Here is a 115,343-nt window from a genome sequence, read left to right on the forward strand (position 1 = left end):
GCATTTGTTGACATAGACAGCCGTCTGAGGAAACTGCACAGCAAGCATCTGATTCACTATAAGCAGAATCTCTTTTTCCACAATCATGATACCCCCTCCAATCGGTCTGCCACTTTGTCTGCAAATTTCTGAGCTTCCTGCGCTGCGGCACTCTCTGCATGAGCCTCATTTGGATCATTCTGAATGATCTCTTTCAAGGAATTACGAAGCTCGCTGCGTGCCGCCGGAAGGTTATCGAGCAAGGAATCAATTGCACCATCGAGCTTTTCAAAGCCTTTTACCTTTACGCTTTGCATCAGACATCTCTCCTTACTCTAATTTCGTATTGATTCTTATCGCTGAAGGATAAACGCGGAATCCATACTTCATAATCGGTATTGCCAATTGAGATCAATTCGCCTGCCTGCAGTTCGATTTCCTTTGGCACTGTCAGCAGATACCTTAGTTCAAGACGCGACATAGGTTTGGCGGTCTCTCTCTTTGACGGCAAGTCCACAATGCTGCCCGGAAAGGAAATCTCTTTCACACCACTTAAGACGGGTCTATTAAAGGCATCCAGATGAACCTCCGTCTTGATCACCTTGCAGAGCTTAGGCTCTATAACTACCGCGGTAATCTCCTGATACATTCGGTCGATCTCGGTGATATTGATGATAAAGCAGTGTTCATCCTCCCATAAAATTGCGTGACTCATTGTAATTCCATTTTTCCGGGTGATGAACTTAACCGGCTTGACCATCCTTCGGCTCTGAAAGGATTTTCTGTCAAAGCACGGTTCTGCTTTCGCCCATATGGAATCGATGCAGATCCATTGGTAGGCATTGTCCGTTCTGCTTAGTGCAAGAACCTTAATTTTTTGATTCAACGCTCCTGAATTCATCATGCCGCTCCTTTCCGTTTTATAAGTCTCGGGCTGCATTGTACAGTGTCAGAATAATTTCGACAATCTGATTCATATTGCGCTTTTCAGTATGCAGACTACGATTCTCATACATATCATGGCAGAGCATTAGGGTCACCACCGTGAGATCCTCATGTTCATCCAAACCTGCTGCATCAAACCCGGTAAATTTTTTTAGAAAAGCCACGGCCGCATTCAGATAGATCTGCAGTTCTGCTTGGGTATATTCGCCGTCTTTCAATTTCAGATAGCCGGCAACATCATTCAAGGTTATTTCGCTTACAATCATTGAGGTTCACATCCTTTTCCAATTTTCAATGGCCATGTCCAGCTTCTGAATCTCTCTTTCGTAATAGTGAAATTTTTTTGCTTCTTCACGGTCCATGGCTCTGCTTTCTGTTTTGACAGCATCAACAATAGACTGCATTCCGGCCACCCGTTCCCTTCTCTTATCAATGTACGATTTGATCATTCGATCCCCTCCTTCACAAGAAAACAATTGAAGCAATTCTTTGTTTCTTTCCCTGGCCGTTTCTGCTCATGAAACTGAAGTATGATATCAAGCCATCACCTCCTTTCTATTTAAATTCAGCAACAAAAAAGTGTGAATCACGAAATCACTGATTTCCATTCACACTTTTCAAACGATATCATTCAAAAATTCTGGCGAACAACGAACATCCTGTTTCTGTGATGCCAATGAACAATCCAAAAGTTCAGACAGTCGAGGAGGAGGAGTCCGCCCATGGAGGGCGAACAAAAAGACTGCTGGACGAATCCAACAGTCTCGATCTAAACTTCCTGACAATATCATATTACAACGGCAGCCTCCGCATTACAATAGCACTTTTTATGTTTTCATGGACGCAGTAGTTCAGTGCTCTTCCTGATCTCCTTCATTTTCGTTTTTCGTACGGCTCCAATAACCCATTGGTTTGCCTGTTCTTAACCAGTGCTCAGTTTCCTGCCGCTTCAACCTCCTCATTCAGCACATCTTTATAAATCCGCTGTACCTGGCTTAGGGACAATCCCACTTCTTCTGCAATGTCTTTAAAGTTCTTATTCTCACATTTATGGAGCCAAAATATTTTATAAGGTCGGCCCTCCAGCCTGTACAGGGATTTGTTGATTTCATCCAGCTGTTTTAAAAGCAGATTTTTCATTTGCTTGCAATCCCTGATGGAAGCCTCAATTTGCTGAACCCGCAGGAAGACTTCCTCCACGGATAAGAAACCCACGGAACTTTTAACGCCCGAGGGATCAAGTCTTGCACCGCGGAGTCCTGCCGGCGCCCCATGTTTGAGTAAAAGGGCAGCTCTTTCATAATTGAGCTGCCTGATTCGGGTATTGTAAAATTGTATCTCATCCAGTAAATCCTGATACGTTCTCGCGATCATCTATTTTCCTTTCTGGTTTCATCCCTTTGCCTTAGTTAGCTGTGCGGTCGATCCTTGGAAGAGTGTCATCGAATCATTTTCAGCCGGATCACACTAGTACCTCTGCTGAAAAAGATCCGACTGGCAGCTTTCAGCGACCGATTTTCTTGCAGCTGCAGTTCCAGTTTCCAGCTTTGACAGATACTTATCACAAACAGCAGGATCACATCGTCTTGCTCGTTTCGCATGCCCGATATAATTGCAATAGTCAATGTTCTCGCCAAGCAGCCCGCGATATTTGCAATCTTCGTGGATACACCGTATCATAATCAGCCCTCCAGTTCCGTAATTCTGGAGTGTGCCTTTGTCTTTATCATCCTGAGTTTTTTTAATTCTTCTTCACTTTCGAGCGTTTCTTCCTGCTGCTCTATATATGTAATTACTGCCCGCTCTGCATTCACTGCTTCTTCGGCCGTCATGTAGCACCATCTTGCCTTTGGCTTTCTCATCATGCTCCGGCACATATTATTGGGCCAACGGTTTGCACAAGTTGAACATTTCATTCCCAGCCCCCCTTAGGTCATACTTCAATTCAAATATAACATTCCGCTAATTCAGATGAAATATTCCGTCAATGATCATCGATTCTGCATAACGGAATAAGGGCTCTGCCATCCTAGCTTTAATCCGCCCGCACCAAACAAAAACACCCCCAGGTCGCGAACCATTTCATTTCTCCATTTCAAAACACTGGCTTCTTCACATTGAAGCTCTTCAGATATGATACGAACTCTCTCCGGCCAGGAAACTGCCTGCATCTTTTCATCCAAGTGCATCAATTCAATTACTCTGAACTTTTGATCAAAACCCCGCGCCCTGCACTTTTTCTTCAGGAGCGCCAGTGCAGTATTCACATGAGACAGGATAATCCTTGTTACATCAAGATTTGCTTTAATTGATTGAATGGTAATCTCATACCCTTCAAGGTTAACGGCATCTTCCAGATTGATAGGAAATTCCTTATATACCGCATGTATGCAGTATGCCTTCAAATCCAGATAATGCTCCAGCAGGAGATTGGTATTCTGAAATACCTGTTTTTTAGCCGATGCTTTGTCTTGCGCTGTAAGTTCAAGAATGGCTTCTCTGGCTGCGGCCAAAGCAAGCTCTTTGTATTCTGCTCTCTGATTTAATTCGTCTTCTCTTCCAATCATTCTAATCACTCCGTTTCACTCATCGGTTTCCTTTTCTAAACGATATGTTTCGTTGCGAATTTAGGACATCATCATCAAAAAAGATCTCTGATGGGTTTGCAATTTGTAATACATTGCAGATTGCAATAACCTCAGATACCCGAAACTCTCTTTTGCCCCTCATTTTTCTGCTCATTGAATTTTCGCAAATCCCTATTTTCGAAGCTAGCTGGCCTTGCGTTAAATGTTGTTCAGACAGTTTTTGTTTTAAAATCTCTCGTTTCATGATCCTGCCCCCTTCGTTGCACATTTAGGATAAACCCATAATATTCCACTACAGGAAAATTGTCAACCCATTTACGCAACGATTTTCAAAATTATTGTTGCGTATTTAAAACGTTTAGTGTATGATAAAAGCAAATAAATAGAAAGGAGTTGGGAAAATGCCCGAAGAGACCATGCGCAATATAGTTGAGCGGATAAAATCAAGGCGTATCGAATTAGAATACAGCTTCCAAGATTTAGCCGATTTGACGGGTATGAGTAAGTCCACCCTTCAACGATATGAAACTGGAGGGATTAAGAATATCCCCTTAGACAAACTAAAGACGATGGCAAGAGCGCTGAAAGTTTCTCCCGAATGGATTATGGGCTGGGAGCTAGCTGAAGAAAAGAAGCCTGAAGGTGTATCAGCGCACCAATTCGGATACAGCAGCGTTTTGGATGAGGAAACTGCCAGAAAAGCTCTGGAAATATATGACGATGTGAGCGCCCGTGTCCTTCTTGACGCAAAAAGAGACCTCAAAAAAGAAGATCTTGATTATATTATCGGACTGATTAAAAGGCTGAGAACCAGTTAATTCAGCTTATAGTTTAGATAGCGAAATTGGGCTGCTGCGTCAGTTTTAATTTTAGGGCGACAGCCCATTTCCCATATCTACACTTATTTGAAGTTTTTATGCGTTGCCTAACAGTCATTTGTCTGTTCTAAAAATCTTACGGATTATTGTTTCGGCTCTTTCTTTATAAGTGTGATTCTGTACACTAACAGGTGCATTTTTACGAACCTTTATATAGTCATCCACGTTTCTTCTGTAATGCTCTATTAAATCAAGGGTCTCGTTAGGTGATTTTGTAATTGCTAATCCGCCGCTGTTTCCAAACATATCTTTTGAGGCAGTGTTATAACAAGAAAGGCCAAAACCTCCGGAACCCAAGATTTCAAAGGTACGCCTGGTTATCGTCTGTTCATGATTCTGTGTGATTATATTTACAAAGGAATTATTATAGATATCACACGTCTTTTGATATGAAATTGTGCCTTTAAACCATTCAAGCGGCACATCAAGATTCAGAAAATTTTTGATCACCTGCTGATATTCTGTGCTGCCATAAAAATCTATTTTGTAACTATTTTCAATTAAAGGTTTTAATAGGATGGGAATTGCCTTGCGATACCTGAAATGCTCAGGATAATGCTGCGAATACCATAACCATGCATTGCCAACTAAGCTAATGGTTTTATTATTATTTACGGACAATGATTTGGGATAATGAATTGTGGGATTATATGCAAAATCAAGTCTCTCACAGGGAATGCTTTTGCTTCTGAGTATTTCAAGCATCTCTGGACAGATCGAGAATATCATATCGGGTTTTGATAATTCAAAACCTTTCATTTGCAGATCAAATTGGCCTACTCCTTCTGTATCCCAAGCAACACACTTATACCTTTGTAATTTTCTAAAGCCGATATGAGTAAGCATCGTATCCTTGAAATAGCCCATATAGGAGGAAAGAATCAGCAAATCAGGATTTATTTCTCCTATTAATCTATTGAAATCTTGTGTTGATGCCGGCGTGATGATTTGCGCTTCGCAGCCTGCAGCTGTAAATCCCCATAAAAGATCATCTGCATAAAGTTTATCACTGTAAATTGCCACCTTATATTTCATATGCAATAGCCCCTCTCGCGCTATGATTTTAACAGTATCTACTATACTATGAAAGAATAAGGCAGTTGTTGCCAGGTCTATGCTCCATCCATAATACTGACCAATTCCAGCTGGTTCCCATCCGCCTCGCTCTTAACCAATTCCGGCTGGTTCCCAAATAGAATATCATCCAACTGGTTTGCATCCAGGAGCCAATCCTTGATCCTATTTTTCGGAAGAATCACTGGCATCCTGTCATGTACCTGTTCCATCGAACGGTTCGCTCCTGTGGTGAGAATTACAAATCGGTTTTCTTCTTCAAACTTGCTGTAGATGCCTGCCATGTAAAGCATCTTTGAATCCGACATGCTAAAAAGAAACTTCCTTTTGTGCCGATCCCATTCGTAAAATCCTGTTGAGGGAATCACACATCTTCTGTTCACCAACGATGGTCCAAACAGCTTTTTTTCCCTTGCAGTCTCTGAACGGGCATTGATAATAACGCCCTTGTTCCGAAAGTTGGGAAAACCCCAGATCATAATCCTTGGTATGACCAGCTCCCCTTGGGGCAGCAGTACCGGAGCTGCATTGGTGGGAAAGATTTCTCCCGCCTTCATTTTTTCCAGCAGGATTTCATTGCTGATCTGATCGATGATTTCATCTACCTCCTGCAATTCTTTATCCGTAAAAAAAGTATATCTTCCGCACATCACACTCCACCTTTCCAGCAGCACTGTACCCTTTCATTTAAAAGATCCTCATAAAGCCTGCTCTATCTGATTAGATTTCCCTCAAATACAGTTTAAAATCTTTCTTTTTATATGGCAATCAATAATTTTATTTCGGTGTCCTCCTCTGACCTATCATAACAAAAAGAACCGCACTTGCCGTTCCTTCAGTAAGCAGCTAATACAAACAGAATAGCGGATTGCAATTCCATCAGTACGAATCATTAAGAAAAAGCCGCTACTTCGAAATTACGAAACAACGGCTCTTCACCTTTAAAATATTAGCTCAAATCCAGCTGAGGAACTGGGTTTCTCATCCCTCTTGTTACGCACACCAGATAGACAAAGCCCAAAACAAGCCAGCCAAATCCCACTACATGTGCATTGATTCCCAGATTGATAAAAATAGCGAGAGAAACCACAAATCCAATCAGCGGGCAAATGAGATAAAGGAATACGGTCTTTAACGGATCCTTTCTGCGGCCTTCCTCATCCTTCATGTAGAAGCTCCAGATAACAGATACATTGAGAAGCAGAAATCCAAACAATGCACCGAAGCTGACCATGGTGGAAATGAGGCCCAGCGAGCAAAATAGTGCAATTGGGGTGATCACAATTCCTACAAATATGATGGCAACCGCAGGAGTCTGATATTTTTCACTGATATTCCCCAGAGATTTTGGGAGCACGCCGTCTCTGCCCATTGCAAAGAGCACTCTGGAAACCGCTGCTTGTGAAGCCTGACAGGTTGCAATTCCAAAGGAGAGAACCAATGTAAATGTGGTCAGTACGGTTAGCCAGGAGCCTCCTACAAAGTCAACGATATCAATAAATGCAGAGTCTACGTTCAGTTCCTGATAATTGGGATAGGCAATTCCGCAGAAGAAGGTAATAACAATGAAGATCAGGCCGATGAGCAGGATCGCATAGATGATTGCTTTCCCCACATTTTTCTCAGGTTTCACGGTTTCCTCAGCAAGCGTACTGATAGCATCAAAGCCAAGATAACTCAGGATTACGATTCCCGTAGCCTGCAAAATGCCAGATAGATTGAAGCTTTCGGGATTGTAAAAAGAGATGGTATTGAAATGAATGGTTCCATTGATCCATAGACGGATGGTGCAGGCAATAAATGCTATGATGACAACAATTTGCAGGGCAAAAAGGATCCAGCTGCATTTTGACATGAGATCCACACCGAGAATATTGACGATGGTGCAGAAAGCGATGAAGAACAGAGTCCATGCCCATACCGGCACTGCGGGAAGCAGACTGCTGGCAAAGGAGCTGCCGATGATGACAACCGTTGCCGGCATCAGGAAATAGTCCAAAAGGATCGCCCAGCCAGTTAAAAATCCAAAAGCCGGGGATACACTTTTTTGAACATAAAGGTATACAGAGCCTGCAAGGGGATACTTTTTGGCCATTGCCTTATAGCTCATCCCCGTAAAAAACATGGCTGCCATTCCAATCAGGTAACACAGCGCCACCATCCCTCCGGAAGGCTCCAGAAAGACGCCGTATAAAGCGGCAGGAGCCAGCGGAATCATAAATACCAGTCCATAGATGACCAGATCTTTTGTTGTTAACGTCCGTTTTAACGTAGTCATATTTTTCATGTCCATAACGATCCTCCTTTATGTGTATCAGAATGACAAAAGGTGTCCGCCGCCATACATCAGCAGCTGAACACCTTTGTTCCAATACCGTTTTAATTCATTTTTTTATTGGCTTAATAATAAAAAAGATAAGTCCGTCTTAGGAAAGCACTGATTTCATGAAGTGAGTGAAATTCATCAGCATTTCCTTAGATTTTAGCTGTGAACCGGTCGTAGCGCAGCTGGGAGATGTCAATGGTCGTTTTCTCATCAACAGCCATCTCGGAAAGGGTGAGACCTACCGCCGGAGAAATGCCAAAGCCGTGTCCCGAAAACCCGCAGGCAAGAATGAGTCCCGGAACCTCATCCACATAGCTGATTACCGGCACATGATCCGCACACTGATCAATCCAGCCGCCCCAGGTTCTAACAATCTTAGCGTTTTCCAGGGCGGGAAAATATTTGATAATTCCTCGGCAGATGCAGGGTGCTGTAATACTGGAGGCTGAAGGTGCGCCATTGTCTTTATTGGTCTCTTCAAATCCTGAGGTGCCCCCGAATACGAAGGAGCCATGGGTACTTTGGTGCCCATAGAAGTCTGCCATGGCGGTACCCAGCATCTGATAAAACATGGGAGGCTGCGCCTCTGTTACAAGAACCTCCATGAGCCAGCGTGTCATAGGAACATCAATTCCCACAGTAGCGGCCAAATTTCTGCTTTCATAGCCTGCTGCAAGGATGATTCGATCTGCCTCGTAGACCTCCCCGCTTTCGGTGATGACCCGGCAGGCTCTTCCTCTGACCTTTCGTATTTCCGCCACACCGTCACCCGTTATAAATCTGGCGCCCAGCTGTCTTGCCTTCCTGTAATAGGCCAGGGTGGTGAGCATTGGGTTTGCGTGTCCATCAGTAGGACACCAGCTGGCTGAGGTCACCTCTTCTGAAAGAAACGGGCAGATGGTTCTTGCCTCTTCACCGGTAATCATCTTCACATCCAACCCACAGGCACTTGCGGTGTCTGTCAAATCTGAGAGAATCCGCTCATGAGTATCCGTTTTTCCCAGCCTCAAATTGCCTTCCTGGTAGTACTCCACATCCATTTCCAGCTCTTCAGAAAGGGTCGGCCACATATTTTTCACAGCATGCATGATAAAGGGCATCTCCCGTTTATCTCTTCCTGACTGCCGCACACCGCCGCCGTTTCTGACCGAGCCGCCGTTAGCAATATGATTGCTTTTCTCAAGAACGGTAACAGAATAATTCCTCTTCGCCAAATAGTACGCCGCAGAATTTCCGACGACTCCGCTGCCGATGATGATCACATCCGAGCTGTTTCTCAAATTACTCATATTCGAATTACCTTTTATTTTCCTCTCATTCGAATTGTTTTTCATTTCACTTACCCCCAAACTGTTTTTCATCTCACTCACCTCCTTTCCCTTCATTTGCAAAGGCTCTCATCTCGATTGGACGCATCGGTGCTCTTGCGGCGGCACGTTCAAGTTCTCCCGCGCTGATTCCCAGTTCTTTTGCTACGATATCTCGGACAAGCTTTGCACAGGTCTGCCCCTGGCATAACCCCATTCCGGTTCTCAGATAACGCCGTATTTCAGTCAGGGTGAACATTCCGTCATGGACGGCTCTTCGAATCTCTCCTTTTGAAATCTCCTCGCACCGGCAAATCAGGCGGTCGTCATCCGGCAATGGCTGAAAGCTGCCAAGCTCTCTGGAACGATCATTTTTCTTCATCCAACCCTCACCCCTTTTTTGTAAAATCTTGCTCGCATGCTCATTTCTTTTGATACCTTTATTGTGAGCAGGCTGGTTTTGTCAAAAGCCGTAAGGCTCTTCACCTCAACTACTTCAGCGTCACAGAGTTCCTTTCCGCTGCGGTCCAGTGCGACTCCTTTCTCGCCTGCCCTGGGCAGAGGGAGAAATTCATAAGGGATCACCACAGCAGCATAGTCCTCCTCAAATTCTTCATCTACAAGAAAGATGCATTGACCAGAGCAGGCAGCTACGCACATGCCGCAGCCGGAGCAGGAAGCCTCTTCATCAACCACAGGCAGAGAAGTAATTCGTTCCCCTACTTTAATACACTTTCTTGCGCAGGCATCCTGACATGGGTTGCAGGGAATATTCTGAGAACATTCAATGACCGGATGAATTCCTTTGATCCTCTTGACTCCGGGATAGGCGAAAATTTCATCCTCTGTCAGGAACCCTGTTCCCAGCAGATGTTCGGAAACCGGGCAGCCTTCCTCTGTCACAATTGATTTCTTTCCTTTGTTTTCCGGTGCAAACATTCCCTGACGGAGACTGGACAGAGCCCGTGCGAGCTCCGCTGCCCGTAAGGCAAACTCGCTTTCAGAGAAGTATCCCAGGCAGAGCGCCGCGGCGGCTCCTGCAATTCTGCCCTCGATCATAGCGGAGCTGGCTTCCTCAATTCCCGAGACATCTCCGGCTGCAAACAGCCCCGGAATCGAGGTTTCCCCGTATGTATCACAGATCGGAACAAGCCCTCCAAATTTCGGATGGTCCTCCATCTCGCATCCCGCCATCTGAAGGAGCTGAGACATGGGTGAAAGCCCTACCGCCAGACAGATGGCATCCACATCAAAATGCTTTTCTGTCCCCGCAATCAGATTCCAGCTTCCATCCACTTCTCCGATGGTGACGCCCGTCACCCTGTCGTCCCCTTCCGCTCGAAGAATGGTATGAGAGAGAAAGAAAGGAACGCCGCAGCGTGCCACTTTTGCCGCATGGACGCCATAGCCTCCAATTCGCGGGGCAGCATCCACGATGGCGGCAACCTCGCAGCCTGCTTGAAGCAGCTGAAAGCTTACCACAAGACCTACGTTTCCGCTTCCCAGCATCAGGATTCTTTTTCCCGGCTGTACAGAATGAAGATTCATCATGGTCTGGGCAGCGCCTGCGCCGATGACACCCGGAAGGGTCCACCCGTCAAAGGTCACCATGGTTTCCGAAGCTCCGGTAGCTACAATTACAGTATCACCTTTGTAATGAAGCAAACGGTCCTCAATTCTCACCGTGATTTCTTTATCCAGGTAAAGGCCGATGACTGAAGCGTTGAGTACCACCTCTACGCCTGCCTGAGCTGCCTCCTCCAGAAGCTCGCTGCCGATTTGAAAGCCCCTGATTTTTGCTTTGTGTTCTTTTGATCCGAAAAATTTATGGATTTGTTTGAAGAGCTGACCGCCGGGTTTTGCATTTTCATCAAAGACGATTACCTGCAATCCGCTTCTCGCAGCTTCAATGGCTGCCGATAAGCCCGCCGGACCGGCTCCGATCACAATGAGATCATATCGCACCATACCCGTCACCTTCCCTTCTCTTCACGCTTACGCCGTACTGTGTCCTGACATCCATGCCAGCAGTCAGCGGGGTGACGCAGGTGCGAACATTGGGCATGCCATCCACCACCATGACGCAGTCAGTGCATCTTCCAATGGCGCAAAAGATGCCACGTGGTGAATGATGCTTGGCGGTATAACGGTGTATGGTTACGCCTGCTGCTTTCAATGCCGCAGCAACGGGTTCGCCTTCAAGTCCTTTTATGACGCTTCCGTCATAAGTAAATTCCACTTCCTTCTTTTGTTCAGGGATTCCCAAAATTGGATGTTCACTGATTCTCATAACAACTACTCCCCCTCTTATACGCTTCTTTTAAATGCCTTGCTGATTTTCAAATCCTTTATGCCAGATAGGGAACGCTCCATAAATTCAGCTTTGTGCCGATTCCCTTTTCTAGTGCGTTGCGGTATACGATGGTGCCCCAGGCAATGTCTTCAATGGGCATTCCTCCCACAGAATAAATGATGATTTCATCCTTATTTCTGTGAGCCGGAACTTTTCCGGTCAGAATATCCCCCAGATCATCGAGCTGATTCTTCTGCATCCTGCCCTCTGCCATCAGATCCATGCAGCGTACTGCCGGTATGGGAATGGAGTTATAAGCAGGAAACCCCATTTCCTCTTCCCACGCTTCATAAAGCTGCACATTATCCGCAACGTTTCTCGCCCTGTTCAAAATAAAATCGTCATCAAACCGAGCAGCTGCAGGACAGCAGAGAATCGCACCAGGTTTGATCCATTCCTCCTTGATGTAGGGATACAGGGCGGCATCTCCTGTAGGAACAGAAGCTGCAATGTGAACAACGTCCGCATCCCTGACCGCTTCTTCATCGGTTTCCGCAATTTGAATGTCTTCAACCTTAGGGTACTTTTCCCGGATATATGTAATGAAGCTGTCGATGGATGCCCTGCTTCTTCCTTTTATTTTCACTGTTTCTATCTGGCTTCTTACTGCCATGGTTGCATCAAAGGCAGTTTTGCTCATGACGCCGGGTCCGATGATTCCCACAACTTTGGCATCCTCTTTTGCAAGATACTTTACGCCCACTCCAGGCACTGCTCCGGTTCGGAAAGCACTGAGGATATTTGCTGACATGTAAGCCAGTGGTGCTCCCGTTTCCTTGTCGTTTAAGGTGAGCATTAAAATGGATCTGGGTAGACCTTTCTGTTTATTATCCACGTTGGATCCGTACCACTTCATGCCGGCCATATCAAATTTCCCGCCAAGGTAGGCTGGCATTGCCATAAATCGTCTGTCTGGCCCGTCAGTGGGCATATTGGGAAACGGTGATTCCAGCGGAAACGTCATCATGACGCCGTGGGAATTTCCATTGGGCCCTCCCATGCGATAATCTCCGGCTTTCAGGAGCATAAACATCTCCTCTATTGCATCGACACAGCCTGCCATATCTCCGACACCAGCCTTCATCATATCCTCTTCATTCAGGTAAATAAAATCAATATTCGGTTGCTTCATTTTCAATTCCTCCTTCCAAGGTTCTAATTAAGTCTATTTTTTGCTCCGGGTTTTCATAAATCTCTTGACACGATCCAGATTTCTTCAAACCTCACATCCGGCGAAAGCCTCCAGTTCAAGTTCCACCATCTGACTCTCGCGATTTAGCTTTGGTGTTTCTACCATGGTAAACAGCGGCAGGACCGCTTTAAAGTGCTCCGAAAAAGCGTCTCCCACTTCTTTGGCAAATTTCATGTCAGTCAGATATCCTTTTATTTTGAATACATCTTCTTTTCCCGCACCGGATTCTTCCAGCAACGCGATCATTTTTGTGAAAATGTATTTGGCCTGCTCGTAAGGTGTTTCTCCATAAACGGTACCATCAGGCTGAACCGACGTCGTACCTCCGATATAAATATGGTCACCGAGCTTTACCATTCTCGAATATCCCACGGCGGCCTCCAGCGGAGCACCTGATGAATAGTTGATTCGTTTCATCGGTATCCGTCCTCCTTCTTTTTGTAATAAAAAAAGAGACCCGTGAATTGCTGATATCACATGACCTCTTTGTCTTGGTTGTTATTTTAACCGCCTGAGCTGGTGCAGAATTGTAAAAATCGGAACTAAAGGAATCTCTGATTTCATGAAGTGTGCAAGGAATCTCTGATTTCATGAAGTGCGCGCAGATTGCCGCACGATATGAATCAGAGGTCACCAAAAATTAACAGGTTTGCAGCTATTGACGCTGTATCATCATGGTGCTACAATGTAGCAAAAGCACAGAGACGTGTAAGCGTTTCGTGCTTTTTTGTATTTTCCGATTATATTTTTTCGATTGTAGTTTTGTTTCAGAGCTGATGCGATTCATCGATCGTCAGGAGATACATGGCAATGCCCTGACAGCCGATGCGAAAAAAGGAGATGACAGAGTTGAACGCAAATAGGATGTTCAATTTATCCGGGATCATTCCAAAGCAGCCGGAGTTTGTGCTTTCTACATCAAAATATACAAAAAAATTGTGTATGCAGTACGGCATTTCGCATTTTTATCAGTTTACTTCCGAAGCGACGAAAATGGGAGTGATTCCCGATGCATGCATCGACATCCTGTTCTGCAAAAAGGACGGCAGGCTGGAAGCAAGAATTGCAGGCTCACGCCTTTCGAAAGGTGAGGTTGACAATGATCTGAACTGTGAATATTTCGGCATTCGTTTTATGCCAGGAATCAATCCGGCGAAGGAAACCGTGGCGCTGCATGAAATCGTCAACAGTGAGATGAATTTTGAAGATCTGATTCCTTCCTGCAATGAGAAGAGTCTACTTTTGGAGCAGCTCTATCTTGCGGACACCTTTGAAGAACGAATCAGGTCATTTATGAATTATTACCTCCAGCATTACAACGATCCGCTGGAGGATACTCATAGTCTGAAATATTTCGTTCAGACAGAGATCATAAAGGCAAACGGTGATATGAAGATCTCGGAGCTAAGCACTCTATCCGGGTATTCAGAGCGATACCTGAATAAAAAAATACACGAAGACTTTGGACTGAATCCAAATCATCTAATCCGCTTTATCCGCTTCCAGAAAGCGGTAGGCAACTTAACGAGCACGCTGGATCATTTAAGCGGTGTCGATACGGCCCTCGAATCCGGTTACTATGACCAGTCACACTTTATTAAGGATTTCAGGAAATTTTCCGGAGAGACACCCATGCGCTATATTCATAATCTCCAGTGCCATTCCTATGACAAAAAACTGTACATCATCGACTGAGCGGGTTTCGATATCATCTACCAGCAGCCTATTTCTTGTTTTCTTGAATCCTTTGCTTTAATTCTTTAACTTTCAGCTCAATAGCATCGATTATCCCTTTAAATTCGTCATCACTTTTTCCAGTTGGGTCATCCAGTCCCCAGTCCTCTGTGTAGTCAGCGGGAAGGTAGGGGCAAACGACATTGCAGCCCATTTTGACCACGATATCCACCTCCGGAATATCAGTCAGCAACTTTGAATACTGCGTCTTTTCCATATCGATTCCGTATCGGCCCTTCATGAGTCTTACCGCGTCCTGATTGATCTGGGGCTTTGTTTCCGTTCCCGCAGAGAAGCTTTCAAACACATCACCCGCAAAATATTTCCCAAGCGCCTCAGCAATTTGGCTCCTGCAGGAATTGTGGACGCAGATAAATGCCACCTTTGGTTTTTCGTTGTTCATCTAGTCTATCCTCCTATTTATCAATGGTTTTTTGTTATAATCCTCCTATTGGCTTGCTTCCGAACGATGCTATCGTTATTCTTTTTCTGACAGACCTGCCGGGAACCAGGAAACCGTATTATTGGCGATCTTGACGAGGATCAGCATAACAGGAACCTCAACCAACACTCCGACAATCGTGGCCAATGCAACAGGAGAGGTTGTTCCAAACAAGGCAATGGCTACGGCAACAGCAAGCTCAAAGAAGTTGGAAGCACCGATCATCCCTGCAGGGGCGGCGATATTATGAGGCAGTTTTAAAGCCTTGGCTGCAAGGTATGCAATAAAGAAGATAAGGAATGTTTGAATAATAAGTGGTATCGCAATCAGCAGGATGTGCAGCGGATTCTCTATAATAACATCTCCCTGGAATGAAAAAATAATAACAAGTGTCAAAAGGAGCCCTGCAATAGTGATATTGTTGAATTTGGGCAGGAAGGTTTGATTGAAATATTCCTCCCCTTTCTTGTTAATCAGGGATACCCGGGTAGCAATTCCTGCCGCAAGAGGAATTACCACAAAGAGGACCACGGACAGGATCAGCGTATTCCACGGAACAGCCACGCCCCCAATCCCTAGAAGCAAAGCTACGATAGGCGTAAAAGCGATTAAGATGATCAGATCATTGGTGGCAACCTGTACAACGGTATAAGCCGGGTCTCCCTTTGTAAGATGGCTCCAGACAAAAACCATGGCCGTGCAGGGGGCGGCTCCAAGCAAGACCGCACCTGCCAGATAATCTCTGGCCAAATCGGCAGGTATGATGGCCTGATAAATTGAATAGAAAAACAAAGCAGCTATGCCATACATGGTAAAGGGTTTGATGAGCCAGTTTGTAACCCAGGTTACAAATAGGCCCTTCGGATTTCTTCCGACATTTTTTATGCTTTTGAAATCCACCTTCATCATCATCGGATAGATCATGATCCAAATCAGTATCGCAACAGGCACCGATACATTGTAATACTCAAATTGACCTAAAAATTCCGGGATTCCGGGTAACAGCTTTCCGATAAGAATTCCCGCTGCCATACACAGCACAACCCATACAGTTAAGTATTTTTCAAAAAAACTCATGTCGATTTTATTCGCTTTTTTCATCATCATAACCTCTCAATTTAAAATATTATTATCTTCAATTTGGCTCGGTGGCTCGCGATTCTCGTTATTTCTATTTTGTTTTTCTGACGTCGTTCAGCAATCGATCTGCTTACGGCTCAGCCATGCTTCCAGGTGGATCAGATCTGTATCATAGGGTTCGGTCCCTCTCAGCGTTTTCTGAATCAAATCATTGACAAATTCAATATTTTGATTTTTTAAGAGAGAATAATAAACCCATTGTGCATTTTTACGACTTGTGAGTAAACCTGCTTTTTTCAGATAGCTGAGATGTCTGGATGCTTTCGTCTGTAAAACATCCAGAGACTCCACAATGTCGCAGACACAGAGTTCCTTCTCATCAAGAAGATTCAGGATTCGCAGTCGGGTCTCATCAGACAACGCTTTCAGAACATTTACAATATCCAAAATAACAACCCCCTTTCTATAGATATTCAAACATATCTATATTCGTTTATACAAATATACTCTACATATAGACATCTGTCAATATGCCTCTTCTTAATTTATTCTGTGTTCGTCTTATCATCAAATGAAATATGACTAGCTGTTGTCTAGTTGCCAAAAGGCACCGAATCCGAATGGCGATACCTCTCGGTATCTCTAAAGACTAAAAAATGGGCTTTCTCTCAGAGAAAGCCCATTTCAACCTATTAATTACATATACCTCACGAACAATCGTCAAGAAGAAAACACTGCTTAAGAAGCCGGAAAACTCATTCCCCTTATCCTGTATCATATCCTCCGAAAGGATTAATTAAGAGGACGCCGGTATCAGAAGTGCCACTACCAGCCCCTTTTCATCGGTATAAATCATAACTGGAGAGGTATACAAACCTACAACTTCTTCTATGGAAGTCATCTTATACTTATTGCCGTCGTTATCCGGCCCGCTTCCATCATAGGTAAATACCATTACATCATCGGATATCTCGAAGGGACTTTCGCCAAAACTCAATGAAGATGAACTCTCAATTTTCAATCCAGTATCTGCCTGTATCCCTTCAAGCCGATCGATCGCACCGATCTCACCGGACTCATCAAGTCCATAGGCGATCACCCATCCCTTCAGCAAATCGATATCAATATCCCGGGAGATCAGATAGACTCCTGTGCCACCATCATGATTCCCCATCAGCTTGACCCTGGGATCAAAGCTATGATCGAATTCCACAACCAATCCATAATGATCCGCTCCAATGTAGGGGGGAACTGTCACGGTCACTTTTCCGCCTGCCGGTTTTCCGTCCCTCGCTGCATACCTTACATGATAGTCACCTGCGGCCAAACCGGAAATTTCTGTACCGATTGCCTCAATATAATTTGTTTCTGTTGAGAGCTTATATTCCATATCACTGTTGGTTCCAGTGATTCTGCCATCATCGTCGGCGTCAGATGTCGGTGCAATTCCCTTTAAGCCCGTTGGCTCAGGCACGCTGTTTGCTGATTTCGGTACTAACATGGCTACCACTTCGCCTTGTACCACATAGATGCTCACCGGCGAGTTTATGGGACTTCCATAGATCAGATGACCGATAGTGCCGATATCATATCTGCTGCTGTCAGCCTCCGGTGTAACTCCTCCATAAAAGAAGACCGACACATCTGCTTGAATGCTGTAGACGGTTCCATTCAAATCGATTTCCGACGAACTGAGAATTATTGTTCCCGAATCAGTTGATACAGCGTTATCGGAATCCAACACAACGATCTCACCTTCTTCGTTGAGTTCATAATAGACCAGCTGACCTCTTGACACATAATCCAGCTCATCCGATACTGGGTATATTTTCGCCTCTCCATTTATAGCAAACAGCTTCACATCTCTTGGATCAAAAGTGGAAAATCCCGCTACAACTCCAAATCCCTGAGTAATGAGATCTGGCTCCTCTTCTTCAGGAGGACTTACAGTCACTGAGCAGGTGTCTGTAAATCCACCGGCTTCTGTCGTTGCGGTTATTGTTGCCGAACCCGAAGACACTGGTGTTACAATTCCATCGTTCACCATTGCGACATCTGTGTCGCTAGAAATCCATATCACCTTTTTATTGGATGCAGTTTCTGGTTTTACCGTTGCGTTTATTGCTTCTTCCGAGCCTCCTGCGATTAAGATGAGATGTTCTTTATCCAGTGAAATACCTGACACCTGAATAACAGCCGGCTTCACCGTCACTGTACAGGTTGCCTTAAAGCCTCCGGCTTGTGCAGCAGCAGTTATCGTTGTCGTTCCCGTCGATACCGGCGTCACAATCCCGTTGACCACAGTTGCGACATTATTGTCGCTAGATGTCCATGTCACCGCTTTGTTTGTTGCGTTTACCGGGCTGACCGTTGCGGTCAGCGTTCCTGTTGCTCCACCCTCCATAAGAAGCATGGTGTTCGGATTTAAAAGAATACCTGTAACAGGAACAGGAATTGAAACACTTACCGGGCTGGACTGAGCACTTGATCCCAGTGCATTTACAGCACTGACTTTGTACCAATATGTCGCTCCCACAGTGAGTCCGCTGTTTGCATAGCTGTTAGCAGTTACTGTGGTCAGCTTTGTATAGGTACCGGCAGCGCTTGTAGCACGGTATACATCATAGGAAACCGCACCTGCCACAGCACTCCATTTAAGGGTGCACTGAGTGCTGCCTGTCACACTTGCCGTTACGCCTGCCGGTATTCCCGGAATGGCCAGTTTAACACTGACCGCTCCTGACTGAGCGCTTGTTCCCATGGCGTTTGTCGCACTGATCTTATACCAGTATGAAGAACCGGATGTGAGTCCGGTATTTATATAACTGTTGGTTGTTACCGTTGCCAGCTTTGTATAAGTACCGGAAGCGCTTGTGGCACGGTACACATCATAGGAAACCGCTCCGCTTACCCCAGTCCATTTGACGGTACACTGGGTTGTTCCGGTTACACTTACAGCAAGACCTGAAGGCACGGAGGGAACTGCAATGGTCATGCCCACTGCACCGGACTGAGCACTCGCTCCCAGTGCATTGACTGCACTTACCTTATACCAATAGGAGGAGCCTGCGGTCAATCCGCTGTTTACATAGCTGGTGCCTGTAACAGTGGTCAGCTTTGTATAGGTACCGGCAGAACTTGTGGAACGGTATACGTCATAGGAAACCGCTCCGCTGACTCCACTCCATTTGACGGTGCACTGGCTGCTGCTTGTAACGCTGGTAATCAGACCCGACGGTGCTCCTGGAATGGCAATGGTAACATTGACTGCTCCTGACTGGGCACTGGCCCCCATGGCATTGGCCGCACTCACTTTATACCAATAAGCAGAACCGGCTGCCACACCGTTGTCGCCATAGCTTGTTGCAGTCACTGTGGCAAGCTTTGTATAGGTTCCCGCAGAACTTGTGGCCCGATAAATATCATAGGAGACAGCTCCGCTTGCAGCACTCCATTTGATCGTGCACTGACTGCTTCCGGTGACACTGGCAGTAAGCCCCGACGGAACAGTCGGGATTCCCATGGTCACACTGACCGCTGATGATTGAGCACTTGATCCCAGAGCATTTGTTGACCTTACCTTATACCAATAGGAGGTACCTGATTTCAGCCCGCTGTCTGTATAGCTGGAAGCAGCTGCCGTTCCGATCTTTGTAAAGGTTCCAGTTGCACTTGTGGCACGATAGATATCGTAGGAAACAGCACCGCTTGCAGCACTCCATTTGAGAATGCATTGACTGCTGCTTGTTACCCCCGTTGTGAGTCCCGCAGGAACGCCGGGAATCGCCATGCTAACGCTAACAGCTCCAGACTGAGCGCTTGCACCCAGCGCATTGACTGCGCTGATTCGATACCAGTAGGCAGACCCTGTGGTCAGCCCATTGTCAGTGTAGCTGGCGCTTGTAACATTTGCTAGTTTGGTGTAGGTTCCTGTGGCACTTGCTGCCCGATAGATATCATAAGAAACAGCTCCGCTGACCGCATTCCATTTGACCACACACTGAGTGCTGCTCGTTACGCTGGTTATGATTCCCGCCGGAACGCCTGGGGCAGCGATCTTCACACTGACCGCACTGGTCTGCGCACTGGCTCCCATAGCATTGACGGCACTGGCTTTATACCAGTAGGAGGACCCTGTAGTTACACCATTGTCTAAATAGCTTGTGCCCGTCACCGTTGTCAGTTTGGTATAGGTTCCCGCAGCGCTTGTGGCACGATATATGTCATAGGAAACAGCTCCGCTTACGGAACTCCATCTGACAGTACACTGACTGCCCCCGGTAATACTTGCAGTAAGCCCCGCTGGTACTGCCGGAACCGCTATGGTTACATTGGCTGCCGCCGATTGAGCGCTGGATCCTAAGGCGTTTGTTGCTCTTACTTTATACCAATAGGAAGAACCCGCTTTTAATCCGCTGTCGCCATAACTTGCACCGGTTATCGTTGCAAGCTTTGAAAAAGTTCCGGTTGCGCTTGTGGCCCGGTATATATCATACGATACCGCTCCGCTCACAGGACTCCACTTAACAGTACATTGGGTGCTGCTCGTTACGGCAGTCGCAAGACCAGATGGAACTCCTGGAATGGCCATTGTTACGCTGACAGCTGCTGACTGGGCACTGGTTCCCAATGCATTGGAGGCACTGACCTTATACCAGTAGGAGGAAGCGGTTTTTAGCCCGGTATCCGTATAAGCAGGGCTGGTTACGGTTGCAAGTTTTGTATAAGTCCCCGATGAGCTTGAGGCCCGATATACATCATAGGATACGGCTCCGCTTGCCGCGTTCCATTTTAGAGTACTTTGACTGCTGCTTGTTACACTTATTGTCAGTCCGGAGGGCACAGCAGGAACAGCAATTTTCACGCTGATCGCGCTGGACTGGGCGCTTACTCCCAGTGGGTTTGCCGCGCTGATTTTGTACCAGTAGGAAGCTCCGGCGGCCACTGCATTGTCCGCATAACTGGATGTCGTGACGGTTGCCAGCTTTGTATAGGCTCCGCTAGCACTTGGAGCCCGGTATACGTCGTAGGAAGCGGCTCCGCTGACCCCATTCCACTTGACAGTGCATTGGCTGCTGCCGGTTACTCCTGCCGTAAGGCCTGCGGGTACACCTGGAGTGGCAAGGCTCACGCTTGACGCAGCAGACTGAGCGCTTGTTCCAATTGCGTTTGTTGCTGCTACCTTGTACCAGTAGGAAGCTCCCGCTTTCAGCCCGCTGTCTCCGTAGCTGGTGCCGGTTACCGTTGTGAGTTTTGTATAGGTACCCGTTGCGCTTGCACCCCGGTATACGTCATAAGAAACCGCTCCGCTGACAGCGCTCCATTTAATGGTGCACTGGCTTGTGCTCGTAACGCTCGCGATCAAGCCCGTTGGTACGCCAGGAACTGCAATGGTTACACTTGCCGCACCCGACTGAGCGCTTGCTCCTATTGCATTGGCTGCACTTATTTTATACCAATAAGAAGAACCTTTTTTTACTCCATTGTCCATGTAGCTGGTTCCAGTTGAGGCTCCCAGCTTGGTGTAGCTTCCAGACGCGCTTGTGGCTCGGTAAATATCATAGGAAGCCGCACCGCTTGCAGCACTCCATTTCACCGTAACTTGCGTACTTCCAGTTACATTTGCTGCAAGTCCTGACGGTACAGCTGGAATTGCTATTTTTACACTGGCTGCTGCAGACTGAGCGCTTGCTCCCATTGCATTTACAGCACTGACCTTATACCAGTAGGAAGCTCCTGAGGTCAATCCGCTGTTCACATAACTTGTTCCAGTCACTGTAGTCAGTTTTGTGTATGTCCCTGAGGAACTTGTGGCTCGATATAAATCATAAGAGACAGCACCGCTGGCGGCGCTCCATTTTATGGTACACTGACCGCTGCCGGTGATACTTGTCGTCAAACTCCCAGGCACACCGGGAATTCCCATGGTAACACTGGCTGCGCCTGATTGCGCACTTGTCCCTAATCCATTGGTGGCGCTTACCTTATACCAATAAGCGGAACCCTTGGTCAATCCGCTGTTCACGTAGCTGGCGCTAGTTACTGTCGCTAGTTTTGTATAGGTTCCGGTTGCACTTGTTGCCCGGTATACATCATAAGAAACTGCCCCGGCCACTGCACTCCATTTCACGGTACACTGGCTGGCGCTGGTTACGCTTGTGGTAAGTCCGGTAGGTACACCTGGAATGGCAATGATTACGCTGACAGCTCCTGATTGGGCGCTTGTTCCGACTCCATTGGTGGCGCTTATCTTATACCAATAGGACGAACCGGATTTCACTCCGCTGTCAATATAACTGGTTCCCGTTGCGGTTGCCAGCTTGGTGTAGCTTCCTTCTGCGCTTGTTGCGCGATATATGGTATAGGATGCGGCTCCACTGACAGCGCTCCATTTAAGGGTGCACTGCTTGCTGCCTGTTACACTTACCGTCAGCCCCGCAGGTACCGTCGGAGGGTTGGAAATCACCTTCATGATTTCGCCGGCATTGATCAGACCATATCCAAAATAATTATCATACCCTTTTGTTCCAAGATCCTTACTGGTGGTTTGAATCAGGCTTCTCATTTTCGCCGGAGTCAGCGTAGAATCACGGGCTGCAGCCAGTGCGGCAATTCCGGAAACATGGGGGGCGGAAAACGAAGTCCCGTCCACATATTCATAATCCGAGTATGAATATTTGGGATCTGCAGTGGTCAATATATTAGATCCCGGTCCGACTACATCAACAGCATTATTATACTGAGAAAAGGAGGAACGAGATAAATCACTGTTAACAGAACCAACACTGATGACGCCGTCGTAGGATGCAGGATAGGAATATGAGGAATTTCCATCATTTCCGGCAGAAGCTACAACTATGCATCCCTTTGAGAGCGCATTTTGAATCGCACGATTCATGGCATCGGAATAGTCTGGTCCACCTATGCTGAGATTGATTACGTCACACCCCATGGCTGCTGCGTCATTAATCGCTTGAATTACAACAGATTCATAAATTTTACCCGAGAAATCAACAACCGCTAACGGAATGACGGCTACATTCCAGTTGACACCTGCAATCCCAGTTGAATTATTGGTAGCAGCTCCAATGATTCCCGTAACATTTGTACCGTGCCCTTCAAAAAAATCCCAGTCACACGATCCGCCATATATGTAATCATACCCAGCCCGCACATCTGCTTTCGCTATTTCAAGATGGCTCCGCTCGACACCGGAGTCGATTACCGCAACAAATACTTTATTTGAACCTTTTGAAACATCCCATGCCTTTGGCATATTAACAGCGGTCAGACCCCATTGCTCGGAATAGTAAGCGTCATTGGGAACCGCATGAAGTTTCATGAGATGATCTTGCTCGATGAATTCAATCATCTCCGCCGCTTGAAGCTTAAACTTTGCCAAATCATCCAGCTTTACCGCAAGCATGCGCTGTTCGCTTTTACCAATCAGTTCATAGTCATATGTTTTTACAACATCATAAACTTTTTGCAGAGAAGCACTGTCGTTAAATTTAACGATATATCGCTTTTCCTCTAATTCTTTAGAAGCTTGCTTCTGCTTTTGATCGTTCTGCCTTTCCTCGTCTAAAGATAACTTGCTAAGCTTGGAAGTTTTAATATCACCCTCCCCCTTCATAAGCTGCAGAAGCTCATTGTGGGCTTTATCAGAGGCGGAAAAGGGATTGCTTTCCGTCAACGCATAGGAGTATGAAGGAACGTTCAGAAGATTAAATCCCAAAAGAACAATCATAAGCGCAATTACGGCCAAGATTTTTTTACACATTTTTTATCTCCAATCAGTTTCTATAATGTTTGCCGTTTATTCGGTTCTTGGATCAGGGGATTTGTATTAGATGAGACAATTGTAAAATAAATATTTCGATTAAAATATTACCATAAACAACAAAATATTTCCATCTGGAAATATCAAAGAGATTAAAATTTTTTCGTTTTATTTCGACAGGTGTATTTCCTTTTCATTTAATCTTGTTCAGTATAAATATGACTAGCCGTTGTCTTATTTTGAGATTATACTGATCATATCATCATTTTCATCTTATCAAAATTGAATCGTAGAACTCACGAAATGGAGTGAAAAGAATGGTTGAAACACAATATATTCGGGATCTTGAAGAAATTCTTTCCCATCGATACGATAACGGCGCAGACTATTGGACGACACCGGACAAGCGCCTGATCAAAGGAGCTCCCTTTTCTACCCTTGAGTCGGTCAACTATCTATTGGAACTTGGCTTGGAATCGGATGATCCCTTACTGAAAGCTTGCGCAGACCTGATCTTTGATGCATGGAGAGAAAACGGAAGCTTCAAGTTATACCCCCAGGGAGCTGTTTATCCATGCCATACCGTACATGCAGCAAACGCGCTCTGCCACATGGGGTATGCCTCTGATACCAGACTCGGAAAAATCTTCCTCCATCTTCTAGACACCCAATACGCCGACGGAGGCTGGCGATGCAATAAGTTCAGCTTTGGCCGCGGGCCGGAAACCGAATATTCCAACCCCTTACCGACACTGCTTGCTCTGGATGCATTTCGCTTCAGCAGCTATTTCAATCAAGAGCAGGCCCTTGACCGCGCAGTCGATTTTCTGCTGAACCACTGGACGATCAAAGCACCCATCGGCCCCTGCCACTACGGAATCGGCACACTGTTCATGCAGGTGGAATACCCATTCCGAAGCTACAACCTCTTCTATTACGTTTATGTACTGTCCTTTTATGCCCGGTCGAAATCAGACAGTCGGTTTATAGAAGCCCTTGAAGCATTAGAATCAAAAACAAAAGACGGTCAGATCATCGTTGAACGAATCGTTCCAAAGCTGGCCGGGCTGACCTTTTGTAAAAAGGGCCTGCCCAGCACCTTGGGAACACTTCGCTATCAAGAAATACTAAGAAACATTGGACAGATCTGAATCCGAATGGCTATATTCTAAGAATGTATTTTTATCACTATATTTTATTGTCTGCCACATTCTAGTTTGTTTCCAAGCCCGTTTCCAAAATCGCGATGATATTTTTATACTTCGGCTCCTGCTTTAAGGACTCAAATGCCGGATTCAGCGCAATGCTTTGAATCATGCTCTTCTTGATCAGCTCCTCGCTTCGAACCGCTTCTTTTCCCAGATCAAATTCTTCAAACCAGCCATCAAGCTCATAAAAGAAGGCATCACCGTGCAGGTTGCAAGGAAAGAAGGCCGTGGTGCAAAGCACCGCATACCGCTGGAGCATGTCTAGTGCCTTTTCCTGATCACCCTTCATGCAGAAGCCCTGTGCCCCGTTCAGATAGATCAATGCCATGGTATTGGGGTGAAGGCGTTCCAGATCAAATATCTCCGCAAGGGAAAGCAGCCGCCGGAGTGTTTCCTCGAACTGTTCATTTTGAAGCTGGAGCAGGCTGCAGCCTGAGGCTGCGAGAACCAGCAAATGCTGATACATGCTGATTTGCAAGACCCGATTTGCTCCAGACAAATTTCCCATCATAAGATAGGCTTGTGCAATTCCTGCCTCATCATTGGCTATTGGCCTGATGGTTTCTCCCAGCAGGTTCACTACCTCCTGCGGCTTGTTCATCATGAGGAAGCAAACTCCCTCAAGAGAGGCGGCTTCCCTAGTCAACCAAAGATCCTCACACTCGGTTTTGATCCTCTCGCAAAGCTCTGCCGCTTCTTCCAGAATTCTTTTCTTTTCCTCTATTTCTTCTGCCAGCATATGATGGTTGCAGAGCAAAACCGCCATCTGCATGAGCAGCGGGAAACATGAATAATACTTTCTGATGATTTTCCGGCATTCTTCTAAGACTCCTGCAAACGGTTTGTTTGCAAAATCTGCTGATAATCTGTGGTACAGTTCTTTGATATCTTCTTTCGTCATTTGCGGCTCATAGCCCATCAGATCGTCGATGGTAATATTGAAATATGCAGCAAGCTGAGGGAGAAAAGTAATGTCAGGATAGCTCTGTCCCGTTTCCCACTTTGAAACAGAAGCCTTCGAAACACCCATATAGGCTGCCAGCTGCTCCTGTGTAATTCCTTTTGCCCTCCTATTATCAGTAATAATTCTTGAAATATTGATTTCCTTCATCATAATCACCTTCTGCAGTCTATTTTGAATAAAACGCTGCAGTTTTTCCTTTCGAGTTTCATTATACTTTCTGTCATACGAAAAACAAATGGACCCAAAGTTAACTAATCATTATAAAAATCAACCCTCAGGCAACTCCCAGGGTACAAAAATGGGGTTTTCTTTTATAGAAACCCCCTTAGTTTTTCTTGCTTCGTTTTATTTCATTTTAATTATATCACATTTCTGCGGAAATAATAAGTCTTGTTTCCAAAGACCAATCGTGTTACTTTGATAGGTACCGTTGGTTATGTCAGCAAAGGAGGTATCCTATGGAACACTATGAAATGGAATTTGACTTCGAAGCAAAACATTTAAACCATATTATCTCAATCGCAGAAAAACAGTTAGCAGACGTTCGTCACAGCAGCAGCAAACAGCAATCGGATCTCATAGACGCAAAGCAGGATTTATGGGAAAATTCTAGACTCTCCATGTCAAATCTTTGGTCCAGTGACCGATTTTATGAGTTGGTTGCCTTGAGTCAATACGAAAATGTCGTATCCGGTAAATTGTCAGCACTGGAATTAGCCGCAGGTAAAATAGCTGCTTTGGAACGGATGATAGAGTCACCTTATTTTGCCCGAATCGATTTTCAATTTGAAGATGAGGATGAAGCAGAGCAAATTTATATCGGACGTTCTTCTCTCATTGATGAAAAAGAGGTTGAAATCCAGGTCTATGACTGGCGCTCTCCCCTTGCCAGCGTTTTCTACCGCTTTGGGGTTGGAAATGCATTCTACGATGCGCCGAATGGTAGAATTTCAGGAAAGGTCAGCCTGAAACGTCAATTTGAGATTCATCATGGGCAACTCGAATATTTTTTTGATGCCGATGTACAGATCATGGACGAATTTCTAAGAAAGCTTCTATCCCAGAATGCCTCTTCCAAGATGAAAGCCATTGTTGAAACTATACAGAAAGATCAGGATATCGTCATTCGAGATCTTGAAAACGACTTGATGATGGTGCAGGGCGTTGCAGGAAGCGGAAAAACCTCCGTAGCGCTTCACCGAGTGGCCTATTTGATGTATCAAGGGCTCTCCTCCAGGCTTTCTGCCCATAATATTATGATTCTCTCACCCAATACACTGTTTGAACGGTATATTTCCAATGTGCTTCCGGAGTTGGGAGAGGATAACGTAATCTCGATCCACTTTGACGACCTACTCAAGCTGATCTTGCCCACTGCACGGATTCAAACAAAGAATCAGCTTTTAGAGACCCTCCTGACCTCAAGAGAGAGCATCAGCATCGAAGAGACCGACCCGACCGCTAAAGCGGGCAGCAACATTGAAGACATCCCCTTGACCGCTAAAGTGGGCAGCAATATTGATTTGAGGAAAAGAAGTCTGACATTTAAGACATCGCTGGAATTCAAAGAAATTCTTGATCGCTTTATCGATGATATTCCGAGGAAATGGATTGGGTTCAGCGATATTGATTATGATGGAAAGTGCATTGCCAGCCGCCACTTGCTTAAGGCAGAAATTCTTGACAGAAAACGGGATATTCCACTTGGACTGCGGCTCAAGCATCTGGAGGAAGCAATCTATCAAAAAGTTCACAAAATACGAAAAGCGCGCATGAAGAAATTAAGAAGCTTTGCTGCGAAATATCCGGAACATGTTTTTGAAACAGAAGAATTTGCAAGGCTGCTTTCCATATCAGAAAGCACCACATTGAGCCGAAACATCGAACAGTTTACCAGGCTGGATGTCCTTTCTCTTTACAAAACCCTCTTTCGTGATCCAAATTATTTTCACTGCCTGGCAAAGGGAATCGCCCTCCCCGATGGCATTGACTCTATTTTAGAGTATACCCGGGAAAATCTGCAAAAAGAGCAGCTGGCTTTCGAAGACGGCCTGCCATTGGCTCTGCTGCAGCTGAAATTAAACGGATTTCGGTATGGAAAATCAATCAAACAGGTAGTCATCGACGAGGCACAGGATTATTACCCGCTTCACTTTATGCTGTTAAAGCTTTTATTTCCCAATGCAAGGTACACGATTTTGGGTGATATCTACCAGACGATCGAAAAGCCCGAGGAATTGGCCTTCTTTGACAGCATCAGCAAAATTTTAGATAAGAAAAAATCCGCTTTGGTGACCATGAATAAAAGTTTCCGCTGTACCAGTGAAATTCTGAGTTTCAGCAAAAGATTTCTCCGGCAAAGCTCCGAAATGGAAAGCTTTAGCCGAAGCGGCGAAGCGCCGGGGATTTATGGAGCACAAAATCAGGAAGCCCTTGACGAACTGATCCGGGAAGAAATCAGATTGTGCCAGGATCGGCAATATCAGTCAATCGGGCTGCTCTGCAAGACAGAAGCAGATGCACGTTTGCTTTATCAACGTTTAAAGCATTTACCCGAGCGTCAGGAGCAATCACCTGAGCGACCCCAGCAAGGATTGCAGTCAGAGGTTCGCTTTATTGGCACCGATACCATTACGGACATCAGAGGAGTTTTTGTTCTTCCCCTGTATATGGCAAAGGGCCTGGAGTTTGATGCGGTCCTGCTCTGTGATGTCGATAAGGATCACTATGCCTCAGAAGACGACCGGAAGCTTTTGTACATCGGCTGTACCAGAGCGCTTCACAGACTTAGTCTGTTTTATGCGAAAGAAAAGAGCCTCCTCCTGGATTAATGCTGCCAGATGAAGGAGTTTCTAATCCAGCATTTCTATAGCCATTTTTTGTTATTGCATCTACAAGTCGGATAGGAGGAGATTTTTTTGACTTTTAAAAAAACAGCCGAAATACTGGCTGATATTTTAGGACTGGACGAGGAAGAAATTACCTCGGACATGGAATTGACCCCGGAGTTTGAAATTGAAAAGCTCCACGTCGCAAAGTTCATCATTGAATGCGAGAAAAAGTTCAAAATTACCATCCATGACGAAAACGTTCATACCTTCCGCACCGTGGGAGATATTGCAAAGTATATCGAAAGCAGGCTTTCAGAAGAAGAAGGCAACAGCAGCGAAAGCTCCGAAGAAGAGCGCATGTGGTGGTATTACGTGTAGCCGTGCTCCGATGGGAGACGCTTGCCCTGTCGCATGGTTTTCAGTAAGCGCCACTTTGTCCCGGAATCCGCTTCCCTCCTCACATCTTATACAGCTCCCATCTGCAATCGCTGACCAGATATTTCAGCTCATAGGCCTTCATCACGCCGTCAATCTCACTCTGGCAACGGTAAACAAAGGCACGGATTCCGGCTGTTTTGATTTCATCTACACTGATCACTTTATCTACATTTACCCTGCGAAGCATTCCTTCCCTGTCACTGTAACGAAATTTTACAGGCCAGGGCTTTTCCTTTGCCTTAAACCACACCGCAGCTTCAATGGGTTCCGCTAAAATTTTCATTGCCTGTAACCTCCCATCATAATAAAATCGCTGTCATTGGTTCCGCCCTGCACTGCGTTGATATTTCCGTTTGCAAAGCTTCCCCTTATAATCGAACGAGTCCCATACTTTTGCCGAATTTGATCCACCGCCCGGTCCAGTGCCTGCAGCTTCTCCGTATCGCCCTTGTCGAACAGTGAAAACTGACGGGCATCATCGGAATAAAAATCCGAAACGTGAACACCCAGCTTTCGGATTGCTTCTCCCTTCCAGCTTTCATCGAAAAGCATGCGGGCATACTCAAAGATTTCTGTTGTCGTATTGATACAGTTTGGGATTTTGAGCTGATGGCTGTACCCCACAAAGCCGTCGGTTTTTACGGAGACAGACACCAGAGACACAAGATATCCAAGCCTGCGAAGGCGCATAGCAACCCGCTCCGTCAAGGCCAGCAGAATCATATGTGCCTCATTGCGGTCTGTCACATCATAACTGATAGTGGTGCTGTTTCCTACCCCCTTTTGAATGATCTCACTATTAAGTGTTACTTCCGTATCATCAATACCGTTGGCAAGAGACCAGACCAGGAGGCCGTGGGATTTCAGCAGTGCCTTCATGTGGTTGGGATCAGCCTTCGCCAAATCTCCGATTGTATTCAAATTAATCTTCTGTAATTTCTGAGCGGTAGCCCTGCCCACCATAAAAAGCTTTCCCACGGGCAGCGGCCACAGTTTCTGCCCCATCTCCTGCGGCCAGAGGGTATGCACCTGATCCGGCTTTTGAAGCTCCGATCCCATCTTTGCAAGAATTTTATTGATAGAAACGCCGATATTGACCGAAAATCCTAGTTCCTGTTTCATTCTTTCTCGGATCGCATGGGCTGCTTTCAGCGGATCGCCGAACCGGTTTTGGGAAGCCGTATAGTCCAGAAAACATTCATCAATGCTGTACCGTTCCACTACAGGCGAATATTCCAGCAAAATCCGATACATCTCGTTGCTGCACAGCATATAAAGATCATAGTTGGGCGGAAAAACTGCAAGGTCTGGATATTTCTGCTTTGCTTCAAAAAGACTTTGCCCTGTGGCAATTCCATATTTTTTTGCAGGGATGGATTTCGCAAGGATGATTCCATGCCGATTCAGCGGATCGCCGGAAATCACCGACGGAATTTCTCTGATGTCAATTGGATAACCTTTTTCCAGCATTGCTGCCGCAGTCCAGCTCAGGTAAGCGCTGTTGGCATCGATATGAAATATGACTCTCACTATTAACCACCTTCTTTTTCGTAAGATCATATTACCAGAACGTATGTTCTTTTTCAACTGAAAAAATGTTCCAAAAATAAAATAAAAAATAGAAGTGTCAATTGAAATGTAACACTTCACATTCGGCAGTCGCGTTTGCTGATCGCATTCTTTTTTTGTATGTGCTTCAGGCAATATCCTGTTTCCTATCGCCTCCAACACAATATATACTTAGAGAAATCTGAAGGATACTAAAAATTAGAAATTCCAAAGTTGCTAGGTACCATTCTCCTAAAATGATTACTTGAAATAATATGCTAATAAAGAATATACCTCCCATGAAAGCAGAGAAAAGCCATGGGCGATTGCTATTTTTCTTAAAACTGAAAAATGCCGCCATAAGATTACCCACGCCAAATACAACGATTGCGATGATACCAGGAACAAACCAACTTTCAAAAGGAACTTTTAGTATCCACTCCCGCGGAAATACAGAAAACACCATTTTGGAACTCACCATCATTATCCCTGCACAAATAGCACCTAGTGCTAAAATCAAATCAAAAATCCCCAACAAATTCATCCTTTTATTCACTTTGGCAATCCCCCTCAATTGTGTTATTTTTTTCAATTATATTCCGCAATTTATCGTTTGTCAATAAATATTTATCGTTATACGATAATCCCAAGAAGAGGTTCATCCACCAAAGGTGGGGTCAATTGGAGGGCATGAAGCCGACCGGAAAGCCTGCATTTACTTCTTTTGCAGCTTTTTTCGGTATGTCTATTGTTTAACTGCCGCCGCCATTCTAACAAATATTATAGAAGTTCAAAATAAAGGGTATATCGCTGAAGACATACAACAGTCTAAAGGTCAACTGGAAGAAGATGAGGCCATAACTACCTTATTTCAGTATCTTCCGGTGAATGGGTCATACTCCTACAGTAGCTTTTCGTACAGTCTGAACGAATCTAGCCCGTAGTTTCCGAGTCCTAGATCAACAGTCGCAATATAATGATACCCACAGCTCTCATATAACCTAATTGCAGGTGTATTTTTTTCATAAACGTCTAATCGAATCGATTTCATGTTATTTTGCACTCCAAAGCTCTCAGTAAAATTCATCAACTTCCTACCAATTCCCATCTTAAAAAAAGCTGGATGTACCACCAAAGTGTGTACGACATAGATATCGTCATATCCCCCATCGAATTGCCACTCGACTCTGTCATAGCCGGTTTCAGGTTTGTGATTTAATATGATTGAACCTGCAATTCGATTGTTGTATCTTAATACAAATAAATTATTAAGTTCAATTCCGTTCTTTGCATCTTCTCTGGTAGGATAGACTCCTTTTATCCATCCCGGATAATTAATACCTGTTGATAGTGCATCATTTAAATCATTATAGAGTTGCTCTATTGCGTCTATATCGTCGTACGTTCCATATTCTATTAAATTCATAACGTATCCTCTCGTCCAACACTTAAAGAATCGATTAAGCCAACTCCACTTCCATCAATTATAATAGATCGTCATATGCAGCGTCACAGGTTGGTCACCGTCATTTCGGTAGCTGTGGGTCGTATCGGACCGGAAATGAATAGAATCTTTATCGCTCAGTTTGAAATCACGCCCGGCTACGTTTATGACAACCTCCCCATCAAAGGCGGTAACAAACTCCTCTGTCCCCATAAGATGCGGCTCGGATTTGATAGAACCACCCGGCTTTATTTCAATAATGTATTGTTCAAACTTTCTTGACTCATCAAAGTGAAACACCGGGTAGTTGATGAATTTCCCCTCATCCTCAACCAAGGGAGATATCTCTTCTTTTTTTACCAGTTCAACATCATTTTTCACATGATCCAGCAGAGAGGTAAAAGAAATTTTTAGTCCGTTTGCAATCTTCCAAACGACTGCAATGGTGGGGTTGACCTCACCCCGCTCGATCTGCCCCAGCATGCTTTTGCTGACGCCTGTGAGCTTTGCCACCTGATCCAAGCTAAGCTTTTTATTTTCCCGAATGGCTTTGAAATTTTCCGCCACAATTAAATTTACGTCCATTTTCCTCCTCACATCCCTAGGTCTCTACAGCCCTGGTTACAGAGTATATTATACCTTATTATTTTACGCATTGACATTATACCGCACAAATCATATAATATAAAGCACAATCGTACATACCACATACTGCACGAATTGTCCGTTATATTATATCATCGTTTTACCAGGGAGGAATACATAATGTTTCATCTTTATCCATTTTTGTCATTTATCTTTGTCACAGCCTATACACCGGGGCCAAACAATCTTTTATCCATGAGCCATGCAGGAAGGCTGGGCTTTCGAAAAAGCTTCCGCTTCAATCTTGGGATTCTTTGCGGCTTTGTCAGCGTCATGATTCTGTGCGCTGTATTCAGTGCAGTGCTGTATGCCCTGATTCCTAAAATCAAACCCATTATGGTGGTGATAGGCTCGGCCTACATGCTGTTTCTTGCCTGGAAGGTCTGGAAAAGCAGTGCAGATACCGAAGCCCAGTCGGCAAGCGGCTGTACGTTTCTGACAGGCTGTCTCCTTCAGTTTATCAATCCCAAAATTTTCATTTACGGAATCACTGCTATGTCAGCCTATATTCTGCCAGTATACCAATCTCCCATCATTCTGCTTGCCTTTGTCTTACTGCTCTCTGCAGTGGGCTTTTCCGCATCGATGTGCTGGGCACTCTTCGGTGCGGCCTTTTCAAAACTATTCAAAGAGCACAGCAAGCCGGTCAATGCGGTTATGGTCATTCTTCTGATCTACTGCGCTGTTTCTCTGCTGCTTCCGCAATAGCCTGAGGAATAGAGCGCACAGGGGCAGTCCGGAGCCCCTCGGGGACGGTTCCAAGATAGCGCCAAGATCAAAGATAGTTCAAAGATAACGCCTGGTTCTTTTGCAGTAGTCCAGATACTCCTGCCCAAAAATTCCGGGCAGCAGCTTCTCCTCCTGGAGAATCTGCAGATGGAGCAGTAAGATAACGAAAGCTGCTCCAAGGATGGCTGCAAGATTAGAAAAGGCAAGAGCTGTTCCCAGGTACATCAGATCAAAGCCTACAAAAGCAGGATTTCTGCTGATGCGGTAGACACCGGCGGTAACAATCCGTGTGTTCTGGTCTTCTTCCACGCCTGCCCGCCAGCTGTCTCTCATTATAATTACGGCAGTTACAAAAAAGCAAACGCCGAGGAATACCGCCGCCGCACCAACAATTCGAATCCAGTCCTGAGGGAAAAGAAGCCCAAGCCTTTCGTCCAGCAGAATCGAGGCATACTGAACAGCGGCCATTCCATAGGTTCCGGCCAGCAAAAGCGCCTCAATGAGAAAGGTGCCACGGGGCTTGTTTCCCCTTGCCAGCCGGGTGCCGTCAATTCCCCGCCTTTTTAGAAGAATCTGTTTTGCAATATAGGTCAGATAAAAAATGCTGATCAGCAGCAGCAGCGATATTTGATACAAATTCATAATAACTTCCAATTCCTTTTCATGCTCTACGACTTTATCTTTTGTTCCTATTTTTCTTATCTATTTCATTTCAGGGTATGCTGCTTTTCCAGCCGTTTCAGATCAGGATGCAGATATCGTCCCTTCTGCTCAGTCCCTTTGCCCATCTGAATGGCCCGAACAGGACATCGGTGGATGCAGGCAAGACACTGGGTGCATGCCTTTCCCCATACAGGTTTTGTCTCAACCTTTATGGTATGAACAGGGCATACTTTTTCGCACAGACCGCAGCTGATGCATTTGTCATCGGCATAAAACTTCTTTGTATCCATCGCAAAGCGATTGAACAAAGGATTGACCACCCTGGTTTTCAATCGAGGGAACCTTCCGGGGATATTTCGGTGAGCGCTTTCTCTCCGGCTGATGATTCCGTTGATTTCCCGCAGAGTTTCTTCCGCTTCTTTCAGCTTTCTTTCTTCCAGATCCTTGGAATCCACGTCGAACCCAACAACATAATTGTTGGGCATCCTCAGTGCAAAGGAACTCTTCAAAACGATCCCCGAAGCCGCGAGATTCTTCGCAAGCATCCTGGTGCTCTGCCCCTCTTCATCTCCGCAGGTACAGAGAGAAAACACATAGGGCTTTCCTGTGACTCGTAGTTTTGAGACAAAGTCCAGAACTATTGCGGGAGGCCCCCAGGCGTAGACCGGAAATACAAAACCCAGAAGTTCTCCGTCCTTTTGCTCATACGAATAGACCTCTTGCTTTCGATCCATCTCTGCAGGGATGGATATCAGCTGCTCCCCCTGAGCCTCTGCAATAGCATTCGCCGCATAGAGGGAATTCCCCGTACCGGTAAAATAAAAAATCATAGTTCCCATCTCCCTTTTTAATTTATTTTAATAGGAAATTATTCATATCCACTGCTACGACCGATTCTCCGCCTCAAAACCATTCAGCAAAGTCCTCATTCATCCAGAAAAGAAGTTTGCCCGATTTTCAGTGAGCCCCCGGTTCTATCTGTTACGATTTCTGAGCCCTTTGGAGCTCCCGTCAGCAGCGGAAGCTCCGATCGATGACCTTCTCTTCTCTTGTGGACCGTTTTCTCACTTGTGGTTGCATAGCAATAAAGACAGCCGTTATCACAGGTATCATAGGCACCGATATCAACGCTTTCAATGCAGCCGCAGGCCGGGCGCTGTCCGATGTCCTTTTTGGCCTCGATGCGGCATCCAATGATCTCTTCAATCTTGCCCTTGTCAATACAGCTTGCGGGCTGGACTCCCAGCGCCTTCAGGTTGATTTCCTCTGAGCAGGCATAAATAGGCAGTTTCAATTCTTTGGCGATATGAGAAAGCATTCCCGCCGTTTCCAGCATCTCGCTCCTGTTTAAAACATCTCCTTTATTCTTCGTATGAGAGTAAGCGTCTACAAAACTGATGATGCATCGCTCTGTATATTCTCGAAGTTCTCCGCACAGCCACCCGAATCGCTCTGCAACCCATTCTGCAGAGAATCTGTCGTTGGTAATGATCGGATCAAACCTCCAGTCAACGCGCTTTGGCCCGATCCTGTCACTGAGTCTCTTAAAGGTGTCGATTACAGCGGTCTTTTCAGGAAGATTCCGCTCCATATCCCTCCCATAGGCAGTAATCGTAAACTGAAAGTAATAGGAATAGCCCAGTTTCTCTACCCCAGGAAGCAGCTCCAGCATAGGTGCGGGGTTCTTCGTCCAGAAGACGATGCAGTCCACCTGTTCCGGGGACAGGGCGACCCTGCCCAGCCGTCCTGGGTTCCTCGGGTTTGGAATCAGGGCATAGCCTTCTCGAAGACGATTGACAAACCACTGGGAATAACAGCATGGAATATCGGTTCTTCTGCTTGCGCTGATGATCATTGCCTGCTCTCTTTTCTTTTTATTCCACTCTGCTGATAATTTCTGCTCACCAAAACAGTTTGGAATTTTATCTCGATCCATACAATTGTAATATGCGTTTTATAATATACGTTGATTCTCCTCTATTGTATCAGCCCCATTGACTATGGGGTTTTTCAGATGCAGGCAAAGCCCTATTCTACCGGCGGCGTGGAGATGCCGATTCTACAACTGTACAGTGTTTGGATTTTCCAGATTATCTTTTACTTTAATGATAATGTCAGTAAAAAACAATTCTGAGGAGGGCTTTATTCCATACGCAAGAAAGTCGAACATCAACTTTACAGGAAGTGCACCCTGCTTCTTCGGATCCTGACAGATCGTCGCTGAAACCACACCGTCAAGAATCATCTTTTTGGTATCGGGGATATCGTCATGGCAAATTACTTTCAGCTTGCCTGTAAGTCCCAGATCGACAATCGCCCTGCAAGCGCCATATACGCCGCCTGCGGTCAGATACAGCGCTGTAATAGTGGGATATTTTGTCAGCAAATTGTGAGTGGCTGTGTAACTTATAAACTCGTCATCATGGTTTTCCACAATATCGACGATATGAACATCCGGGAAAGCATTACCTGTTCGGTCCTGAAATCCTGCAATTCGTTCTGTGTGGCACTGAATGGAATTGAAACCGGTAATGATTCCGACAGAGGAGACCCCGCCGGTGATCATCCCCATTAATGCCCCCGCTGTTTGCCCGCTGACATAGTAATTGCTGCCAACATAGCAGAGTCTTTTGGAATGTATAACATCGCTGTTGGTCGTAATAACCGGAACATTGTTTTCGTACAGCGAATTGATTTTATTGATAATTTCCTTACTGTTGATGGGTGAGATAATCAGCCCCTGCGCTCCTTGCTCTACCATATTGTCGATTGCCTCAAGCTGGCCTTCCACATCTGATCCCAGGCAGGAACTGACACTAACGCTGCATCCGGCGTCTCGCAAGTCTCTTGCTTTGGAATTGATCCCTTCGATAACGTCGTCAAAGAACTTGTTTGAACCGCTGAATAGAATCACGCCGATTTTGAAATTATTCTTCTTGACAGAGAGTGCCTGTGCGTATCGGTTGGGTGCATAATGAAGAGCCTCGACAATACTCCGTACCTTTTGCGCTGTTTCAGCATTGACGTAGCCACGATTATTCAATACACGGTCAACGGTCCCACGGGATACACCGGCTAAATCGGCAATTTGCTTAATTGTTGGTATGATAAACACCCCCTATTTGCTGTAATTGAGCGAATCCATGAAAGGAAAAATCGTAGCGACAAAAAGTTCAAAAAAGTTTACTTCTTCGTACGAACTATAACTGTAATCATATCAGCCAAACGTAGAAAAGTCAATATAGCCGCGAGCGGAAGCAGGGCTCGAGCACTCATTAATTCTGATTAATACTAAAACAAAAAATATTATGCAAAATTTATTTGGAATTTATACAAAAATTCACAGCATAATGTGTATAACAGCCAAACATACATTTTCAGTTTGATAGTTTCAATCCTTTATTGACTTTGCACTAACAGTGAGATATTATATGGGTAACGTGCTCGAGCACATAAATAATTGAAAAAGCATAATCAGGAAGAATTTGTACGAGTTTTAGCACCTGTCAACCCTGATAATTTGCACGGGCTAGTAGCAAGTGACAAATTATTAATTTAGGAAGGAAGGAAGTAATATGATTCAGAATATTCCTACCGTCAAGCTGGGAATTATAGCGGTCAGCCGTGACTGCTTCATTATTTCACTCTCGGAAAAGCGCAGAAAAGCGATCGTAGAAAGCTGTGCCAAGAAAAATATTTCCATTTATGAAGCCGCCTCCACGGTGGAAAATGAAACCGATATGCAAAAGGCAGTTGCCGAAGTAAAAGCAGCGGGCTGCAACGCCCTGGTCGTATTTCTCGGCAATTTCGGCCCGGAGACATCGGAGACTCTGATTGTGAAAAACTTCAGCGGCCCCGTTATGTTTGCGGCAGCGGCTGAAGAACACGGTAATGATCTGATCAACGGCAGAGGCGATGCTTACTGCGGTATGTTGAACTGTTCCTATAACCTGGGACTTCGCAAGCTGAAGGCAGTTATTCCGGACTATCCGGTAGGAACGGCCGATGACATCGCGCAGATGATTTCAGATTTTGTTCCGGTGGCCTGTACTCTCATCGGCCTGCAGTCCCTAAAAATCATTTCGTTTGGTCCTCGCCCGCAGGACTTCTTTGCCTGCAACGCGCCGATTCAACCGCTGTATGACCTTGGAGTGGAAGTGCAGGAGAACTCGGAACTTGACCTGCTGGTTTCCTATCGGGCCCACGTGGGCGACCCCCGTATCTCGAACGTCGTTTCGGACATGGCACAGGAGCTTGGCGTTCAGGGCAACCAATACCCCGACCTGCTGCCCAGAATGGCACAGTTTGAACTGACCCTTCTGGATTGGGCGGAACAGAACAAGGGATCCAGAGAATACGTTGCCTTTGCGAATAAATGCTGGCCGGCTTTTCCGAAAGAATTTGGTTTTGAACCGTGCTATGTCAACAGCCGTCTGGTTTCCAGGGGAATTCCGGTTGCGTGCGAAGTCGATATTTTTGGGGCGCTGAGCGAATACATCGGAATCTGCGCAAGCGGAGATACCGTTACCCTACTGGATATTAACAACAGCGTGCCGCAGGATCTGTTCAACGAGGAAATCAAGGGCAAATACAGCTATACGCTGAAAGATACTTTTATGGGCTTCCACTGTGGCAATACGCCGATCTGTAAACTTGCGAAGGGTGCCGTGAAATATCAGCTCATCCAGAACCGGCTTTTGGAAAACGGAGGGACGCCTGACTTTACCCGCGGCACGCTGGAAGGCGACATCACGGCGGGGCAAATTACCTTCTTCCGCCTACAAGGTACGGCAGACGGAAAACTGCGCTCCTATATTGCACACGGGGAAGTCCTTCCAGTCGCCACACGCTCCTTCGGCGGCATCGGAATCTTTGCCATTCCGGAAATGGGACGTTTTTATCGCCATGTGCTGATCGAGAAGAAGTATCCGCACCATGGCGCAGTTGCTTTCTCGCACATCGGGAAAACGCTGTATACTGTTTTCGACTATCTCGGAATCGAGGATATCGCATTTAATCAGCCAAAAGGAATGCCGTATAAATCCGAAAACCCCTTCGTCTGACAGCGGTAGACTCGGCCGACAGTCCGAATCTGCCATTCCTCTGTCTCCTAATGTTTTCTGCATAAAAAATGTTTAAAAAGTGACAGGTTTTCAAATGCAAAAACGATGGGTAGAATATTTCTACCCATCGAACACTTACTCTTTATTCAACTTGAGCTCTGCAACAACACTTGACAGAGTTTCTTTTATTTCTGATCTGCCTTCAGAAGTGCGTTCAGCATTACGCTTGCGCCCTCTGTACAGGATTCCACAGAAGTGAATTCTGGTTCGCAGTGGCTGTGGCCATCCTTGGAAGGAACGAAGATCATGGTTGTAGGAATCATGTAAGAAGCAAACTGCGCATCATGACCTGCTCCGCTGTTGATGAACTGATTGGAAGCGCCCAGTTCGTCTGCACTTTCCTTTACAAAGCCTACCAGCTCTTTGTCAAAGTAAACGGTGTCACGCTGCCATGCCATTTCCACTTCGCAGCGGCATCTTGCCCATTCTTTTGTTTCCAGGCTCTTTACGATTTCCAGAACCTTTGCTCTTAATTCTGGATCTTCGTGTCTTACGTCGATGGAGAAGTCAACCATATCCGGAATGACAGTGTGCACGTTTGGATGACATAGGATCTCGCCTGTGGTGTAAACCAGTTCCGGTCGTTCCAGCTTGTCGATCTCTTCATGCAGATAGCAAAGGGCCTGAGCTGCTGCAAACAGAGCATCCTGTCTCTTGTGCATTGGAGTAGTTCCCGCATGGTCTGACTGTCCGAAGAATCTGATCCTGTAGTTGAACATTCCCAGTACGCAGGTTACAACACCTACATCCTTGCCCGCATCTTCCAGAATCGGTCCCTGCTCGATGTGAAGTTCAAACATCGCCTCATAGTCATTGGGGTTCAGTCTATTCTTTTCTTCTCCTTTGTAAGGACTTGCACTCAGCGCATCGCCAAAGGTTGTTGTTTTATCTAAAACGCTTTTGGAAGCCAGCATATCGGCTTTTTTAAATTTCTTTCCGATTTCCGGCGGAAGATATTCATTACAGATTACGCCGGAGGACATCATTGCCGGAGGATAAAGGGAGCCTTCCTCGTTTGTCCAAATCATGGCTGTGACGGGATGTCTGTGAGGGATCTTTTCTGCAGCGATGGCTTCCAGAACCTCCATTGCACCGATAACGCCGAGAATACCGTCATAATTTCCGCCGTTTCTTACAGAGTCAGCATGGGAACCCATTACGATTCTCTTCAGCCCCGGTTCAGAACCAGGAAGAGTTGCATACATATTGGCCATATCGTCGGTTTCTATGGTTGCCCCGATGGCTTCCATTCTCTTTACGAAATAGTCTCTTGCCATGTGGGCTTCAGGGGATAGGGAGTATCTGGTGATTCCACCATGACCAGCATCACCAAATTTGCTGAACGTAGTGATCTTGTCATTCATTCTGTCTTTGTCACAGGTAAACATAATTCTCTCACTCCTTAATTATAATTTTGATTTATAGCTATATGATAAATTTAATAAATCAACATCTTATATATGGCCGTTTGCTCCTTTATGTATTCAGTTATGGTACTAGTTTCTTTTTGAGATAAAAAAAGAGATGCGACTCTTTTTCAGTCCTATTCTAAAGTTTATTCCTCTTTAAGCATATATGTCAAGTCTTCCTGCAAAATAAAATTGTTTAAATTTACTCACAAATTGCAGTTAATTGTTTAAGATTTACTGATAGATTGCATTTCAATTATTATTGGAGCGGCTCATTAATTTGACTTTTACAGCTAATACAGATATAATTCCATAGTTAAAGATAATATTTCATCAAATCAAATTATTTGATAAAAATATACAGGAGATCGAGAACGAGTGATTTGACATCTGTGATCGACCAATTAGGAAGGAGCGTACTATTATAACACATTTACAAGAGATCAATCGAAGAAGAACCTTTGCAATCATATCCCACCCCGATGCCGGCAAAACCACACTAACGGAAAAGCTGCTGCTTTACGGAGGCGCAATCCGGCTCGCAGGAACCGTTAAGGGAAGAAAATCCAAAGCTTATGCCGTTTCGGACTGGATGGAAATAGAAAAGCAAAGAGGAATATCCGTTACTTCCAGTGTTATGAATTTTGATTATAACGGTTATCGTATTAATATCCTGGACACCCCGGGTCATCAGGATTTCAGTGAAGACACCTATCGAACGTTAACCGCTGCCGACAGCGCAGTCATGCTGATCGACGGTGCAAAGGGTGTGGAGGAACAAACCAAGAAGCTTTTCCAGGTTTGCAGAATGCGCGGCATTCCGATCTTCACGTTTATCAATAAACTGGATCGTCACTGCAAAAGTCCCTTTGAGCTGATGGAAGAAATAGAAGAAGCCCTCGGCATCCGTTCCTGCCCCATTAACTGGCCCATCGGTTCCGACGGCAATTATAAGGGAGTTTATAACCGCAAGCTGGCTCAAATAGAACTTTTCCATGCGGGCGAAGACGGCCAGAGAATCTTTCCTTCGGAAAACGGAACAGCATCAGACGAACGTTTTAAAGAAATTATCGGTGAGGACCTGTATCTCAAGCTGAACGAAGAAATTGAGCTGCTGGACATTGCCGGAGATGAATTTGATATGGAAAAGGTAATCTCAGGAGAACTTACGCCGATGTTTCTGGGCAGCGCCATGAGCAATTTCGGGGTACAGCCGTTTTTGGATGAGTTTATTCGTCTGGCACCTCATCCCGGAGAAAAATCCACGGATCAAGGCATGATCAAGCCCGATGCCGAAGAATTCTCCGGCTTTGTTTTCAAAATTCAAGCCAATATGAATATGGCCCACAGAGACAGAATCGCATTTATTAAGATCTGTTCGGGAAAATTTGAAAAAGGACTTACAGTAAATCATGTAAGAACCGGAAAAAAGATCAGTTTGTCGCAGCCTCAGCAATTTTTTGCCCAGGAGCGCTCCATGGTAGAGGAAGCATACCCCGGGGATATCATCGGTGTCTTTGATCCGGGAATCTTCAATATTGGCGATACCTTGTGCGAAGGGAAAAAGAGTTTTCGCTTTGAAGGCATTCCGATTTTTCCGGCAGAGCATTTCGCAACAGTCTCTACCAAAAATGCGCTGAAGCGAAAACAGTTTCTCAAAGGGATCAATCAAATCTCTGAGGAAGGGGCAATCCAGGTTTTCAAGCAGCCGAATATAGGCGTTGAAGCATTGACAATCGGCGTTGTAGGCATCATGCAGTTCGAAGTACTGGAATATCGGCTGAAGCACGAATACGGTGTGGACGTCACCATCCAAACGCTTCCTTACCAGCTTGCAAGATGGGTGTCTGTGGAGAAGTTTACACGAGAGATGCTTGGATATACCGATCAAGCAGAGATTGTGGAAGACCGATACGACAGACCGGTAATCCTGTTCCACAACCAATGGGCACTGAATAGAATACGGGAAAAGCATTCAGGGATCACTTTTTATGATATCCCTCCATATGTTTAAAAAACTATATTCCCTTATCGGCCTGAGATCCCTTCTGGACTCAGATTTTTAAGGGTTTCATGTACTGGATAAACGCTGGGCTGCGGCACTAAAACGAAAATTTAGTGCCGCAGCCCCTTTTTACTTGCCATACTAGAGTTCTTGAATCTTAGCGACCTTACTTATCTCAACAGTATTTCCCAAACCTAAGACCAAAAGATTATCTTCAAATGCTCTTATTGTAACGTCCAGATAATTATCGTTTGTAAAATCGAAAAAACCTTTTACAATTCCATCTTTGCAGACTTGCTCAATCATTACATGCTTATCAAGCAAATAGGTTCTATTTGTCTGCAGGAAAGCATGATCCAGCTGCTGATGCTTTTTATCCTTTAGCTCTTCAATATTCGTAATATGATTTTTCCCAAGGGCCCCTACTTTTTGCATGTTTTTATTTTCAATTAAGTAAAAAACAAAATTTGAATCCTGACCGATAATATATGCATCATATACGCCATCGTTCCAACCAGAAAGGTCAATATCGCATTTCCTTCCAATTAAATCAGTTATTGTTTCCCCCATGTAATCACGCTGAGCCTGCGATGTAGTATTTCTTCCAAAAGACTCCATCTGGACCGTTTTTTCATGAAAATCTTCTGTTCCATTGAGACACGGTAGCTTATCATCACTTAATAAATTATCAATGCTTATATCCAACACACGTGCTATTATTTTCAGATTGTTGATGTCAGGCATCCCTATATCGGACTCCCATTTTGCAACGGCTGAGCGAGATACATTTATTTTTTCAGCAAACTGCTCCTGTGATAGATTTGATTTTTTTCGCATCATCTTCAAGTTTTCTCCAAACGTCAAAACAACTGCCTCCTTGTCCTAAATATATTTTTATTGTATCTTAACCTTTATATGATGGGAAAACAAGAAACCAAATGTAACACAGCTGTTACGTTCCGTAACACTAATATATCCCGTACCAAATACCTTAATGTTTGGGTATTTCGTGCTGGCTATACTAGGCTTATTTTTCAATTGTATTAAAAAAATCAAAAAATATCACACTACATAAAGGATGGGAACATTTCCAAGCTTTGCTTCAATTTGCTCTCTTAAAAATGCTTCGCCCTGCTCCCGTAACGGGTTACGATAGCAATACCGCCCTCTTCCCCGTCCGGTCATGAGCTCTTTGTCATAAAGTTCCACTGCATTGGGAAACGCCTCATTGTTGATGGCACGGTGAACAAAACTATAGGTCATAAAAATAATTTCTATAAAAATCTCTTTTTTTGCTTTTTCACTAAGCAGCTCTGCCAGCTGTTCGATCAGAATTTTATATTGATCCATCCAGTCATCCACAAGGATTACCGGTGCAATGAGAAGGCCCGTTCGATATCCCGCATGGCAAAGTTCATTTAGGGCTTTGATCCGATTCTCCAGCGGAGACGTACCAAACTCGATCTTCTGGATGATGCTCTGAGGGTTGACGCTCATGCGGATCAAGGTCCGCCCTTTATGCTCAAGAGAAAGCAGCGGCTCTACCATATCAAATTTAGTGGGCAGGGTCAAATAGCCTTTTCTGCTTCTTGCAAATTCCGTAATGGTCCATTCCAAATTTTCGGTCATGGTGTTTTCCAGAACAAGGTCGCTGTTGCTTCCGATCTCAAAGGTCAGATCCTCCTGCGCAGCTGCGGCTGTTTTCAGCAGCTTCTTCATCATCTGTTCCCTATTCACAAAAAGTCTCATATAGGAGCACTTATTGTAATTGCACACCAGATAACAATACAGGCATTTTGCGCTGCATCCAGAGGAAGTATAGGGCACCAAAAAATCTGACACCTTGTGATTGGGAACGTATTTATGAGTCTTTCTGATCCCGATGATCAGATAACCCTTCATTCGGTTGAATTCCTTATTGGAATTGGACCGAAGCTCTTCAATATTATTGTGATTTTCTATCTCGATCCAGGATGCATCCTGATATTTGCTCTTCAAATATCTGCCCAGATCATAATCCAGCGCAGCAGGTTCATAATAAACTCTTTCAGGGAACAATTCATCATCTCCAATACATTGGTGAAAAGCCGCGTGAAACACCACATCGCCTGTGAGTATCAAGAAGCCTTTCCCGTTTTCTTTGCTTACAGGAGTAATTTTCCCCGATATTTTTTAGATTATGAAATCTATATTTTTTCCTTGGATTCTACCAGCATTCTTATATTCCCACGCTCGTATTAAGCCAAGGGGGCCTTATTCTGCCCTCAGCTCTGCCTCCACCATAGCGACAAAATCATCCCACCTGCCTTCGCTGAGAAGAATGTCAGGACAGTGCTTTCCCGAGAAATCTTCATGCTTTTTTAAACTTTCAAGGGGAAGATCATACGCTTTTAGCAGCATTGCCGCGAGCTTTGCTGTGTTTCTCAAGGTTTGTTCATAATCACTTTCGGGATTGATACACATTTCAATTCCGATCCCATTTTGGTTTCCACCGTCCTGTGCCAATCCGTCCCCCGCATGAAAGGCAATCTCGTTGTCGGGAATATGATAGTAAATCTCTCGATCATCCACTGTATAATGCCAGGACTTTTTCTGGCTGCCGGCCTTCGTATGAAGATAGTTGTTGTGGGAAGCTGCATCAGCATTTCGCCCCGCATTTCCCGTCTCATGGATCACAATATATTTGATCTTTCTCTGCTCGCCGGGCCGCTCCATGGTTTTCTCCGGAACGAAGTCCGTGATCACCGGAATGTCTGCAATGGCATTCACCTCAGCCCGCAGCTTGGTAGGCTTATTCTCTATGTAGTAGACCGTTCCTCCGATTGCGGCCGCCACCCCAATGATAATTCCTATGACAGCTACGAGGAACATTACTGCTCTTCTTTTATTAATTCGAAATCTTCTTCTGCGATTTCTCCTGATTCTAATCCCATATCCCATGCTATTTTCCGATCCCCTTTCTCATTATATTATAGCATAGAAAGGGCCAAAAACTACCTGCAAGAAAAATCTCAACACCAGTCAAAAAAAACAACTCCCCGCAAGACCCCAACATACGCAGAAAAGCCACCCGAAGATAAACTCCGAACGGCTTTGCATTGTCTGTTACTTCATATTTTAAGTAGGAAGGAGCCACTGGGATTGCTTAGCTGCTTTCGGCAAACTTAATTTCTGTAGATGAAATTGTCGATGAGTCTGGTGTTTCCGATGTAAACCGCTGCTGCCACCAGCGCAGGTGCCCGGATCACCTCCACAGGCTTCAAGGTTTGAAGATCTACAATTTCTGCGTAATCCAGCCGAGCAAGTTTCTCCCCTTGAATCGTATCTCGTATGGCTCGTTCTATTTCATCCGAGGCCCGTACCCCAGCGTCCAGACTTTTTTCCGCCAGCAGCAATGCCTCATGCAGTATGTTCGATGCTTTTCTTTCCTCGGGATTTAAGCGGACATTCCGCGAGCTTTTCGCCAAACCATCGGCTTCCCTTACCGTTTCGCAGGGAACAATCTGAAGGTCAAGATTCAGATCCCGGACCATTCTTTGGATTACTGCAATTTGCTGGGCGTCCTTTTGTCCAAAGTAGGCCCTGTCCGGTTTCACAATATTAAACAGCTTCATTACTACAGTGCATACTCCCCGGAAGTGCCCGGGCCGGCTTTTCCCACAGAGGGTTTCAGTCAGCCCATCCATATCTACAAAGGAACAAAAATCTCTTCCGTACATCTCCTGGCTGTCAGGATGAAAAATCAAATCTGCACCAGCAGAGGCGCAGATTTCCCTATCTCTTTCCAGATCCACAGGATAGCTTTCTATATCTTCTTTTTCTCCGAATTGTAAAGGATTGATAAAGATGCTGACAACAACGCGGTCATTTTCACCGTCTGCCCGAAGAATCAGGCTTTGATGTCCTTCATGCAAGTAGCCCATTGTTGGTACAAATCCGACCGTCAGGCCTTCTGTCCTCCAGGTTCTTACTTGCTCACGAACCTCTTGAATAGTTTTTACAATTTTCATTTTTCCTCCTTGTGGTGCAGTTTCATGGGAATACCGCCCGTAGAACCAATTTTAACACGTCAAAAGCTCATTTTCAACAAACTTGAAAGAATCGTTTGATCTCAATTTCTGCATTCTCGGGAGAGTCTGCTCCGTGGATCACATTCCGCGTAGTAGATCCAGCAAAGTCTCCCCGGATGGTGCCGGAAAGCGCATCCTCAAATTTTGTAGCACCGATGAGGGTTCTCATCCCTTTCACCGCATTCTCTCCTTCTACGATCATTGCCCACACCGGCCCCGACATCATATAGGACTCCATTTCAGGATAGAACGGCTTATCGGCCACATGGGCGTAATGCTCTCTTAAAACCTCTTTCGTCAGTGTCATGATCTTTATTTCCGCAATCCGGTACCCTTTGGCCTCTATCCTCTGAATAATAAGGCCTGCCAGTTTTCTCTCAACAGCATCTGGCTTCAGCATGACATAAGTTCTTTCCATCTTATCTCCTCCGTGTGCTTCTTTTTTCTTATGATTCTATTTTAGACTGCCTTTTCAAAAATTATTATAGCCGCTAGAAGGGAGTCTGTCAAAACGGAGCATGGTCAAAGGAGGAGAACACAGCAAAAGAGTCCAAAAGAGCCCGGAGTTCTTTCGAATCTCCGGGCTTTACCGCTTCGCTCCTGTGGTTTACGATTGCTTTCCTATGGCTTACGATTCACTCTTTTCCGTCTGCTCCTTCAGCAATCGTTTCAAAATCTTTCCGGATGCATTCTTCGGAAGGCTTTCTACAAATTCAATATGACGGGGCAGCTTATATGCCGCCAGTTTCTCTCTCATAAACCGGAAAAGTTCCTTGGAATGGCACTCTTCGCCCTCCTTCAAAACGACGAAGGCTTTGACAAATTCTCCTCTGAGTCTATCATCCACACCGATGACAGCAGCTTCCTTCACCTTTGGAAACTCGTAGATCACTTCCTCAACTTCCCTCGGATAGACATTAAGGCCCGCTACGATAATCATGTCCTTCTTTCTGTCTACAATATAAAGATATCCGTCCTCATCCTTCTTGGCAAGATCACCTGTGTGAAGCCATCCGCCCAGCAGGGCTGCTTCCGAAGCCTCAGGCTGATTATAATATCCCTTCATGACGTTTTCGCCTCGAACCGCCAGTTCGCCTACCTCGCCTGCTGGAAGCTCCTCATCCTTCTCATCTACAATTTTGCATTCCTGATAAGGAAGCGGCAGACCGATGGAGCCTTCCTTCTGGATTCCGTCGGGAGGATTAAAGGATACCGCCGGTGACGCTTCCGTCAATCCATACCCTTCAATAATCGGTAGCTTCATAATATCCCTTGCCTGTCTGTAAATTTCCACGGGAAGCGCTGCGCCTCCGGAAACAGCCATACGGAGCTTGGGGAAGGTAATGTTCTTTTTCCCCGCTTCCAGCAGTACAACATACATTGCAGGGACGCCCATAAATATGGTAATGTCTCCGTTCAGCAAAACATCGATGACTTCCTTCGGTTGGAAGGATTCCAAAATCGTAACGGTAGCACCGGAATAAAGAGGCATCAGCACGCAGGCTGTAAAGGCAAAAACATGAAACATGGGAAGCACGCACATGTAAATATCGTCCGGTCTGGCGTGCAAACCGATATAGCACTGGTCTGAATTGAAAACCAGGTTCTTGTGCGTCAGCATTGCGGCCTTCTGCTTTCCTGTGGTGCCGGACGTATAGAGGAAGGTTGAAATCGCACTTTCATCAGAAAGCTCAGAAAGTCCATCTGTCGAAACCGTTTCCAGTGCGAGATTGAGCTCGTCCCCGAGTACAAGAACCGTCACGCAAAGGGCCTTTTCCAGAACCTCGGGATTAAGCTTTGCCTTCTGCAGGATCACCGGATGAATGATCATAAATTTCGCTTCCGAATCCTTAACAATATAGACGATTTCCTCCATAGTCAGCATAAGATTGATGGGAACGATGACCGCACCGTTTCTTACCGTACCAAAATAAGAATAAATGAATTCGGGCGAATTGAGGCAGCTCATCACAACCTTATCTCCAGCTTTTAAACCCACGCTCTTCAGATATGCTGCGTAAGCAAGAACCTTCCGATCGAGTTCGCCATAGCTCACGCTGCTGCCTTTATAATTTAAAGCTATTTTATTTTCATTGAAGTTCTTTTTGTAGATATTTCCGACCATAACCATGTTCAATTCCTCCAAAAATTTTTCTACTCTTTTTTTCAAACTGTAGATTATCTTTTAGACATTGTACTACATTTTTGTCTCTGGGGGTACTAATTTTTTGATTCTTCCGAATACTTGTCCTCATTTTTATAAGAATACGCTTCCATAATTTTCGAAACAAAAAGTTGCCGACCTATGATTCACTGCAAACATTATCTGACTCTGCTGAATATTATAAAATCAGCATGAATATAAAAGCCTGCTGTGAGGTGAAATATGGAGAAATACCAATGGAAGCAAGAGATCGGTGAGAGCGACTATTTCTGGCAGATAGCCAGCCAGATAGACAGAGGAACTTATGCTCACCTGGGAGAGGGTTCGTCAAGAGCCGTATATGACCTTGGCAACGGCAAGGTCGTAAAAGCGGCAAAAAATAGCAGAGGCATCGCCCAGAACAATGTAGAGTTCCAAATTGCTCTTGATGATAAATCAGGCTTATTTGCAAAGGTCAGAGGGATATCGGAGGATTTCCGATATCTGATTATGGATAAGGCGTCGGTCATTGAGGACATCAGTTATGTTTGGGACTATTACAATGTGCGAGGCAATCGGGAACTGTTTCAGAAGCTTGGCGGAGTCTCATCCAAATACAATCTCTTGGTCAGAGATTTTGGGCGTGCAGTGAACTGGGGTCAGATCGACGGCAAACCCATCATTATCGACTACGGCTTTACCCGTCAGGTACAAAAACGGTACTACAGAGGACGGGGAATGTCAAAACGTCCGACGCGCCGAATCCAGCACTGACGGGTCAGAACAGACACCTCGGGGCCGCAGTGCGTTCTGCACTCTGTATCCCCGGCTCAGTCTCAGGGCTTCCGCAAAACAGCGGCTGCTGATCCTCATCGATTGAGTTCAGTCAGCCGCTATAATTGGGAAACTCTGTCTTAATGGAGTGTACGCAGATGGTCGTGGAGATTTCTCGATTGGCACATTTTTAGATGACTTCAAAAACAATGCTGTAAAAATTATCCCCTAGAGAGAAGTCTTCAATGGTTTGAAAGCCATTTTCATTACAGGTTTCCTCCGCTTCTTCCTGAGAAATCCGGTGATCAGAGGGAGGTCCCATGGGGGTTTGCCCATTATGAAACTCGATCACCAGCAGTTTCCCCTTTTCCTTCAGGACGCGCTTGATTTCCTGAAGCATACCTGGCTTATCCTCAAGTTCGTGCAGTACCGTTACCATGACCGCCATATCACAAGCACCAGAATCAACAGGAAGAATTTCCGATTCTACTTTCTTAATCTTGAGGTTTGGAAGCTTATGTTCCTCGGCTCTGCTTTCCAGAAGCTGAATCATCTCATCGGATATCTCCAGTGCATAGACATCACCACTTGTAAGTTTCGCTGCGGGAAAGGAGAAAATACCGCTCCCTGCGCCGATGTCGCACAGGTTCATGGTCTCCTGGAGACCTGCTTTGATTAATGTTTTTGCAGGGTCAAGCTCTGCAAGTCTGATCGGATTTTCCAACCGTTTTATCTTATCTGGGTTCATGTTCTTCCCTTTCCGTTCAAGTCTTTAGAAGCAATAAACCAAATCTTGCTGCCAAATATCAGACAGATACTGCGTAATCGATCTATGCTGCAGAAGTTATAATGGTTTCAGATGTTGTAATGATATTCTAGCATAAGAATCCCAGCATTTCTGTGATTTTATCACCAAGTGGTGCCTTGCGCATATAACGCAGAGGGTCAATCCAGAACTTGTCTGAATCGACCCCCTTTCATGAACAGTAGAAGCTTAAAATATTTCCTGATCCATCTCTATTTTCTGTTACAGCTCTATCAGGCGCTTTAACACCACTGCCACCTCGGCTCTGGTTGCACCAGCCTGAGGCATCAGTCGGCTTCCGTCGCCCTTGCCTTGCATGATTCCGGCTTTGCATACCCAGTCAAAACCATCCCGAAGCTCTTGTTTTACCGCATAAGCATCATTGTAGTGATAGACGCCGGGATAGGATGCTGTTTTTGTCTCCACCCCTTTATACTTGGCATATCTCCAGAGAATGTCTGCCAGCTGTTCCCTTGTTACAGCTGCAGCCGGAGCAAAATCTTCCTTCCCGTTATCGGTAATGATTTTATTTTCGAAAGCCCATTCAGCAGCATTTGCATACCAGGGCGCTGTGGTTTGGCCAAGCTGGGATGCGGACTCAGTATCCGGTTTTGTTGATTCTGTCAAATCCTGCTTTGTATCTGCGGAATCCACTTTTGGAGATCCGGCCATGTTGTAAAGAATCTGCACAAGCATGGACTGCGTAATGGCTGCATTGGGTTCAAAGGTACCTTCGCCGGTTCCTTTCATCAATCCCTTTTCAGACGCAAACATCACGTAATCAAAATACCAGGAGGATGCCGGCACATCTGAAAACAGCGAATATGCCTTTGCTGCATCCATGCTCAGAGCTTCTGTGAAGAAACCAGACAGACCCGTTGCAAAGCTGATGGCCCCCGTCTCTTTATTATAGGTACTGGGAATCTTATGAACCTTGCCGTCTTTGTCCAGATAGTACAGCGTAACGGAATAGGTAAGCTGACCTTCCTGAGGCTGATACGGGATACTGATCGACATTGGCTTTTGCAGACCGCTTAGGGTTGCATTATTCAATTTGACACCAATATCAAACCTGATTTCAAAGGTACGGAAAAAAGGTGCGGAGTAATTAGACAGATTGATTGTTCCAATAATGCCGCTTCCGCCTTCCAGACTCTTAAAATAACGACTGCCGTTCATATTGTTGATGATATCCTGTACGGTGACATTATACTCAGCCGTCTTCAGCAGCTTTTCCAGCTCTAAATTGACCTCTGCCACCTGATCTTCGCTCTGATAAAAATTACTTGCGGACCATCCCTTTGAAGCCAGATATTTATTGAATATGTCCTTGCCTCCGCCCCTCTGGTAGCTAATGTCCTTAGCATAGGAGAAGGCGAGACCCTTCAGGAATGCAATATCCGCATTGTCGCTGCTGCCCGCCCGGCTGTGCAGATAAAGGTATCTTGAGATTCCGTTGCCCAGAGCAAGGCCGATAGAATTTCCGACGGTGTTCCAACTGCTATAGGAAAGGAGCATGCTCATCTCACATTCCCGGATCATACGATATTCCAGATTTCCACCGTAAGCAGAGGGGTTGGAATTGATTACAATTGTTGGAATCCCTTTTTCTATATTGCCATTAATATAGTCAATGGTTCGATTCATATATTTTGAACTTAAGGATGCCTGTGCAGGAGCAGTCAATACCACGATTTCGAGATCTGAATCCTTCGGCTCTGTAATCCGAACGCCGATGCTTTTCAAATGGTTCTCCAGATTTTCCGCTACAGTTTCCATATCATACGCCGAGCCAGATGAGGATTTTTCCGTATCTCCGAAGTATACAGGTGCTGCTTTTACATCATACCCGTAGTAATCGATCATAAGGCTGAGAACCGCCATCATTCCAAGCTCGTCGGTTCCGGAATAGATCAGCCCACGTTCACCAAGCTTTTTCTTAATATAGCTGATTTCATTGTCCTGTATGGTGCTTTGGGAGTTGGAATCATCGATTCCAATAAAATATTTCATGTTCCCTGCGCTGTCTTTTGTCAATATGTTGTCGATTAGGTTTAACTTCCTCGCTCTCGTTCTAAGCGCACCGTTTATCAGAGCTCTGTTCTCCTTTTCAACCGTTATAAAACGCCCGAGGGAATTATAATCATAGTCTGCAATGATATTTGCAACGGTAAGCCTGCCGCCTTTTAATTCTGGCCGCTGAGTCAGGCTGTACTGGCGCAGAATGTTATAACTAGCCAGATCCTCACCCTGATATCCAACAGTACTGGTTGCAAGCCGCGCAACGGTATCCAGTATATAGACCTGGTTGTTTTTGGACAATTCTACGACAGCGTCAATGAGTTTAAATTCTTCCGTATATGTTCGATTGGTCATGGAACGCGAATTTACAAGACCACCCGAAAGCAGCTGATCCAGAGAGATGACAAAATAGTCGGTCTGCTTGTCCATCTCTGTGATCCATTTCATCAGTTTTTCACGGTCACCGTAAGGCGTTCCGTTAGAATTCAGCGGCTGACCGTCCAATCTGGTAGCGTAAAGATCCTGATCCGGCATCACAACTTTAAAACCGGCAGATTCCGCCTCATAAATCACGCGGTCCACGTTTACAGGGCGGTTGTCCAGCGGAACATAGGCCAAAATCGGTTCTCCCCCGCCCGTTTCTGCCCATGCATTTATGGTAGCGCCGGGCACCGCAGAAAGTACCAGCAAGGTGCATAGCAGGATGCTCAAAGCTTTTGTTTTCATTTCTTCTCCTTTTTCCCCTTCTTTTGATTACAGCCTCGACCTCTCTCCACGAAAATTACTTCCGTTTCCCTAGGAGGAGTCTGATGCTGCGATAATTGTTCTCAAGAAACGCTGATTGACGCCGTCAGCAAAAAATGCACGGATCAGATATGTAAACGGATCATTCGCGTTTTCCCTATTAAACTTTACTATATTATGCGCCTAAAATCAATTGAGGATTGGACTAAGCTGTGCTATTATGAGTTTATTGGGATAATTTGGAGTAATAACTATGCTTCTTGAAATCATTAGTGTATATTTAATTATTAGTATCATTGCAACAACCTTTTTTTCCGCCTTCATTCAATCCCGCGGCAAAGGCGATTACGTAAAGGTTCTTTTTCTTTTGAGTATCGCAATCGATCTATACCTTTTTGGTTACCTCCAGGAGCTCTCTTCTATAACGATGGAGAAAAAGCTCTTTTGGAATACCTTTCAGTATTTCGGAATTCCATTTGTCTCTGCCTTGTGGCTGACTGCATGTCTGATGTATACCGATCATCTTAAACCTTATCTTAAAACGAAACTCCTGTTCATTTATTCCGTACCTCTGCTCACCTTCGTGCTGCGCTTTACAAATGAACTGCATCATCTTTATTTTAAGACCTTCAGTCTGCAAGGAATGAATGGATACCCCATTCTTGTAAAGACCGGCGGGGTTGGCTTTGAGATACAGGGAATTCACTCCGGCGTGATGGTTCTTGCCACATTGATCCTTTATTCCGCAACCTTTGTAAAAAAACGGGATCTGAGTGGAGAAAAGATCCTCTATATGATTGGGGCCTCTCTGTTAGCCTGCCTTGGTCTTGTGCTTACGGACGGCCTAGGCATTGATTACATGGCGCTTTTTCTCCCTGCTACAATCATATTTGTTCTGATGGCAATCTTCAGAAATGATTTTCTGGAAATCAAGATGCTGGCAAGAGAATTGGTTTTCGAAAACAGCAAGGAGGGAATTATCCTTCTGAATCATGAGCTGAGAATTCTTGATTTTAATGAAACTGCAAAATCCATTTTAAAAGATCAAAAGTTCATACTGGACAAGCAGCCTCTCGATGCGGTGATTGAGAGCGCCCATCCTTTGAATGTGCTTTTGAAATCATCTGTTCCTTCCGTTTGGATGGCCGAAACACCAAAGGGAACCCTCTATTATGAAATTACAACCACGAACCTCTTTCGAAGAAACGGTATTATCACAGGCAAAATCAAGACATTTCGTGACATTACGGAAATGCAGCTCCATACAAATTATCTGAAGATGCAAGCTTCCTTTGATGAGCTTAGTGGTTTAATGAACCGAAGAGCCTTTACAAATTCTTGTCAGACTAGCCTAAATGCAGGGATACTATCCCATAACCGTTATTTTCTCTATATGATGGATCTGGATTTTTTTAAAAACATCAATGATACTTACGGTCATATTGGAGGCGACTGCATCATTGAAGGCTTTGGTGATTTACTAAAGCAAAATTTTCAAGGCAATGATTTATCCGGCAGGCTTGGAGGAGAAGAATTCGCAGTCTTTCTAAAAGCTGCAGATCAGTCTGCCGCTTATGACAGAGCAGAGCAGTTTCGAAAGTCTGTAGAGTCCTGGCGCGTGATGTTTCAGCATCATTCTCTTAATATAACTGTTAGCATTGGCATCGCTGAGGCATGCCAACAGGATAATATTCATGACCTGCTTAATAAAGCGGACAAGGCTCTTTATCAATCGAAGGAAACCGGCAGAAACAGATCCAGCATATATGACAAGGAGTCTTCCTTTACAGCGGACGAAGCTTGATATTTCGCACCCTTATTGCATTTGAATACCTGTTCCTCCACATCCATTTTCTTCTTGCCGCTCCTTCTCTCCCAAAGAAAGTCTGCAAAAGCTTCCATGGGCAGAGTTCTTTCAAAAGTAAGCGGGATTTTATATCTTTTGCAAAGCTCTAAAATCAGGGAGTCCAAAATTGCCCACTGCACCGTTTGAAATTCCTTTTTTTGCTTCTGCAGCTCCTCAATCACTTCATAGGTAGGGAACGTTTTAAGATATCCCACTATGATAAGAAAGTCGAACTCTGCTTCCCCAGCCAGTTCCAATATCTGATCCTTCTCTAACGCAATTCCCACTACTTCAAATCCATCCAGATTGATCAGGTATTCTGCCAGATGCTGCGCTTGTTTTAGCAGCCGGTCTGACAGAATCAAAACGCGGATTGGTTCTTCTTTGCATCCCTTTGCATTTATTTCTGAAGCTGCAGCAATTCCCTTCGTATTCCTTATCGATATTCCCATACTTCCCTTCCTCTCTATCATACGCTGGATAATTTTACTGATATACTTTCAGTATCTATTATAGTACTCTTTTAGTTAGTTTTCAAGACCGATCGTAATCTGTAAGATTACTATAAAGGAGACTGAAAGAATATGGCAATGGATAGAAAAGCACTTGGAAGGGCGATTAAAGCGTCACGAACAGAAAACAAAATCACGCAGGAGCAGCTGGCAGAAATCATTGGCGTGGCTCCTTCCCATATCAAACAGCTGGAGGCAGGGAATAGAAGTCCTTCCATCGAAGTCCTATATCAATTGGCCCATGTTTTGAATCTTTCAATTGATCAGATCTTTTTCCCTGAGCGAAAGGATGACAAGGAATTGGTTTATAAGATCGAAAGAAGCCTGCAGGACTGCAGCGTTCACGAGCTAAAGGTCATCTACTCCACAATTTCAGCAATGAAAGACAAACCCGAATAAAGCTGCCTCGGACCTTACGGTCTTGAGGCAGCTTTATTATTTTTACGGATTCCTTCCGTTGAATTTAAATCAGGCTAACTTTCATACCAAAGGAAAACCTTCATCAAATAAATTCTGCTTGTGTCTGTTTTAGATCAATACTTGTCCTGCTCATCCTCGTTCAGTAAAATTCTCGGCCCTTTTGACTCTGCAAATCGATCCTGCTTTTGCTTGAACCGATCCTGTTTTGCAGCAAACACTTCATCTTCAAAGAGTCCTGCCGGAAGCGCTTTCACCCCTGTATTTACTTTGAATCTTCCAACCATTTCTTTCAGTATTTCTGACTGGCTGGAAAGCTGCTCACTGGCGGCGGCACTTTCCTCCGCAGTTGCAGAGTTGTTTTGTGCCACCTGAGCAACCTGTTCGATTCCCTTGTTGACCATATCAATACCTGTCGCCTGCTCCTTGGAAGCATCTGCAATGCTGCCTACAAGATCCGCTGCGGTTTCGATCCTCCCAACGGTTTCCTTCAGCGAGGAAGCAGTTTCATTTGCGATTTTCATACCATGCTGAACCTTTGTAATGGAGCCTTCAATCAGTTCTGTGGTTTCTCTTGCCGCAGCTGCGCTCCTTGCAGCCAGATTCCTGACTTCTTCTGCCACCACTGCAAAGCCCTTGCCGTGCTGACCTGCTCTTGCCGCTTCCACCGCTGCATTGAGAGCTAGAATATTGGTCTGGAACGCAATATCGTCAATCACCTTTATAATCTTCGAAATATTGGCTGAGGAATCGTTGATTTCCTCCATAGACCCCAGCATTCCCTGCATCTGGCCATTTCCTCTTACGACATCATTCCTTGCTTCAGCAGCCAGTTCGCTGGCTCTTCCCGCATTGGCAGCATTCCGTTTGGTCTGAGATGCAATCTCTGAGATTGAGGCTGTAAGTTCCTCTATGGCACTGGTCTGCTGGATAGATCCCTGTGACAAGGACTGACTTCCCGTAGAAACCTGTCTGGATCCGGTATTGACCTGATCTGCAGCATTTCTGATATCTCCCATAACCTCACTTAAGGATGCGATGATATTATTGAGTGAATTTTTGATCTCTACAAAATCACCCATGTAGTCAGCGGTGATTGCCAATTCCAAATTGCCTCCGGCCATCTGAGCAAGAACGGCTGAAATATCGCCTATGTAAGTTTGCAAATTGGAAATGGTGCTGTTAAGCGCATGCTTAATCTCTGCATGATCCCCTCTGTAGCTTCCATTCATGGAAACCTGAAGATTGCCCTTAGCCAGCTCTTTCAGCACAGCCGCTGCTTCTTCAATAGGTGAGATCACTGCATCCAGCGTCGCATTCACCCCATCGATGACGTTGCTGAACTGCCCCTTGAACTTTGAGGAGTTCCCTCTGATTTGCAGATTCCCCTCTACTGCTGCTCCCGACAGTTTGCTGGTTTCATCCACCAGGTTTTGAATGTTTTCTATCATTGCAATCAATGCCGGAACCAAAGTGTCATCCTTGCTACGCTTCCCTCCATCGATGATATTCTGAAGATCAGAAAGATCTCCCGCAGCGACATGGGTGAGAATTTCAACAACCCGATTCATTCTGTAGTTGATCAGGTTAACCGATTCTGCGATATTCTGATAGATGCCGAGATAACTCCCTTCCACCTTTACAGAATAGTCGTTAAGGCTCATTCTGTACATAACGTCATTTCCTTCGATCAAACCGCCCAGACCGTCGATACAAGAGTTGATGTCGTCTTTAATCCGTTCGAAGTCACCGCTGTAGCTTGCAGTAAGCTTTTCCGGAATCTCACCCCTTCCAATCTCCTGCAGATACTCTGCCGCCACTTTAAGTGGTCCGATCACTGCATCCAGAGTAGCGTTTACCCCTTCAATTACTCTGCCAAAATCACCGCTGTGCCGGTCTTGATCCACCCTGGTATCCAGCTGCCCTTCAATCGCAGCCATGGAAAGAGTGTTCATGTCTTCTACCAGAAGGTTAATGGCTCTAATGCAGGTATTGATATTATTCTTGATTCCGTCAAAGTCTCCTTTGTATTCCTCGACAATTACAGGCGGAATTTCTCCTCTGCTGATCTGACCCATATATTCTGCCGCAATCCTCAGTGGGCGAATCAAAGCATCAAGGGTTGAATTGATTCCAGTTACGATTTCTCGATAACCTCCACAGAAAGACTCTTCGCTGCCTCTTTGATCAAGATTGCCGTCGATGGCAGCTCCCGTGAGCAGAGTGGTTTCTGCGGTCAGCTTATTTAATTCGCGAATCACATTATTTAAGCTGATGGAAAGGATGTCCTGATCCGATTTCGGTTCTACTTCAGCCGAAAGGTCTCCTGCTGCGATTCTCTGTGCTGAGTTGGCCTGCTCTCGGATATTTTCAATCATCTTGCGGAAGCTCCCCGCCAGCCTTCCGATTTCATCATCAGAATGAACGGTGAGCTCTACATTTACATTGCCAGCGGCCAAAGAATCCGAAGCCAGAACGATCTGCTCCAGCGGCTTTGTTATATTCTTTCTTATAAGTATTCTGGCACCAATCACAACTCCCAAAATACCGATTAAAGCAGTTGCCGCCAGCAGTACAACTAGCCGATAAACCTCCGCCAGAATATCATCAGCATCAAGATCCACACCTACCATTCCGACGGTTTGTCCTTTGGAATCCAACACCGGTGTAAATACCGTCAGCATATATCCGAAATTCGGATCCTGATACAGCCCATTGTTAAAAACCTCACCATTCTCAACCGCCGCTTCAAATGCCAGCCCTTCTTCGTCGGTATCAAAGAAGTCTGCATAATCAACAATGGTATCGTATTCAAAAATATCCTCCGGGTTATCTCCCGAAGCCTGTCCTTCCACGATGTAGCGAATCTGCTGATCCCCTATGGGAACCACAACATACAGATACTTAACACCAGAAACCTCTTTCGCTTCAGAGATCACTGCCTTTGCCTCAGAGTAATAGGCTGTTTCTGAGTCGGACTTTGCCAATATTCTGAAGGCTTCGCTGTCAATCTGAGAGGCAGTCAGTCTTCCGATGCTTTCGGCCTGGTGGGCCTTCAGCAGGAGTACTTCACTCCGATATTGATGGATACTGAAGGAAGCAATCAGAACAGTGATAAGAAAGACCATTGCAATAAAGATCCACAATATTTTCCTGCTGATGGAACGGCCACGAATTTTTGTGTCAGTAACTTTCATAACTTGTCCTCCGTTTCAAGTAAATTGCCTATACTCCATTCTCTTATTTTCATACAAGTTTCGCCCTCCAGCAAAAAGCTTGGAAAGACACAGTCTTGCCCCAGATTTTTCTGATTCAAGGAGACTTTTTACAGGTTGACGCTATTTTTATTATATTATTTTATCGGCGCTACGGTCAAGAAGCTTACCCCCATGTCAAAATCGACTTGCTCATGAATTGCGAATAAACAAAGCCTAAAAATTCAATTTTCTTGAAATTTTAGGCTTTGTTTTGTCATATTAACTTAGAAAATTCTGTCATACCAATATAAATAAATGATGAAAATTCGTTAGAATACGCCGGATCATGCAGACTGCCCTGTTTCAACCGCCAATCCCTTACGAAAAATCGCAACGTAATTATAAAACCAGCGTAAAGAAAGCAATTTTTTTCGTTCAGGAGCACCAACACTCTTCTGGATTCGTCAAACAGTTGCTTGTGCTTCTTCAGCGGCTTCAAGCTCGGATTCTTCCTTCTGAGCCTTTAAGACCGCATGATCTTCTTTTCCTTGGCGGAGCAGCAAATTCATGATAATAGCAGTTAATGCTCCCACGCAAATTGCAGAGCCAAACAAATAGCTGAGCAGCGGAGGCATGCTCTGAACGATGGATGCAGGAAGAACACTTGCTCCGATTGTCGTCAGGATTGAGGTACCGAGAACCAGATTGTTCCGCTCGGTAAAAGGATAGCTCTTAATACTGGAAAGCCCGCTGAGCATAATGGCAATACAGATATATCCGTAGATTCCCCAGATGACTGATCCGGGAACGATGGCAATGAGATACATCAGCTTGGGGCACAGCGCCATGGCGATGGCGATAATTCCTCCTCCGATGGCAGCATAACGGCTGAATACCTTAGTTACTGCAAGCACGCCTGTATTGGATGCATAGCTGGTAACAGGAAGTCCGCCGATGAATGCTCCGATAAAGCAGCCGATTCCTTCTCCCATAACGCCCCGGTCAATCCGTTTTTTATCGAGCTTTTCTCCCGACATTTCCGAAATAGTAAACCAGGTTCCTACGGACTCCACCATGACGATGATCAGGATAAAGGTCATGACGATAATAGCATTAGGATCAAATTTGGGAGCACCGAAGGGCAGAATCTGTGGAATGGCAAACCAAGGAGCCGTTCCCACAGGCGAAAGATCAACATGACCGAAGAAAGACGCCACGATGGTTCCCAGAGCAATGGCATAAATAACCGAACCGACGGAAATGATTCTGCCCGCTTTGCCGCGGATATTTCCCAGGCGCATGAAGACAATCATTGCGATAAAGGTAATTCCCGCTTCCAGAAAATTAATGGCTGGGTTTCCCGGTATCCCGATGATCGAATTCCATGAGATTGGCATCAGCGCCACACCGATGATGGTGATCACAGTCCCTGCAACAAACCCAGGAATGAGTTTGTCAACGACAATGCTGAAGATTCCCGTCACTCCAAGTACGATGAGAATGATTGCTGCAACCATAATGCCTCCAAATACGGTTGCAAAATCCGCATTGATTACAATGGCAATGACTGCGCCGAAGATTGCGAAAGACATTCCCTGAATGACTTGATATTTCAGGAAAAATCCCGATTGAATGATGGTTGCGATACCACATGCAAGAAAGGTCATCGCGATAAGAGCTGCCGCTGCAGACACATCCATCTGCATAATTCCAATGATAACGATGGGACCCAGGAACAGATTACAAGCTAAAACCGATTGAAAGCCGAAGAACAAAGACTGGCCAATACTAAGTTTTTCCGTTGACCCTACGAGCCGTTTGTTTTGGAATTCCATTGATTTTCCTCCTATAAAAAATTGGCTACGCCACTCCGCTAGGGAACCCAATGGTTCCCTTCGGCGGCCGCGATCAGCCTGAGCACCCTCCTTTATTGGCGAGGGGTGCCCCCTCTGCACTCCCCTTTTTTATATAGTAGCAAACGATACTTCCTACTATATAAAAAAATAATGTGATTTCCTGAATTTAATAAAGCTGGCTTTCTTAAAAGTTCTGTTCAATGGCAGGATATGCTCCGCCGCCTCGCATGGAGGAGGCGGAACGTCAGCTAATTCTTTTGTTACATGGTAGAAATGAGCATGATCATGGCGTAATATTCATCAACAGACCTCTCGAATTCTTCTTTTGCTTCGATGGGGCTGTTTTTCAGTTCAGGGTTTGCCTCGATATGTTTTTCCCAGGTATCAAATAGCTCAGATTCCAGGGGTGGTAATTTAATAATCATTGTAATCCCTCCTATTTATATACACCGTATTCTTTGACGAACTTGAATACGGCTTTGAGATTTTCAGGGTTAGCATCATTGGGTGCAAGGAGTGATTTATCACAGCCGAAGATATAGCCACCTCCAGGGGCAAGATCATCGATAAGCTTTTTCGCATAATCAATGGCCTCTTCCTTAGTGGAATTATTGATTACATCGATGGGCATTCCTCCCCAGATTGTAATGGTCTTTCCGATATTATCCTTGGTCTTCTTAAAATCTCCATGTTCAATAAGACCTACAACCTTTTTCTTCGGAAGCTCGTTGATATAATCGTAGTAAGGCTCCCAATTGCCTTCCATAAACAGGGCGGGCGTCAGATCAAAGGAAATCAGATCCTCAATCATCCGTTTGAAGGTCGGATAATAGAAGGTTTCAAAATCTTTTGGTTTCAAATAGGTCGGAATATGCAGCGGGATAAAGATGAACGGGAAAGGTCCGCTGGGAAGATTCTGCACCGCACGGCGCAGCATGACCGGATATAATGCTTCGCAGGCTTCTATCACCTGTTCTTTATTTCTTCTGATATCCACAGAAACACCTCGGAAGCCTCTGAAATAATCCATCAGCGCATCCAGGGGCATTTCGGTGCTGGACTTAAACAGAGCAGGAATTCCATACTTTGTTTCCAGTGTGCCGCAGAGCTTCCCCACCGCGTTGGCCACATATTTATCATAGATGAAGCATGCCTTTCCAAGGGCTTCCGCCTTTTTGTCCGGTGACTGATCCAATGCCTTATACCGCCTTGGAAGCTGCTTTTCAATGATAAATTTGTAGGGATCCTTAATCAGCTCTGGATATTCCTCAATGGACATGATGTCCTTTCCTTCCATGTGCTGAATAGAGGCATGCGGTACACCGTCTTTATTGAAGAAGGAAAATTCCTTGGTTCCCAAAGTGGTATAGATGGGACCACAGCGCACTCCAAGAGGCGGTGGAAGGGTATCTACTTCGAATTCCTCTGCCACCTTATAGAAAGACTCTGCCAGCTTATCGTAATTAAATGCCACATCGGTTACAGAATAGCCGCTGTAATGTCCGGCCCAGGTTTCAAACATTGAAGTAATTGGTACTCTATCCGGCTCTTCAATCTTGATTGTTGTCGTGATACGTTCCACTCGCTCCTGTAATAATTTCTGTACATCACTCATGGTTATGCCACCACCCATTCTTTACACTGCTTCACACCTGTAGCAGCATTGGTACTGTGAGCATCTGCTCCAACTCTCTTTTGAACTGCTTCGCTGACCGGATTTCCGCCGATCATCACTTTAACACCATCCCGCAGACCTGCCTGTTTCAAAGCGTTGATTACATCTCCCATTGTGTCGAGAGACAACGTAAGCAGGCCGCTGATTCCAACGATATCCGGCTGAACTTCTTTTACCTTTTCTACAAACTTCTCAGGGGCTACATCGATACCCAAATCGTGTACCTCAAAACCCGCAGCCTCCATCATTGCAATAAAGATATTCTTTCCGATATCATGAAGATCTCCGGGGGCAGAACCTATGACAAGTTTTCCGAGCTTGGAGACGCCGCCTGCTCCGATGCAAGGTGCCAGAATTTCCATCCCATCTTTCAGGATGTCGGCAGCATAGATCAGGTCCCCTACAAAATACTCACCTTCCTCAAACAGATCTCCTACCTTTTCCATTCCCATGGTACAGGCATTGACGATATCCTGCGCTTCTTCGGCGCTTGGACCGGCTTCAACAGCGTCCTTAAGTGCCTGGACGAGAGCCTCCTCTTCCAGTTGAGCCAGTGCATCTGTGATGTGCTGATACTTTGCAGACATAGTTTTAATCCTCCCTGTTATTATTGCGTACAAACTTGTATATACTGGTTAATATCAGTATATATAGTCTCTTTCTAGCTGTCAATATTAGTTTGTGTCCGCAGGACGTAGCACTGCTGGATGCGGCGCTAGGATGAGTATGCTGCTATCGTTTAAATTTCACGGTTTTGACGCGTTGTCCCTTGTCAATCAATGGTAACGTATGATAAAATAAATTGATCAATAATTCGCAGATGAGGTTTTCTATGAACGCAATCAAATATATGCAGATATTGGAGGATTTGAAGGAACAGATCGAATTAGGAGGCCTGGCACCCGGCGATATGCTTCCTTCCGAAAACAGTCTCTCCGCCAACTATGGAGTCAGCAGAATGAGTGCCAGAAAAGCACTTTTGCTGCTGTCGGAAAAGGGTTATATCTACTCGGTTCCGGGCAAAGGCTATTTTGTCAATGAACCACGATATAACAAGCATATCCTCTACTTTGACGAAACGGATTTTATTAAGCGATATGTAGAGAATATTAAACTTCATCAGGTTGACATCATAACCGCTCCAGAGGATGTTGCGGCAGAACTGGGGCTGGCGAGAAGCAAAAAAGTAATCCTGATCAAAAACATTCTATTTAATGAGGATGAAGTTCCGATTGCTATTGATACAAAATATCTTCCTTACGACAGGGGCCAGCCTAATATCGAGGATGAAATTGGCTACGCTACCTTCCCCGAAATCATTACGAATCAGGTTTCCCTTTTTTCCGTGAAGAAAGAGCTGAAAATCTGGCCGGAGATTTCGGATAAAGAACTGAATAAGATCCTTGGCCTTAAAGAAAGTTGCCCCTTGCTGGTAATTGAGCAGAAGTGCATCAGCAAGGACGACAAACCCATCGCTTGGGGACTGATGCATATTAAAAAAGATTACGGAAGGCTTTTTGCGGTTTCTGCCCTGTAATAGAATGGCATCGACCCCTACACTACAAATTAAACGGTCATCAATCAACATAACGGGAGGAAAAGATATGGAAGACCAATTAATTGATGCTGTACTTGAGCTTAATGAAGACCTGGCCATCGACATTGTAACGCAAAGAATACGGGAGGGCGAAAGCCCCGTTTCCATTATCAGCTTGGTTCAGGAGGGAGTTAACCGAGTAGGGATCTACTACAATCAGGGGCGATACTTTATTGCTGATCTGATTATGTCCGGACTGATCTTTAAGGAGGTTATTAAACTGATTACGTTTCCTCCAGAGGATTCTTCCCTGCCTCAGCCAGTCAAAGCCATATTCGCTACCGTCGAAAGAGATATTCATGACATCGGCAAGAACATTGCCGTCACCTATTTTAACTCCAAGGGCATACATCCTGTGGATTTGGGCGTCAACGTGCCGCCGGAGATAATTTTGGAGCAGATCATGGAAGATGAGCCTGTGGTACTGTTCTTATCCGGCCTCATTACCTCGTCCTATTATTCTATGAAAAAAACCGTCAGTTTGCTGAAGGAACGAGGGCTTCGTGAGAACGTGGTCGTGGTGATCTGCGGACTTGTTGACGAAGAAGTGAAAAACTATGTTGAAGCAGATTATTACGTAAAGGACATTGTTGAAAGCTATGAACTTTATGTCAAGCTGTCTTCTGACAGTCAGAAAACGACTTCAAATCTTGGTCTGAGGCGCTGGACTCAGAAACATGTTGGCAGCCCCCCTGCTTCTATATGGCAGGAGGTGAGAGAAGATGCGTAATCTTATTTTAGCTTGCGAAATCCTGGAAGATGAAATTAAGAAGGCGCTGTCCGCTGCTGAAAATCAAGACCCAATCATCTGGATCGACTCTTCCTTACATATGTTTCCCCAAAAACTCCACGACAAGCTTCAGGAGGAAATTGACCGCCTCGATTCGGAAGGAGAAGATTCCCTTGGGTCCCCTCAAAATATCCTCTTATCGTTCGGATACTGCGGAAATGCGGTTGTAGGACTGAAATCCGCGAAATCAAATTTGGTCTTCCCTCAGGCCAATGACTGTATCGACTTGTTTTTATATAAAAATGAAGATAAAATAACAATAAGAAGCAGCGGCTGCTATTTTCTGACTCGAGGCTGGCTCAAAAGTCAGTACAGCATTGTAAATGAGTATGATCGGTATCTTGAAAAATATGGGCAGAAAAAAACGGATCGGATTATGGATGTGATGCTGTCTCATTACCAATGCTTTACGCTGCTTGATACCGGTGCCTATCCGGTAGAAGACTTTACTCCAATTGCATCTGAAGCAGCACGGAAATTAAATATGCAGCTCTGCACGAAAAAAGGAAATATTCAACAATTGATAAAACTGTTCTCCGAAGACTGGGACGAAGATTTCTGTATTATCCCTCATAATTCCCAGGTGACTTTGGATCATTTCAGCCATCTGAATCTATCACCAGCACAAGGTCAAATCCTATAACCGAGGGGGTAAGCTGTCTTATGAATCAGAACGTTTTTTCTCCGGAAGAAAGGCTGTATGCTGCCATTTCCCATCAGAAATCAGACAGGATTTCCTGTGCTCCCTTGATCGAAAGCTATGCGGCAAGATTTGCCGCCATATCAAATCACGACTTTCTCTACGACGAAGAAAAAGCTTTTGCCGCATTAGCAGCAATTAAGGCTGCATATCCCCTATGGGATATTCGTCGTTCAATTTATTTCATCCATCACGGCAGCCTCCAAAATAAAATCGGTCTTCTGAAAAGCAAAATGCCTGGCGTTGATCTTCCCGAAGACTATGAGTACCAGGTTGTAGAATATGAGGCCATGTCCAGAGAAGACTATAGAATCATAATTGACAAGGGATACAAAGAGTACATCCAAACCTTCTTTTTCAGGGCCTTCAGGACCTCAAAAGAGCAAATCGCCTTGGCAGAAGAGGATCTTCTGAATCTTCACCGAAAGGAAAAGGAAAGCGCTGAGGCCCTTGGTCAAGTTTACCTCTACGGTGCCCATATCAACTTTCCCGTGGCTTATTTCACCACGCTCCGATCTTTTCCCGAATTTATACGAGATACCTACAAAGCACCTGAACTTCTGTGCGAAGCAATTTCCATCGCAACCGATGACGCCATCGCAGAATGCATTGATCTTGTCGGCAAAACAGGAATTCCACGCGCCTTTGTGGGAATCAACCGGATCAGCAGCCAATTTTTTTCATATGGGGCCTTTGAAAAATTTGTCTGGCCCTATCTGGAGCGCTTTGTCCTAAAGCTCATTGAGCACGGTATCACACCAATCCTTCATCTCGATAATGACTGGACCAGAAACCTTGCCTATTTTCAAACCTTTCCACCTAATAAAATTATTTTGGAGCTGGACGGAAGCACTGATATTTTTCTTGCAAAGAAACTCCTGGGCGGCAGGATCTGTCTTCTTGGCGATGTTCCTGCTTCTCGCTTCGTTCTTGGAACACCGGAGGAAATCACCCGCATCTGTCAGAAGTTGCTCGGTGAGATCGGTTCTGACGGGGGATTTATCTTGAGCAGCGGGTGCACCCTTCCATACAATGCAAGACATGAGAATGTAGCTGCATTTTTTCATGCTCTTGAGAGCTTCTAAACAAAAAAGGACACGGCCGTACTTGAAGTTTCGGCCTTGTCCTTACTTAACTTATTTTATTTCATGCTCTGACCAGTCTTCCATCGCAAATCTTAAATCTGCTCATTTGATCAGTTTCTCATCTCCAGAAGCTTTTGCTTCAGCTCCCCTTCAATGCGTTTTAGTTCGGTTTCTGCCAGAGCCCTTTTCTGGCGCCCCTCTTCCTGAATCTTGGAGACTTCTTCCAGGGTGGAAATCAGGCTTTGATTCGTATTAACAAGGGTTTCAATATCCACGATTCCCCGCTCCGACTCCTTTGCCGTTTCAATGGTAGCCATTTTCAACGTAGCCGCATTTTTTCGAAGGAGCTCATTGGTCATGTCCGTCACCTGACGTTGTGACTCAGCTGCACTCTGGGAATTGGCAATTCCAAGAGCAAGGACCATTTGGCTCTTCCACAGTGGAATGGTATTGACCAGAGTGGACTGAATCTTGTCCGACATCAACGTGTCATTATTTTGAACGAGGCGAATTTGCGGTGCCATCTGAATCGAAATCATTCTCGTAAGCTCCAGATCATGAAGCTTCTTTTCAAAACGGTTGCAAAGGGCCGCCAAATCGTTTGCTGCCTGTGCATCTTCAGGAAGGCCGCTGGTCTGCGCCTTCGACTTCAGTTTTGGAAGTTCTGCGTTCAATACCTCATTTAGCTTTTTCTTTCCTGCCAGGATGTACATGGAAAGCTCTTTGAAATAGACCTTGTTCATGTCATACATCTTGTCAAGAAGTGCAATGTCTTTCAGCAGCTGTATCTGATGATTTTCTAAAATCGAACATATCTTTGTTACATTAACCTCTGCTTTGTCGTACTTGGTTTTTAGATTTGACAGCTTCCTGGAAGTCCTTTTAAAGATTCCGAGAAAGCCCTTTTCCTCTTCTTCTCCATCAAAATTCTTTAGCTCTGTTACGACGTTGGTCAGCAGTTCTCCCACTTCACCAAGATCCTTGGTTCTCACATTATTCAGCGCAGATTCTGAGAATTCTGCAATTTTCTTTTGCGCACCGGAACCATACTGTATGATGATGTTGGAATTGGAAAGCTCGATTTTCGAGGCAAAGTCATCTACTATTTTCTGTTCTTCGGGTGTCAGTGCAGGTTCTTCCACTGTCTGGACCTGCTTATCCTCGAAGGCTGCCGGAACAGCTGACGGCGGCTGAATTCCGTTCTCACCGAAAGGATCTAAAGTCAGAGTGGGCATCGTATCTTTCATCTCATCGCTCATAGTTCTATTTCCTCCTTTACAGAGCCAACCCCAGTCTATCAACCTTCGGTTAGTCTCAATGTGAATCAATATTTTTCTTACGTTCGTTCAATCTAAGGAAGCGGAATGAATCAGCGTTTCCCTAAGTAAAATGATTTTCATCAGTTCATTTTCGTATGAAAAGGATCTCCTGTCAGCCCTTCCTGCGCCAGGATCGTTTCCAGTGCGGAAATATCAGAGCTGACATCAAGAATATCAGCCTTCATTAGTTTGCGCAGTAGATTCTCATAAGCTTTGTTGATGGTATCAATAGTTCCTTTGATTTCCAGCTTGGTAGCTTCAATCTCAGATGCATTTGCACCATGGCGGTCAAACTTTTGATACGCATTGACCAGCTTTAGCGTTATGGGCATGTAATAGCACATAAACTTCCGAATTTCCGGCAGTTTTTCCGGATGCTGCTCTACATAGTCGAATATCTTTGTCGTAACCAGCTCCAGCTGATCCAGTTTGTCGGAGATTTCTACTTCTGGCAGCGCATCGTTGGCGGCTTTGATGGTTCTAATATAGTCTTTTCCCTCTTCGATGGTCTGTCTCAGTTCACTGCCGCCCTGGTGGTTTGCCCACCTCTCGTTCTCTCTTTTTTCCTCTTCACGCTGTTGTTCTGCGTATTTCATCGTTTTCAGATATTGCTCATATGTCTTGTAATCTGTCATGAGACACGTTTCCTGCTGATCCATATAGCCCTCGGAAAACAATCCGCCGCGTATCATCTTACGAATATCCTTAACCAGAAATTCAGGTTTCAGCCCGCTGGCTGCAGACAATTCTCTTATGGTGCAGTAGGTACGGCCATTCAAAACATTCTGGTAGAGGCGAAGCCTCTTAAAGCGTTTCTTTCGGCTTATGCCCCCGAAGATTAGGCCAAGGAAGCCAATCAATGGCACACACAGAGCAGCACTGGAGATTTCTGCCAATTGTGCACCGCCCATATAAGCTCCAGCGGCTGCAACGACAGGGATCAGCAGTCCTGTAAACGCTGTTCCAATAGAACCGAAAACAATCATCAATGTGCTGGGAACAGAGCTTGCCCCCCGATGCTTCCTATGGACTTTATATTGATAATGGTTGGGCTGATTATTTGGATGGCGGTTTGCCTGATCATTTGGTTGATGAGAAGACTGTCTCCATTCCTGCCTGGCATGTCTTTTTTGAGATCGCTGCTGCTGATATGGATGGTCCCTTCTCGCACTCCCCGCGTCCCTGGAAGCTCCATATGACCTGCTCGCACTTCCGGAAGCATTGGGCGCTTCATAAGACTGGCGCTCCTCTGCGGGAACATCCTTTGAAAGGGGCGGAAAATCTCCGCCAAAGGGCCCATTATAGAACGGCCCTCCTCCCATGCCGGGAATATTTCGCATGGTTTTGTTGATTGTATACTTTAAATCATAGAAATCCTGCTGGTTCAAAACCTTTTTTACGGTTTTGCTGATTTCCTCTCCTAAATCTATATAGTCATAATTGTCATTTTTCATGTTATCCTCCACCCCTGTATCAATCCTACCCCTGAAGTTAATTTGAATTTATTATACCATAAGTGCTGTATTATTTTGTATGAAATTTATTTAACGATTCACAGACGCTGTTTCGATACAACGATTTCAAAAATACCGCTCAGAACCAAGCGAGTGCATACCAAATTCTGTCTGGGTTTTTTAAGTTCTTTTCATGGTATAATAATACAGTATATCGAAGCAATAAACGGTTATTTTAATCAATTGAAGGACAAATTTAAAGAGGGCTTAATATGCCTCAGTCGATACAACGGAGAAAAGTGAGAATATGAATTCAACCAACGGCTTTAATTTAATAACGCTTTTGATGATCAGCATTTTCTTCATGCCGATAATCACAGGAATTTTGAATCCAATTTCAAAAAATCGCGTGATCAATTCCATCATGGCAATATTCAACAGCATGAAGTTTGTGCTTGGCACACTTCTTGCGTTCTATTTCATTGGGATCATCTTTTCGAGTACGAAAAATGGATTCCTTACATTTTTGGATCAGTCCATGCCTCCAGCGGCAGAATTTGTTGCCCGATATCAGCACGACATTGTTGCATACGTGATCACATTCTTTATTTTGATGTCAGTGCTGTTTTTCTTACTGGAACTCCTCGCGATACCCATTACGCGCCATGTACTGATTCCGCTGTCTCTCAGGCTTTCTACCCTGCTGGAAGCAAAGCGTCCAATCACCAGGCGCATTTTTGGAGGTTTGTGGCAGCTGCCCAGATCTGCTTTCATGATCTTCGTTCTTGCAATTTTGCTTAATTTTTATACCAATTTTATCAACAATCCCGATGCCGGAGAATATATCAATGCCTCAAAAGCATATCAAACGGTTCAAAAGACCATGCTGCAGCCGATTCTAAATGCCGAGCTGGTCAAAAGTGTTCCCACACTGGTAAGTGAAGCCTTTAAGAAAGCTGCTGAGGATTACACGCCCGCAAATTCTGACAGCACAGGAGACCCTAACTACTGGAAGCTTCCGGCAATCAAATATTTTAACGGGATGACCATAGACGAAGCAGTTCTTTCCAATACTGCCATCGACGAAACAGCCCAAAGAATCGTAGGGAATGAAACAGATGACAGAAAGAAAGCAGAGCTCCTTTACCACTGGGTACGGAAAAATATCAAATATGATCAAGCGAAGGCAGTCATCGTTCTAAAAAATCCTTCCAAGGTAAATTCCGGCTCCATTATCACATACCAGGAGCGAACCGGAGTCTGTTTTGACTACTCGTGCCTCTATGTTTCCATGTGCAGAGCCGTTGATATAAAAGTCCGGCTCGTTTCAGGACTTGGCTACAGTGGCACTGAGTGGGGTGAGCACGTCTGGAATCAGATTTACGATACTGCAGCTGAAAAGTGGATTAATGTAGATCCAACCTTTGGAAATTCAGGTTACAACTACTTCGACAATGATGATTTTTCCGACACCCATCGATATGATGTGGTTCAGGCAGAGTGGTAAACTTGATCATTTCTAGATAGAGTAAGTTACAGATTTTTATGTTGAACGGATTTTGGTCTAAAGAAAAAAGGCAGACTCCCTTGTTTGATCTTAAGCGAGAGAGTCCGCCTCTTTATATTGCTGCTTTTACGAAATTACCTCGTAAGGCCTCATCATCTCATTGTCCTCGTGGTCAATTATATGACAATGCCAAACGTATCCGGGACCCACAGAGGGATCAAAAGGATAAAGATTCTCTCCCGGGGACACAGCCCCTACCGGAACATCCTGCGGTGCAAACCTCACGAGGATGCGCGTCACCTGATTGGGATTCATCCGTACGGTATCCTTCCATCCCCTTTCATTCGGGTCTGGAGGAAGCGGAGGTCCCGTCAGATAAGGCTGGACCGGAAGCACTATCGTAGGATGGTCAAGAGGGGGAATCCCATTGAGTTCTTCCCACCTAATCTGATATTCCTCCATATTGAAATCCTGCCGGTTCAGAATCTGGAACTGAACCAGATGCAGATGGATGGGATGGGTATCCATGGTTAGGTTTGCAATGACCCATTCCTCTGTAGAACCAACTGCAGACCGTTCCGATAACGGAGCTGACCATTTTTGCCCGTTCAAAAGAATGATTACCGGCCCATTTGGTCCTAGCACCTCGTTCAAGGTCAACGTTCTATGAGGAGAGTCCTGTCTAAGCCGCTGAATGTGATTCAGCCGGTCAGGAAGCCTAGGCGGCCTCACCGGAGGAGGTGAATCATCCGGCACAGTAAACTGCATGATCTGCCCTACTGTATCCGGATCCGGTTCATCACCATCAGGAAAAGGTGCATTGGCATCATTCATCATGACAATACGCGTTCCCGGACGAACATCTGAAAAATCGATTAAGAGATCAGCTCGTTCAGCCGGTGCAAGCAACAGAGAATTCAATTCCACCGGAACATTCAGGTAGCCGCCGTCTGTTCCTATTTGAACAAAATTCATACCGTTGGACAGTCTCAAGTGGTAGAACCGAGCATTGGAACCATTTAGTACCCGGAAGCGATACTGCCTTCTCTCAACATTAAGATTCGGCCACACCTTACCGTTGACCATAATGGTATCTCCAAAAAACTCCGGCACCCAATAAGGATGAATTTCCGGGTTATCTCCCTCTGTGGGGAAGAACAGCGAGCCATCTTCATTGAAGGACCGATCCTGAATTGCGATTGGGATATCATACGGCCCCTCTGGAAGGTTGAATTTTGCCCGGAAGCAAGTATCTCCTTCCCGAATCAGGTAAAAACCCGAAAGGCCTGCGTACACGTTGAGTCTGGTAATTCCGAGAGCATGGTCATGATACCATAGAGTCGTTGGCTCCTGCCGATTGGGATAATAATAGAGTGTTGAAACATAAGCCGGACCCTTTTTTCCTCCGGCAGTAAACCATGCATCAGGATGGCCATCATAAAGAGAGGACACCTCACCTCCGTGCAGATGTGTTACCACAGGAATCGGAGCCTGTGCCTCTCCGAATCCAGGCGGAAACGGAGGCCATGGCTTGGGCGGATCCATCGGCATATCATTGGGATTCGCCCAGTGCAGGGTAGGATCTACTGCGAAGGGATGCGCTCCCACCAGCTGGCTTTGCCATTTGATCAAAACAGCAATCCCCCTGATTGTTTGGAAAGTCGGACCGGGAGAGCTTTGTACATAGACCTGTTTTCCGCTTTCCTGATCAATGACAACGCCCCCATACCCCCAGACCTTTGTCATGGGCATTCCTTCCGGCAGTATTTGCTCCTCAAACTCGCAGAGATCTACGAAATAAAGGTGTTGTTCTTCCATACAGAACTGACCGTTGTTTTTTACCTTATTGTAAACGATAAACGGCTTATATACCGGAGGCTTCACAAGCTGATTGACAAATTTGGGTATCGAAGCCGGATCAAGCGTTTTATATTTTACGGGGTGTTCCTTATGATGATTCATATCAAGTGCTGAAACCACATTCCGTCTCTCTGAGGATACGGAATCCACTGCCTTAGGCCTTCGGCTCAGCATAAACCTCCTGAACTTAAATAACAGCTTCAGTCCATGGAAGCGGATCACCCCGAAAAGATAGCTTAACATTTTAATTGCCTCCTTCAAGCATTTGCATATTATAGTATGACAATTGACCAAGGAGGTTGACTTTTGTCTGACTTAACTACGCTGGGTTGTTGTGAATAAAACATTAAAAAAGCCTGCTTTTGAATCAGCAGGCCTTTATAATGTCTCCGGGACACCTTTATTCAGCAGTTTTTCAGAACTGAGGTTTTCCAGTTTGCAGGTTTCCGGGTAATAAAGTTCTTCTTTCCTGGTTGTCGCATTAAACACCTTGATGGGTTTATTCTGGCAGATTGTCTTGATCAGCGAGTCGGTCATATCTTCCAGGTAAAATTGATACGGCTTTACAAATTTAATTTCAACCGATCTTTTTTTGAAAATAGATTTCATTCTTAAGCTCCTCTTTCTCAATCGAATAAGTACACTATTTCATGACCCATACTCATTATAAATCCATTTAGAATACAAAACAATTCATATTTATTGGTTTCATCGTTCAAAACGATAGGTTCACAGCTGTCCAGTGTAAGGATTGCTGTGATATGGTTCGATTTATCTATGATCGGGATACAGATGCCAAAATCAACTAAACTGAGCACTTGTTTTTGATATTCGTCGAAATTATAATCATTTAGTTGAGTTTTGAGCCTGTCACCGTATACCATTTCCTTTCTTGCAAAGCATAATCCCACCAAACCCTGTTCCGCCGGGTAAACGGAAAGCTCCAATCCATTTCGGATACTTCCATTATATCCATGAATATTCTTTAAGGTAAATTTTATTCCAATCTCTACGTTTATTTTTGACAAAAGGATTGCAAGCCAGTACAAATATTTATTTTTCGGAACGAAAATTCTGATATTGAGCTCAGATTTATCTACATGTATTTTGGCTTCCACTGCATTGATCAATATATCTCTAATATATGAAATTAGAACCTGTTTGCTCTCAACATGCCTGTCATTTTTTATATTGTTCAAAATATATAGTATGCCCAGCGGAAGCATTGTCAGTGCAATTCCAACCAAAGTCAGATAATCCTTTACGATCGATATTGGTATGTGTTCGAACATCGGCAGTTCGTTGATATGCCAGCTGACCCATATCTCATCTGTTACATAAGCTTGACCTAGAAAAGAAAATAAAACCGGTGCGGATATCAACAAAAAGAATTTTATGAAATGCTTGACCGTCATAATAACCCCTCTTTTCGATATTCCCGTTATAGCGACGTCATTGGCCCCGATATTGAAGGTCTGAACGCCGTTTCTGTTTCTAACAGTGCGGACACTATCATTTGGAACTATTATAACATATTACTAAATAAAGGTAATATAACAATTTTCTTAAATTTTTTCTTTCAGCACTCCACCAGATAAGGTAATAACATTACCTTATCGCACTTTCATTGATCGGGCAGACGGTTCTGCACCGATTGCAATCCACGGTATCAAACCCTCGTTCCGTCTTTCCGTATGTATTCACCCTGCAAAGCTTTTGATCAATGCTGCCACTATGAATCGCATCCACAGGACATGCCTCAATGCAAAGGCGGCACTCCGGTGCGCAGCAGCTCTTTGGGATGGGGTCGGACAACAAGTCCAGATTCGTCAGAATTGCACCCAAAGTGAGCAGATTGCCCAGCTTCTCATTCATCAGCAAAGTATTTTTCCCTAAAGAACCTAATCCTGCTTTTATCCCGATATGCTTCATGGAAAGAAGCCCTCTCCCCTCCATGTTATCACGGTCCCAATATTCATAGGGTGTATTGCAGGGAATAGGAACCGCAATGCAGGAAAATTCCTGCTCAATCTTCTTTGCTGATAAAAATGCAATTAGATCCGTCTCAGGACAGCTCATTTCATTATAGTATCCGTACACCAGCCGTGGTTCCACCTTCCCAAGTCCCTTCGGCAATCCAACAGCAAATGATATCACAGAAAGGCATTCTGAGAAAATGTCTCGTGGGTGAAAGCCCTTAGGTGCCTTATCAAATCGATCAATATTTGCAAAACAACATAGATCTGCTCCATGGGACAATACCAATTCCCTGATTTTCTCTTTCAATACGATCCCCCCTTATTCCTTACTAATATTTATAGGTTCATTTATTTATAAGCTATTTTATTCTCTTGTCATCACTGTTGCAATATTTTTTCGTAAGTCGAAAGAATTCTTACTCCTGTTTGAAATCCAGAAAACTGGTAAAATTACTATATAGTAAGATTATAAAGCATTTTTCTATATGTAAGATAGCAGGAGGCATATTATGAGTAAAAAACTAACCGAAAAGGTAAGCTGGGTCGGAAAGACAGATTGGGAGCTTACGCGATTTCACGGTGACGAATATTCCACCCACAGGGGTTCTTCGTATAATTCGTACCTTGTAAGGGACAAGAAAACCGCATTGATTGATACCGTTTGGAAGTCCTTCGATGCAGAATTTGTGCAAGGTCTGAAGCAGGAGATCGATTTAAAACAGATTGATTACATTATCTGCAATCATAGTGAAATTGATCACAGTGGTGCGCTGGCTGAATTGATGAGAGAGATACCGGAAACGCCCATCTACTGCACGGCCAACGGGGAAAAGATTCTCAGAGGTCATTATCATAAGGATTGGAACTATGTAACTGTGAAAACCGGAGACAGTCTTGATCTGGGTGACAGCAAGCTGATCTTCGTAGAAGCCAAAATGCTCCATTGGCCAGATTCCATGTTTACTTATCTGACTGGTGATGAGATTCTGTTCAGCAACGATGCTTTCGGGCAGCACTTCGCATCGGAATCACTTTATAACAATACTGTGGATCAGGCAGAACTACTGTCAGAGGCACTAAAATATTATGCTAATATTCTCACACCCTTTAGTACCCTTGTTACGAAAAAAATTAATGAAGTGCTGGCGCTGAATCTACCGGTGAACATGATTTGCCCGAGCCATGGTGTCATCTGGCGGGATGATCCGCTACAGATTGTTCATAACTACGTCAAATGGGCCAACAATTATCAGGAAAATCAGATCGTTTTGGTCTATGATACCATGTGGAACTCGACCCGGAAAATGGCAGAAGCCATCGCTGCAGGTATTTTACAGGCAGATCCCTCGGTGACGGTAAAGCTGATGAATGCTGCGAAAGAGGACAAGAACGACATCATCACTGAGATCTTCCGGTCAAAAGCGGTTCTCATCGGCTCCTCAACAATCAACAACGGCTATCTCTTTTCCATTGGAGGCCTGCTGGAAATGATAAAGGGGTTGAAGTTTAAGAATAAAAAAGCTGCTGCGTTTGGCAGCTATGGCTGGAGTGGTGAAGCAGTGGCTCAGCTGACAACAGCACTGTCAGAGTCAGGCTTTGCCATCGTAAATGAAGGCCATCGTGCTCTATGGATTCCCGATGAAGCTGCATTGTCGGCCTGCAGCGAATATGGCCAACAATTCATTCAGGCACTTTAATCTGCAGAGATAACAGTTCCAAACCATATTACGAAAAAACAGGGAGATGCCTCAGCAAAGAGACGCCTCCCTATTTTAATTCTGTATCAGAATATTTCCCTTACAAATTTTCGTAGCCGCACTGAACCCTTCAAGCAGGTCCTTAACAGCAACGAGATCGTCCTAGCTTAAAGGATGTCCATCGCAGCACAGAAACCCTCATAGGTCGCCTGCTTGACCGTGCGCGCTTTTTTTGCATCTCCCGTAACGATAAACCAGGAAGTACTTCCTTTCAGAGAATTCACAATGTCATCATTGGCGCGGCTGCCGCAGGCGTAAATAACAGTATCTGCCTCAGCAAGCTGCTCTCTGCCTTCTTGATCCGTAAACACGACGCCCTGATCCGTGATTTCTTTGACAGTGATACTGCAATCCCAGGTCATTCCCGCCTTTTTCATGCGAGGGATCAGCGCTCTTCGCTGAGAGTCATTGGAATCCTTACAGATATCATCTCTCATTTCCAGAATGTGAACCTGGGTACCACACTGCTCCGCAAAGAAATACCCCGATTCACAGCCAATGGCTCCGCCTCCAATGAGCACAGTCTTCGCCCCCAGCAAAGACAGGTTCCGATAGATATCCACCGCGTAAGCCGCTTTTTCGATTCTCTTGATGGATGGGACGAACGGTTTTGCTCCCACTGCACAGATGACTGCATCCGGTTCCATCTTCCTGATGAATTCCGTGGTAACCGTTGTACCCAGAAGAAGGTTGACACCTGTGAATCGGCAGCGGGCTTCCAGCGAGTCACGGTACCGCTTCAAAGATTCTTTGTGATAATCCACATCGGTAAACCAAAGCTGCCCGCCAAGTTGATCCTCTTTTTCACACAAGGTCACCTCATGTCCTCGCTCGGCAGCAGTCAGCGCTGCGTACATACCGGAAACGCCTCCTCCGATGACAAGTACCCTTCTTCTTCCTTTCGGCAACGGTGCCTGCCTCCATCGCAGTTCTCTGGATGCCCATGGATTGACGGCACAGTGCCAGAGTTCAGGAATAGGCCGTTCCCCCGGATTCGCAGCCAGTGGATTAAAACAGGAACACCTGAGGCAGGGTGCGATCTGATCTGCGCGTCCTGTCATCGCTTTATTGCAGAACTCAGGATCAGCAAACTGCTGACGCCCTAAGGCTACAAAGTCACACTTTCCGGAAGCAAGAGCCTCTTCAATTTGCCCAGGGTCATTAAAGCCTCCTACTGCCACAACAGGAATGCGCACTGCAGCCTTAACAGCAGCAGCAAGATCGAGGTTGCAGCCATGCTCGTCAAACATGGAGGAAAACGCTTTGGTCTCTACATGTGAATGATAGACACCGCTTGTCACGTGGATCATGTCTACATAGTCCTGAATGATCCTGCAAAACTCGATGCAATCCTCCAGTGTCATTCCGCCTTCCATACGTTCAGATCCGGATACGCGATACTCAATGAGAAAGTCATCTCCGCAAAGCTCACGAATTTTTTTACAGACCATAATGGGAAAACGCGCACGGTTTTCCATGGTTCCGCCATATTCATCATTTCTACGATTCATGAGCGGAGAGAGGAACTGAGAAAGCAGCCAGCCGTGGCCACCATGCAGCATGACCATGTTAAATCCAAGTGCCTTACAGTTCCAGCTGGCTTCTGCATAGTTTGAAGCCACGCGTTCCATCATATCCACCGACATTTCATCGACCTGTACGCCGTCTTCCCGCAGGAAAGCAGAAGGACCGATGGGATTTTTATGATCCATCACACTGTCAGGATGATTGACTGCACCCACGTGATTCAATTGTATCGAGGCAACGGCTCCATGGGCTTTGATCGCCTCAGTAAGGGTCATGATGCTTTCCATATGGTACGTTGTCATATTCTTTTCATGAACGTTCAGGCCGTGTTCATGGCGGGCAGAATATTCTGCGTCAATAAAAGACTCGGTAAGGGTTACCTGAGCAAAACCACCTCTAGCCTTGGTTTCATAGACGTCGATTCCTTCCGGTGTGGGATAGCCGTGATCTACAATTCGGTTGGTGGTAATCGGTGATGCGAGAACCCGATTTTTAAAGGTGATTCCTTTGATGGAATACGGGGAAAACACATGGGGATACGTATTGTTATTCATAATGAAAATGCTCCTTTGTGTAAATGAAATGTTCAAAATGGATTGAGCGGCAGGGCACTGCAACACAGCCCATTTCAAGTTCTGTTGATCCTCAGAGCAGACTTGCGTCCACCGTGAGGGTTATTGTTAACCCAAGGCAGGGAAAAAGGTCAGCATGACCGTAACCACGATGGCTGCAATGCAGCCCCAAACCACTTCTGCCCGAAACACGGAGCTATAGCCCTCTTTGTGGGACAATCCCGCCATTCCAAGCATGATGATAATTGCTCCCTGAAAGGGTAACAAATCCAGCGTTTGGGTTGCCATTGAAGCAACTCGATGCATAGCTTCCGGCGATACATTTGTCATCGTCCCTGCCAAAATTGGCAGAATAATTTGAAGTCCTGCCGGCGGTGACCCTGTGATGGCAACAATTAATCCCGTTGAAATCAACACGATGAAAAGTGCTGGTACTGGAAGGTTCGTCACGCCATCAATAATGGTCTGGAAAACCGGTGCTGATTGTACAACGGCTGCAAAGCCAACCATGATTGCCAGCATAGCCATTGCTTCTGCGGCAGCTCTGCCACCTTCATTTAATGTATTGATCAGTGCTCTAGTAATATGAGTATATCCCTGGCCTGATCCGGTGTAAATTACGTACCGTTTCCTCGTAAGCTGTAAATCTTGCTGGCAGCTTACCAAAAGGATAGTTTCCGGCAGTACGGTTAGGAGAGGCATTAAATAGGTCAATAAAAAAAGAGAGCCAAGTGCATTGCTGCACTCAGCTCCCTATTTTTACTGCCTTTTATTCATCGTATCTCATATTAATTCTTTGATTCTATTTTTTAAATGGATTTCGCATCAGTGCTTCATCTTTCTCTCTGTATCCGTGCCACATCTCACCCAGCGGGTCAATTTCCAAATCAAGCTCTTTCATCCGCTTCCATCCCCATTGGTACATCAGATCAAGGAGCGGCATGAGGCTTTCACCTGCTTCCGTCAGAGTATATTCCACCCGCACCGGTACTTCCGGATAGACGTTGCGCTGAATCAATCCGTCTGAAACCAATTCTCTCAGAGTGGTGGTAAGCACTTTTTCCGAGATGGGCAGCTGTTTTGTAAATCGATTGAATCTGGTTGCTCCGTCAAAGGCAATTCCGCGGATAATGCAGAATTTCCACCGATTGCAGAAAGTGTTGATGACGTAGTTATAGGGGTCATTTTCAAAGTTATAATAGATATTCTCTTTTATCCCGCCTTTTTCCACAAGGAAACTCTCCTTTTCAACCGAGCTTTCATAGCACACGCTGCCAAACAGACACCATAATGAAATAATTATATCCAAGGACAGGCTGGTCCGCAAGGGTAACCCCAACTTTCTCCTTATGCAATTTATGCATTGCACTTGTTAAAGTGAAAAAGGCATCGATATCAACTACCGATGCCTTTAAGCCTAATGCTTGAAAGGAGGAGTGCTAAGTTCACAATCCCCCATTAATTTCTGCTGCTGACGAACCGCTCCAGAATAGTGGCAACTTCTGCACGGGTTGCATTTCCTGCAGGGTTCAGCTTGCCGCTCGTATCACCAGAAAGCAAGCCACTGCCTACCGCCCACTTCATCGCATCTGCTGCCCAAGTTGAGACCGCTCCACTGTCAGGATACTTGGTCAAATCTCCTGTTGACTGCTGAGGTGCAGCGTACCGATATAAAATCGCTGCCAGCTGTTCCCGGCTGATATTATTTTCCGGCAGGAAACCTCCGCCGGTGCCTGTCACAACACCTTTTTCTGCTGCCCATGCAACAGCGTTAGCGTAGTATTTATCTGCTTTGACATCTGCGAAGGACTTTGTTGCACCCTGTGGTGATCCTTCAAGCCGATACAGCACTGTAACCAGCATCCCTCTGGTCATTGCAGCATTTGGTGAGAAGGTATCCTGAGTTGTTCCAGAGAAAAGTCCCTTCTCTACAACAAAACCAACCGATTTGGCTGCCCAGTGATTCGCTGTATCAGCAAAAGCAGCGGTTGCTTTTTCCACCTTGACACGACCCTGTCCGTAAGGATCAGAATACTCTTTCCCTACCGTACCCTTTAGTTCATCCTGAATGTAGCTGATCAATATCTGATTGTCCAGCAAAACAGGCTGTACCACAATTTTATTATCCCGGAACATATTGATTCCGTCTCCACCGTCAAGCAGCATATAGTTGTGGGAAGCCAGCGTATAGGTTTTCTTTGCATCAATTGTCTCGTTCCCTACCTTTACGTCCTTGACACGACGAGCGCCGGAAATTTCAACAAAATTCTTTTTATCATCTACCACAACCGATGATTTTACATTGGTATCAATGGTGTAAGTTAAGCCCGAAACCTGTAAAAAACCTCCGTTTTCATCAGGCGTGACGCGAGCGGCCATTTCCAGCGCATCCAGAATCTCCTGTCCCGTTGCTTCAACGACACAGCCTACATTATTGAATGGATGTACTGAAATGACTTCACCAAAAGTGATATCGCCGGCATCAATGCTGGCCCGTACACCGCCGCCGTTTACAAAGGCAATATCCGCAGGTCCACTGTCCGCGCCTGACTTGCCGTTTCCAAGTACAAACCGGTATGCATCCGCAGCGAGATCCCCTAGATTGGTCTCAGCGCTTCGAACAATTCGTTTTCCTGTATTGGGATCATTGATGGTCAATTCCACCTCGGTTTTTCCAACCTTTGCCGCAAGATCATCCGAGAAATCTTTTTCGATGTTTGCAATAAAGTCTGCCGTTTCCTTGTCCTGACCTTTATAACCGTTAATCAGCTCAGTTGTAATTTCGCCGTCTGCTTTAATGACCATACGGCCGATGGAAGCCAGCTTGGTTCCTGTTTGTGTCAGAAGGACGTTTTCTCCGGACTTATTCTTTACCGCATCACCTGGGACAGTGCTATGAGAATGTCCGTCTATGAAGACATTGATTCCTGTTGTATTCGCAATCACGTCGGTAGAGCACCATGGGCTTGACTGTGAATCAATTCCCAGATGGCCGATGGCAACAATGTAGTCCGCTCCAGCCGTTTTTGCTGCGTCCACTGCAGTCTGAACGGCACGATACAATTCCTGTCCTTTATCTCCTTCTTTGAATCCATAGATGAATTTGCCGCTTGCATCCTGGAAGTATGCAGGGGTGGATTTCGTGAAGGATTCCGGTGTCGTGATACCCACATACGCGACCTTTACAGCTTTATCGCCTTCTCCGTAGCTGATCATCGTATAGGGATCATAGACCAGCTTGCCCGCTTTCAGGTCCGTAAAGTTGCTGGAAACAACCTTTGCTTTCAGGTTTTTCATCAATTCCAGCATGCGATCCATCCCGTAATCAAATTCATGATTTCCCGGTACAAACACATCGTAGCCAACCTTGTTGATAATGTCTACGAGATACTGGCCCTGAGACAGAGTCCCGATAGCATCCCCTTGAACCGCATCCCCCGCATCCGCAAGTGTTACAAAGTTGTCTCCAACCAACTCTTCCATGGCCTTCTTATAGGCTGCTACACCTGCGTAGCCAATGTTTGTAACAACTTCGTCGGTAATTTTCTGATCCACTCCACAATGAACGTCATTGGTGTAGAGAATGACAATATCACCAGGGACTGGTTCGTTTCCTGCTGCAAAGGCAGTAATTCCTCCAGGCAGCAGACCGAACGCCAAAATCAGTGTCAGTGACCAGGCAATAATGAATCGACCAACTTTTTTCATGAATACACCTCCGATTTAAGTTAGAATCTGCGGGCAAATCGCTCCGCTTTTAATTATTATAACACTTGTCCCCAAGTCATTCTACCAAGTTTTGTAAAAATTGCTTTAAACAATACATTATATCCTCGTGCTTCCATCCAAATGAATGACTTACTTTTAAACAAGCCCTTGACGAACTGGGAGAATTGAAATATAAAGGAATAAGTAACGTTTCTGGAAAGGTAAGTCATATGAATAATTTGTTAATTTCCTTTAATGCAGTTGCCCCTATGTTTCTTTGGATGCTTCTTGGATACACCACTCGTCTCAAAGGGATTCTGGACCAACACTCTCAACGCCAGCTAAATCGTTTGGTGTTCCAGGTGTTTATGCCTGCTTTACTTTTTTACAATATTTACAAGACAGATCTTCACATATCCGTTCAACCGAGGCTTATGCTCTTTGTTCTGGTGGAAATCATTCTGATGTGGCTTCTTGCCCTGGCAGTGGGTATAAAGGCTGACCCACGCCCTCAAAAACGTGGTGCTTTGATCCAAGGCATGTTTCGCAGCAATTTTATACTTTTCGGCCTGCCCGTGATCGTCAGTCTCTTCGGCACCTCCGGTACCGGGGTTACAAGCATGCTGATCGCTGTTGTAATCCCCCTATACAATATCCTTTCGGTAATCACTCTGGAAGTTTTCCGAAACTGCAGAATTTCTGTGAGAGTCATCCTTACCGGTATCTTAAAGAATCCTCTGATTATCGCTTCGCTCGTCGGGGCTTCCTTCCTCTTTTTTCAAATTCAGCTGCCCCAGTTTCTGGAAAGCTCTGTATCAGGACTGGCCAATATTGCAACCTCTCTGGCCCTTGTGGTCATGGGCGCGGGGTTTCAAATCACACTGATAAAAGAAAATTATAGAAACCTGATGCTCGCCGTTCTGATGAAGCTGTTTCTGATTCCCCTCATTTTTGTCTCCTCTGCAATTGCTGCAGGATATCGGGGAGTTGCGCTTGCTGCGATCATGATCCTGTTCTCTGCGCCTACTGCAGTATCCTCATTTCCCATGGCCGCACAGATGGAAAGTGACAGCGACCTGGCATCAGAAATCATTGCGTTTACAACCCTGATTTCCTGTGCTACCATCTTTACCTGGATCTTTTTCTTAAAGCAATGGGGTCTCATATAACTCAGGCAGAGCATGGTTCGATGTACATATCGACTGTTTTTTCTCATATATATTAAGGAGGAGGGATAATTGATATGTGTACAGCAATTACATTGACGACACAACAAGGTGAGACTTTTTTCGGAAGAAATATGGATTTTTCCTATGATATTCAGCCGCAGCTCTTCATCGTTCCCGGCGGATATGTCTGGAATAATGTTCTTGACATGAGTTCGCTACGGAATATCTATAGTTTCATCGGAATCGGTCAGGCACTGGATGGCCTTCTTGGCTTTTTTGACGGGGTCAATGAGATGGGGTTTACTGCTGCCGCATTATACTTTGCAGGATATGCGCAATACGAGAATCAACCTGATCAACATTCCTCAGCGGAGCAAATTGCCTCTTTTGATTTTCTCCACTATATGCTGGGTAGGTGTGCCTCCGTAGATGATCTTTATGCGCTGAGAGGAAGGGTTTCAATTCTGGGTATTCCCGACCCTGTGACCGGAAGTGCAGCTCCACTACACTGGATTGCGGCAGACAGAAACGGTAGGTGTGCCGTCATTGAACTGACAGAAAAAGGTTTTGAGATATATGATAATTCCATCGGAGTCATGGCAAACAGCCCTGATTTTCCTTGGCACATGACCAATCTCAGAAATTACATGGAAGCATCCCCTTATCAAACGGATGAGACTTACTGGGGCGACATAAAGCTGACACCTTTTGGGCAGGCAGCAGGAACATCGATTCTGCCGGGAGGATATACCTCGCCTGAACGCTTTGTGCGTACAGCGTATTTAAAAACACACCTCCCACCCACAGAAAATGATTTGGATGCAGTTATCTCATGCTTTCATGTCATGGAAAGTGTAACAATTCCAAGAGGCGCTGTTGTTACGAACCGAGAAACTTTTGATTATACGAAATACACCGCATTTATTAACACCATTACATGTGAATATTATTTCAAAACCTATGATAATCTTCAGATCAGAACAGCCAGCTTATATGAAGTCCCCTCCCAGCCTGGCCAATTGATTAATCTGGGAAATCTGGCAATGCCGATGTCATTTGAAAAGGTGGGAATCCAGAGTCGTTGAGTCGCCCTATCCCTGGGCAAAGAAAACGAACCATATTTTTACAAAACCGAGAAGCGCTAAGCATTCTCGGTTTTGTTTTATCTCCGTTTATCGTATCATACGCCAACCTGTTTATTATGAGCTTGTGTTTCCTGCTCCTCATCAATTTCGATTAACTAGAAATCTCCATTATGGTAATTGAGGCTTTGCGGTAAGTTGCAAAATAAGCTTTTGTCGCAGCTCCGTCAATATTCCCGCCATAGACGGTTTGAACAGCGCCTAAAGAAACGGGAAAGTCCGTGGAATCGGTATCCCCTACCACATACACGGCCCCCTGACGATCTACAGCGATTCCTCTTGCTTCTTGAGCAGAGGTACCGCCAAGGTAATAGGATACCAGTAGCTCACTGCCGTCTGCCGAAAGCATGCTGATAAACCAGTCAGCCGTTCCCGTAAGGGATGAGGGAATGACTGCCGGTGTAATCGGAAAATCAGCTGAGCCGGTAGTACCTGCAACGTAGACATGGTCTGTAGAATCAACGGCCACTGCATTTCCCGTGTCTGTTCCGCTGCCTCCCAGATAGGTTGAGAAAACAAGGCTGCTTCCATCTGCGGAGAGTTTGGTAACGAAGGCATCCTGCACGCCTCCAAAAGTAGCTTGGTAGGCACCGGGTGTTACGGGAAAGTCTGCTGACAGAGTGGATCCTGCAACACAGGCATGAAACAATGAATCAATACGGATTGACTCAGCCTGGTCATTCCCGGTTCCTCCCAGATAAGTCGAATACACCAGCGCACTCAAATCCCCCTCTAACTTGGTGATAAAACCATCCGCTCCGCCCGACAACGCCTGTTGGAAAGCTCCTGCGGTCACAGGAAAGTCTGTGGATTCCGTAAAGCCTACAACATAAACAAAATCGGAAGAGTCTAGGGCAAGACCGGTGATACTATCAAAAGACGTACCTCCTAAGAAAGTGGACACAAGGAGGGAATTTCCCGCAGTAGAGAAAAGTGAGATAAAGCCGTCACTCGTTCCTCCGTTGTAGGTTGGGCTCACGCCGCCGCCGCCAGTTGGAAAGTTGGTTGCATTGGTCATTCCGCCAACAATTGTCTGTCCGAAAACGTTGACACCGATTCCAGTCCCTCCTGAGGTTCCGGCAGATCCTCCCAGATACGTGGAATAAATGAGTGCGTTGCCGCCCGGTGATAGTTTAGAAACAAAGGCATCCTGCGTTCCAGCCCGCGCCCCCTGATATGCGCTCATTGTGGGGAAATTGGCTGAAGTAGTAAAGCCGGTAACATAAGCTGCACCGGAAACGTCGATGGCAATAGCATTTCCTTCGTCAACTCCAGAGCCTCCCAGATACGTGGAATAGATGAGAGACGTTCCGTCTGGAGCAATCTTCGTTATAAAGGCATCATTGCTGCCCGCCAGAGCCGGCTGATAAGCCCCTGCCACGGTTGGAAAATCGGCGGAAGCGGTTCTCCCTACAAAGTAGGCATTGCCCGCTCCGTCTAAAGCAACTCCAAAAATGGAATCAGAGTCAGAACCGCCAAGGTACGTTGTATACTTGATTGCCGGGTCAATCCATAGCGGATGAGCATGATCATAGGCTCCTACTTCAAAACCGACAGCCAAAGCTCCCCGCATGCGGGGATTACAAACAAAGGCGCAATCTACGGCGGTCTTCTCCCCTCCAATTTCCTGAAATGCTAAAGGAGAAAGATCAGTCATAGTTCCCAACAAATGATGAATCAAAAGATTTCCTTCTTCATCCAGTTCCAAGGAGTCTGCCCCTTCATAATGCATCACGATCTGCTCGGCGTTTCCGCCAGGCCGCAGGATCCAATCAAACTTCAGCTTTCCCCTTTCGCTCCGTACTAGCAGATCAATCCCAGGCCAAAGCTCTTGGTAAATAATCTCCTCATAAGAACAGAGATCGCTTGCCCAGCCTCCGGGATCATTTCCTATAAAGAAATTGTAGGTGCCCTCTTCCGGCAGATTCCCCTGTGGCTGCACATCGGCATTGCACTGATCAAATATGACGGCAATTGCCACTGCCTGAACCTCTGAATTACTGTCCGAATCCCTTTCTGCCTTTGACGGAACGGACATAAAATCAAAAACAATCCGATCTGGCAGGAAGAACAGGCGGTATCCGTTGGCTCTAGCGAAATAGCTCACTCTCGGCTCCATCTGCCCCCCGTTGGGAATAAAGGAAAGCAAGCGGCGCAGGCACGTCTCCTCATGTGTTTTTTTATCTGTCATAATACTCATGATCTCACTCCTCATTCTATCCTCAATGTGACAATGTCACCGGCATTTAGCGATAAGATGGCAGAATCGGAGTAATCACCGGTAAGCAGCTGAGTCGGAGTTGAGGTTGATGCGATGGCGAAACCATTGACTGCGATTGAAATGATGGCATCAACGTTATTTGTAATCACAACCGAATAGCTTATCATATAAATCCCGGTATTTGGTACAGTGATTTGTGTCGAACCCACTGTGTGGGTAATGCCGCTCATTGGACCGTTGGTGTTGAAGGTGATGTCAGAACCCAGTTCATTTGCCAATTCCGGGTCTACCGGATTATAGGCATATCCAAAAACAGTGATGCCTGGACCGGTGGGACCTGTGTCTCCGGTGGGGCCGGTGTCTCCTGTTGGGCCTGTGTCTCCGGTCGGGCCGGTGTCTCCGGTGGGACCGGTGTCTCCGGTGGGACCGGTGTCTCCGGTGGGACCGGTGTCTCCTGTTGGGCCTGTGTCTCCGGTCGGGCCGGTGTCTCCGGTCGGGCCGGTGTCTCCGGTGGGACCGGTGTCTCCGGTGGGGCCGGTGTCTCCGGTGGGACCGGTGTCTCCGGTTGGGCCGGTGTCTCCTGTTGGGCCTGTGTCTCCGGTCGGGCCTGTGTCTCCTGTCGGGCCTGTGTCTCCGGTGGGACCGGTGTCTCCGGTTGGGCCTGTGTCTCCAGTGGGGCCGGTGTCTCCGGTGGGACCGGTGTCTCCGGTTGGGCCTGTGTCTCCTGTTGGGCCTGTGTCTCCAGTTGGGCCTGTGTCTCCAGTTGGGCCGGTGTCTCCGGTGGGGCCGGTGTCTCCAATCGGGCCGGTGTCTCCTGTTGGACCTGTGTCTCCTGTTGGGCCGGTATCTCCGGTGGGGCCTGTGTCTCCTGTTGGGCCGGTATCTCCGGTGGGACCGGTGTCTCCAGTCGGGCCGGTTGCTCCGGTGGGGCCGGTGTCTCCAGTCGGGCCTGTCGGCCCTCCTCCAGCAATATCATCTTGAACAATGATTAACGAAGCTGAAAGTGGAACGATAGCAGAGTAAAAGACTTCAGCAGAAGTTATATTTACTAAAGACAGGGTAACCGGAGCAGTAGCTGTTTCAATAATGCCGACTCCGCTTACCTCTCCGGTCTTAAGCGGAGAATTTCCAACGATGTCGTCTCCCTGAGAGGATTGAAGGGTGAATGAAGAACCATTAATTGACTGAGATATTTGGGCTGCAACCCACCAGTTAATAACATATCTTCCCTCTTCTTGAAACGTTATGACACCGGTCAAGGTGTTATAGCTTATATTTCCCGAAGAAAATAAGATCTGATCAAAGACTACATTCGCTCCCGTGACTACGGAGCCCCCTGGAGTGCGCGTAATTTGCAATGCGATATCACTCATTATTAAGTCTCCTAAAATTCGATCAATATTTCGTAATGTCTGATTTCTGATGTTTATTTCCAAATCATATTTTAAATTTTGAACTTGTTCACTTTTTATTTATTAGAATATCTTTAAATCTTTTATTACGAGTAAATGTTGGATATACAGCGAAACGCTGCTGTATTATATTATGCAGCAGTTTGATAAAATGTTAGATCACGCACTCAGTATGAAGCGTCACCCTCATTTAAACAAATAAAAAAGTGCCCGCGCTATGAAACGGGCACAAGATACATCTAGTTTATTTTTTTCGTCAAGTTCTCGAATTATGGTAATCGTTTATTATATTCATTTGATGCTGCTCATCCGTTCAAGAATCTCCACGTCTGCAGGGCAGAATTCATAGTTCGGGATCTCAGATACCGGAATCCAGCGCATATCGTTGTGCTCCAGCATCTGCGGCACGCCTTGAGTAATAGAAGCGTTAAACAGAGTCAGATGTACGGTAATATCGGGATATTTGTGAATAACATCCATGAAGACATCCTTCACCGACAGCGTAACTGCAATCTCCTCTCTGCATTCTCGAATCAGCGCTTCCTCCAGCGTTTCACCGGGTTCTGCCTTTCCTCCTACAAACTCCCACAGCAAGGGACGCGCTTTGTTTGCGGGGCGCTGGCAGATCAAAAAATTTTTATTATGATCCCAAATCAGGGCGGCAGCTACTTCGACCATACACAATTCTCCCATTCCACAAAGTAACACAATGAATTCCCATTATTGTATTCTGGAGAAACCGGAAAGTCAATATAGCTATTAATTCATTTTATTAATCATCTAATATAATCAATATTGCACTTAAGTTGTCTAAACAATTACTATAAATCAGATTAATAACCCCATGTATATCAGCCTAAACTGTACATGGAATTGATCCTTATCAACAAACCCTGTTCCCGCTCACCGCAGCCTCTGCTCAATCCGAAAAAAATCACTCCAAGGATCCTTACCTCTGCGGACTCTTTCTAATGCCTCCTCCATACCGATGCCGTCAGGAGCCACTCGATCTAATTCTTCCCACATAATAGGCATAGAAACTTTCGCTCCATTCCTGGCACGCAAAGAATAAGGCGCAATGCTTGTGGCTCCTCTGCCATTTCGAATCCAGTCGATAAAGATCTTGCCTTTTCTGCTGGACTTCCTCACATTGCTTGTGTAACGGTCTGGCCATTTTGTCTCCATCACCACTGCAATTTGCTTTGAAAAATCATAAAAGGTATCCCAGTCCACGGATGGCTTAAACGGTACTACCACGTGATACCCTTTGCCGCCGCTGGTCTTTAGAAATGAGATCAAGGACAGCTCCTCCAGTATACTTTTCACATCTCGCACTCCCTGACGCACTGTCTCAAGATCCATTCCCTCATCGGGGTCTAAATCAAAAACCATGACATCTGGCCGGTCCATATTGTCTACCCTGCTGCCCCAGGTATGAAACTCCAGTGTCCCCATCTGAGCCTCGTAGATAAGTCCGGCCGCATCTTCAATATAGAAGTATTCCTCCATTTCCCCTCTGCTGTTGATGACTGGCATGATTGAGATCGCATTATGATCGCTGCCGGGATGTTTTTTGAAAAAACAGGTCTGAGAGACCCCTTTGGGACAGCGAACGATGCTTAAAATCCGATTTGCAACGTAAGGCAGCATGCGTTCCGATACCGATGCATAATACCTCACTACAGCCTCCTTCGTTATGGTAGGCTCCTCAAAAAGTACCTTGTCCGGACTGCTGATTTTAATCCCTTCGATAATTAAGTTGTTTTCGTTCTTAGATTCTCCTCCCATGTGATAATTCCCCTCTTGTTGCTCAGCCTTCGCGATTTCATCCTGTGTCTGCTCATTTTCCTCTATTTCGGACTCTTCGGATTGATTAGCCGAATGAACTTCCCTTCGGATATCCAAAGGATCTTTGTCTTCACGAAGTCCCTTAAAGCTGGCCTGTCTCAGAAGGTTTTCCTCGGTCCATTCCGCAAACTTGATTTCTGCAACCAATTCAGGTTCAAGCCACGTGATCTGCTCATTTTTCCTTTGATCGACCGCCTTGGGCATCCGGTTTCCCGGTTCTTTTCTAAATGGGCAGTCTTCTCTTTTGATTCCTTCAAATTTACCTTCCAGTTCCTTCCTCATACGCTCCGTGAAACCTGTCCCTGCACGACCTGCAAAGATCAGATCATTGCCCTCATAATACCCCAAAAGCAGTGCACTAACCCCGCTCGTTTTCTTATCGGTAAGGGTATATCCTCCGATGATGAGTTCCTGACGTTTATCACACTTCAACTTGATCCAGTCGCCATTTCTAGTTCCGCTGTAAATGGAGTCCCCCCTCTTTCCGACGATTCCTTCCATGCTGCCTTGGCAAGCTGCAACGAAGCATTGCTTACCGTTTCCTTGAACGTGCTGGCTGTAATACAAACTCCCCGGCGCATCCTCCATCAGCGTTTTCAGGAGCTCCTTCCGTTCAAAAAGTGGACGACTTCGCAAATCCTCCCCGTCTAAGGCAAGTAAATCAAACACGATATAGGTGAGCCTCTGACCCTTAGGATTTTTCATATAGCTTTGCAGCGCCTGAAAATCTGTTTTTCCCGAAGCATCCGTGATAACCATTTCACCGTCCAAAACCATGGCTCTTCCTGCAGCCCAATCTGCCAGCACATCTGCTATCTCACGAAATCGATTGGTATAATCGTTTTCGTTTCTGGTCATAAGACGAACATTGCTGCCCTCCAGGTAAGCAACGATTCGGTATCCGTCATATTTCATTTCAAAGATCCAGTCCGGACTCTCAGGAATTGCACTGGACAGTTTGGCAAGCTGCACTGCCGCATGATCAAAAGGATTTCTGGTTATTTTCTCATTTACACCCTCTGCGATTTCCTCCATGGTCCGGCCGGTTCTGATGCTTGTTGTAAATTCAGAGAGCTCATTGTCAGTTTCTTGATCTGCCTCCGTTTTGTCTTCCTCATTTATGGTTGGCGTTTTGACCGGTTTATTCCATTTGTTGTATTTTGCCGAGGGATCTTTAGACTTTGCATATTCGTCTTTTTCCTTTAGAAGCAGCCAGTTTTTTTTATCCTCTCCAGATTTGGGTTTCAAACGAATCAGCGCCCATTTTCCCTTTAGCCTTCTTCCTTTAAGTACAAACTTAAGGGAACCGCTGATGAGCCCTTCCTCCACATCCATCTGAGGCTGCGGTTCCCAATAACCCTCATCCCAAATCATCACCACTCCACCGCCATATTCACCCTTGGGAATCGTCCCCTCAAAGTTTCTATACTCCAGAGGGTGGTCCTCCACCTGTACCGCAAGTCTTCGGTCTCTGGTATTGTAGGAAGGCACTTTGGGAACTGCCCAGCTCAGCAGGGCTCCGTCCCATTCAAGGCGCAGGTCGTAATGATCTCTGCTGGCCGCATGGTGCTGAACCACAAATCGCAAAGGTCCTTCCGTCTCTTTCAAACGGCTGTGAGATTCCTCCACACTCCTCCGTGGCTCTTCTGCACTGCCGTGGGGCTCTTCTGTAACGCTAAAATTCCTTTTTTCATTATATTCCCCGAGCTTTATCGTCATGGTTTGCACACATCCTTCCGCTACAAGCAATCTCCGCTCACAAAAAACTGGATGCACTTATTATACCCCGCATTTTCTCATACAGCACTTTGCTGCATGCATTTCCAATATCTATCATTTTATCATATCTATCATTTGATGCTGCTGCAGCTTGTGCTAAAGTATAAATCGTCCCAGTCGAAGAAAGTAAATGCTTATTTTTCATTTCTGTTGTGGTAGAATAGCTCTAGAGTTCCTACATAGGAGGCGTGTTATACTTTGTCAAAGGAGGGTATCTTTTGTGTTGGAAAAAAACGATCTAATATTGCTGAATGAGATCATTTATAAAGTTCACAGCCTGGAAGCATTTGACGAAATGCGGCTTACCGTCTTAAGCCTCTTGAAGCATCTGATTCCTTACAATCAAGCGTCTTTCTATCTGGCCTCAAACCGGCCGGAGCATCTCCTGTCCAATCCGGTAGCAGTGGGGATTTCGGAGGAAAGTCTGCAAAACTACATTGAAAAATATGAAGACATCGATTATACGCGCTGGATCTTTATGAGCGGCAAAAGTATGGCGTACCGGGAAACAGATTTGTTCTCTGACGCGAAACGGGAAAGCGAGGTATTATACAAGGAAATGTATGCACCCGTTGGGATTCATTATTCAGCCCAACTGAGCATTTCTTTGCATGATTCCTTTCTTGGTATTATCTCTTTATACCGCAATAAAGCGGACGGAGATTTTTCAGATGACAATCTTTTTATTCTGGAGCTTTTGAAAGAGCACCTTGCCTTCAGGCTGTATCACAATACCTCATTGCTGCAAAGCAGCGCTTCAGATTTAAAGGGAAAAACCCATTACGATACCTCCCACTATATCACCCAGTTTCACTTGACCGTACGGGAGGTTGAAGTTCTCGGACTGCTTCTTGGAGGTCTTTCGGGGACCAGGATATGTGAAGTGCTTTGTATCAGTCCACATACCTTAAAAAAACATACGCTCAGCATTTATAAAAAGCTGAGCGTCAGTAGTCGCTGGGAACTGTTTCACCTCGATTTATAAGGGTTGTTTATGGGTTTTCATTCTCCCTATTATATACAATTTCTCCATCCATAACGGTTAAAACGACTTTGCAGTCCATGATTCCTTCGCTTGTCAGGGTAAATAAATTCCTGCTGAGCACCGCGATGTCTGCCAGCTTACCTTCTTCAAGGGTTCCCAATTCTCCTTCTCTGCCATAAACGTAGGCGCCTCCAGATGTATATGCACGCAATGCCTCTGCCAGCGTAATGGCCTCCTCTGGGTTTGCACCGGAAGGCTTGCCCTCGTCATCGCATCGGGTCACCGCGGCATAAATACTGGGAAAGGGATTGAAATCCACCACGGGATAATCAGTTCCAAAGGCCAGCATCGCACCGGCGGAAAGAAGCGAACGGTGCGGCCATTCGGTTTTACTGCGATCCACTCCCATGCGCAGTAGCTTCTCGCCCGAGTCCTGAATCAGATGATATGGCTGCATGGATGCAATAACACCCAGCTTCTCAAATCTCGGAAGATCTGATGAGTGAATGGTTTCACAATGCTCAATGGTATTTCGCAGCCTTCTTTCGTTCCGTGGATTTTCATTAGCCAAGTTGGAAGCTTCAAAAATGTCCAGTGCCATCCGCACCGCCCCGTCACCGATGGCGTGAAATCGAACCCCAAAGCCCTCACGATTCGCTCTGATCGTACACCTTTCCAAGACTTCTTTGGGGTAAATCGGTTTTCCCGCCGTATCAGGCGCATCTTCGTAGGCTTCCAGTAGATACGCCGTATGGGTGGAAGTTACCCCGTCTACAAATTGCTTCAAACCGGAAATCCTAAGTTTTTCGGAACAGAATTCATCGCGAAGTTTCACTGCATTCTCATAATCCGGCTCCGTTCCCAAGGCAGGATAGATATGAATTCGCAGCGTCAGTTCTCCTTCTGCTTCCATCTCCTGTACCACTCTGTAAGTGTTTCTGGTGGCATCACAAATCCTGTCCGCAGACATTTCGCTGACGGAAGTAACGCCACAGCTGTTGATATGGCGGAAAAAATCCTTTTGCAGCTGCTTCATCTGATCTTTGGGCAGATCCATAACTTGATCCATTGCCGGTAAAAACGCCTCCGGTTCAAACAACAGACCGTTTAATCTGCCGTCCTCAAATTTGCCGATCTCACCACTTTCCAGGATTTCATCACCAGAGATGCAGGATTCCTCGAGCGCTCTGGTATTTAGCCAGAAGGTATGGACATCTGCGGAAATCAGATACACAGGAATATCCGGAAAGGCTCTGTCCAGTGAGGTGCAGGTTGGCAGCGGTGCATCTCCCCAGTTTGCGGGAAACCAGCCGATCCCGATGATTCTCTTCTTTTCCGGATGCAGATTAGCATACGCTTCCACCATCTGGACGCACTCCGCTTCGGAAGAGGAATATGTAATCTCGCTGCACATATGCTCACTGGCTGCTATGGCTCCCATAAAATAATGGACATGGGCATCAATAAAGCCCGGAAGGATCAAATGATCCTGATAATCGAGGAGCTTTGTTTTGGTCCCAACCATATGTTCAAATTGATTCGACCTGCCAACGGCACAGATCTTATTTCCCTTGATTGCTACAAATCCCGGAAACGGTGTCTCCTCCAGTCCTGTAAAAATTGCATTGCTTTTCAAAATGATGTCAGCAGTCTCCATTTCGCCCTCCTATAATGGCTTTTCTATTTTCATCAAATTCCTATACTCACGTGAAACAAGAACGATTGCAAGCAGCGCAGACAGAAAATCCGCACCTGGCTGAGCCATCCAGATTCCATCCAGCCCATAAATCCGAGGGAAAATCATCAGAAGCGGTACAGCAAAGATAATAATCCTGGAGATGCCGTTGAGAATCGCAAGTCCGTTCTTCTCCACCGCCATGTAGTAACCGGCTGTGATCTGAGAGATATTTCCCAGTGCAAACAGCAGCATGTAAACCTTCATAATTGCCGCTGTTGTTGCAACAATCACAGGATCCGGCCCCACAAAGAAGGTAATAATCTGCTCTGCGAAGAGAAATACAAGGATGGTGACTGCAATCAGTGCAGCGGTACTGTGAGTTAGAGCTGTTTTGATTAGTTGTGCAACCCTCGCGAAATTCTTAACTCCAATATTGAAGCTGGCAATCGGTTGAAGCCCCATAATAAAGGAAGTGGTCACAAGCATTACAATATACATGATATATGCATTGAGAATGGCAAACGCCGCTATTTCCAACTCACTGCCGCCATAGGTGATGATCAGATTATTAATAAGGATTGTTGTGACGGTAGTGCAGATCTGAATCGCAAAATAGGCAAATCCAATTTTTACAGCAGTCTTGATTATACTCATATCAATTTTTAAATCGGATACGCACAGCTTCATTTTGGTACTTACCACTTGCATGTATGGAACAAGCAGGAGTGCCAGACCAACACAGACAACCCAGCATACTGCCGAACCCATCATTCCCCAGCCCATTTTGATAACGAACAAATACTCCAATACGATCGCAAGAATCGCCGGCGCAATGTAAGCAATAGCAGCAGCCTTAGGTTTTTCGTCTACTCTTGCAAAATAATAGGAGACTGATCCCGCAATACAGATCGGAGCACCTAGAATATAAGGATACGCATACTGGCGTGCAAAGGGAAGAATCTCCTGGGTCGCTCCCAAAAATGATAAGATCGGGTCCATGCCAATTAGAAAGACCGCAGCAATCACAATTCCTACAAGAAATGAAAAGGATAATATCGAGCCATATGCTTTTCTCGCACCCTCTTCATCTCCCTCACCCAGCTTCATAGCGGCGATGGTTGCTCCACCGATGCCAAATAGTCCGAACAGTGCCACATTCATCGTCCACAAGGGGGCGATGATTCCGATGGTGGCGAGTCCCATAGGGCCGACGCCTTTACCGACAAAGATACCGTCAGCAACAACGGAAGCTGCCTGGAACATCAGCCCTGCGAGCGCAAAGACAGAATATTTCCAGAAAAGCGGAGTAATTTTTTTTGATTCAAATTCACTCAATTCAGCTGAAACATTAGTTTTTTCATTCAGTTCATCCATAAAAACACCTCCAATAAAATAACGATAAAGTACACGACTATAATATCTGAAAATTCTATTAATTTATATTGCCCTTATTTCTGATTTATGGTAGCCATAGAGACCACAAATGATCCCCACGGCTACCTTCTGATAAAAAACAAAACGCCAAGGCGACTTTATACACCTTGACGTTATGAGATTAAGATTCAATATTCACCATTCTAACCAATGACAAGCTCGACAAACCAATAGCATGGCCGATAACCTAAGAACTAAAGCTTGCTCAGCTCCACTGCAATTTGTGCTCCGACCTTGGCGTTATTATAAACGAGCTGGATATTGGAGTCCAGGCTGGCACCTTCCGTCAGCTCCTTTACTTTTGCAAGCAGGAATGGAGTGCTCTCTTTTCCCTTGATTCCCTTCTCGTCTGCTTCACGGATGGCAGAATCGATGGCCGCATTAATGACAGCGGGGTCCATTTCGAACTCCTGGGGAATTGGATTTGCAATTACCGCTCCACCCTTCAGTCCCAGATCCCATTTTGCTTTTAAGGCACTGGCAAGCTCAAGTGGTGTATCCACTCTGTAATCTACACCAAAGCCGCTTTTCGAAGTATAGAACGCAGGAAGCTCCTCAGTTCCAAAGCCGATGACAGGCACGCCATAGGTTTCAAGATATTCCAGCGTTAGGCCGATATCCAGAATTGATTTAGCGCCAGCGCAGATGACGGCTACATTTGTTTGTGCCAGTTCCTGCAGATCAGCTGAGATATCAAAGGTCTCCTGAGCACCTCTGTGAACACCGCCAATTCCTCCTGTGGCAAATACTTTGATTCCTGCAAGGTTTGCAATGATCATGGTTGAAGCAACTGTTGTGGCACCATCCAATCCTTTTGCCACTGCAAAGGGGACATCTCTCCGGCTAGCCTTAATAACGCCGTGGCTTTTTCCTAAATATTCAATTTCCTCCGGTGTCAAACCGACCTTTAATCTGCCTTTTATGATTGCAATGGTTGCCGGAACTGCACCGTTCTCTTTGATAATTCTCTCAACGTTGAGGGCTGTCTCAACATTTTTAGGATAAGGCATACCGTGAGAGATAATGGTTGATTCAAGAGCAACCACGGCTTTTCCTGCTTCCAGTGCTTCCTTAACCTCTGGGTTGATATCAAGATATTTTTCTAACATAGTCCTGTCTCCTTCATCGTTTTCTTTACATTTTCATCTGAAATATTTGGATTAATTGTCTCTTCATAGTTTAAAGCCATGATGGCGGCAGCCATGGAAAACCGGGCGCTCTCATCAATGTCATAATCATGGAATCTGCCATAAGCCAGCGCAGCCAAAAATGCATCCCCCGCACCGGTGGCATTTGCCACAGTTACCTTAGGATTGGGTATGAGTTTATGAACCTTCCCGTCGTGATAGAATACCCCTTCGGATCCAAGAGAAAGAAAGACTCTCTTTACTCCCTGATTCAGGAAGTAGTCTGCAGCCTTCAGCATATCCTTTTGGGATTTGATCTCGATTCCGGAGAGCAGCTCGGCCTCGATCCGATTGGGCTTGATGGTATGGAACGCTCCAATTTTGTTTTTAACCTTCAAAGCTTTTGCGCTGGATACCGTATCTAGGAAAAACTCAGTATTCTTAAAGTTGTCCAAAACATAATGAATCACATCGGCAGGGATATTCGTATCAATGATGCAGAGTCTGGAGCCTTCAATGATCTGCTTCTTGTTCTGGATAAAGTCAATGGTGATCTCCTCCAGAATTTCCATCTGGGAAATCCCCGCCTTCATATCTCCGGTTTCATCGAGGATTGCCAGATATGTGGAGGTGGGTACTTGATTTAAAACAAGGGTATGCTTCATATCCAGGCCAATCTTATTTGCATGTTCCATGATCCGCCGTCCATGAATGTCCTCACCCACTGCACTGATCAGCTTGGTAGGTACTCCCAGATGCACAAGATTTTCTGCAATATTTCTTCCTACTCCGCCCAAAGCCATTTTAACTTTACCCGGATTGGAATCCTGCAGAACCAGCTTCTGGACAGGAAAGCCGATAATATCCATATTGCAGCCGCCTAAAACACTGACATAATCGTCCTGTTTCAGAAGATATCCTTTCCCAAGAATATATCCTTTTTTAATTAAGTTCGTGATATGAACCGCAACGGACGAACGGGTAATGCCAAGTGCAGCTGCCAGTTCATTTTGAGAGATTGCCGGATTGCGGCGGATTAATTCCAGCAGTTCTTCTTCTCTGTTTGTCATCGTTCACTCCTAAACATTTGCTTACAAAGTAATCTTTTGCTTACTTAAATAATATCACAGATGCAATTTGCATGCAATATTATATTTTGATTTTTATTTGCGGAAAGTTGTTTTTGATTTTTGCCATAGAAAAAGCCGTCAATTTTGCGACGGCATAAAGTAAAGTGATTCCCCTTTCAGAAAGAAAAGAGTTATCAAAATCAAAATAATCAATTTTTCTTAAAAATAGTTCATACTACCGGAGGATAACTCCAAACCGATCCCCTTTACAAAGTGCTCCATCCCGGAGAGCCCAACTGCCATTGATGAGCACATGCTCGATGCCGGAAGGAGCCATATCCGTCCTTGCGCGGCTCGTATTGTCCCGCACTTTACTCCAGTTGAAAACCGTAATATCTGCCGCATTTCCTTTTTTCAGAACGCCCCTATCCCTGATATTAAACCGATCTGCAGCAGCTTTCGTCATTTTATGAACCGCCTCCTCCAGCGTCAGAATCTCATTTTCATTAGATAGCTGCAAAAACTTCGGGAAGCAGCCAAAGCTTGCCGGATTTTGAACACCCGCCTTCTCAACCCATGCATCTGTCATGAAAATCGAGGCAGGGTGTTTCATTTGTGCCTCTAAAATATGCTGATCAAAGAATTTATACTGTATCACCCTTGCCTTGCCTTCGCTCCGTTCAACAAACAGCATAAAGGTTTCAAACAGAGGCAGCCCCAGTTCCCCCGCAATATCCGTAATAAACCTTCCGTTGAACTTTTTCAGCTCAGGATCATCAATATATGTAATCTGTATGTCTTCATAGCCAAAGCCAACCATTCTTTTTATCGCAGACATTTCCAGATGCAGCCGAGTCAAATCAGACTTGCTCCGGTAGGATTTCGGGGCTTTCGCCATAAACCATTCCGGGAGGACAACAGAGATAACAGAACCGCCGCATGGATATGCGTAAATATCAAATTTAAAATCGATCCCCTCTGAAAGAGCTTTGTCTACAATTTCCATAGACTCTTCAAAGGTACTCCAGGTTCTTTCACCCACAAAGATGAAATGAGAATACTGCAGCCGCACACCGGTCTCCCGGGCAAGCTGGATCATATCCTTCAATGCCAGAATATTGTGAGGCTTCCCAAAAGGTTTTATGGGATACGTTCCGGAAACGCAGGAAGATGCGCGGGCGTGGGTCGTCAAGATTTTATCCCTCTTTTTAACAAGTCGGGCAACCTCCTTAAGTTCGTCCATCCCTGAGAAGATACCGGGCTCGTACTGCAGACCGATCGATACTCCCTTAGCCCCATCGTCCATGGCCTCATCCAGCAGTTTCAACATTTCCTTCATTTCTTCTTTGGACATCACCGATGGATCATAACCCCGGAGCGAGGTTCTTGCTGTGCCATGTCCCGCAAGGCAGGCCAAGTTAGCAGTTAGTCCACTCTTTTCCAGCACGCCGAAATAGTCACCCATAGAAGACCAGCGAATCTTGAGATCCGATTTGAAAGGGTTGTTGCATATCTCCCGAAGATACTTTGTATTCTTTTGAAATCCTGATGCACCGAATCCGCAGTTGCCACCTATAAAGGTGGTTATCCCCTGCCTTATAAAAGGATTTGTAAATTGTTCTGCATCTTCCAGTGGAAGATACCAGTCATTATGGGAATGGGCATCGATAAACCCCGGAGCGATGACCTTTCCTGAGCAATCTATCGTCTCATAATCTCCATCGATCTCCTCACGAGGCAGCTCCTTGATGCGATCCTCTGAAATCAGAAGAGAACCCTGCCATCCCTTTTGCCCAGTTCCATCGACGATATAACCGTCCTTTAAAAGAATATCCCATTTCCCATACATTCTGAAAGTCTCCTTCCTGTTTCCATCAGATCATTGATCATGGCTATTTTTTTCGGAGTCTCTGAAGGTTCTGCCTTCGCCAAGAGTGAGCATTCGCTCTTTTTCTCTAAATATAGCACATGGCAGAGTGAAGTCAATACCCCTTAGTGTAAAATTAGGACGGGAAAAATAAAGGAAATAAAAAAATAAGAGTGACCTCATATGTTATGATGTTAATAACCACAAAAACAAATAACGGAGGCACTCTTATGAACAATAGTATAACTGAAATTGCAGAATTAATCATCAGGAGTTTTGAGGAAAACTTCGAAAAGATGTTGATGGAAAAGAAGGATATCTCCGAATTTGTAATTGAGACTAAGAAAATACTGGACCAAGTAGGAACGATTCTAGCGAAGGAAGCGCTGGAAATGATGGATTCTCTTGTGAAAGGAGATTCTCGTCGAAAGCAGAACTGGTATGTTCATGAGAAGGCTGCACCCAACACCCTTGCGACCATATTTGGTGAGGTTCATTATCATAGAACGTACTACAAGCATAAAACCGAAACGGAATATCGATATTTATCGGATGAACTGATGGGAATCGACTCCTACGACAAAATGGATGTTGCCTTGAAATCCAGACTGATTGAAGAAGCGATTGATACCCCGTACGCAAGAAGTGGCAGGAAAGCTGCCGAGACACTACAGATTTCAAGCCAGAGTGTTATGAACGCCATAAGGGAACTAGGCCCGGTCAGGAATAACGAAGTGAAAATTTCAAGATCAAAAGAAACGCCTACAATCCTCTACATTGAAGCTGACGAAGATCACGTTGCGCTTCAGGCTGGCGGCTGTTCAGAACCAAAGCTTGTGTATGTGCATGAAGGCAGGACACAGGTCGGAAAAGAAAGGTGGAAACTGCAGAACCCGAGATATTTCGGTGGAATGTACAGGGAATCAGAAGAACTCTGGAACGAAGTAGCAGATTACATTGATACCGCCTATGACTATGATAAGATTGAAAAAATATATTTGTCCGGGGATGGAGCAAGCTGGATAAAGTCAGGAGCAACCATAATCAACAAAAGTATTTTCGTACTTGACCGATACCACCTGCACAAGGCGGTAAAAACAGCAGGAGCGCATATTGAAAACGCTGAGAGGGAAATATGGAGAGCCCTTAAAGAGAAGACAAAGAATACTTAAAGGTCGTATTTGAAACCATCCTGGATGCAGCAGAAACAGAGACAAAGGCACAATCGGTGAAAGAAGCAAAGACCTATATCATGAATCATTGGGAAAACATTAAGTATCACTATTCCAAGGATTATTCGGGCTGCAGTGCCGAAGGGCACATTAGCCATATCTATTCAGATCGGCTCAGTTCCAGGCCGCTGGGATGGAGCCGTGAGGGAGTCGATCAGATGGCAAGACTCCGAGTCTTTGCTGAAAACGGAGGTAATCTATTCGATCTGGCGCTAAGAAAGAAACAAGAACGAATCAGAGAGACAAGAGCCATTGAACTGGACTTAAAATTATGCAGAAAAAAGATACGAAAAGTCAGTGGAGAGACAATCGATAACCTGCCTGCTCTAAATTCAGGAAAGCGCACTCAACTGGCATTAGCATTACGAGGACTCAGGGGAATTTAATACAAGGTTTTAACAATGGGGAAACTCCAGCTTTATTTTTCCCGTCCTAACTTGACGCGATCTCAATACCCTATTTCCTTGACATAAGCCGCCCTCCTGTTTTATATTGATTATGTCAATAGGATGAGTCACCGCTCGCCCTTCGCTGGCAATGAATAAAAATAAGTACAGAGAACGGTACGGTTGGAATAGATATTTATAGGAAAACAAGGAGAAGTACAGACATGAAATTACCTTTATTTAACGAATCCTTCACGAAAATTTCGGAAGAAAAAAGAAATAAAATCCTCCAGACAGCAACTGATTATTTTGCAGAACACGGATTTGAAAGTTCAAATATTAATATCATCGCGAAAAAGGCAGGAATCAGCATTGGTGCAATGTACTCCTATTTCAGCAGCAAGGAGGCTCTATTTTCAACAGTAATCCATTACGCTGTTGAAACCTTAAAATCCGTTATGGATGAAATTATGAAGGGCGAAGACGAGTTGCTGATAAAGCTGGAGAAAATCATCAGAGCAGTTCAGTTCAATTCACGCACCAATATCCTTTATACCAAGCTATACGGTCAACTGACAGCGGAAAACAGGAGTGACCTTACCTCTCAGATCGTGACGGATATCGAAAGCGTCACCGCTGGACTGTATACCGCTCTTTTAGAACAGGCACAAAAGGAGAACGTGATCAGGGACGATATCGATCCGAGACTATTTGCCTTTTTTCTGGATAACCTGTTGATCACACTGCAGTTTTCCTATGCATGCACCTATTATCGAGAACGTCTCAAGATTTACGCAGGAGAGGATATTTTCAGCGACGATGAGCTTGTGGCCACACAGCTTATGAAGTTTATTAAGAGCGCATTGCTCCTGAACGAATGACTCTCTGTCCATGGAATATCCCAATTTCTGAGCAAATCAAAAAACTAATACTATTGACATTTCTGACGGAAATGTTATAGTAAAATTAAATTGAGTGAGTGCTCGCTCTTATTCTGAGGGAGGAATTAAAATGCAACATAATTTTTCTATTACAAAATATCCGGATGCAAAAAAAATAACAGCTCAGCTAGACGAATTGATTCGGCAGCCAATCTATTCCATCCGTCCTGACGCGCTGAAAAAATACGAAGAAGAGTACTTTGGAAAGCTGTGTACCAGGTCGAAGGCTATGATTGATAAAGCAAAGGAAATCATCCCGGGCGGAGTCCAGCACAACCTTGCTTTCAACCATCCCTTCCCTCTCGTGTTTACAAAAGCGGAAGGCTGCTACCTCTACGACATCGACGGTAACCGCTATTATGATTTTTTGCAGGCAGGCGGTCCCACCGTTCTCGGAAGCAATCCGTCTTCCGTTCGCGAGAAAGTATTTCAGCTCCTCAATGAATGCGGTCCCTCAACAGGCTTATTCCATGAATACGAATATAAGCTGGCAAAAAAGATCACCGAGTCCATGCCGTCGGTGGAAATGTTCCGAATGCTTGGTTCCGGCACAGAAGCCTGCATGGGTGCAATCCGGGTGGCAAGATTGGCTACGAAAAAGAAGAATATCGTCAAGATGGGCGGAGCCTATCATGGCTGGAGTGATCAGCTTGCTTACGGCATACGGATACCCGGCTCAAAATGGACCCAGGCTCAGGGCGTTCCCAAATATCTTTTCAAGCATACCCAGGAGTTTTTCCCGGGCAGGCTGGACTCTCTGGAACGTGTCCTGAAGCGCAATGAACTTCGCGGCGGTACCGCTGCAGTATTCATAGAGCCTGTAGGACCGGAAAGCGGAACGAGACCGTTGGATTATGATTTTAATAAGGGTGTCGAAAAACTATGCAGAAAGTACGGTGCGCTTCTGGTTTTCGATGAAGTAGTAACTGGTTTCCGGATCGGTATGTCTGGTGCACAAGGCTATTTCGGCATTTCTCCCGATCTCACGATCTTCGGCAAGGTCATTGCAGGAGGATATCCAAGTGCTGGAGGCCTTGGCGGAAAAAAAGAAGTGATGAAGTATCTGTCTGCAGGAATCAGCGGCGGGGCAAAGCATAAAAAAGCACTGGTGGGCGGAACCATGGCAGCCAACCCACTGAGCTGCGTTGCAGGCTATTATACGCTTTGTGAAATTGAAAGCACCGATGCACCGAGAAAGTCCGGTGAATTTGCCGACAAGCTGACTCTGGGCCTCCAGAAACTGATTTCCAAGCACGGGCTTCCCTTTGTGGCCTTCAATCAAGGCTCTATCTGCCATTTGGAAACTGCAGGTGCCATGCATTTTTCCATCGACTGGTCGAAGCCGTGGCAGATTCCCAAGGTCCTTGAAGAGACATCTGCGCGTAAACAGGAAATGGAACACATGGGCGCGGCTTACATGGCGGAGGGTATTGTTACCCTTGCAGGCAGCAGGCTCTATACAAGCGCTGCTTATGAGGACGACATGCTGACTGATATTCTCGATCGTTTTGATCACGTTTTCCAAAATGTTGCGAAAAAAGTATGATGGAGGATCGTTATGAAAGAAAAAGAAGCAAAGGAGCTTGTGGTTCAGGCAGGAATTGAGCTTGTTCATTCCGGCCTTATTGCAAGAACCTGGGGTAATGTCAGCTGCCGGATCGATCAGGAAACTTTCGTGATTACCCCCAGCGGAAGAGACTATCTTACTCTGACACCAGAAGATATTGTTCCGGTAAGAATTGCTGATCTTGGTTATGAGGGCTCTGTAAAACCATCCTCGGAAAAGGGCATCCACGCAGAGGTGTACCGCTTGTTCCCAGAGATCAATTTTGCAATCCATACCCACCAGGAATATGCCTCAGCCGTTTCTGCCGCAGGACTTGATTTCATGCCCCTGTCAGGCAAAAATGAACACTTTTCCGAAAAAGTTCTCTGCGCTCGTTATGCGCTTCCCGGAACAAAATCACTTCGCCGAAACGTTGCAGAAGCACTGAGAAAGAGTACCTCCAATGCAGTGATATTAAAGCATCATGGTACCCTGTGCTATGGAAATGACTATGATAACGCATTAAAGACGGCACTTGAACTCGAAAAGCTGTGTTGTGATTTTGTTGAAAAACCCACAAAAATCAGCCGGCGCAAACCACTGGACAGCATGCAGCGGGATAAAGATCAGACTCAGGCAGGCAGCGGTGAACGTGATACATATCAGGCCAATGGGAATCCTTTCGCTTACGCACTAAAGCAGGCAGTGCTGGAAAAGAAGGGCGGCTTCGTATTATTGAATCATGATCCTGAGGTAGTCCACTATTCTCAGTTGACAAGACCTCTGCACCCCTTTCTGGACGACTTCGCACAAATCGTAGGAATCAGGGCAAAAGTCGCGGAAAACGATAATAATTCCATCCTGAAAGGCCTTCAGCATGGTTCAGCAGTCTTTATCAGGAACTGTGGTGCCGTTTGCTGGGGAAAGAATGAGCGGGATGCAGAAGCGGTGAGTATGATACTGCGTAAAAATTGCAGAGCATATTTTACTGCTGCCATTTTTGGCAGACCAAAGCCGATCAACGGATTTGAAAGTGCACTGATGCGGCTTGTATACCTCAAAAAATATTCCAAACTGGCAGAATAGAGGAAAAGGAGTGCAAGGGATGTCAATCTATGTAATTGCATACGATGTCGGCACCACCGGCATCAAGACCTGTCTCTTCGAACTATCGGAAAAAATAACGCTGATCGGAAGCTCCATGGCCGGCTATGATCTGTTCATCATGGATAACGGCGGTGTAGAACAGGATCCTGAGCAGTGGTGGAAAGCCATGTGCCTCACCACTTCTCAGGTAATGGAAAAAACCAAAGTACCAAAAGAATCCATTGCAGGAATCTCCTTTTGCGCGCAGATGCAGGCCCTTGTTCTGGTAGACAGCGCAGGCATGCCTGTGCGGCGAGCCATGAGCTATATGGACAATCGGGCAGACGAAGAAATGCGCAAAGGCATCATGACAGGCCCCCGCATCTCTGGCTTAAACGCTTATAAACTGTTCCGTTCCGCAAGGATCAGCGGCGCAGCCTCTGCCAGCGTCAAGGACCCTGTCTGGAAATACAAATGGGTGGAACGTCATGAACCCGAAGTTTTCTCCAGGGTATATAAATGGCTCGATGTAAAGGATTTTCTGGTATGCCGGGCCAGCGGAACCTTCGTGATGTCCCGAGACAGCGCTTTCGCCACTCTGCTTTGCGACACCAGAAAAGGAAACGTTCGCTTTAGCCCGGAGCTTTGCAAGATGTTTGGTGTACGAATGGAACATCTGCCTGAAATCTGCAAGAGCACCGATCAGGTAGGAACCATCCTCCCCTCTGCCGCTGGTGAGCTAGGCCTGATGTCCGGTACCCCGGTATTCTCCGGGGGCGGTGACGCATCCCTCATCGGCGTGGGCGCGGGAGCAGTATCAGAGGGAGACACCCATATCTACATGGGTACCTCCGGCTGGGTATCCACTGTGGTAAAAAAACAAAAGTTAGATATCAGAAACATGATTGGATCCATCGTTGGAGCTGATCCTGAGCATTTTAATTTCTTCGCAGAGCTTGAAACAGCCGGAAAATGCCTGGAATGGGTAAAGGATCATTTGGCTTTGGATGAGATCGGCCTCTTTCTGGAAAAGAGAGGGATTTGGGATGACCCGGAAAGCATCCACGAAAGCCTTTACGATTATATGATGCACTGCATCAGCGATGTTCCCGCCGGAAGCGGCGGTGTGATCTTCACACCCTGGCTTCATGGAAACCGCTGCCCCTTTGAAAATCCCAATGCCAGGGGGATGTTTTTCAATATCAGTCTGGAAACCGGAAAGACAGAACTGATTCATTCCGTTATTGAAGGAGTCTGCTATCATCTGCGCTGGCAGCTGGAAGCAGTTGAAAAAAGCTTCAGAACCAACCCTCGTATCCGGCTGGTGGGGGGAGGTGCCCTTGCCCCGATTACCTGCCAGATTCTGGCAGATATGCTGGGACGAGAAATAGAGACCGTCGAAAATCCGCAAAACATTGGAGCTGTCGGTGCGGCCATTGCCATCGCCGTGGGTCTGGGAATGATCAGCGATATCAAGGATGCAAAAAAAATCATCCCTGCCCTCAGGTCCTTTCAGCCATCTGCCGAAAATAGGTTCGCTTATGATCGCGGTTTTCCGGTATTTCAGTCTCTTTACAGAAATAACAGAAAGGCGTTTTCTTCTCTCAACCAAAAGAAAGCAGCTGATCTTTAGTTCAGATGTGAAAAAAATAAAAATGAAAATCAGAAATGTGATGAGCATCTGAAAAGGAAGGAAATATCTGAAATGGTAGGAGTAGCTGAAATGAGCTGAAATGAGAGGTACTATCTGAAAAGGAGAAACAAATGGATATAAAAACGCTCATCGCGCTGCAGCGAGAATATTTTGAAAGCGGAGCGACCCGTTCCCTTTCCTTCCGGATGAACGCCCTCCGGAGCCTTCAAACAGCCCTGAAAGATAACCAAAAACGGATCGAATCCGCCTTGAAATCTGATCTGAACAAGGCTGCCTTTGAGACGTATATGACAGAAACCGGGCTTGTCCTGGAAGAAATTAGCTACCACCTAAAGCACCTACCCGGCTGGATCAGAGGTAGAAAGGTCAAAACGCCTCTTGCTCATTTTCATTCAAAAAGCTTTACATCACCTGAGCCTTACGGCGTGACATTGATTATGTCTCCGTGGAATTATCCGCTGCAGCTTTGCCTTGTGCCTCTTATCGGAGCCATCTCAGGGGGAAACTGTATTGTTATAAAGCCCTCCGCCTATGCTCCGGCAACCAGCAGCCTCGTAGCAGAGCTCATCGGCGGGATTTATCCGCCTGAGTACGTGGCTGTGGTAGAAGGCGGACGGGAGCAGAACAACGCACTGCTTCAGGAGGCCTTTGATTATATTTTCTTCACAGGAAGCGTAGAAGTAGGCAAGACGGTTATGGCTGCGGCTTCCAAAACCCTTACTCCCGTGACTCTGGAGCTTGGCGGCAAGAGCCCAGTGATTGTGGATGAAACGGCGAACATAAAAATCGCCGCACGGAGAATTGCCTTCGGTAAAGTGCTTAACGCCGGGCAAACCTGTGTGGCAACGGATTATCTGCTGATTCATCAAAAAGTAAAAGACCGGTTTCTTTCAGAATTCAAGCTGGCTCTTGAGGAGTTCTTCCCGGGGGGAGATTATTCTGAGCTGCCCGTCATCATCAGTGAAAAACACTTCACCCGGGTGTCCGGGCTGCTCCAAGGTCAAAAGGCGGTCATCGGCGGCGGTACAGACCCCTCCAGAAGATTCATTGAACCAACGGTTCTGGATGAGGTCGACCCGGAGTCCGCTGTAATGCAGGAAGAAATCTTCGGGCCTGTTCTTCCCCTGATGACCTACACTGATCTCAACGACTGTATCCGATTCATCCGCTCCCGTCCGAAGCCCCTGGCACTATATCTTTTCACATCAAGCAAAGCGACAGAGAAAAGAATACTAAACTCCTGCTCCTTCGGCGGCGGCTGTATCAATGATACGATTATTCATATGGCGAATCCTCGCATGGGCTTCGGCGGCGTAGGATACTCCGGAATGGGAAGCTACCATGGAAAGCTCAGCTTTGATACCTTCAGCCATTACAGAAGCATGGTAAAAAAGTCCCTGTGGATCGATGTTCCCGTTCGTTACCATCCTTACACAGATGGTAAGTTTGGGATTCTGCGAAAGCTGCTTCGGTAAAAGCGTATTATTGAAGATATTCTTTGTAATTCTCATAGGTAATGGGCTGACCCACAAGGAAAAATCCTGGTTCCAGATTGGCATTGTAATACGATATCATAAAGTGCAGATGCGCGCCGGTAGAAAAACCCGTAGAGCCGACCTCCCCGATTTTCTGCCCCCGCTCTGCAATGTCACCGGTTTTCACGGAAATGTTCAGCAGATGGTGATAAACGCTGAACAGACCCTCTCCGTGATCAATCATGACTGTGTTTCCCGTGAGCAGGAAGGACCTGGCAAGAACCACTTTGCCACGATTGGATGCCATAACCTCTGTTCCTGCTGGCGCTGCGATATCGAGCCCCAAATGGCGGTAGGAAGTGGGCTGATCGTTGACGTACCGTGTCTCTCCGAACTCCGTTGTCAACCTGCCCTTGGTGGGAATGAGAAAGCTGTCGGTATAGTACCTGGACGGTTCCGACTGATTCCTGACGGGAATGTAATACTTGTTATATTCTGCATATGCCTCATCATTTCTGGTTTCTGCCTCAGTCTTGGTATTCACAGTAAGATACTGGATGTGATATTTGTGTTCAAGGATTTCAATCAGCTGTGTCTCCTCTGTCCCCTGGCTTTTAACACCGTATTTGATGGGGTAGGTCCCCGGTTTTACATTATAGTTGGTGGGCAGATATCCCCTGAGAGAACCGTCTTCTGAGAACCATCTGAATTTATCGTAGATAGACTGTTCAAAAATGACGTCTTCCGGGTCTCCTGCATAATAGGCTGTAATCTCCAGCAGCTGTCCCTGTTCCAGCCGCTCTGTAGAAAAGATAAACTGAGCAGGCACCTTTACCGTCACCGGAATTGCAAGAACATACTTCCCCTGATAAGGATTCTGTCCCGGGCTCCAACGCATGGTCAGTTCATAGGTGAAATTTCCATTTTGTTTTGGCAGAGGAAGTTTTGCCAGTTCAGCCTTTCCTTCCAGAACCACCTGACCCGAATCAGTCTTCAGGATTTTCAAATCTACTTGATCCGGCTGCTTATCCACGTTCACAATCAGTTTATCGCTTGTTGACGATATGATAGAAGACGGCTTGCTTTGCATTCCTGTTGGAACGGCGCTGTCAATCCTCTCATCATTGGCCGGCGCAGTGTACCATTCACCGTTATTTTTTTTCGTTTGCCACTCTTTGCCGATAATTTCAAAGTAGGCCGGTTTTTCGTTCAGGAAAATCTCTGGCTCCACTTCCTGCCGCCCTGGATAGACCACTGCATAAAAACGATCCAGCAAAAAATCCGGTTCTGTTTGATAAATGTAAACCCCTGAGGAAAAGGCTGCTACGATAATGAATAAAATTACCTTTCCCAAGATGGATGATGACTTTGATCTTCTCATAACAATTCCCCCGATGAAGCGGCGCCAATCTTCTGCCGCCATTAATCATACCCCGCAGCTAGGCAAACCTCCAGTACTCAAATTGTGCTGCTCCCCGGTTTCGTGCCTCTCATGCAGATGCGAATCATGTCCCCTTATCAATATATTACCGTGTCCCCGTGATCATACAAATATATCATATCAAACGCAAAAGGTACAGCCGTATCAGACGCAAAAGCTTCTGCATATCACAACAGCTTTTTATGCTTTGGGACGTCTTGTTCAATGGGCTGGAAGCTGATATCCTAACATCTTTCAATTGCTCTGTTCATTTGGGTTCAAATAAATTATGATATAAGTATCTACCAATAGGGATTCAGAAAGGAAACAAAAATGATCGTAAAAAAGAATGTCCTTCTTATTTTTATGGCTGCTTTTTTTGCGACAGCCCCGAGAAATATCAAAAGAGCTGTGGCAAAATATCCAAAGCCGTATTTCCTGTAATTTACAAAACTAAGAGGCAGCGTTTTTTCGCTGCCTCTTATAACGAATTCTGATTTCTTTATTTCTTACCCCAACGAGCGCACAAGCCCTTCAAAATCCAGGTCTTCAAAGGTGGTGATTACGCAATCGGCCTGAGAAAGATCCTGATCACCGGAGTTTGGATTGTGGTACGCAATGCACTTCATTCCGGCAAGTTTTGCTGCCTTGATGCCATTGCAGGAATCCTCGATTACAACGCACTCTGACGGGTTAACTGCCAGTTTTTCCGCTGCCAAAAGATAGATATCAGGAGCTGGCTTCGACTGTTCCACCTCACAAGCACTTGCTACAGCGCTAAAATACTCTAGCAGTTGGAAAGCCTCCAGTACAGCTTCGATATTTTGTCTGGTTGCGGATGAACCAAGAGCAATGAGATAATTCTTTCGGTGAAGCTCCCTGATCAGTCCGTCTACTCCACGGATTGGCTTTTGCTCCTTCTGAGATCTTAAATGGTCAAGATATCTTTGCTGGTACGTCTCGACCAAATCACCGAGCTCTTCTTTCAATCCGTATTTTGTTTTCAGCCTCGTGAAGATTTCCACATCACCTACTCCGACAAAGGTATAGTATTCCTCATCGGTAATGTCCAGGCCCAGTTCACTGTAATACAGCTTTGACAATCGGTAATGAATGGGTTCACTGTCAATGATGACACCATCCATATCAAACAGCACTGCTTTTACCATATTCGTATGACTCCTTACCTAAAAACTAATTGCTCCTGTTTTTCAGCCCAAATGAATGAATTGATCATAACTGCTGGCTCTGTATAATTAAATTTACCATATTTACAAGACTCTGTAAACGAATGCATTACCCCAGGGAAAAGAGATAATCCTCCAGGAATTTACCATAATTCGTTTTCGTAACAGTCGAGAGATCCGCTGTTGGTTTTCGGGTTTCTCGGAGAGGGGTGGTCGATATGATAAAATCATATTCATTTTCGGCCTTGTATGTGTATTGATAGGTGGAACATACGTCTACAATTTCTAAATCCAGCGATAACTCTGATAAATACTTACAAAGCATAATCCCTGCGGAGATTCCGCTATCGCACACCAGCAGCGCTTTTTTCTTCTTAATGGTTCTCTTTTGTGAAAGGGTAAAGTGCATGGTCAGAATGATCAGTTCCTCTTCACTGGGTTTCACACCGCAAATTCCCTCATATAAATTGCTGGACTTTGAAACAGCATTGAAAATCTCCAGATTCTTCTTGGAAAACTCATTTCTTTGTATGGTATTGATAGGAATGGATTCTTCCAGCCGTTCCAATGAATTCTTTAAATGAAAGAGGATACCGAAGAACAGCAGCTTATCAGATGCAAAGGATGAGCCGAGCTGCGCATCCACATAATCGATGAGGCATATAGCCAGCAGTTCTATCTTTTTCGGAATGTCCTTCAGGATTTCATCTGGATTTGCTCTCAGCGCATGATGATTGAACGTATTGTAGCTCATTAGATGCATACAGATGTAGATGCGCTCTGACTCAGGAAATGAGAGGCTGAATTCTTTCTCAATCCTGGAAGCAATATAATCAGCAGTGCTCCGTTCTAGTCTGCCGTATTCCCCTTCGGGAGGCAGAAAGCATTCGTCCACATTCTTACCGGAGCTTAATCTTGCAATACAGATAATCAGATGGGTCACCAATGCTACAAAGAACTCATTGGTGAGAAAGAAATCGAATTTCTTTTCCGCATCTTCAATGATTGCGAACACAGGTTTATTATCTATTTTTGGGTACACATCTTTCACTCTGAGAAGCTTTTCGTCGGAAATTCTGCTTGTGGAATCGAAATCCGTCATCAACAGCTGCTCTCTGGTTTTATAAATGTCAAAAAATCCAGCAATGGCATTTCTTCTGGATACTTCATTTCCGATAATACCAATTCCGCGCCGCTGGGTCTTAAAAAGCTGCAGGTCAAAATTGGAAAGCCATTGACTGACCCATTCTAAATCCTTGAGAATGGCAGTTCGGCTGATATAAAACTGATCCGCAAAAAACTGGATCGTCAGCTCGTCATTGGAAAAGATCAAAGCCTTGAGCATTTCAAGCCTTCTTACTACGCCTTCATCAAAGAGACTAAACTTTTCGCCGTTTAACAGATCTTCCAGCTTTCTCCTGTCATCATCTGAGATAAGCAGCCTGAGTCCCTGCCCTTGCTTCTTATGGAATACGATATTCATTAACCCGATATCAGAAAGCCAGTCTTCCAGCTTATGCATGTAATTCTGTACGGAACGCTTGGAGATTCCCACATGCTGCGATAAAAAATCCAGTGTCAGATAACCGTCACTTTGCAATAATAATTCCAGTATCTTTTTCAATCTTTCTTCAAAATGATTCATAGCAGATTACCATTTGCTCCCAATATAATCAACAACAAAGTACTAGAGCACATTTTATCAATATACCACTAAACTCTCAAAAAAGCCAGTACCCCGCGGTCTTCTATCCGAGATCTATGCCCGTGCTTATGCCGATGCTTAAACTGTCTCAACGGTAAAATACAATACCTTACCTGTTTCGGTGCTTTTAATCAGCGTATTTACCAGACTGCATGCAGCCGGACCCTCTATATTGCTTACCTCAAATTCCAGCCTGAGACCTGTCTTTTTCACAAACTGAAATTCCACGTCATTTTCCCGGTATTCCGTGAGTAGATTAATAATCATATCGCTTGCCATGGGTGCATTTACAATTAGCCGCATTGTTACCTCCTTAAATTAACACTTGTCCTTGCCATCATATCAAATCCCGATCTTGATTCTCGATTGGTAAAGATCGACAAAGATGCGATAAGAAAGGGAAATCCTTGAAATAGATAGATAGACAGAAATTTCACTCCACTTCTCACAATCATCATCAGATGATGCAAAAGCCGTTTACGCTGAGGATTCCACGAAACAACCCGCAGCTTCATCACCAGCTTCCCTAGGGTCGCTCCTGAAAAAATCAGCTGGGATGTGACTTCGTAGAGAAACCAGATCAGCAGCGTCTGCACATATGCTGTGTTGAATAACTTCAGCATTCGGTTCGCCAGTTCCTGATTTCCCGGAGCTGCAGGTCCTGCCTGTATGGCATCCAGCGCTGCTTTGACCGCCGGAAAATCCGGCTTACCCGTCATGCGATAGGTAACCATCAGAATACAAAGCACAATGACGACATCAACTGCAAATGCCGCCAAACGCCTCCAGCGATATCCCCGTGGGGCTTCTTCTCCTAGATTCATACCAAGAAAACTCATGTTCATCACCTTATTTTTCACGATTCAAAAGGAACAACGTTGCCCTCCCCGATGAAAACGGGGAGGGACATAATAGATTGCTTATGATTGCTCATTTCTGATTGCTCATTACTTATTACTTATTGTTCATTACTGATTGGCCATTACTTATTGTACATGATCTTTACTTATTGATTATCGGCAAGCCGCTCCATTTCATAGTTCTTCTTATCCCAAATACTGATAAAGGGGAGCCATACCAAAAATGCAGCGGTAAAAGAAATCATCTGTGCCACAACACCCATCAGACTTTTAGTCATTAAAAATCCGCTGATGAAAAATGGCGTTGTCCACGGAACCATAAGATTGCAGTAAGGAAAGATTCCCACAGCAGTACCCACATACTGAATGGTCAGTACAACGATAGGCGCTGCAATAAATGGAATCATCAGGAATGGGTTTAATACGATGGGCAATCCAAAGGTAATCGGCTCATTGATATTGAACAGACCAGGGCCGATTCCAATTCTTCCGATTTGTTTTAATAATTTAGATTTTGCGAAGACCAGCATATAGACTACAACGGGAAGGGTAGCACCAGATCCGCCCATCCAAATACCGTTCTCATAGAATGGCTGGGTCACAATATTTTGGGCTCCATTGCTGAGATTTTCCTGAAGATTTACGATCCACATAGGCTCAAACAGCGGGAAAATAATGACTGCGGAACCATGAATACCAAGGGACCACAGGAAATGCTCCGTAAATACTGCTACCAAGGTACCGGCATAAGAGGTGCCAAAGCCTCTTAACGGGGTTGAGATTACGGTCGTGATAAATTCCGGAAAGCTGCCCCATGGTGTAACGGAAAACAATCCGCGGATAATGACAAACAACAGAATAATGACAGCACCGGGAAGCAGCGCAACGAACTGCCTCGACACGCTTAGAGGCACTGATTTCGGCAGCTTGATTGTGAAATTTTTCTGAACCAGCAATCGGTAGATTTCGCCGGAGATCAGCGCGATGATCAGCGCGGTAAAGAGTAAGTGGGCATCAAAGGTTGAAGCCGCCCATGCGGAAACAGTTGCGTCTCCATCCTGATAGGCGCCAATGATATTGGTTGTGAAAAATGCAGCAAGTGCTATAATTCCTGCAGGAGTCCCATCAATTTTGTAGCTGTTTACAAGAGAGCTTGACACACCATAGCACGCAACCAACGCGACGATTCCATAGGTAGCATTCATGATAATTCCTTCAAATGCATTCCAATTTTCGCCAAAGGTATTGGTCATGAAATTGAGATAGGCTTCCACAGGAAATTCGGCGACGATCATAGAAAATGCACCGAGAATCAGAAGCGGCATAACCATGACGATACCGTCACGCAGAGCGATGAGATGCCTCTGTGCTCCCATTTTGGAAGCGATGGGCAAAAACTTTTCTTCCATAAAGTTTTGCTTACTAGTCATTAAGATCCAACCTCCTTTTATGATTCTTTATAAATAAACTTACGGATTAACACTTTGGTATTTCGCAAATGCATTTGCAAAGATC

Annotated in this window: 99 protein-coding genes (2 of these 99 running past the window's edge); 27 read left to right on the plus strand and 72 right to left on the minus strand. The window is 45.3% G+C overall.

Annotated features, from left to right (window positions below):
• From FRZ06_10155 to FRZ06_10195, 9 genes are all read right to left on the minus strand, one after another.
• Window positions 1-87, minus strand: partial view of a hypothetical protein gene (locus tag FRZ06_10155; protein ID QOX63687.1) — the beginning only. Its footprint begins 396 nt before the window's first position; the window shows 87 of its 483 coding nt (coding positions 1-87); its start codon is at window positions 85-87; its stop codon lies off the left edge, out of view.
• Window positions 84-296 (minus strand): hypothetical protein, encoded by a 213-nt coding sequence (locus FRZ06_10160; GenBank protein ID QOX63688.1) that lies wholly within the window; start codon window positions 294-296, stop codon window positions 84-86. Before FRZ06_10160 ends, FRZ06_10155 begins: the two co-directional genes overlap by 4 nt.
• Window positions 296-883 carry a hypothetical protein gene (locus FRZ06_10165; protein ID QOX63689.1) on the minus strand — a complete coding sequence of 196 codons (588 nt, stop codon included), beginning with the start codon at window positions 881-883 and terminating at the stop codon, window positions 296-298. The genes FRZ06_10160 and FRZ06_10165 overlap by 1 nt, the downstream gene beginning before the upstream one ends.
• Window positions 884-899: 16 nt before the next feature.
• Window positions 900-1,190: a phage gp6-like head-tail connector protein gene (locus FRZ06_10170; GenBank protein QOX63690.1), complete on the minus strand. Its 291-nt coding sequence runs from the start codon at window positions 1,188-1,190 to the stop codon at window positions 900-902.
• 667 nt (window positions 1,191-1,857) lie between these two features.
• Complete coding sequence (locus tag FRZ06_10175) at window positions 1,858-2,298, minus strand: transposase family protein (protein ID QOX63691.1); 441 nt, start codon at window positions 2,296-2,298, stop codon at window positions 1,858-1,860.
• Between the two features lie 93 nt (window positions 2,299-2,391).
• On the minus strand, window positions 2,392-2,604 hold the full coding sequence (locus FRZ06_10180; protein QOX63692.1) for a hypothetical protein: 213 nt from the start codon (window positions 2,602-2,604) through the stop codon (window positions 2,392-2,394).
• 2 nt (window positions 2,605-2,606) lie between these two features.
• On the minus strand, window positions 2,607-2,840 hold the full coding sequence (locus FRZ06_10185) for a hypothetical protein (GenBank protein QOX63693.1): 234 nt from the start codon (window positions 2,838-2,840) through the stop codon (window positions 2,607-2,609).
• A gap of 75 nt (window positions 2,841-2,915) precedes the next feature.
• Window positions 2,916-3,491 carry a hypothetical protein gene (locus tag FRZ06_10190; protein ID QOX63694.1) on the minus strand — a complete coding sequence of 192 codons (576 nt, stop codon included), beginning with the start codon at window positions 3,489-3,491 and terminating at the stop codon, window positions 2,916-2,918.
• A 19-nt stretch (window positions 3,492-3,510) separates the two neighbouring features.
• Window positions 3,511-3,780 (minus strand): helix-turn-helix transcriptional regulator, encoded by a 270-nt coding sequence (locus FRZ06_10195; GenBank protein ID QOX63695.1) that lies wholly within the window; start codon window positions 3,778-3,780, stop codon window positions 3,511-3,513.
• A 133-nt stretch (window positions 3,781-3,913) separates the two neighbouring features.
• Here FRZ06_10195 and FRZ06_10200 point away from each other — a divergent pair, with 133 nt between their 5' ends.
• Window positions 3,914-4,330: a helix-turn-helix transcriptional regulator gene (locus FRZ06_10200; protein ID QOX63696.1), complete on the plus strand. Its 417-nt coding sequence runs from the start codon at window positions 3,914-3,916 to the stop codon at window positions 4,328-4,330.
• Between the two features lie 114 nt (window positions 4,331-4,444).
• Here the strand turns inward: FRZ06_10200 and FRZ06_10205 are convergent, their stop codons facing one another.
• The 9 genes from FRZ06_10205 to FRZ06_10245 form a co-directional block, all read right to left on the minus strand.
• A complete protein-coding gene (locus tag FRZ06_10205; GenBank protein QOX63697.1) occupies window positions 4,445-5,425 on the minus strand; it encodes a glycosyltransferase in 981 nt (326 codons plus the stop codon).
• A gap of 77 nt (window positions 5,426-5,502) precedes the next feature.
• Window positions 5,503-6,114 (minus strand): SOS response-associated peptidase, encoded by a 612-nt coding sequence (locus FRZ06_10210; protein ID QOX63698.1) that lies wholly within the window; start codon window positions 6,112-6,114, stop codon window positions 5,503-5,505.
• A 299-nt stretch (window positions 6,115-6,413) separates the two neighbouring features.
• Window positions 6,414-7,751, minus strand: coding sequence for an APC family permease (locus tag FRZ06_10215; protein QOX65895.1), 1,338 nt, complete (start codon window positions 7,749-7,751; stop codon window positions 6,414-6,416).
• A 188-nt stretch (window positions 7,752-7,939) separates the two neighbouring features.
• A complete protein-coding gene (locus tag FRZ06_10220; protein QOX65896.1) occupies window positions 7,940-9,070 on the minus strand; it encodes an FAD-binding oxidoreductase in 1,131 nt (376 codons plus the stop codon).
• A gap of 82 nt (window positions 9,071-9,152) precedes the next feature.
• The gene (locus tag FRZ06_10225; protein QOX63699.1) at window positions 9,153-9,479 is read right to left on the minus strand and encodes a (2Fe-2S)-binding protein; all 327 of its coding nucleotides are present in this window, start codon (window positions 9,477-9,479) and stop codon (window positions 9,153-9,155) included.
• A complete protein-coding gene (locus tag FRZ06_10230; GenBank protein QOX63700.1) occupies window positions 9,476-11,065 on the minus strand; it encodes an FAD-dependent oxidoreductase in 1,590 nt (529 codons plus the stop codon). Before FRZ06_10230 ends, FRZ06_10225 begins: the two co-directional genes overlap by 4 nt.
• Window positions 11,052-11,387: a (2Fe-2S)-binding protein gene (locus FRZ06_10235; protein QOX63701.1), complete on the minus strand. Its 336-nt coding sequence runs from the start codon at window positions 11,385-11,387 to the stop codon at window positions 11,052-11,054. The genes FRZ06_10230 and FRZ06_10235 overlap by 14 nt, the downstream gene beginning before the upstream one ends.
• Before the next feature lie 58 nt (window positions 11,388-11,445).
• The gene (locus tag FRZ06_10240) at window positions 11,446-12,582 is read right to left on the minus strand and encodes an ornithine cyclodeaminase (GenBank protein QOX63702.1); all 1,137 of its coding nucleotides are present in this window, start codon (window positions 12,580-12,582) and stop codon (window positions 11,446-11,448) included.
• 84 nt (window positions 12,583-12,666) lie between these two features.
• Entirely contained in the window at window positions 12,667-13,065 is a 399-nt protein-coding gene (locus FRZ06_10245) for a hypothetical protein (protein ID QOX65897.1), read from the minus strand.
• A gap of 402 nt (window positions 13,066-13,467) precedes the next feature.
• Between FRZ06_10245 and FRZ06_10250 the strand changes: the two genes are divergently transcribed.
• The gene (locus FRZ06_10250) at window positions 13,468-14,337 is read left to right on the plus strand and encodes an AraC family transcriptional regulator (GenBank protein ID QOX63703.1); all 870 of its coding nucleotides are present in this window, start codon (window positions 13,468-13,470) and stop codon (window positions 14,335-14,337) included.
• 28 nt (window positions 14,338-14,365) lie between these two features.
• On the opposite strand, the gene FRZ06_10255 is transcribed toward FRZ06_10250, so the two are convergent.
• From FRZ06_10255 to FRZ06_10270, 4 genes are all read right to left on the minus strand, one after another.
• Window positions 14,366-14,779: an arsenate reductase ArsC gene (locus tag FRZ06_10255; GenBank protein ID QOX63704.1), complete on the minus strand. Its 414-nt coding sequence runs from the start codon at window positions 14,777-14,779 to the stop codon at window positions 14,366-14,368.
• A 75-nt stretch (window positions 14,780-14,854) separates the two neighbouring features.
• The gene (arsB, locus tag FRZ06_10260) at window positions 14,855-15,919 is read right to left on the minus strand and encodes an ACR3 family arsenite efflux transporter (GenBank protein ID QOX65898.1); all 1,065 of its coding nucleotides are present in this window, start codon (window positions 15,917-15,919) and stop codon (window positions 14,855-14,857) included.
• A 93-nt stretch (window positions 15,920-16,012) separates the two neighbouring features.
• Window positions 16,013-16,345 carry a winged helix-turn-helix transcriptional regulator gene (locus FRZ06_10265; protein QOX63705.1) on the minus strand — a complete coding sequence of 111 codons (333 nt, stop codon included), beginning with the start codon at window positions 16,343-16,345 and terminating at the stop codon, window positions 16,013-16,015.
• 349 nt (window positions 16,346-16,694) lie between these two features.
• Window positions 16,695-23,681, minus strand: coding sequence for a S8 family serine peptidase (locus tag FRZ06_10270; GenBank protein QOX63706.1), 6,987 nt, complete (start codon window positions 23,679-23,681; stop codon window positions 16,695-16,697).
• Between the two features lie 317 nt (window positions 23,682-23,998).
• Here FRZ06_10270 and FRZ06_10275 point away from each other — a divergent pair, with 317 nt between their 5' ends.
• Window positions 23,999-24,832: a prenyltransferase gene (locus tag FRZ06_10275; GenBank protein ID QOX63707.1), complete on the plus strand. Its 834-nt coding sequence runs from the start codon at window positions 23,999-24,001 to the stop codon at window positions 24,830-24,832.
• 61 nt (window positions 24,833-24,893) lie between these two features.
• Here the strand turns inward: FRZ06_10275 and FRZ06_10280 are convergent, their stop codons facing one another.
• Window positions 24,894-26,000, minus strand: coding sequence for a helix-turn-helix transcriptional regulator (locus tag FRZ06_10280; protein QOX65899.1), 1,107 nt, complete (start codon window positions 25,998-26,000; stop codon window positions 24,894-24,896).
• A 311-nt stretch (window positions 26,001-26,311) separates the two neighbouring features.
• Between FRZ06_10280 and FRZ06_10285 the strand changes: the two genes are divergently transcribed.
• Both FRZ06_10285 and FRZ06_10290 read left to right on the plus strand, forming a co-directional pair.
• Window positions 26,312-28,684: an AAA family ATPase gene (locus FRZ06_10285; protein ID QOX63708.1), complete on the plus strand. Its 2,373-nt coding sequence runs from the start codon at window positions 26,312-26,314 to the stop codon at window positions 28,682-28,684.
• An 81-nt stretch (window positions 28,685-28,765) separates the two neighbouring features.
• Entirely contained in the window at window positions 28,766-29,062 is a 297-nt protein-coding gene (locus FRZ06_10290; GenBank protein QOX63709.1) for an acyl carrier protein, read from the plus strand.
• 79 nt (window positions 29,063-29,141) lie between these two features.
• Here the strand turns inward: FRZ06_10290 and FRZ06_10295 are convergent, their stop codons facing one another.
• The 5 genes from FRZ06_10295 to FRZ06_10315 all read right to left on the minus strand — a co-directional run bounded on the left by FRZ06_10295 (window position 29,142) and on the right by FRZ06_10315 (window position 32,699).
• On the minus strand, window positions 29,142-29,405 hold the full coding sequence (locus tag FRZ06_10295) for a hypothetical protein (protein ID QOX63710.1): 264 nt from the start codon (window positions 29,403-29,405) through the stop codon (window positions 29,142-29,144).
• The gene (locus FRZ06_10300) at window positions 29,402-30,682 is read right to left on the minus strand and encodes a DNA polymerase IV (GenBank protein ID QOX65900.1); all 1,281 of its coding nucleotides are present in this window, start codon (window positions 30,680-30,682) and stop codon (window positions 29,402-29,404) included. The genes FRZ06_10295 and FRZ06_10300 overlap by 4 nt, the downstream gene beginning before the upstream one ends.
• Before the next feature lie 136 nt (window positions 30,683-30,818).
• Window positions 30,819-31,214, minus strand: a complete 396-nt coding sequence (locus tag FRZ06_10305; GenBank protein ID QOX65901.1) for a hypothetical protein — start codon at window positions 31,212-31,214, stop codon at window positions 30,819-30,821.
• Window positions 31,215-31,571: 357 nt separating this feature from the next.
• Window positions 31,572-32,096, minus strand: a complete 525-nt coding sequence (locus tag FRZ06_10310) for a GNAT family N-acetyltransferase (protein QOX63711.1) — start codon at window positions 32,094-32,096, stop codon at window positions 31,572-31,574.
• Window positions 32,097-32,150: 54 nt separating this feature from the next.
• Entirely contained in the window at window positions 32,151-32,699 is a 549-nt protein-coding gene (locus FRZ06_10315; protein QOX63712.1) for a helix-turn-helix domain-containing protein, read from the minus strand.
• A 180-nt stretch (window positions 32,700-32,879) separates the two neighbouring features.
• Between FRZ06_10315 and FRZ06_10320 the strand changes: the two genes are divergently transcribed.
• Entirely contained in the window at window positions 32,880-33,467 is a 588-nt protein-coding gene (locus tag FRZ06_10320; protein QOX63713.1) for a lysine transporter LysE, read from the plus strand.
• A gap of 78 nt (window positions 33,468-33,545) precedes the next feature.
• On the opposite strand, the gene FRZ06_10325 is transcribed toward FRZ06_10320, so the two are convergent.
• The 4 genes from FRZ06_10325 to FRZ06_10340 form a co-directional block, all read right to left on the minus strand.
• Window positions 33,546-34,130: an isoprenylcysteine carboxylmethyltransferase family protein gene (locus FRZ06_10325; GenBank protein QOX63714.1), complete on the minus strand. Its 585-nt coding sequence runs from the start codon at window positions 34,128-34,130 to the stop codon at window positions 33,546-33,548.
• A gap of 65 nt (window positions 34,131-34,195) precedes the next feature.
• Window positions 34,196-34,981, minus strand: coding sequence for a 4Fe-4S ferredoxin (locus tag FRZ06_10330; protein ID QOX63715.1), 786 nt, complete (start codon window positions 34,979-34,981; stop codon window positions 34,196-34,198).
• Window positions 34,982-35,076: 95 nt separating this feature from the next.
• A complete protein-coding gene (locus FRZ06_10335; protein QOX63716.1) occupies window positions 35,077-36,006 on the minus strand; it encodes a DUF1848 domain-containing protein in 930 nt (309 codons plus the stop codon).
• A gap of 204 nt (window positions 36,007-36,210) precedes the next feature.
• A complete protein-coding gene (locus FRZ06_10340) occupies window positions 36,211-37,257 on the minus strand; it encodes a substrate-binding domain-containing protein (GenBank protein QOX65902.1) in 1,047 nt (348 codons plus the stop codon).
• 469 nt (window positions 37,258-37,726) lie between these two features.
• Here FRZ06_10340 and FRZ06_10345 point away from each other — a divergent pair, with 469 nt between their 5' ends.
• A complete protein-coding gene (locus FRZ06_10345) occupies window positions 37,727-39,214 on the plus strand; it encodes a fucose isomerase (protein QOX63717.1) in 1,488 nt (495 codons plus the stop codon).
• 185 nt (window positions 39,215-39,399) lie between these two features.
• On the opposite strand, the gene FRZ06_10350 is transcribed toward FRZ06_10345, so the two are convergent.
• Window positions 39,400-40,662 (minus strand): Zn-dependent hydrolase, encoded by a 1,263-nt coding sequence (locus FRZ06_10350; protein QOX63718.1) that lies wholly within the window; start codon window positions 40,660-40,662, stop codon window positions 39,400-39,402.
• A gap of 442 nt (window positions 40,663-41,104) precedes the next feature.
• Between FRZ06_10350 and FRZ06_10355 the strand changes: the two genes are divergently transcribed.
• Complete coding sequence (locus FRZ06_10355; protein QOX63719.1) at window positions 41,105-42,697, plus strand: peptide chain release factor 3; 1,593 nt, start codon at window positions 41,105-41,107, stop codon at window positions 42,695-42,697.
• 132 nt (window positions 42,698-42,829) lie between these two features.
• Here the strand turns inward: FRZ06_10355 and FRZ06_10360 are convergent, their stop codons facing one another.
• The 6 genes from FRZ06_10360 to FRZ06_10385 all read right to left on the minus strand — a co-directional run bounded on the left by FRZ06_10360 (window position 42,830) and on the right by FRZ06_10385 (window position 48,883).
• Window positions 42,830-43,552: a helix-turn-helix transcriptional regulator gene (locus FRZ06_10360; protein QOX63720.1), complete on the minus strand. Its 723-nt coding sequence runs from the start codon at window positions 43,550-43,552 to the stop codon at window positions 42,830-42,832.
• 198 nt (window positions 43,553-43,750) lie between these two features.
• Window positions 43,751-44,761: a spore photoproduct lyase gene (locus FRZ06_10365; protein ID QOX65903.1), complete on the minus strand. Its 1,011-nt coding sequence runs from the start codon at window positions 44,759-44,761 to the stop codon at window positions 43,751-43,753.
• A 180-nt stretch (window positions 44,762-44,941) separates the two neighbouring features.
• Window positions 44,942-45,628, minus strand: coding sequence for a hypothetical protein (locus FRZ06_10370; GenBank protein QOX63721.1), 687 nt, complete (start codon window positions 45,626-45,628; stop codon window positions 44,942-44,944).
• 224 nt (window positions 45,629-45,852) lie between these two features.
• Window positions 45,853-46,698 (minus strand): pantoate--beta-alanine ligase, encoded by an 846-nt coding sequence (locus tag FRZ06_10375; GenBank protein QOX63722.1) that lies wholly within the window; start codon window positions 46,696-46,698, stop codon window positions 45,853-45,855.
• A 73-nt stretch (window positions 46,699-46,771) separates the two neighbouring features.
• Window positions 46,772-47,176 carry a nucleoside-diphosphate kinase gene (locus FRZ06_10380; protein ID QOX63723.1) on the minus strand — a complete coding sequence of 135 codons (405 nt, stop codon included), beginning with the start codon at window positions 47,174-47,176 and terminating at the stop codon, window positions 46,772-46,774.
• A gap of 210 nt (window positions 47,177-47,386) precedes the next feature.
• Window positions 47,387-48,883 (minus strand): long-chain fatty acid--CoA ligase, encoded by a 1,497-nt coding sequence (locus FRZ06_10385; GenBank protein ID QOX65904.1) that lies wholly within the window; start codon window positions 48,881-48,883, stop codon window positions 47,387-47,389.
• A 315-nt stretch (window positions 48,884-49,198) separates the two neighbouring features.
• Here FRZ06_10385 and FRZ06_10390 point away from each other — a divergent pair, with 315 nt between their 5' ends.
• A complete protein-coding gene (locus FRZ06_10390) occupies window positions 49,199-49,675 on the plus strand; it encodes a hypothetical protein (protein ID QOX65905.1) in 477 nt (158 codons plus the stop codon).
• Between the two features lie 190 nt (window positions 49,676-49,865).
• On the opposite strand, the gene FRZ06_10395 is transcribed toward FRZ06_10390, so the two are convergent.
• A complete protein-coding gene (locus FRZ06_10395) occupies window positions 49,866-50,423 on the minus strand; it encodes a class I SAM-dependent methyltransferase (protein ID QOX63724.1) in 558 nt (185 codons plus the stop codon).
• A gap of 279 nt (window positions 50,424-50,702) precedes the next feature.
• Entirely contained in the window at window positions 50,703-53,228 is a 2,526-nt protein-coding gene (locus FRZ06_10400) for a DUF4127 family protein (GenBank protein ID QOX63725.1), read from the minus strand.
• Window positions 53,229-53,499: 271 nt separating this feature from the next.
• On the opposite strand from FRZ06_10400, the gene FRZ06_10405 reads away from it, so the two are divergent.
• Window positions 53,500-55,050, plus strand: a complete 1,551-nt coding sequence (locus tag FRZ06_10405; protein ID QOX63726.1) for a diguanylate cyclase — start codon at window positions 53,500-53,502, stop codon at window positions 55,048-55,050.
• On the opposite strand, the gene FRZ06_10410 is transcribed toward FRZ06_10405, so the two are convergent.
• Window positions 54,975-55,544, minus strand: a complete 570-nt coding sequence (locus FRZ06_10410) for a hypothetical protein (GenBank protein ID QOX63727.1) — start codon at window positions 55,542-55,544, stop codon at window positions 54,975-54,977. The two genes, FRZ06_10405 and FRZ06_10410, sit on opposite strands and share 76 nt — an antisense overlap.
• A 132-nt stretch (window positions 55,545-55,676) precedes the next feature.
• On the opposite strand from FRZ06_10410, the gene FRZ06_10415 reads away from it, so the two are divergent.
• Window positions 55,677-56,003 carry a helix-turn-helix transcriptional regulator gene (locus FRZ06_10415; protein ID QOX63728.1) on the plus strand — a complete coding sequence of 109 codons (327 nt, stop codon included), beginning with the start codon at window positions 55,677-55,679 and terminating at the stop codon, window positions 56,001-56,003.
• A 134-nt stretch (window positions 56,004-56,137) separates the two neighbouring features.
• Here the strand turns inward: FRZ06_10415 and FRZ06_10420 are convergent, their stop codons facing one another.
• From FRZ06_10420 to FRZ06_10435, 4 genes are all read right to left on the minus strand, one after another.
• Window positions 56,138-59,218 carry a HAMP domain-containing protein gene (locus FRZ06_10420; protein QOX63729.1) on the minus strand — a complete coding sequence of 1,027 codons (3,081 nt, stop codon included), beginning with the start codon at window positions 59,216-59,218 and terminating at the stop codon, window positions 56,138-56,140.
• 464 nt (window positions 59,219-59,682) lie between these two features.
• Window positions 59,683-61,053, minus strand: coding sequence for a xanthine permease (locus FRZ06_10425; protein QOX63730.1), 1,371 nt, complete (start codon window positions 61,051-61,053; stop codon window positions 59,683-59,685).
• A gap of 457 nt (window positions 61,054-61,510) precedes the next feature.
• Window positions 61,511-62,707 carry a uroporphyrinogen decarboxylase gene (locus FRZ06_10430; GenBank protein ID QOX63731.1) on the minus strand — a complete coding sequence of 399 codons (1,197 nt, stop codon included), beginning with the start codon at window positions 62,705-62,707 and terminating at the stop codon, window positions 61,511-61,513.
• A complete protein-coding gene (locus tag FRZ06_10435) occupies window positions 62,692-63,336 on the minus strand; it encodes a cobalamin-binding protein (GenBank protein ID QOX63732.1) in 645 nt (214 codons plus the stop codon). Before FRZ06_10435 ends, FRZ06_10430 begins: the two co-directional genes overlap by 16 nt.
• Before the next feature lie 215 nt (window positions 63,337-63,551).
• On the opposite strand from FRZ06_10435, the gene FRZ06_10440 reads away from it, so the two are divergent.
• From FRZ06_10440 to FRZ06_10455, 4 genes are read left to right on the plus strand one after another with little or no spacing between them, the layout of a single operon-like run.
• Window positions 63,552-64,286 carry a GntR family transcriptional regulator gene (locus FRZ06_10440; protein QOX63733.1) on the plus strand — a complete coding sequence of 245 codons (735 nt, stop codon included), beginning with the start codon at window positions 63,552-63,554 and terminating at the stop codon, window positions 64,284-64,286.
• On the plus strand, window positions 64,267-65,076 hold the full coding sequence (locus FRZ06_10445; GenBank protein ID QOX63734.1) for a cobalamin-binding protein: 810 nt from the start codon (window positions 64,267-64,269) through the stop codon (window positions 65,074-65,076). The genes FRZ06_10440 and FRZ06_10445 overlap by 20 nt, the downstream gene beginning before the upstream one ends.
• Window positions 65,069-65,779: a DUF1638 domain-containing protein gene (locus FRZ06_10450; protein QOX63735.1), complete on the plus strand. Its 711-nt coding sequence runs from the start codon at window positions 65,069-65,071 to the stop codon at window positions 65,777-65,779. Before FRZ06_10445 ends, FRZ06_10450 begins: the two co-directional genes overlap by 8 nt.
• 20 nt (window positions 65,780-65,799) lie before the next feature.
• Complete coding sequence (locus tag FRZ06_10455) at window positions 65,800-66,921, plus strand: uroporphyrinogen-III decarboxylase (GenBank protein ID QOX63736.1); 1,122 nt, start codon at window positions 65,800-65,802, stop codon at window positions 66,919-66,921.
• Between the two features lie 110 nt (window positions 66,922-67,031).
• On the opposite strand, the gene FRZ06_10460 is transcribed toward FRZ06_10455, so the two are convergent.
• Both FRZ06_10460 and FRZ06_10465 read right to left on the minus strand, forming a co-directional pair.
• Window positions 67,032-68,180, minus strand: coding sequence for a toxic anion resistance protein (locus tag FRZ06_10460; protein ID QOX63737.1), 1,149 nt, complete (start codon window positions 68,178-68,180; stop codon window positions 67,032-67,034).
• 140 nt (window positions 68,181-68,320) lie between these two features.
• Window positions 68,321-69,694, minus strand: a complete 1,374-nt coding sequence (locus FRZ06_10465; protein ID QOX63738.1) for a hypothetical protein — start codon at window positions 69,692-69,694, stop codon at window positions 68,321-68,323.
• Window positions 69,695-70,001: 307 nt separating this feature from the next.
• On the opposite strand from FRZ06_10465, the gene FRZ06_10470 reads away from it, so the two are divergent.
• Window positions 70,002-71,201 (plus strand): transglutaminase domain-containing protein, encoded by a 1,200-nt coding sequence (locus FRZ06_10470; protein ID QOX63739.1) that lies wholly within the window; start codon window positions 70,002-70,004, stop codon window positions 71,199-71,201.
• Window positions 71,202-71,327: 126 nt separating this feature from the next.
• Here FRZ06_10470 and FRZ06_10475 read toward each other — a convergent pair whose 3' ends face one another.
• The 4 genes from FRZ06_10475 to FRZ06_10490 all read right to left on the minus strand — a co-directional run bounded on the left by FRZ06_10475 (window position 71,328) and on the right by FRZ06_10490 (window position 75,347).
• On the minus strand, window positions 71,328-73,163 hold the full coding sequence (locus FRZ06_10475; GenBank protein QOX65906.1) for a copper oxidase: 1,836 nt from the start codon (window positions 73,161-73,163) through the stop codon (window positions 71,328-71,330).
• A 276-nt stretch (window positions 73,164-73,439) separates the two neighbouring features.
• Window positions 73,440-73,670: a hypothetical protein gene (locus FRZ06_10480; protein ID QOX63740.1), complete on the minus strand. Its 231-nt coding sequence runs from the start codon at window positions 73,668-73,670 to the stop codon at window positions 73,440-73,442.
• A gap of 17 nt (window positions 73,671-73,687) precedes the next feature.
• A complete protein-coding gene (locus FRZ06_10485; protein QOX63741.1) occupies window positions 73,688-74,476 on the minus strand; it encodes a hypothetical protein in 789 nt (262 codons plus the stop codon).
• Window positions 74,477-74,669: 193 nt separating this feature from the next.
• A complete protein-coding gene (locus FRZ06_10490) occupies window positions 74,670-75,347 on the minus strand; it encodes an epoxyqueuosine reductase (GenBank protein ID QOX63742.1) in 678 nt (225 codons plus the stop codon).
• Between the two features lie 202 nt (window positions 75,348-75,549).
• Between FRZ06_10490 and FRZ06_10495 the strand changes: the two genes are divergently transcribed.
• Window positions 75,550-76,737: an anaerobic nitric oxide reductase flavorubredoxin gene (locus tag FRZ06_10495; protein ID QOX63743.1), complete on the plus strand. Its 1,188-nt coding sequence runs from the start codon at window positions 75,550-75,552 to the stop codon at window positions 76,735-76,737.
• Window positions 76,738-76,904: 167 nt separating this feature from the next.
• On the opposite strand, the gene FRZ06_10500 is transcribed toward FRZ06_10495, so the two are convergent.
• The 4 genes from FRZ06_10500 to FRZ06_10515 all read right to left on the minus strand — a co-directional run bounded on the left by FRZ06_10500 (window position 76,905) and on the right by FRZ06_10515 (window position 82,604).
• Window positions 76,905-78,878: an FAD-dependent oxidoreductase gene (locus tag FRZ06_10500; protein QOX63744.1), complete on the minus strand. Its 1,974-nt coding sequence runs from the start codon at window positions 78,876-78,878 to the stop codon at window positions 76,905-76,907.
• A gap of 126 nt (window positions 78,879-79,004) precedes the next feature.
• Window positions 79,005-79,562 carry a hypothetical protein gene (locus tag FRZ06_10505; protein QOX63745.1) on the minus strand — a complete coding sequence of 186 codons (558 nt, stop codon included), beginning with the start codon at window positions 79,560-79,562 and terminating at the stop codon, window positions 79,005-79,007.
• A gap of 136 nt (window positions 79,563-79,698) precedes the next feature.
• Complete coding sequence (locus FRZ06_10510) at window positions 79,699-80,265, minus strand: winged helix-turn-helix transcriptional regulator (GenBank protein ID QOX63746.1); 567 nt, start codon at window positions 80,263-80,265, stop codon at window positions 79,699-79,701.
• Window positions 80,266-80,354: 89 nt separating this feature from the next.
• Complete coding sequence (locus FRZ06_10515) at window positions 80,355-82,604, minus strand: bifunctional metallophosphatase/5'-nucleotidase (GenBank protein ID QOX63747.1); 2,250 nt, start codon at window positions 82,602-82,604, stop codon at window positions 80,355-80,357.
• A gap of 230 nt (window positions 82,605-82,834) precedes the next feature.
• Between FRZ06_10515 and FRZ06_10520 the strand changes: the two genes are divergently transcribed.
• Together FRZ06_10520 and FRZ06_10525 are read left to right on the plus strand one after the other, a co-directional pair.
• Window positions 82,835-83,773 carry an AEC family transporter gene (locus FRZ06_10520; GenBank protein QOX63748.1) on the plus strand — a complete coding sequence of 313 codons (939 nt, stop codon included), beginning with the start codon at window positions 82,835-82,837 and terminating at the stop codon, window positions 83,771-83,773.
• 74 nt (window positions 83,774-83,847) lie between these two features.
• Window positions 83,848-84,858, plus strand: a complete 1,011-nt coding sequence (locus FRZ06_10525; GenBank protein QOX63749.1) for a choloylglycine hydrolase family protein — start codon at window positions 83,848-83,850, stop codon at window positions 84,856-84,858.
• A gap of 151 nt (window positions 84,859-85,009) precedes the next feature.
• On the opposite strand, the gene FRZ06_10530 is transcribed toward FRZ06_10525, so the two are convergent.
• The 4 genes from FRZ06_10530 to ligD form a co-directional block, all read right to left on the minus strand.
• On the minus strand, window positions 85,010-87,130 hold the full coding sequence (locus FRZ06_10530) for a hypothetical protein (GenBank protein ID QOX63750.1): 2,121 nt from the start codon (window positions 87,128-87,130) through the stop codon (window positions 85,010-85,012).
• Window positions 87,127-88,194, minus strand: coding sequence for a collagen-like protein (locus tag FRZ06_10535; protein ID QOX65907.1), 1,068 nt, complete (start codon window positions 88,192-88,194; stop codon window positions 87,127-87,129). The genes FRZ06_10530 and FRZ06_10535 overlap by 4 nt, the downstream gene beginning before the upstream one ends.
• 645 nt (window positions 88,195-88,839) lie before the next feature.
• The gene (locus FRZ06_10540) at window positions 88,840-89,226 is read right to left on the minus strand and encodes a (deoxy)nucleoside triphosphate pyrophosphohydrolase (protein ID QOX63751.1); all 387 of its coding nucleotides are present in this window, start codon (window positions 89,224-89,226) and stop codon (window positions 88,840-88,842) included.
• A 225-nt stretch (window positions 89,227-89,451) separates the two neighbouring features.
• Entirely contained in the window at window positions 89,452-92,115 is a 2,664-nt protein-coding gene (gene ligD / locus FRZ06_10545; GenBank protein QOX63752.1) for a DNA ligase D, read from the minus strand.
• 190 nt (window positions 92,116-92,305) lie between these two features.
• Here ligD and FRZ06_10550 point away from each other — a divergent pair, with 190 nt between their 5' ends.
• Window positions 92,306-93,160, plus strand: coding sequence for a helix-turn-helix domain-containing protein (locus FRZ06_10550; protein QOX63753.1), 855 nt, complete (start codon window positions 92,306-92,308; stop codon window positions 93,158-93,160).
• A 7-nt stretch (window positions 93,161-93,167) separates the two neighbouring features.
• Here FRZ06_10550 and FRZ06_10555 read toward each other — a convergent pair whose 3' ends face one another.
• From FRZ06_10555 to FRZ06_10575, 5 genes are all read right to left on the minus strand, one after another.
• A complete protein-coding gene (locus tag FRZ06_10555; protein QOX63754.1) occupies window positions 93,168-94,817 on the minus strand; it encodes an amidohydrolase in 1,650 nt (549 codons plus the stop codon).
• 9 nt (window positions 94,818-94,826) lie between these two features.
• Complete coding sequence (locus tag FRZ06_10560; GenBank protein QOX63755.1) at window positions 94,827-96,212, minus strand: MATE family efflux transporter; 1,386 nt, start codon at window positions 96,210-96,212, stop codon at window positions 94,827-94,829.
• 254 nt (window positions 96,213-96,466) lie between these two features.
• A complete protein-coding gene (locus tag FRZ06_10565; GenBank protein QOX63756.1) occupies window positions 96,467-97,381 on the minus strand; it encodes a pseudouridine-5'-phosphate glycosidase in 915 nt (304 codons plus the stop codon).
• Entirely contained in the window at window positions 97,375-98,469 is a 1,095-nt protein-coding gene (locus FRZ06_10570; GenBank protein ID QOX63757.1) for a winged helix-turn-helix transcriptional regulator, read from the minus strand. Before FRZ06_10570 ends, FRZ06_10565 begins: the two co-directional genes overlap by 7 nt.
• A 235-nt stretch (window positions 98,470-98,704) precedes the next feature.
• Window positions 98,705-100,318, minus strand: coding sequence for an amidohydrolase family protein (locus FRZ06_10575; protein ID QOX63758.1), 1,614 nt, complete (start codon window positions 100,316-100,318; stop codon window positions 98,705-98,707).
• A 206-nt stretch (window positions 100,319-100,524) separates the two neighbouring features.
• On the opposite strand from FRZ06_10575, the gene FRZ06_10580 reads away from it, so the two are divergent.
• From FRZ06_10580 to FRZ06_10610, 7 genes are all read left to right on the plus strand, one after another.
• Window positions 100,525-101,508, plus strand: coding sequence for an ISLre2 family transposase (locus FRZ06_10580; GenBank protein ID QOX63759.1), 984 nt, complete (start codon window positions 100,525-100,527; stop codon window positions 101,506-101,508).
• Between the two features lie 17 nt (window positions 101,509-101,525).
• Window positions 101,526-101,954, plus strand: coding sequence for a hypothetical protein (locus tag FRZ06_10585; protein ID QOX63760.1), 429 nt, complete (start codon window positions 101,526-101,528; stop codon window positions 101,952-101,954).
• Window positions 101,955-102,178: 224 nt separating this feature from the next.
• Window positions 102,179-102,835, plus strand: a complete 657-nt coding sequence (locus FRZ06_10590) for a TetR/AcrR family transcriptional regulator (protein ID QOX63761.1) — start codon at window positions 102,179-102,181, stop codon at window positions 102,833-102,835.
• A 130-nt stretch (window positions 102,836-102,965) separates the two neighbouring features.
• The gene (locus FRZ06_10595; GenBank protein QOX63762.1) at window positions 102,966-104,441 is read left to right on the plus strand and encodes an aminotransferase class III-fold pyridoxal phosphate-dependent enzyme; all 1,476 of its coding nucleotides are present in this window, start codon (window positions 102,966-102,968) and stop codon (window positions 104,439-104,441) included.
• 12 nt (window positions 104,442-104,453) lie between these two features.
• Window positions 104,454-105,527 (plus strand): class II aldolase/adducin family protein, encoded by a 1,074-nt coding sequence (locus FRZ06_10600; GenBank protein QOX63763.1) that lies wholly within the window; start codon window positions 104,454-104,456, stop codon window positions 105,525-105,527.
• Window positions 105,528-105,546: 19 nt separating this feature from the next.
• Window positions 105,547-107,160, plus strand: a complete 1,614-nt coding sequence (locus FRZ06_10605; protein ID QOX63764.1) for a carbohydrate kinase — start codon at window positions 105,547-105,549, stop codon at window positions 107,158-107,160.
• 131 nt (window positions 107,161-107,291) lie between these two features.
• Window positions 107,292-108,656 carry an aldehyde dehydrogenase gene (locus FRZ06_10610; protein ID QOX63765.1) on the plus strand — a complete coding sequence of 455 codons (1,365 nt, stop codon included), beginning with the start codon at window positions 107,292-107,294 and terminating at the stop codon, window positions 108,654-108,656.
• Between the two features lie 7 nt (window positions 108,657-108,663).
• Here the strand turns inward: FRZ06_10610 and FRZ06_10615 are convergent, their stop codons facing one another.
• The 7 genes from FRZ06_10615 to FRZ06_10645 form a co-directional block, all read right to left on the minus strand.
• A complete protein-coding gene (locus FRZ06_10615) occupies window positions 108,664-110,079 on the minus strand; it encodes a M23 family metallopeptidase (protein QOX63766.1) in 1,416 nt (471 codons plus the stop codon).
• 506 nt (window positions 110,080-110,585) lie between these two features.
• On the minus strand, window positions 110,586-111,245 hold the full coding sequence (locus tag FRZ06_10620; GenBank protein ID QOX63767.1) for an HAD family phosphatase: 660 nt from the start codon (window positions 111,243-111,245) through the stop codon (window positions 110,586-110,588).
• 127 nt (window positions 111,246-111,372) lie between these two features.
• Window positions 111,373-112,908, minus strand: coding sequence for a PRD domain-containing protein (locus FRZ06_10625; GenBank protein ID QOX63768.1), 1,536 nt, complete (start codon window positions 112,906-112,908; stop codon window positions 111,373-111,375).
• Between the two features lie 138 nt (window positions 112,909-113,046).
• Window positions 113,047-113,271, minus strand: coding sequence for a hypothetical protein (locus FRZ06_10630; GenBank protein QOX63769.1), 225 nt, complete (start codon window positions 113,269-113,271; stop codon window positions 113,047-113,049).
• Between the two features lie 2 nt (window positions 113,272-113,273).
• The gene (locus FRZ06_10635) at window positions 113,274-113,813 is read right to left on the minus strand and encodes an RDD family protein (protein QOX63770.1); all 540 of its coding nucleotides are present in this window, start codon (window positions 113,811-113,813) and stop codon (window positions 113,274-113,276) included.
• A 161-nt stretch (window positions 113,814-113,974) separates the two neighbouring features.
• The gene (locus FRZ06_10640) at window positions 113,975-115,258 is read right to left on the minus strand and encodes a PTS sugar transporter subunit IIC (GenBank protein ID QOX63771.1); all 1,284 of its coding nucleotides are present in this window, start codon (window positions 115,256-115,258) and stop codon (window positions 113,975-113,977) included.
• Window positions 115,259-115,297: 39 nt separating this feature from the next.
• A protein-coding gene (locus tag FRZ06_10645; GenBank protein QOX63772.1) for a PTS sugar transporter subunit IIB crosses the window boundary here: on the minus strand, window positions 115,298-115,343 show its 3' end. The gene runs 272 nt beyond the window's last position; 46 of the gene's 318 nt are visible here — the last part of the coding sequence; the start codon falls outside the window, past its right edge; the stop codon is at window positions 115,298-115,300.

The sequence above is a fragment of the Clostridiales bacterium genome, assembly GCA_015243575.1.
GTDB classification, from domain to species: domain Bacteria; phylum Bacillota; class Clostridia; order Peptostreptococcales; family Anaerovoracaceae; genus Anoxybacterium; species Anoxybacterium hadale.

Excerpts from the sequence above, each read along its gene's own strand:
- FRZ06_10630 (QOX63769.1), bottom strand. The coding sequence starts at position 113,271 with ATGCGGCTAATTGTAAATGCACCCATGGCAAGCGATATGATTATTAAT.
- FRZ06_10450 (QOX63735.1), top strand. The coding sequence starts at position 65,069 with ATGCGTAATCTTATTTTAGCTTGCGAAATCCTGGAAGATGAAATTAAG.
- FRZ06_10215 (QOX65895.1), bottom strand. The coding sequence starts at position 7,751 with ATGAAAAATATGACTACGTTAAAACGGACGTTAACAACAAAAGATCTG.
- FRZ06_10580 (QOX63759.1), top strand. The coding sequence starts at position 100,525 with ATGATGTTAATAACCACAAAAACAAATAACGGAGGCACTCTTATGAAC.
- FRZ06_10330 (QOX63715.1), bottom strand. The coding sequence starts at position 34,981 with ATGATTTTTTATTTTACCGGTACGGGGAATTCCCTCTATGCGGCGAAT.
- FRZ06_10240 (QOX63702.1), bottom strand. The coding sequence starts at position 12,582 with ATGAAGCAACCGAATATTGATTTTATTTACCTGAATGAAGAGGATATG.
- FRZ06_10320 (QOX63713.1), top strand. The coding sequence starts at position 32,880 with ATGTTTCATCTTTATCCATTTTTGTCATTTATCTTTGTCACAGCCTAT.
- FRZ06_10610 (QOX63765.1), top strand. The coding sequence starts at position 107,292 with ATGGATATAAAAACGCTCATCGCGCTGCAGCGAGAATATTTTGAAAGC.
- FRZ06_10530 (QOX63750.1), bottom strand. The coding sequence starts at position 87,130 with ATGAGGAGTGAGATCATGAGTATTATGACAGATAAAAAAACACATGAG.
- FRZ06_10560 (QOX63755.1), bottom strand. The coding sequence starts at position 96,212 with ATGGATGAACTGAATGAAAAAACTAATGTTTCAGCTGAATTGAGTGAA.
- FRZ06_10595 (QOX63762.1), top strand. The coding sequence starts at position 102,966 with ATGCAACATAATTTTTCTATTACAAAATATCCGGATGCAAAAAAAATA.
- FRZ06_10575 (QOX63758.1), bottom strand. The coding sequence starts at position 100,318 with ATGTATGGGAAATGGGATATTCTTTTAAAGGACGGTTATATCGTCGAT.
- FRZ06_10190 (QOX63694.1), bottom strand. The coding sequence starts at position 3,491 with ATGATTGGAAGAGAAGACGAATTAAATCAGAGAGCAGAATACAAAGAG.
- FRZ06_10470 (QOX63739.1), top strand. The coding sequence starts at position 70,002 with ATGAATTCAACCAACGGCTTTAATTTAATAACGCTTTTGATGATCAGC.
- FRZ06_10185 (QOX63693.1), bottom strand. The coding sequence starts at position 2,840 with ATGAAATGTTCAACTTGTGCAAACCGTTGGCCCAATAATATGTGCCGG.
- FRZ06_10520 (QOX63748.1), top strand. The coding sequence starts at position 82,835 with ATGAATAATTTGTTAATTTCCTTTAATGCAGTTGCCCCTATGTTTCTT.
- FRZ06_10170 (QOX63690.1), bottom strand. The coding sequence starts at position 1,190 with ATGATTGTAAGCGAAATAACCTTGAATGATGTTGCCGGCTATCTGAAA.
- FRZ06_10310 (QOX63711.1), bottom strand. The coding sequence starts at position 32,096 with ATGAATTTAATAGAATATGGAACGTACGACGATATAGACGCAATAGAG.
- FRZ06_10400 (QOX63725.1), bottom strand. The coding sequence starts at position 53,228 with ATGAAAACAAAAGCTTTGAGCATCCTGCTATGCACCTTGCTGGTACTT.
- FRZ06_10525 (QOX63749.1), top strand. The coding sequence starts at position 83,848 with ATGTGTACAGCAATTACATTGACGACACAACAAGGTGAGACTTTTTTC.
- FRZ06_10210 (QOX63698.1), bottom strand. The coding sequence starts at position 6,114 with ATGTGCGGAAGATATACTTTTTTTACGGATAAAGAATTGCAGGAGGTA.
- FRZ06_10640 (QOX63771.1), bottom strand. The coding sequence starts at position 115,258 with ATGACTAGTAAGCAAAACTTTATGGAAGAAAAGTTTTTGCCCATCGCT.
- FRZ06_10300 (QOX65900.1), bottom strand. The coding sequence starts at position 30,682 with ATGATCTTACGAAAAAGAAGGTGGTTAATAGTGAGAGTCATATTTCAT.
- FRZ06_10395 (QOX63724.1), bottom strand. The coding sequence starts at position 50,423 with ATGAACCCAGATAAGATAAAACGGTTGGAAAATCCGATCAGACTTGCA.
- FRZ06_10160 (QOX63688.1), bottom strand. The coding sequence starts at position 296 with ATGCAAAGCGTAAAGGTAAAAGGCTTTGAAAAGCTCGATGGTGCAATT.
- FRZ06_10195 (QOX63695.1), bottom strand. The coding sequence starts at position 3,780 with ATGTGCAACGAAGGGGGCAGGATCATGAAACGAGAGATTTTAAAACAA.
- FRZ06_10455 (QOX63736.1), top strand. The coding sequence starts at position 65,800 with ATGAATCAGAACGTTTTTTCTCCGGAAGAAAGGCTGTATGCTGCCATT.
- FRZ06_10200 (QOX63696.1), top strand. The coding sequence starts at position 3,914 with ATGCCCGAAGAGACCATGCGCAATATAGTTGAGCGGATAAAATCAAGG.
- FRZ06_10375 (QOX63722.1), bottom strand. The coding sequence starts at position 46,698 with ATGAAAATTGTAAAAACTATTCAAGAGGTTCGTGAGCAAGTAAGAACC.
- FRZ06_10435 (QOX63732.1), bottom strand. The coding sequence starts at position 63,336 with ATGTCTGCAAAGTATCAGCACATCACAGATGCACTGGCTCAACTGGAA.
- FRZ06_10425 (QOX63730.1), bottom strand. The coding sequence starts at position 61,053 with ATGGAATTCCAAAACAAACGGCTCGTAGGGTCAACGGAAAAACTTAGT.
- FRZ06_10235 (QOX63701.1), bottom strand. The coding sequence starts at position 11,387 with ATGAGAATCAGTGAACATCCAATTTTGGGAATCCCTGAACAAAAGAAG.
- FRZ06_10275 (QOX63707.1), top strand. The coding sequence starts at position 23,999 with ATGGTTGAAACACAATATATTCGGGATCTTGAAGAAATTCTTTCCCAT.
- FRZ06_10370 (QOX63721.1), bottom strand. The coding sequence starts at position 45,628 with ATGGGATATGGGATTAGAATCAGGAGAAATCGCAGAAGAAGATTTCGA.
- FRZ06_10550 (QOX63753.1), top strand. The coding sequence starts at position 92,306 with ATGCTTATTTTTCATTTCTGTTGTGGTAGAATAGCTCTAGAGTTCCTA.
- FRZ06_10415 (QOX63728.1), top strand. The coding sequence starts at position 55,677 with ATGGCAATGGATAGAAAAGCACTTGGAAGGGCGATTAAAGCGTCACGA.
- FRZ06_10620 (QOX63767.1), bottom strand. The coding sequence starts at position 111,245 with ATGGTAAAAGCAGTGCTGTTTGATATGGATGGTGTCATCATTGACAGT.
- ligD (QOX63752.1), bottom strand. The coding sequence starts at position 92,115 with ATGACGATAAAGCTCGGGGAATATAATGAAAAAAGGAATTTTAGCGTT.
- FRZ06_10325 (QOX63714.1), bottom strand. The coding sequence starts at position 34,130 with ATGAATTTGTATCAAATATCGCTGCTGCTGCTGATCAGCATTTTTTAT.
- FRZ06_10255 (QOX63704.1), bottom strand. The coding sequence starts at position 14,779 with ATGAACAACGAAAAACCAAAGGTGGCATTTATCTGCGTCCACAATTCC.
- FRZ06_10570 (QOX63757.1), bottom strand. The coding sequence starts at position 98,469 with ATGACAAACAGAGAAGAAGAACTGCTGGAATTAATCCGCCGCAATCCG.
- FRZ06_10205 (QOX63697.1), bottom strand. The coding sequence starts at position 5,425 with ATGAAATATAAGGTGGCAATTTACAGTGATAAACTTTATGCAGATGAT.
- FRZ06_10590 (QOX63761.1), top strand. The coding sequence starts at position 102,179 with ATGAAATTACCTTTATTTAACGAATCCTTCACGAAAATTTCGGAAGAA.
- FRZ06_10495 (QOX63743.1), top strand. The coding sequence starts at position 75,550 with ATGAGTAAAAAACTAACCGAAAAGGTAAGCTGGGTCGGAAAGACAGAT.
- FRZ06_10410 (QOX63727.1), bottom strand. The coding sequence starts at position 55,544 with ATGGGAATATCGATAAGGAATACGAAGGGAATTGCTGCAGCTTCAGAA.
- arsB (QOX65898.1), bottom strand. The coding sequence starts at position 15,919 with ATGAAAAAAGCGAATAAAATCGACATGAGTTTTTTTGAAAAATACTTA.
- FRZ06_10475 (QOX65906.1), bottom strand. The coding sequence starts at position 73,163 with ATGAATCATCATAAGGAACACCCCGTAAAATATAAAACGCTTGATCCG.
- FRZ06_10540 (QOX63751.1), bottom strand. The coding sequence starts at position 89,226 with ATGGTCGAAGTAGCTGCCGCCCTGATTTGGGATCATAATAAAAATTTT.
- FRZ06_10230 (QOX63700.1), bottom strand. The coding sequence starts at position 11,065 with ATGGTGCGATATGATCTCATTGTGATCGGAGCCGGTCCGGCGGGCTTA.
- FRZ06_10280 (QOX65899.1), bottom strand. The coding sequence starts at position 26,000 with ATGAAGGAAATCAATATTTCAAGAATTATTACTGATAATAGGAGGGCA.
- FRZ06_10625 (QOX63768.1), bottom strand. The coding sequence starts at position 112,908 with ATGAATCATTTTGAAGAAAGATTGAAAAAGATACTGGAATTATTATTG.
- FRZ06_10165 (QOX63689.1), bottom strand. The coding sequence starts at position 883 with ATGATGAATTCAGGAGCGTTGAATCAAAAAATTAAGGTTCTTGCACTA.
- FRZ06_10315 (QOX63712.1), bottom strand. The coding sequence starts at position 32,699 with ATGGACGTAAATTTAATTGTGGCGGAAAATTTCAAAGCCATTCGGGAA.
- FRZ06_10225 (QOX63699.1), bottom strand. The coding sequence starts at position 9,479 with ATGAAGAAAAATGATCGTTCCAGAGAGCTTGGCAGCTTTCAGCCATTG.
- FRZ06_10420 (QOX63729.1), bottom strand. The coding sequence starts at position 59,218 with ATGAAAGTTACTGACACAAAAATTCGTGGCCGTTCCATCAGCAGGAAA.
- FRZ06_10480 (QOX63740.1), bottom strand. The coding sequence starts at position 73,670 with ATGAAATCTATTTTCAAAAAAAGATCGGTTGAAATTAAATTTGTAAAG.
- FRZ06_10270 (QOX63706.1), bottom strand. The coding sequence starts at position 23,681 with ATGTGTAAAAAAATCTTGGCCGTAATTGCGCTTATGATTGTTCTTTTG.
- FRZ06_10465 (QOX63738.1), bottom strand. The coding sequence starts at position 69,694 with ATGAAAAATGACAATTATGACTATATAGATTTAGGAGAGGAAATCAGC.
- FRZ06_10405 (QOX63726.1), top strand. The coding sequence starts at position 53,500 with ATGCTTCTTGAAATCATTAGTGTATATTTAATTATTAGTATCATTGCA.
- FRZ06_10600 (QOX63763.1), top strand. The coding sequence starts at position 104,454 with ATGAAAGAAAAAGAAGCAAAGGAGCTTGTGGTTCAGGCAGGAATTGAG.
- FRZ06_10380 (QOX63723.1), bottom strand. The coding sequence starts at position 47,176 with ATGGAAAGAACTTATGTCATGCTGAAGCCAGATGCTGTTGAGAGAAAA.
- FRZ06_10500 (QOX63744.1), bottom strand. The coding sequence starts at position 78,878 with ATGAATAACAATACGTATCCCCATGTGTTTTCCCCGTATTCCATCAAA.
- FRZ06_10385 (QOX65904.1), bottom strand. The coding sequence starts at position 48,883 with ATGGTCGGAAATATCTACAAAAAGAACTTCAATGAAAATAAAATAGCT.
- FRZ06_10635 (QOX63770.1), bottom strand. The coding sequence starts at position 113,813 with ATGAACATGAGTTTTCTTGGTATGAATCTAGGAGAAGAAGCCCCACGG.
- FRZ06_10460 (QOX63737.1), bottom strand. The coding sequence starts at position 68,180 with ATGAGCGATGAGATGAAAGATACGATGCCCACTCTGACTTTAGATCCT.
- FRZ06_10295 (QOX63710.1), bottom strand. The coding sequence starts at position 29,405 with ATGAAAATTTTAGCGGAACCCATTGAAGCTGCGGTGTGGTTTAAGGCA.
- FRZ06_10350 (QOX63718.1), bottom strand. The coding sequence starts at position 40,662 with ATGTTTACCTGTGACAAAGACAGAATGAATGACAAGATCACTACGTTC.
- FRZ06_10345 (QOX63717.1), top strand. The coding sequence starts at position 37,727 with ATGATTCAGAATATTCCTACCGTCAAGCTGGGAATTATAGCGGTCAGC.
- FRZ06_10555 (QOX63754.1), bottom strand. The coding sequence starts at position 94,817 with ATGGAGACTGCTGACATCATTTTGAAAAGCAATGCAATTTTTACAGGA.
- FRZ06_10515 (QOX63747.1), bottom strand. The coding sequence starts at position 82,604 with ATGAAAAAAGTTGGTCGATTCATTATTGCCTGGTCACTGACACTGATT.
- FRZ06_10250 (QOX63703.1), top strand. The coding sequence starts at position 13,468 with ATGCGAAAAAAGGAGATGACAGAGTTGAACGCAAATAGGATGTTCAAT.
- FRZ06_10430 (QOX63731.1), bottom strand. The coding sequence starts at position 62,707 with ATGGGTGGTGGCATAACCATGAGTGATGTACAGAAATTATTACAGGAG.
- FRZ06_10565 (QOX63756.1), bottom strand. The coding sequence starts at position 97,381 with ATGTTAGAAAAATATCTTGATATCAACCCAGAGGTTAAGGAAGCACTG.
- FRZ06_10285 (QOX63708.1), top strand. The coding sequence starts at position 26,312 with ATGGAACACTATGAAATGGAATTTGACTTCGAAGCAAAACATTTAAAC.
- FRZ06_10485 (QOX63741.1), bottom strand. The coding sequence starts at position 74,476 with ATGACGGTCAAGCATTTCATAAAATTCTTTTTGTTGATATCCGCACCG.
- FRZ06_10605 (QOX63764.1), top strand. The coding sequence starts at position 105,547 with ATGTCAATCTATGTAATTGCATACGATGTCGGCACCACCGGCATCAAG.
- FRZ06_10615 (QOX63766.1), bottom strand. The coding sequence starts at position 110,079 with ATGGCGGCAGAAGATTGGCGCCGCTTCATCGGGGGAATTGTTATGAGA.
- FRZ06_10305 (QOX65901.1), bottom strand. The coding sequence starts at position 31,214 with ATGAATTTGTTGGGGATTTTTGATTTGATTTTAGCACTAGGTGCTATT.
- FRZ06_10175 (QOX63691.1), bottom strand. The coding sequence starts at position 2,298 with ATGATCGCGAGAACGTATCAGGATTTACTGGATGAGATACAATTTTAC.
- FRZ06_10180 (QOX63692.1), bottom strand. The coding sequence starts at position 2,604 with ATGATACGGTGTATCCACGAAGATTGCAAATATCGCGGGCTGCTTGGC.
- FRZ06_10335 (QOX63716.1), bottom strand. The coding sequence starts at position 36,006 with ATGATCATCAGCGCAAGCAGAAGAACCGATATTCCATGCTGTTATTCC.